Origin of the sequence: Bradyrhizobium ottawaense, from assembly GCF_002278135.3 — a bacterium.
Taxonomy (GTDB): domain Bacteria; phylum Pseudomonadota; class Alphaproteobacteria; order Rhizobiales; family Xanthobacteraceae; genus Bradyrhizobium; species Bradyrhizobium ottawaense.
In genome coordinates, this window is record NZ_CP029425.2 from 3,373,287 (window position 1) to 3,482,724 (window position 109,438).

Below are 109,438 nucleotides of genomic sequence, written 5' to 3' on the forward strand. Positions count from 1 at the left end.
CCCGCCGTAAGTCCCTTGATCTCGCTTGCGAACAGAACGCGGCTGCCGTTCTCGGAATAATACAGCGGCTTGATCCCGATGCCGTCGCGCGCCAGGATCAGGCGGCGCTCCTGCCGATCCCACAGGCCGATCGCGAAAAATCCCTCCAGGCGTTCGAACATCGCCTCACCCCAGGCGAGATACGCGTAAGGGAGGATCTCGGTGTCGCAGGTGCTGCGAAAGCGGACGCCGAACGATCGCTCGAGCTCGCTGCGCAACTCGTGATCGTTGTAGATCTCTCCATTGTAGGTGACGACGATGCGTTCCGAGGCATCGAGCATCGGCTGGCGCCCGGCATCGGAGAGATCGCGGATGGCGAGCCGGCGGTGGGCGAGGCCGACGGGGCCGTCCAGCCAGGTGCTCTCGCCGTCCGGCCCGCGATGGACCAGCGCTGCCGACATCGCCGCAACCGCACGGCCGTCGGCGGGCCGACCGTCACGATGAAAGATGCCCGCTATGCCGCACATCGCGTTCCCTTGCCGCGGGAGGTCATGGTCGCTGATTCATGATCTGCTTCAGCAGCACCGCGAGCAGTCCCATGGCGACGACGAGAATGCTGAGCAGGATCGCGCCGACGCCCAGCACGAAGGCGCTGACGACCTGCAGGATGATCCCGCCGATCAGCGAGACCAGCGCGAGCGCCATGCACATCATCGCCAGCAGCACGAAGATCTTCAGCGGATTGTAGTAGGTGCAGGCCTCCAGGACGTATTGCAGTGTCCGAATGGAGTCGCGGAACAGGTTCACCTTGGAGCGGCCGATGCGCTCCTTGTAGTCGATGTCGATGTAGTCGACGAACTTCGCGTTCATCATGTAGGCGAGCGTCAGCGACGTCGTGAAGCTGAAAAGGTCGCTGACATGCTCGAAATAGGAGATCGCGACCTGCCGGCCGAACACGCGCAGGCCGGAATTGATGTCGGGGATCTCGCGGTTGGCGGTGAATTCGACGATCGCCTTGAGGATCGCGCGCAATGGCGATTTCAGCCTCGACTCGCGGTAGTTGGGCCCGGTCCGGGCGCCGACGACCATGTCGAACCCCTGGTTGAAGCGCGCGACCAGCGCCGGGATCGTCTCCATCGGGTAGGAGCCATCCGCGTCGCTGATGACGATCGTGTCGTAGGACGCAGCGCGAATTCCATCCTTCAGCGAGCGGCCATAGCCGATGTTGTGGGGATGCCTCAGCACCTTTGCACCGGCCTGTTCGGCAAGCTCGCCGGTGCCGTCGGCCGAACCATCGTCGACAATGATGATCTCATAGGGAGTGAGCTGAGCGCCGTCGAGGGCCGCCTTGGCTCGATCAATGGTTTCAACGATGCCGTTGCGCTCGTTGAGCGCAGGAATGACGACTGAAATCATAAGCGGCGTGCAATGCAGGTGACGGATTGCCCAAAGAAGCTTCGCGAGAGCGGATCGAGCGCCCGCGACAGCGGCACGGCATATTTGTCGAACAGGGCGATCTGCCCGTTGACGGCGGCATCGTTCAGCGACTGATGCCGCTTCAGACGATTGGCAAGCCATCCCAGCCCGCCGATCGGATTGAAGTAATTCAGCCGGACCAGCTCGACCGGTTGATCGGCGAGCAGCTTGGCGAGGCGCGCGGTGGTGTAGCGGCGGCAGTGTCCCGCCAGGCGATCGAGATCGTTGTAGAGCAGCATCAGGGCGGGAACGCTGATCAGGAGATGGCCGCCGGGCTTGAGCACCTGGACCAAATTGGCAACCGCCGTGGCGTCATCCTCGATGTGCTCGAGCACATTGATGGTGAAGACCGCATCGACGCCTTGGGGAAACAGGGAACTCAGCTGATCGCGGACCAGAATGTCGCAGACGGCGAACTTGCGATCGGGCATCGCCTTGGCGGCACGTTCGACGCTTTCGCGGTCGTGGTCCACGCCGCAATAATCGCCCAGCTCGCCCAGCACTCTGCTGTAGAGCCCATGCCCGAACCCGACCTCGAGGATCGCACCCTTCAGGTAGGGACGGAACTGGTCGATAACCCAGTTCATGTAGTTCTGCGCGTCGGCGATTGCGCTCGAATACGTATCGGCCCCGACTTTCAGGCCTTCCGTCGTGGACTGGGCGGGAAAGGAGGTTTGAGCCATGGAGCCTGCGCCTTGTTCTCGCTCGGGTTAGCAGCGAGCGCCACATTTCTCAAGGACATGTGCAGCACAATCGCCTTAAAGTTGACGGCTCATGCGACAGGAACATGATGTGCTCCGACGCGCGCTCGATGCGCTGAAATCCCGCCTCGATCATCGATCCGTCGCCTGCTTTCGGTGAAGCGGCTGCTTGGACTCGGGCGAGGGCGATCTTCAGATGCTGAAGCCGTGCAACAGAGCTGTTGGGCAGATCGAGACGTCACCGGAGGCGTGTTCGATGATCGCTCAGCTGAAGCGGAGGGTAGACCGCCTTCATCGCGGAGCATCAAATCTCGTGGTGCGGGCAGCCGGGGTCGAACCGGCACAGCGCTTGCGCACCGAGGGATTTTAAGTCCCTTGCGTCTACCAATTCCGCCATGCCCGCTTGATCCAACGAGATCAAACACTTAAGTCCATCCTGGCCGTCTGGAATTGGCGCGTTGCGAGCCCGGAGGGACGGTTCTTCCTTAAGCGAGCCGGGCGCACAAGGCAAAGCCTCAATCCGGACATCTGTTGTTGCTTTAGGCATTCTCAATCCAAGGGGACTATTCATCCGGCATGGCTGCTTCGTTTTCCACTTCGCCGCGCGGCTTCGGCGCGCTCCTCGCGCTGCTTGCGGCCGGCGCCGCGCTGTCCGGCTGCGCCGGCATGAGCGAGACGGTCGCGCCGGCCTTTGCCGATCCCGCCAAATACGAATTGTACGACTGCAAGCAGCTGGAGGCCGAGCGCAAGTCGCTCGCCAAGCGCACTGACGATTTGCGGGGGTTGATGGAGAAGGCGGAGACCGGGACGGGTGGCGCCGTGGTGTCCGAGCTCGCTTATCGCAACGACTATGTTGCCGTGCGCGGGTCGGCGCAAATGGCCGAAGACGCCTGGCGCCGCAACAAGTGCCGGGAAACGCCGCCGGAGGCGACCCCGCCTGCCACGCAATTGTCGCCCGCGGCGGCTGCCAAGCCCGCTTCGAAATCCGGGAAAACGTCCCGCTGAGGCGCCGCGCTGGCGGCGCTTCGCATCAGGGCCGCCAGCCGTAGATCCAGTCCTGCCGCGCCAGCATGCGGTCCGGGCCGAGCGCGCGGATCGCAAGATCGCGTGCGGCCGCAAGCGGCCCGCCGAGATGATAGATGCGGCCCTGCTGCCGCGCGGTCCGCTGCACCCGCCGCACCCGCGCCTGACGGGCACGGCCGTATTGCGTCAGCGCAGCACTGATGCCTGCCGTGCTCTCGGCGGCTTCAAGGCTCAGATGCCGGGCGAGCACCGCGGCATCCTCGATCGCCATGCCGGCGCCCTGGGCCGCAAAAGGCAGCATCGCATGCACGGCATCGCCGAGCAGCGCCACCGGACCTTTGCTCCAGGGGCAGCCGTCGGGCACGCCGAACAGCGCCCATTTCCGCCAGCTGTCGACCGTGGCCAGCATCATGCGCGCCGAGGCCGGCCAGCGCGGCGCGGCGAAGGCGTCCATCACTTCCCGCGGATCGCCGGGCGTGCTCCAGCCCGGCCTGTTCCAGGTGCCCGGCAACACAGCGACCACGTTGATCTGGCGTCCGCCCGCGATCGGATAGGCGACGAGATGGGCATTCGGCCCCATCCACAGCTGCACCCGGCGCGCGGTGTAGTCCTTTGGCAGTTGCGTGGCATCCAGCGTGCCGCGCCAGGCGATCAGCCCGGAGAAGCGCGGCTGCACCTCGGGAAACAGATGCTGGCGGACCGTCGACCAGATGCCGTCGGCGCCGATCAGCGCGCTGGCGAGATCGCTGCGGCGGATCGTGCCGCTGCGATGGACCACCGTCAGCCCCTTGGCATGAGGCGCGACATCTTCGAAGGTCGCGCCCAGCTTGAGGTCGATGTCGGGATGATCGGCGACAGCACCGGCCAGCGCGGATTGCAGGTCGGCGCGGTGCACCACCCAATAGGGAGCGCCGGCCCGCAGCGAAGCTGCTTCACCGAGCGGCATGCGCAAAAGCTCGCCGCCGGCCCGCGCGCTCATGATCGAGACCGCTTCCGGGGTGACGGCGCGCAGCCTGAGGCGCTCGGTGAGGCCGAGCTCGACCAGCACGCGGCTGGCATTGGGGGAGAGTTGCAGGCCGGCGCCGACTTCCTCGAGCCGCTCGGCCTTTTCCAGCACGACGATGCGGAAGCCGCGGGCTGCCAGCGCCAGCGCGGCCGTCAGTCCACCGATGCCGGCACCGGCGATGACAATCGTGCGGGAGAACGCCACCCCTGACCGATGGAAACGGTCAGGCCACCTTGTCCTTCAGGACGCATTCCGGCGGGCGGGCTTCGCCCGCCTTCAGATCGGCCGCGAAGCGGTACAGCGTCGAGCAGTAGGGGCAGATGATCTCGTTGTCGTTGCCGAGGTCGAGGAAGACGTGCGGATGGTCGAACGGAGGGTTGGCGCCAACGCACATGAACTCTTGCGAGCCGATCTCGATGACGGGGACACCGGCATCGTTATGGAAGTGCGGGACGACATGGTCGGACATCGTAACTCATCCTGGAGTGGCAATGGCGGCAGACACAATCACGAACTGACGCGGCATCTTTAAGGCGCCGCGGACCATACTGGCGGGTGTGGATGATTGCTAGTCCAGCGGAACCGAAAGGTTCGCAATTGCCCCATGCTCATTTGCTCATGCAAATTCGACACAATCTTAAGGCCTGAGAGAAGCCCTTCTTTCGTCGGGGACGTTGTGTCGCAATTTTGGCATACTATGTCTGTGGACGAGCAAATTTGCGCCGAAAGACGAATCGACCGGCGCAAGGGATCCCAGGGACTTCCGGGCTTTTCCACATGAAGTGGCTGCGAATCACCACAGCGTTGACCGGTATCGCCGCGTGCGGCTTCATGCTCGCGCAGGTAGCACCGCACGCGCGCGAGGCCGGCGTGATCCTCGCCGCCCAGGATGATCCGGCCGTGCTCTCCGAGCTGAAGCTCGATGCATTGCTGCGGCAGAACGACCATCTGGTTCAGGACAACATCGAGGCCGCACTCGCCGCCGGCGATGCGGATCTCGCCGACAGTTTTGTCGCGCTCGCGCGCGACCGCAACATCGCGCTGCCCGACGACCTCCTGGGCCGCGTCAATGACGCGGTCAAAGCCGAAAGCTCCACCTCGCATTTCGCCAAACGTTTCGCCACCGGCCTCGTCACCGGCAATGCCGACGATGTCGCGAGCCTCTCGGGGACGGTGGCGGGCGATCTCTTCGTGATCGGCGACATCAGGGACGTGGTGCGCGAGGGCAAGCATCTTGCCATGGGCGAGGACACCGACCGGCTCGTGCTCGGGCTTGCGGCGGCCGGCCTTGCGGTGACGGCGGCAACCTACGTGTCCGTCGGTGGTGCCGCGCCGGTGCGCGCCGGACTGACGCTGGTGAAGGATGCACGCAAAGTCGGGCGGCTCGGCGAGGGGCTGGCGGTCTGGGCCGGCCGTTCCGCGCGCGAGGTCGTCGACACGCCGGCGCTGCGGAATGCGGTGGTATCAGGCTCGGTGCTGCGGCCGGGCGAGACCGTCAGCGCGATCAAGGCGGCGTTCCGGGCCGAGAAGGCCGGTGCGCTGGTCCGGCTCGGCAAGGATGTCACGCGCGTCGCCGAGAAGACCGGCACGCGCGGGGCGATGGACACGCTGCGCATCGCCGAAGGTCCCAAGGATGTCGCGCGCGCGGCGCGGCTTGCCGAAGCGCAAGGCGGCAAGACGCGCGCGATCATGAAGCTTTTGGGTCGGGGCGCGCTGCTGCTGATCGGCGGCGCGTTCAATCTGGCGCTCTGGCTGCTCAGTGCGGCACTGACGCTGTTCGGCCTTCTCTCCTCCATCAAGGCGACCACCGAGCGCCTGACCCAGGCCTGGTGCGATCGCAAACGGGCGCGGCGGCTTCGCCGTGCCCGGATCGCCGCGGAAGCTGCTCTGGCCAACGCGGCCGTCACGGCGTGAGGCGCGCGGCGCTCCAGGCTATTGTTTGAGCATGATGTTGCCGGAAAACCGCTGCACGCTTTGCCGGATCGTGCTCTAAGATCAATCACTCCCCACAACACCACGGAACTGCTGATGCCGAGCTTTCACAACGGCGCCGTTGAAATTGCCTATCTCGATGAAGGCGAGGGCGATCCGATCATCCTGGTGCACGGCTTTGCCTCGAGCAAGAACGTGAACTGGGTCTATCCGACCTGGGTCTCGGAGCTGCGCAAGAACGGCCGCCGCGTGATTGCGCTCGACAATCGCGGCCATGGCGAAAGCGCAAAGCTCTACGAGCCCGCGCAGTATTCGATCCCGACCATGGCCGGCGACGTGCTTGCGCTGATGGATCATCTCGCCATCCCGCAGGCCGACATCATGGGTTATTCGATGGGCGGACGGATGGCGGCGTGGCTCTCCCTCAACGAGCCGCAGCGCCTGCGCTCGGCGATCCTCGGCGGCATCGGCATCGGCGGCCTGATCGAGGGCACGGGCCCCGGCGAGAACGTCGCCAAGGCGCTGGAAGCGCCAGATCTCGACGACGTCACCGATCCCGTCGGCCGCACCTTTCGCGCGTTCGCCGATCAGACCCGCTCCGACCGCCGTGCGCTGGCCGCCTGCCTGCGCGGCACACGCGACCTCATGACGAGGGACGAAGCTGCGCGTATCGACGTGCCCGTGCTGATCGCAGTCGGCACCACCGACGACGTCGCAGGAAGTGCCAGCGCGCTCGGTGCGATCATCCCCGGCTCCGAAGTGCTCGACATTCCGAACCGCGACCACATGCGCGCGGTCGGCGACAAGGTCTACAAGACCGGCGTGCTGGATTTCCTCTCGCGCCGCGGCTGAGGCATGGTGTCTGAGGCCAGGAGGTTGTTGCCCCGCTATCCTGAAATGTCCCATCACAAGGGGCTGTCCGCTCCCTTCAGGTCCGCGCGAACCCGGGGCGCTTGCACGTAAGATGCCCCCGCGTGAGGCGGCTAAGTCTTCGGAGGCGACTGTAATCGATGCCCAGCCTGGGCGCGTCGCTCCGCCTCTTCGACTCGAAGGCGGAGATCTTCCAGTTCTGAGAGTCGGGAAGAGAGGTCGTTCAGCCGTTGGGCGAAAAGGATCGCGCAAGACTCCTTCATCAACGCCTCCCGCTCCAAGCTCGGGCCGACTGCGTTGCCCTAGGGGATGGGCGGCGGGAAAACAGGATACCCGTCCAACCGTTCCACTTGCCGTTGAGGCTATGACTTTCGGCATATGGTCCTAACCTGGCGAGGACACCAAAATTCTCGAAAGAGAGACTTGGCTGGTACGCCGGCCAAATCTCGATTTTGGCATCGAGGTGCTTGTATGTCCTTTGACGCGATGGCCGCGGCGGTCGATTGGTTAGATGCCTACCGCGCCGGCGATGTCGACACGATCTTGCGGATGTACGCTGAAGACGCGGTCATCGTCTGCGGTTGCGGTTGCACGAAGACCATTACAGGGCCCGAAGGTCATCGCGCGTATTGGGTCGATCGGATGATCCAATATCCTGCGTCGAAGCTCGACAACTTACAGCAGGCGGAGGAGGGAGCGCTGATCTCTTACGTCGTGCGTGAAGGCCTGGTCAGCGCGGTCTTGAAGTTCAACGCCGCTGGCAAGGTAGCGGTGCACACCTGCGGACCTTCAAACTGACGTGCGATAGGAAAGCCGCCATCGCGGGCAACGGGATGCGAGCTGGTGCCTCTCCCAGGAACACGGACCTTCCGCTCGATCGGGAAACACGTGGTAACCCATTTGTGGTTCCGGCAGTCGCGATCCTCGCTTTCCCGAGGCCCTTTTCGCCTGTGCGTTCAGGATTGGGCTCGGAGGAGCACCGCTATGAGCGCGGCAGCCAAGATCACTAGCCATATCAACGAGACGATCGTGGAGGCGAAGTGCCAATCTACGTCGCGGCGCCTGGGCTGCATTGTGTCTCCTTCCGGAGGCCGCGCGTCGGCTCAGCGGCCTCTATCGTCCTTCCCGTTGGGGCTGCCATCGCGGCCGCCATTGCCCCAGCCATTGTTGCCATGGTGCTGATGGTCGTGGTGAACCGCCCTCGCGCCAGACTGTGCAATCGCGTTGGACGTGAGGGACGTTGATAGCAAAAGGGTGATGGTCGGCGGCGTCACGGCGGCGAACTTTCCGCAGGTCTTCAAGAATTCCCGTCGGTCGTCGTCTTGGTCTGGCATTGCAGTGTCTCCAGAGGGGTAAAAGCGATTAAATCATATTAAATAAATTAAATAAATTAAATTTTGTTCCTGGGAACGGGCGGGAATTCCGGCGCCGGGCGCTGACCTTTCGGCATCCTGGAGTCCGCTAAGGGTTATCGGACCTCAGCTCGAGGCGGGTTGGAACGTCGGCAAAGGGGCCCACGAGCGGACGTGCAAGCGGGTCGCTCGAGAGTGCTTGGAGTCCGCCCAGGGGCTGCTATCGGACTCTGGTTCTTTGCCGACGCGGATAGGCTGTTGAACGCCAAGTCAGTTCCGGGTGTTGCTTTCGATGAAAGCGTTCGCTGCTCGGACGAAACCAAGCGCGATGACTCTTCATTCCAATCTCATGGCGCTTTGACGTCGTCGCCAAACCGCCGCGCCAGCGCCGCCAGCACCACGAAGGTGGCGACCCATACCATCCGCGCGCCATAGCGGTCGTGCGGGCCTGAGATGACGGCACAGATGAAGGCGTTGCCGAGCAGGGCCAGCGTCACGGTCGCCGCCAGCAGCGTCAGGTCGTCGAGCCGGCGGTTTGCCAGCGCGTTGCCGAGCAGCGCGACCAGGGCCAGCATCGAGGCCAGCGCCACCGGCACGTGCAGCCAGTTGATCGCGGTGAAGTCGAGCTGCCAATTCTGCTGTCGCGCGGAGCGCATCGGCGCGGCCTGCGCGGGGATGTAGCGCTCGATGATGCCACGGGTGTGCGGGATCCAGCCATTGGTGCCTTCGCCGGTCGCGACATGCAGCAATTGCTGGCCCATCGCCCGCAACGCCGCGCCGGCCTGCCAGGCCGGATAATCCCTGAGCGACTGCACGACGATGTAACCCATCTCCTCGTTCATGCCTTCGAAGCGGCCAAGCGTGTTGAACATGCTCTTGCCCCACAGGAACTCATCTGCCGTCGCCGGCAGCTCATTGCGATAGGGACAGAGCTTGTAGCGTTCGCGCGGGCAATGGTCGTCGAGGTAACGCGCGACGATGCCGTCCTGCATCATGCGGCCGAAGGCGACGCCGTAACCGCCGGGCGTCCAGGCCAGCTTGCCGGACAGCGCATAATTCGCCGAGACCAGCATCAGGCCGCCCGCAACGATGCTGAGGCTGGCCTGCGCCAATCCCGCCAGCGGTAGGCGCTCCTTGAGAAACGGCCGGGCGATCCAGCCCGCGACGCAAAGACCGAGCAGCACGCCGAGCGTGGCGCTGTGGGTGGCGGCGGCAAAGGCGGTGAAGACGAACAGCGAGATCTTCTCGAGCGCCGAGGTGCGGCTTGCGCCGACGACCAGGAGAAACAGCGACAGCACCGAGAGGCCGGCAAAGATGTCGGTGAGCAGCATGCTCGCAAGCCAGGGCAGCGCGGTCGACAGGATCAGGCCAAGGCTGATCGCGACGAAGCGAAAGGTCTGCATCATCGAGAGCACGCGCAGGGTGAGCTGCAACAGCCATAGCGTTGCCAGCGACTGGACCGCGAGGTTGATCCAGAAGCCAAAACTTTCGCCATAGTGCAGATAGAGGCCGAACACCGTGGAGCGGCTCGGGACGAGATAGCCCTCGTACCAGCGCGCCAGATAGCCGCCGGTATCCCATTGCAACAGCGGGTAGCCGTTCCAGAACGCCGGCGCGATCATCAGGAGGGGCAGGGCCACCGCCGCCAGACGCAGCCAAAGCGTATCCGCGGCGCGCCCGCGCAATTGATCGGTGGTGATGCTCAAATCTGCTCCCCGTCCTCGCCCCGAACCATGCTCGCAATAACGGTCGGGAGAGAATTCACCAATAGTTTGACGCCGCCCGACTTGAATTTGGCAAAACTCTGACCACTTTGAGCCAACCTTGCCGCTTGGGGGCTTCGAAAAAAATCTTTTGTTTCAACGTCTTGGCATGCTTTCGCGGGGCAAGACGCTGTTCACTCCCAGGCAAGCCGGTCAGGACTTCGTCGCCTAAACTATGCTATAGAGCGGGCAAAACGAGCCCACTCGAAAGAGCAAATCCCAAAGAGCAAATCCATGGCAGTGCATCAGGTCAATCCGGGAGGAAAGCTCGCATCGCTCGATCCGATCTGGGATCGGATCCGGGGCGAAGCGGAGGACATCGTCCGTCGCGAGCCGGAGCTTGCGACTTTCATTTATTCGTCCGTGCTGCATCACAGCCGCCTTGAGGATTCGGTGGTCCACCGCGTCGCCGAGCGGCTCGATCACTCCGCATTGTCGGGCGACTTGGTGCGCCAGGCCTATATGGACGCGCTGCGCGACGATCCCGATCTTGGCAACGCCTTCCGCGCCGATCTCGTGGCCGTCTACGACCGCGATCCCGCGACCTCGCGCTTCATCGATCCCTTGCTCTACTTCAAGGGCTTTCACGCGATCCAGACCCATCGCCTCGCGCACTGGCTCTATCTGAGAGGCCGCAAGGATTTCTCGTATTATCTCCAGAGCCGCGCCTCCGCGGTGTTCCAGACCGACATCAATCCCGCCGCGCGCATCGGCCGCGGCATCTTCCTCGACCACGCCACCGGCTTCGTCTGCGGTGAGACGGCGGTGATCGAGGACGACGTCTCGATCCTGCATGGCGTCACGCTCGGCGGCACCGGCAAGGAGAATGAGGATCGTCATCCGAAGATCCGGCACGGCGTCCTGATCGGCGCCGGCGCAAAGATTCTCGGCAACATCGAGATCGGCCATTGCGCGCGCATCGCGGCCGGCTCGGTCGTGGTCAAGCCCGTGCCGCACAACGTGACCGTTGCGGGCGTGCCTGCCAAGGTCGTCGGCGAGGCCGGCTGCGCCGAACCGTCGCGCACGATGGATCAGATGATCAACGCGATGGGGCTTTAAGACCTGGCCTTGAAGGCGAAAAGGGCCGGATTTCCGGCCCTTTCGGTCCCCAAATTCTTTGGCAATTCATGCTGGCGGTTCGTCGCGTCTCGTCCTAAAACCCGCCGACCATTTTCGATCGGAGACTTGCCGTGGACGTCAAAGAAGTCAGAAAGTTAGATGCGTATCTGAAGCGCGTATTCGGCAATCCCAAGATCCGCGTCGTGCCGCGGCCGAAGAAGGACGATTCCGCCGAAGTCTATATCGGCGAGGAATTCATCGGCGTGCTCTTCGTCGACGACGAGGACGACGACCGCTCGTTCCAGTTCCAGATGGCGATCCTCGAAGACGATCTCGTCGATCAGGAATAGATGCGAGCGTGGTCCGGAAAAGTGCGCAGCGGTTTTCCGAAAAGATCATGCTTGAACAACAACCTGAAGCGCGATGACGATTCATCCTGATCGCATCGCGCTTTAGCGCGGTCCGGTGGCGCGATCGGTTCCGGGGTTACGCGCCCACCGCTGCGAGCATGTCGGGGATTGTGACGAATTTTTCCCGCGGCTTGCCGAGCAGGGCTCCCCTGGATTTCTCGGCAGTATCGATCACCATCCAGTCCGGATAGCTCACGACGCGGGTGACGCGGCCGACGACGCGTGCCAGCAGCGCATCCGGCGTGTCCGGGCGCGCTCGCCGATGCGCAAGATCTGCCAGCACGGCCTCTGCCGTGGCGATGCCGCAGCCGCGATTGGTGCCGATCGTGCCGTTCGGACCGCGCTTGCTCCATCCGCAGGCATAGAGGCCCTCGATCACGCAATGCCCGTTCGTGACACGTCCATTGGCATTGGCATGAACGCCGCGATGTGTGTCGTAGGGTACGCCGGTGACGGGCGCCGTCCTGCGGCCGACGCTGCCGAACACGAGGCCGCCGGCGATGTCCTCGACGGCGCCGGACCGGTGCGTCACCGAGAGGGTTTCCACCCGGTCTCGTCCGTGGATCGCGAAGGGCGAGAAGCCAAATCGAAAGACACAGTGGCGCGGCCTGGTCGCGGTCTGCTGCGAAAATCCGCGCAGCAGCGACAGCTTCTCGACCAGCTCCGGATCTGCGGGATGCTGCGGTTCGAAGTCCTTCGGCGTGACATCGCGGTCGTCGACGAGCGTGTCGCATGACCTCAATTCGAGGAAATCGCGCAATTCCTTGGCGCTGAATTTGGCCTGCACCGGTGCGCCGCGGCCGACGATGGAGATCTGGCGAATCCGGCTCGCCGCCAGCACCTCGAGCGCGTGGCGCGCGATGTCGGTCTGTCGCAGCTCGTCGGCGGTCTTGGCGAGAATGCGTGCGACGTCGAGTGCGACATTGCCGTGACCGATGATGATTGCCGCCTGATGGTCGAGATTGAAGCTGAGATCGGCGAAATCGGGGTGCCCGTTGTACCACGCGACGAAATCGCCGGCGCTGTGGCTCCCCGGCAGCGCCTCGCCCGGAATGCCCAGCGGCCGGCTCAGTTCGGCGCCCGTTGCCAACACGACGGCGTTATAGGCCTCACGCAGCTCGTCGACCGTGACATCGTCTCCGACCGTGACACCGCCGAAGAAGCGAAAGCCGGGCATGGCGGCGATGCGGTCGAACGCTGCCGTCACCTGCTTGAGCTTCGGGTGGTCGGGCGCCACGCCGAACCGCACCAGCCCGTACGGCACCGGGAGCCGTTCGAACATGTCGACCGTCACAGATGCACCCGAACGCAAGAGGGCCTCGGCCGTGTAGAAGCCGCTCGGTCCGCTGCCGACGATGGCGACGCGGACTTCGCTTGCAGCGAGGCCTGTCATCGGCCCAGCGCCTGCCGGCGTTCGTCCGCTCCGGGCAGCGCCGGCAGGCGGCCACTGATGACGGGAGTTTCGGCAGCGCGCTTGCGGTTGACGTCGATCCAGAATTTTTTGTCGGCTGCGAGGCGATAGTCGGGCTCGATCGCACCGACCGGGCAGGCCGGCGCGCAGCCGCCGCAGTCGATGCAGTTTTCCGGATCGATATAGGTCATGGACTCATCGAGGTGAAAACACTCGACGGGACACACCGTGACGCATTCGGTGTATCGGCACCCCCGGCAATTGTCGGTGACCACATAAGTCATCGTCAGGCCCCGCTGACTTGGACGAGGATGTCGGAGAAGGTCGGGGCTCGGCCGAGGTCGGCGAACGCCGGCGGCGTCAGCACGTGGACCGTCGCGCCCTTGCGATTGGACCGCTGCCAGTAACCGGACGGCGCCACCACGACTCCAGGCATGATATCGGACGAAACGGTCGCAAAGGCTTCGAATGAGCCCCGATCGTTGAACACGCGAATGGGCGCGCCGGCGACGATCCCGCGCTGTGCGGCATCATCGGGATTGAGAAGCACCGCCTGTTCTTCGCCGGCCTGGGCGGTTTGCGCGGGAAGATTGCCGTAATTCGAGTTCAGGAAGGCGTGGCTCTTCGGCGAGATCAGGCTGAGCGGGTAGCGCGTGGCGAGCACCGGCGCCGTGCGCGGGTTCTCGTTCGGCGGGATGTAGTGGGGCAGGGGATCGACGGGCGTGGCATCCTGGTCGCCATTGTAGCCCTGGCGGAACAGCGGCACCACGAAGTTGCCGCCGCCCGCGATCGTCGATTTGAATTCGCACTTGCCGGAGGCGGTCGGGAAATTGCCCTCGCGATGCGGCGCCCAGTCGGCGGGCGCCGGCATGTTGAGGCGCGCATAGCCCTTGGTCTTGACGCCGTCGAGCGTGATGCCTTCGAGAACCGGATTGCTCCAGTCGAGCGAAGCTTCGATGATTTCGTCGTCGGTCCGGAAGAAAGTGGGGTCGGTGATGCCCATTGCGCGCGCCAGGCGGCGGAACAGCTCGGTGTTGGAGACGGCTTCGCCAAGCGGCGCGATCGCCTGGTTGTTGTAGGAGAGGTAAAGGTGCCCCCAGGAGAACATGATGTCCTTCTGCTCGAGCTGCGTGGTTGCGGGCAAAACGATGTCGGCATATCTGGCGGTGTCGCTCAGGAAGTGCTCGCTGACGACGGTGAAGAGATCCTCGCGTCCGAGCCCATTTTCGAGCTTGGCCTGTTCGCTCACCATCGCCATCGGGTTGGCGTTGTAGACGAACAGCGCCTTGATCGGCGGATCGAAGCCGAGTTCGCCGGTCAACGCCGGGCCGAGGCGCCAGGAGTTCAGCACGCGCATCTTCTCGGGCTGGAGGTCGGGCCGCATCAAGACGTCCCATCTGACCGGGAAGGCCCAGATCGGCAGCTGGAGCAGGCCGCCACCGACATGCTTCCAGGCGCCGATCAGCCCCGGAAGGCAGGCGATCGCACGCACGGTCTGGCCGCCGCCGGCATGCCGCTCGACCGCGACGCCGATGCGTATGACGGCCGGCGGTGTGGTCGCAAATTCTCTGGCCAGCTTGAGGATGTCGTCGACGGGAATGCCAGTTTCCTGCGACGCAAATTCCGGGGTGTAGCTCGCCGCGCGGTCCACCAGCTCGTCGTAGCCGATGGTGTATTTGTCGACGTAATCGCGATCGACCAGCTTCTCCTTGATGATGACGTGGATCATCGCCAGCGCGAGCGCGGCGTCAGTGCCGGGCCGGATCGGAATGTGCCAGTCGGCGAGGCGCGCGGTGCGGGTGCGGACGGGATCGATCACGATGAGCTTGGCGCCGGCCTTTTTTGCCTGCTCGATGAACGGCCAGTGATGCGAGTTCGTGCTCAGCGTGTTGCAGGCCCACAGGATGATGTATTTCGAGTGCACGAAGCTTTCGGGGTCGACGCCGGGCGTGTGCCCGATCGTCATCATGTACGCCGTGCAAGAGGCAGAGTCGCAGAAGGTGCGCTCCAGAACCGTCGCCCCTAACTTGTTGAAGAGGGGATCTCCGACATTCAACCCGTTGATGATGCCCTGCGTGCCCAGATAGCTGTAGGGCAGGATCGCCTGCGCGCCGTGCTCGGCGATCACTGATTTCCAGCGCGATGCGATGGTGTCGATGGCTTCGTCCCAGGAGATCCGCTGGAATTGCCGTGAGCCCTTCGGGCCGACCCGCTTCAGCGGAAAGAGGACGCGCTTGTCGCTGTAGACGCGCTCCTCGTAATTGTTGACCTTGACGCAGAGGCGTCCGCGCGTGAACGGGTGATCGGGATTGCCGCGGACGGCAATCGCCTTGCCGTCCTCGACCGTGGTCAGGATGGAGCAGGTGTCGGGGCAGTCGTGGGGGCATGCGCCTATGACCGTGGACCTCGCCATGGATCTCTCCGCTTCCTGATTCAAGACGGTCCGAAGGATGCGGCGGCCGGGCGCGCCTGGCTTTTCAAAACGTGCGGTGTTGTTGTCCCGGACTGCTCTCGGCCGGTGGACGCCTTGCCGGTTCTCTGGCATGCTAATTGCCTGAACCGGCAATACCTCTCTACCCATACATCGCGTGATCTGGCGGAGATTTCCGATGGGTATGCTTGGCAACTCTGTCGATAAATATGTGACCGGCAGAATGCTCCAGACGTCCAACGACCGGCGGTGGGGGCATCTCCTGGCCGAACGATGGAGTCATGAGCCGGGCGACCTCCCTCCGCAATTGCCGCGCGACACCGAGATCGCGATATTGCTCCGCGGCAGCTCGGTCGTCGACCGCGAAGGCGCCGGCATGCGGCAGCGCACCTTCGGCAGGAGAGGCACCGTCTGGCTCTGCCCGGCCGGCATCCGCGAAGACTTCATCCGCGTCGAGGACCAGATGCAGGAATGCCTGCATCTCTTTCTTCCGGGCAAGCCGTTCGACGACACCATGCTCAGGGATCTCGACATCGATCCTTCGGGCATGTCGATCCGCTACGAGAGCATCGACCGGGACATGTTCATCGAGCACGTCGCGGACCGCATTCTCGCGGAGCTCGCGCAGGAGACCTCCACAGGCCGCCTTTTGATCGAAAGCCTGGGGCGGGCCTTGTCCGCCCATCTGGTGCACAGCTACGCCGCCAGTTCAGTCCGGCTGAAGCAATCCTATGCCGTGCAGAAACCGCTCGATGCGAGGCGCCTGTCGCGCGTCACGGAATTCATCGACGCATCCGTCGAGCGCGAGTTCACCGTGAAGGATCTTGCATCGGTGGCCTGCATGAGCCCGGCGCATTTCTCCCGCAGCTTCAAGGCGGCGACCGGAACTGCACCGCACGAATATGTCAGCCGTCAGCGCCTCGATCTCGCCAAGCGGCTCCTGTCGACCAGCGATCGCCCGCTGGTCGATATCGCGTTTGCCGCGGGATTTTCCTCGCAGGCCAATTTCAACCGCGCCTTCCGCAAGGCGGTCGGCACGACGCCGAGCCATTATCGGGCGCGGAAGGGGCAGGATTGAGCCTGCCCGCATGGGGTTGTTTTCGAGATTTTGTTCGGTGTGGGTTGAGCCCGGCCTGCAAGCCGATCTCGCGGCCGCGCTCACCCCTTCGGTCCGCGCAACTGCGCCGTCAGCCTGTCCATCGCCTCCGCCGCATCGCGCCACTGTGACAGCCAGCTGCGCGGAAAGCGGAAGGTGAGGTCGGCGCCGCCGACGCGGCGCTCGGACAGGCACATGCCGGGCGTTGACGCATCGCGGGTGCAGCGCGCGGTCAGCGCGGGGCTTGCAGCCGAATAGAAATCTTCGCTGCCGTAGGGCGTGTCAGCACGGAACATCCGCATCGTCAGGCCGTCCGCGGGCATCGCTGCGGCCTGGTCGAGATAGCGCGGATAGATCGTCGCAGTTCGCTGCTCGGGCGAGAGCGCATCGTGATGGGCTGTGATCGACAGGAAGATGCGGTCGATCGATTGCACCGCCGCTTCCACCGTGTCGGCGGTGACGTGCTTTGGCGTGCCGGGCGGCTCCAGAGAGGGATAGAGGAAGTCGAGGTCGATACGCTCCTGCGGTCCGGAGTGCCGCTGGATCTTCATGCGGATCGCCGTCACCGGCAGGTTGAACAGCGTGCCGCCGACGCTCACCGGCAGCTTGTCCGGGGCGTTCGCGCCGCGAGTGCCCCAGGTCGGCCACAACAGATAGGCGACGAGCGCGACCGCGCACACCGCAGCAATGCCGCCGAGCACGATCGGGACGGCATGCGCCCAGGTGCGCGTGCGGGGGGACCTATGGGGAACTGCCGAAAACACCGTCATGAGCTTGCGCGAGGTCGAGCCGGAAGTCGGCCGGTGGCCGACGAATCAGCGGCGAATATGCCATGCGGCGCCGATTTCGCGCAGCGTTCCCGGCTGCGGGGGGCGGGGACGGCCCTGCGTGGACGGGACGGCGGCGTTAACCTTCCCTTAAGGATAATGTAGCGTTAACCGGCACCATTTGTCACAGGAATGCTCGGCGTTGCGTAAGGGCGGACCGTTCCGATGACACCTGAAGCTTTCAACACCTTCTTCTCGATCTGCATTGGTTTCGCGCTCGCGGGTGCGCTCGTGAACGGATACCAGGCGCTGGCGCAGCGGCCCGCCGGCTTCGGCCTGCTGCAGGACGGCGTGGCGCCGAAGACCTTCGCTGCGGTGCCGTTCCTGGTGTTCGCCGCGCCCTTCATCATCATGCGCAACACGCTGCGCGGCATGCGCGTGGAAAGCCGCCGTGCCGAGTTCGTGATGATGGCGACCCTCATCGCCGGCTTCTGGAGCATGATGAGCGGCACCTTCTTCCTGATGACGTTGCGCGCGGCCGGCGTTCTGGGCTGACGCCCGCGCATTGAGCGCTGCCGGCGCGGGGCCTTTGCGTCGCGGCTGCCGTTTGGCTATGCCAGTGGTCAACGCGACAGGAGACCTCCATGGCGATCTACGAACTCGACGGGCAGGCGCCCGACCTTCCCGCCGACGGCAATTATTTCATCGCCGAGACCGCCACCGTGATCGGCCGCGTGCGCCTGAAGCCGGGTGCGAGCGTCTGGTTCGGCGCGGTGCTGCGCGGCGACAATGAATGGATCGAGATCGGCGAGGGCGCCAATGTCCAGGACGGCTCGACCTGCCACACCGATCTCGGCTTTCCGCTTCACATCGGCCGGAACTGCACGGTTGGCCACAATGTCATCCTTCATGGCTGCACCATCGAGGAGGGCGCGCTGATCGGCATGGGCTCGATCGTAATGAACGGGGCGAAGATCGGCCGCAACAGCATCGTCGGAGCCGGTTCCGTCATCACCGAGGGCAAGGAGTTTGCCGAACGTTCCCTGATCATCGGCTCACCGGCGCGCGTGATCCGCACGCTCGACGACGCCCAGGTGCAGCGAATGGGAAGCGCGGCCAGGTTCTACGTCGCCAATGGTCCGCGCTTCAAAAAGGGCTTGAAGCGGATCGGTTGAGAAAGTCTGCGCGGCCGGTCCGCCCAGTGGCACGGTTCCGTACCGTACAAATACAGGCCGGTACTTTAATCCTCCGCTAGCGCGATCACGCTTATTGTTGAGCGTTTTCAACCAGGAGGAGCGGCGCCATGGATGCGACGGCGCTGGGATCCGGCTTCGGTGCCGGAACCAATCTATTGAAGAAGTTCGTAAGACTCGCGCGCGGCGCCGACACGCTGACGGTCGCCGAGAAGGTCTACAGCATTGCCGCCTTCCTTGCGATCGTCACCACCTTCCTCCTGGTGATGTCGGTCCAGTCCGTACGCTTGCAGACGACGTATCGCCACATGCATGTCACCGCCGCCGAGGCGGCGATCGGCGTCGGGCGCATCAATGCGCTGATCTATGCCATCGTGATGGAATCACGCGGCATCTACATGTCGGCCGATCGTCGTGCGATGAAGCCGTTCGCGGACGGGCTGGTGCGGCGCAACCACGAGCTCGCCGAGGCCGTGAAGAGCATGGAGAAGAACGTCGGCAACGACGACGCCGAGCTGTTCGCGAGCTTCCGCCAGCGCATCATGCAATTCATCGACTTCCGTCAGGAACTGGTGCGGCGCGGGATCGAGATCAGCCCGGCCGCGGGGCGCGAATGGGGCGACAACGACGCCAACCGCACCGTGCGCAGCAAGCTCAACAGCGATATCGAGGCGCTCGAGCGCATCTACCAGCAGCGCGCCCGCGAGGCGGACGAGCTTGCCAATGAGAACCGCTATGCGGCTGCCTATCTGTTCGCACTCGGACTCGCCGCCTTGATGCTGGCGGCGCTCAACGTCGTCGTCATGCGCAGTTCGGTCGTCGGCGCCCTGGCCGATATCACGCAGGCGACCGACCGGATCGCGCAGGGCGACGTCAAGAGCGAGGTGCCGCATCTCGGCCGTCACGACGAGATCGGACGTCTTGCGCGCGCCGTGCAGAACTTCCGCGACGCCGTCGCGCGCATCTTCGAGCTCGAGGAGCTCGAGCTCGGCACCGCCCAGGCGCGCGACGCCGCGAGGACCGAGCGCGACCAATTCAACGACAAGTACCAGGCCAAGAAGTGGCAGCTCTCGGCCGCCATCAACAGCATGCCGCAGGGACTGATCATGCTCGACGGCAAGGCGGTCGTGGTCGCGATGAACTCGAACTACCGGCAGATCTACAATCTGCCCGAGACGATCCAGGCTGGATCGACCCTCGAGGATATCCTCCAGCACCGGGTCAAGAGCGGGCTGTTCAGCGGCGACGTCGCGAAATATGTCGCGGCCGTTCTCGACCGGATCGCCAGGCGCGAGCCGGCGGCCTACGAGATCGCCTTGAACGACGGCCGCATCATCAAGATCTACGAGCGTCCGATGGACGGCGGCGGCTGGGTTTCCGTGCAGGAGGACGTCACCGAACAGCGTCAGCGCGAGCGCATTCTCGAGCGGATGGAGCGCTTCCTCGCCACCATCATCGAGAACGTGGCCGAGGGCATCATCGCCAAGGATGCGCGCAATCTGCGCTACGTCTTCGTCAACAAGGCGGCCGAGAAGATGATCGGCATGTCGCGCGGCGAGATCATCGGCAAGACCGCGCGGGAATTGTTCTCCCCGGAGGCGGCCGAGCTGATCGAGCGGCGCGACAAGCAGCTGCTCGCGCAGAAGCAGCAGCTCGCGCCGATCATCGACACCATCGACAATCCCGCGCGCGGGCGTCGCGTGATCTCCGCACGGCGGGTTCAGATCGGCGGCGCCAGCGAAGAGTCCCACATGTTCGTGACCATGGTCGAGGACCGGACCGAGAATATGGTGGCGGCCGCATAGCGATCGGCGCGCGATCCGGAGCGGGACGTCAGCTTCCCTCGGATTCGCGCGCTTCGGTCGCGCCTGCGACCTTCTCGTGGCCGGCGGCCCACAGCGCATGCTCGTCGCTGCCGCCGAGGTAGGGATTGGCCTCGGCCGGAATGTTGTCGCGCGCGGCGCGTTCGCCTTCTGCAAAAGGATCGCGATCGGTCACCGTGATTGAGCCTCCTCGCTTTCAAGCTGATGTGACGGCATTTGTTCCGGAACCTGCCTTCGCTGCGGCGGTTGACCGGCAAAGGAGAATTCTCATGGCTGCATCGCCTGCAACCGTCTCGATCAAGACCATGATGGTGATCTTCGCCCTCGCAGCGATGCCGGCCGTCGCGTTCGCGCAGGCGAGCGGCGGTTCGGCCGGATCGACCGGAGGCGCCGCGGGATCGACTGGAGGCGCCGCGGGATCGACTGGAGGCTCCGTTGGATCGAGCGGTGGCCTCGCCAACTCGCCGGCTCCACCGCCCGGCACCAACAGCCTGGGTACGGCTCAGTCATCCGGCCCGGGCTCCGGCGGTACGACTGGCAGCGGCACAGGCGGCGGCGCCGATGCCGCCGTCAATGCCGAGAATCGGATGCTCGACAAGAAGCTCAAGAGCATCTGCCGCGGGTGCTGATCCTCGCGCGGAAGTGAGACAGCGTGGCTGTCCCGAATGCCCAAGTGACGTTAGCTTGATCCCGCTTTGAAGCGTGGAGCGTGTCCACGCGGAGGATCGAGTGATGTTACGCAGGATGATGATGGCGGCGCTGGCCGTCGCGGCAGTCGGGCTGTCGGCGCCGCAGGTGGCCCACGCAGGGGGGTTCGGACATGGCGGGGGACATGGCGGCTGGGGGCACGGCGGGGGCGGCTGGGGCCATGGCGGCCATTGGCATGGCGGCGGCTTCTGGCCAGGTGTCGCGATCGGGGCGGGCATCGCCGGCGCCGGCTACTATGGCGGTTATTACGGCTACGGCTACGGTCCCACCTATTATAGTACCGGCTACGGCGACTACAACGATGGCTATGGAGGCTGCTACGTCGCGCGCAAGCGCGTCATGACGCCGGCGGGCTGGCGCATCCGCCGCGTGGACGTCTGCGAATAGCGTCCCACAAAAAAACAAGGCCGTTGACGCAGTATACCGTCAACGACCTTGCCAGCCCCGGACATTGAAATCGGCTCACGCCATCCGGTAAGCGCGACCATCGCGCGGAATCATACGGCCGAATGTGATCCAGTTCACAAGTGGCAAAAATAAAGTTCCACGGCGAGGTGGGGAGTTAGCCGCGCGAGCGCTTGCGCGCACTGGCGTGGACACGGTGCCGCGCCGGTTTCCTGCGGGTAACCGAGGGCGCTTCAACCTCGCTTGCCCGTGCGCTGGCGAACGATTGCCGCAAGCCGTCGATGGACTCGTTCAGCGAGGCGACCTGTTCGGACAGGCGCTTGGTGTCGGCCTGCTGCGCCGCCATCAGCCGCTTCATCGTCTGGAGCTGGTCCTGCACGACCTGGAGCTGGTCGATCGATTCCTGCTGGGTCGCCTCCAGCCCCTTGGTCTTCTCGACCAGCTGCTCGGAGGCCTGGGCCGTACGGGCCTGGAGCTGCCGCGATGCCACCACCCGGTCAGCTTCAGGTGCGGCGCCGGTATAGGCCCGCCAGATCGCGATCGAGGTCACCCCCGCGATCAGGAGCAGCAGCGCAGCGGCGGTCAGCGCGATGGGCTGGGCGCCAAGGCGAAGCAGGGGGTTCGACGGTGTGTCCTGGGCGAGATCGATCATCGCTGACAAAACCCAAATTGAAACTTGGTGAGTGGCGAAGACCGGCAACCAGAGGTCGCCGGGGCGTCTCGAAAGTGTTACGTTTCCGCAAGGAATGGGACCAAAAAGAGGCTAAGGGCCAAAAAACCAGGAATCAGCGGGTCTTGCGGCTTCCAAGGCTCCGCCCTGGCGCGGGAATCAAGGTTGAAACGGCGCAAACGGCCCGGAATAGGTCTTCGCGCGCGGTGCCGCGTAGGGCCCGAGGCGGGAGGTCTTCAGGCCCAGCCGCACCAGTGATTCCGCCAGCGTCACCGCAGCAGCGACGCCGTCGATCACGGGCAGGCCATGGGTGGTGGCGAGCTCAGCGGCGAGATCGGCCATGCCGGCGCAGCCGAGCACGATGGCTTCCGCCCGGTCGTCGCGGATCGCGGCCGTGATCTCCGTGGAGATCTTTGCGAGCGCGTCCGTGTTGCGCTCCTCGAGCGCAAGCACCGGGACCTCGGCGGCGCGGACGCGGGTGCAGCGTTCGGCGAGGCCGTACTTCTTGAGATTATGCTCGATCGGCAGGATGGAGACACCGAGCGTCGTCACCACGGCAAAGCGCGCGGCGATCAGGCTCGCCATGTGGAAGCCGGCCTCTCCAATGCCGATCACCGGCGCCTTCGCGATGGCGCGGGCGGCATCCAAGCCGGTGTCGTCGAAGCAGGCGATGATGTGGGCCTCCGCACCATCGCGGTCGGCCTCGCGGATGCAGCCGAGCATGCCGGGCACGGCGAAGGCTTCGTCGTAAAATCCCTCGATCGAGACCGGGCCCATTGTCGGCTGCCGCGCGTCGATCACCGTGCCGGGCAGGGCGACGCTGCGCGATGCAGCGGCGATCTTCGCCGTCATCGTAGCAGTGGTGTTGGGATTGACGATGTGCAGTCGCATTTCGATCAGACAAGTCCCTTCTCAGACAAGGCCTTTGCCGGCGTCCGAACCCTTGGCCGCCTGCCGCTTGTTGAGCATGTGGATGGTGCCGAGCGCAAGCGTGATCACCGTGAACGAGACAGCCGAGATCACTGTGCCGAGCGCATAGATGTCGGGATTCGTCACCGTGGTGGTCAGGCCCTGCAGATCGAGCGGCAGCGTATTCACCGCCCCGATCGCCTGGCTGGAGCGGGCGAGTTCGTCCCAGGATAGCGTGAAGCCGAACAGGCCGATGCCAATTACGGAAGGCAGGATGATCGGCAGCACGACATGGCGGAACGTCTGCCACGGCGTCGCCCCGAGATCGCGCGCGGCTTCCTCGAGGCGGGGATCGAAGCGGTTGAAGATCGCGAACATGATCAGAAGGCCGAACGGCAACGTCCAGGTCAGGTGTGCGCCGAGACCCGATGTGAGCAGGCCCATCGAGGTCTCGAAATTCTCGTTCCAATGCGCCTTGATCAGATCGTCGATGATGCGAAATTCAAGGGAGATGCCGAGCGAGGTGATGATCGAAGGCACGATCAGGCTGGCGATCGCCGAATAGAACAGAATGCTCTGCGCCCTGAACTTCCTGCGGAAGGCCATGCCGGCGGCGACCGACAGCACGACGGTGACGATCATCACGATGATGCCGAGCAGCAGCGAGCGGCGGAAGGCCGCGCCGAGATCGACGATGCCGGTGCCCTGGAACAATTTTGCGATCCAGAAGGTCGACACGCCATTCATCGGGAAGGTGAGGCCGCCCTGCGGCCCCTGGAACGACAGCACGTAGATCGCGATCATCGGGCCGTAGAGGAACAGCACATAGGCCGCGAAGAAGATCGCGAGGATGTAGAAAGAGCGCGGGCGTCCTTCCTTCATGCTCAGAGCTCCTTCTTGATGTCCACGATGCGCGACATCATGGTGATGATCAGGAAGGTGATCGCGAGCAGGATCACGGCGTTGGCCGCGGCGGCCGGGAATTGCAGCGCGTTGACCCGCGTCTCGATGATCTTGCCGGCAGCGGCGATCTGCTGGCCGCCCATCACGCCGATGGTGATGAAGTCGCCCATCACGATGGTGATGACGAAGATCGAGCCGATGACGATGCCCGGCTTTGCCAGCGGGATGATGACGTTGACCAGCGTCTGGAAGCCGGTCGCGCCGGCATCATAGGCGGCCTCGATCAGCGACTTGTCGATGCGGATCATCGAATTGAAGATCGGCACCACCATGAAGAAGGTGAAGAGGTGCACCAGCGCCAGCACCACCGAGAATTCGGAGAACAGCAGCCATTCCAGCGGGTGGTTGATCAGGCCGGTCTTGACGAGGCCCGAATTGACGAGGCCGTTGCGCCCGAGCAGCGGGATCCAGGCGATCATGCGGATCACGTTGGAGGTCCAGAACGGGATCGTGCAGAGCAGCGACAATCCCATCTGCCAGGTCTTGGACTTGACGTGGAAGGCGAGGAAATAGGCGACCCAGAAGCCGATGAACAGCGTGATCGCCCAGACCAGGAAGCAGAGCTTCAGCGTCTTCACATAAGTCTTGCCGATCGTGCAGAGATCGGGCAGCTGCGCGATGCAGCCTTCGAACGTGTCGGTGTAACCGCGGCCGGAGAACGCCGGCAGCAACTGGTATTCGTTGTAGTCCCAGAACGAGACGATGACGACGAAGACCAGCGGAATGAGAAAGAAGGCGAGAAACACCAGCATCATCGGCCCGGCCTGGAGCCAGGAGATGAAGGACGGCGACAACCGCGCGGCCTTTGCGGCGCGCGCGGTGTCGGGTCCCCGGGCGAGGTCCGGGGATGCCTGTTGCAGGATGTCCTCTGACGTGTCCATCAAATCACGCTGCGATGAACTCGTTCCACTTGCGGACCATGTAGTCGTTCTCGTCCATCACCGCGTTCCAGCAGGCGACGCCGCCCATGCGGTCCTCATAGGAGCCGCCGTCACGCACGGCGCCCGCCTTTTCGAGCAGCGAGCCGTCGGGTGCCTTGATGTCCTTCTCGGCCGGCTTGCCTTCCATCCAGTACGCCCACTCGTAGGGCTCCATATGCGCCTTCGCGGTGGAGAGCACGGCGGAGTAGTAGCCCTGGCGATTGAGATAGGCGCCGGCATAGCCTGACAGAAACCAGTTCACGAACTCATAGGCCCATTCGAGCTTCGCGCCCGAGACGCCCTTGGAGACGCAGAAGCCCGAGGCCCAGGAGCGATAGCCTTCCTTCAGCGGCTGGAAGGTGCAGGCAATGCCCATCGAGCGGACCTTGGTGACTGCCGGCGACCACATCGACTGGATCACGGTTTCCCCTGATGCCATCAGGTTGACGCTCTCGTTGAAGTCTTTCCAGAACGCGCGGAACTGGCCCGCCTTCTTGGCCTCGGTCATCACCTTCATGGTGAGATCGATCTCTTCCTTGGTCATGTTGCCCTTGTCGGCATATTTGTACTTGCCGGTGGCTTCCACGACCATCGCGGCGTCCATGATGCCGATCGAGGGGATGTTGAGGATCGAGGCCTTGCCCTTGAATTCGGGGTTGAGCAGCTCGGACCAGGAGCTGATCGGACGCTTGATCAGATCGGGGCGGATGCCCAGCGTGTCGGCGTTGTAGACCGTTGGAATCAGCGTGACGAATTCAGTCGCCGACGTCGCGAACTTCTTGGAGTCCTTGCCTTCGAGATAGAGGACCTTCCAGGGCGCGGTGCCCTGGCCGCCGATCTTCTTGCCACCGGGCGTCTCGCCCTTGGTGAAGACAGGCGTGATGTTGTCGAACTGTTTGATCTTCCTGGCGTCGAGCGCAAGGATGTTGCCCGACGGCACGATCTTCTTCAGCGAGAAATATTCGGTGTCCAGCACGTCGAAGGAGTTCGGCTGGGTCATCACGCGCTTGGTGACGTCGTCGGTGGTCGCGGTGATGTATTCGATCTTGATGCCGGTGTCTTTCAGGCACTGCTTGGAGATGTCGTCGCCCTCGTTCACGGCGGTGCCGAGATAGCGCAGCACCTTGGTCTCGGCCGACTTCACATAGGGAAAGCCGGTGATGGCGCCGGAGCCGGCGGCAAGGCCGGCCAGACTGGCGGTGCCCTTGAGCAGCGTGCGGCGGCTGACGCCCTTTGTCCTGGTGGTCTCGCTCATGTCAGTCACTCCTCTGTTGCGCATTCCAGTGATCGATCGGCGCTATTGCAGGCGTTGCGCCTTGGCGGGATCCCAGGTGGCCAGCACGCGATCGCCCGGACGGAACGGGTGGACGTCGAAAGTGGCTTCGGGAACGTGGGAGAACAGGGCGGTGCCGTCGTCGAGCGTGAGCGAGACGGCGATGTAGGAGCGTACTCGGTCTGGATCAGCCGCGCCGGCGCGCCGAACGCACCGTCGATGAACGGCGCGATGCCGAGCTGATCGGCCCGCACGGCGATCAGATTGCCGGCGTCGCTGAGCACGTTGTGGCCGCCGATGAAGCGCGCCACGAATTCGGTGCGGGGATGGTGGAAGATGTCGCGCGCGGTGCCCTGCTGCTCGATCCGGCCGTGGTTCATCACCACGATGTGGTCGGCGAGCGCCATCGCCTCTTCCTGGCCGTGGGTGACCTGGATGAAGCTGATGCCGAGCTCGCGCTGCAGCCGCTTCAATTCACCGCGCATCTTCACCCGCAGGAACGGATCGAGCGCGGAGAGGGGCTCGTCGAGCAGGAGGATCTGCGGCTCGGTGATCAGCGCGCGGGCGAGTGCGACTCGCTGCTGCTGGCCGCCGGAGAGCTGTGCCGGGAGACGGCCCGCATATTGGCTCATCGCGACCAGCTCGAGCAGTTCGCCGGCGCGCTTGTGACGCGTCGGCTTGTCGACGCCGCGCATCTTCAGGGCGAAGGCGACGTTGTCGATCACGCTGAGATGCGGAAACAGCGCGTAGGACTGGAACATCATCGCGGTGCCGCGTTCGGCCGGCGGCAGGTCGGTGACGTTCTGCGCGCCGAGGATGATGTCGCCCCCGCTGACCGCCTCGTGGCCCGCGATCATCCGCAGGGTCGAGGTCTTGCCGCAGCCGGACGGGCCGAGCAGGCAGCAATAGGTGCCGGCCGGGATCTTCAAATTGACGGTGTCGACCGCCAGCGTCGTGTCGTAGCGCTTGGTGACGGCGACCAGTTCGAGAGCGGCGGGAGTGGCCATGGCGTGTCCGGGGAGGGGCGGTGCTTCCGGCCTCTCTCCGCAAGGTCCGTGCCAACCAGCTTCGGTCCGCCGATTTCTCAAAACTGTGCAGCGGAGTCAGATCGTTAGATCGAATCCGGTGCATCCGGGCTGCCCGCTGCCTGCACGGTCATTTGCACACAAAATAGGCGAAGATTGTATAAAGTTTCGCCTGTGATTGGATACAGGTCGTCGACTAACATTCGAAAGCGAACGTCGTCGACCGAGCCCTCAAGCCCAACTCTCGAACCAATGGCCGCCAAGACCCGCCCCAAATCCGACGCGCCAGACGCGAGCGATCGCGTCAGCCGCATCCGGGAGGGCGTGACCGCCGCGATCCTCGAGCATCGCCTGCTGCCGGGCACGAAGCTCGGCGAGGACGAGATTGGCGAGATCTACGGCGCGAGCCGCACCCTGGTCCGCACCGCGCTGCAGCAACTTGCACATGAGGGCATCGTCAACATCGAGAAGAACCGCGGCGCGTTCGTCGCGCGCCCCACGCCCGCCGATGCCCGCGAGGTGTTCGAGGCGCGGCGCCTGATCGAGCCCACCATCGTCGATCATGCCATCGACGCGATGTCGCCGGCCTGGCTCGATCGTCTCCAGCAACATCTCACCGAGGAGCGCGAGGCCGAGCTGCGCGGCGACGCGCGCGCCTCGGTTCGGCTTTCCGGTGAGTTTCACAAGCTCGTCGCCGAGATGAGCGGCCACAGCATCTATATCGGCTTCCTCAAGGAGATGATCGCGCGCTCCTCGCTCATCATCCTGCTGTACCGCCGCCACGACACGCCCGCCTGCGGCACCGATCATCACGCCGGCATCGTCGCCGCGATCCGCAATCGCGACAAGCAGGCTGCGCGCGCGCAGATGCTCTCGCATCTGACCGAGATCGAGGACGAGCTGTTCCTCAAGGACCCCGCCGCCGACGAGCTGCGGCTCGCGGACGTGCTGGGCGTCTGATCCGCATCGATCGCAAGCGCCGGGAATCGCCGCCGAGAGCTGCGATCCCGCGTCAGTGGCTGAGTTCGCGTTCTGCGGCGAGCTGCCCGTCGGGGGTGATCTCGTAGTCGCCGCCTCGCTTTGTCATCCATCCTGACCTGACCATCTCCCGTGCAAGCTGCACCGAGCAGATGGGATGGTTACCTCCCGGGTAATACAGCCTGTCATTTCGGACGAGCAAGTGACCGTACAGTTGGGCATGACGTAATGCCCTGCGCATCCCGGGTGATGGATCTTTCATGCCGGTTCAAGCGCGAGCGCGACGAAGGTTCCTAATCAGCGCCGGGACTTTCGATGGCGTTTGCGCTGCGCAGGGTGGGCAGGAACCCACATTCTGCCGCATCGTTGTTCTTTTCGAAGGAGCAGCGTCATGAACGTACGGGACGAGTACACGCGATCGCTCTGGATGGATGTTTCGGTCGCGGATGCCCCCGCGCTGTCGCGCACCGTGGCCGTGGACGTCGTTATCATCGGCTCTGGAATAGCCGGGCTGTCCGTGGCTTATGAACTGGCCTGCCATGGACGCTCCGTCGCGGTGCTCGATCGCGGCGGCATTGGTAGCGGGATGACGGCGCGCACCACGGCGCATCTGGCGACGGCGCTCGACGATGGCTACGGCGAATTGGTCAGGGTCCGCGGCCCAGATTGTGCGCGGCACTATTATCAGAGCGTCGAAGCCGCAATCGCCCGCGCCGAGGCCATTCAGCGCGATGAGCACATCGATTGTGATTTTCGGCGTGTCGACGGCTACTGGGTGCAGGCGCCCGAAACCCCTGCATCCGAGCTGGATACAGAATTGGATTGCTGTCGCAAGCTCGGGATTCCCGTCGAAAATTGCGCCGAGCCGACCGTATTCCATTCTGGAGGTCTGGTGCGCTCGTTGCGCTTTGCCCGCCAGGCGCGCCTGCACCCGACCAGATATCTTGCCGGACTGGCCGGCGCACTTCAGCGCCGCGGGGCGCAGCTCTACGCCGACACCTGCGTTGAAAGCATCCGTCAAGCGCGTGGCGACATGATCGTGACGACCGGCTCGGGCTACGAGGTCCGCGCCGCCGACGTGGTCGTCGCGACGAACTCGCCGGTCAATGTGCAGGTCGCGATCCATACCAAGCAGGCGCCTTACCGCACTTATGCGCTCGCCGCCAAAATCCCGGCCGGCGCGCTCAAGGATGCGCTGTATTGGGACACGCTCGATCCCTATCACTATGTCAGGCTTCAGCCGCTCTCTGCGGAGGAGGATCTCGTCATCATCGGCGGCGAAGATCACAAATCCGGTGAAGCGGACGACGGCGCACAGCGCCTTGCCGCGCTCGAGCGCTGGGCGCGCGAGCGATTGCCGGCGCTGCGCGGGGTCACTCACCGATGGTCAGGTCAGGTGCTGGAGCCGAGCGATTTCGTCGGCTTCATTGGCCGTAGCCCCGGCGAGGAGCATCTCTTCATCGTCAGTGGTGACTCCGGACAGGGCATCACGAACGGGCTGGTGGCGGGCATGCTGATTGCAGATCTCGTCATGACCGGGGCGAGCCCGTGGGAGGAAGTCTACGCCCCGGCACGCAAGATTCAGAAAAACATCGGCGAGTTCATCAGCGAGAACATCACGCCGCTGAAGAATTTCGCGGAGTATCTGACGGCGAGCGAGATCGCGGGCGTCGAACGTCTGCGCCCCGGGGAGGGGCGCCTCGTCCGGAGCGGCCTGAAGAAGATCGCGGCATGCCGGGACCGGAACGGACATTTGCATCTGCATTCGGCAAGCTGCACCCATCTCGGCTGCGTCGTGCACTGGAATGCGCTCGAGCAATGTTGGGATTGCCCGTGTCACGGCTCGCAATTCGCTCCTGATGGCACCGCGCTGAACGGCCCTGCGGTGTCTCCGCTCGGCGACATCGACAAACCCGCCAATCTTGAAGCCGCAGAGTGAGGCGTGCAGTCCTTGCGGACGCGCTGGGCGCGGTCCCTGATTTCGCACACGGCAATATCTGTTTGATTCAAATTGGAGCCGATCGCGGCGACCTCTCATCAATGTAGATGGCAGGACTGCATATTTGCCGCTGTGGTGGCCAGTTGACGGAGGCCAGACGTCGGCGTCAACTGGCGCCGAGACGTTGCGTGCCTGCCATCACCCCTCGCGTAGCCCTGCACCTAGCGGAGGCCGGCCATGTCGGGTTTGAGGATGCCGGCCAGAGTGTCCGGAATCGCCACGCTGCTTGCGGCCGTTGTAACGATCCTCGGCAGCGCCTCCTCGGCGAAGGCCCAGCAGGACTCCGTCGTCCTGTTTCGCAACGTCCGGATATTCGACGGCAAGAGCGCCGCGCTGTCAGCCGCGTCCAACGTCCTCGTCAGAAATGGGAAGATCGAGAAGATCTCGACCGCGGACATCGCGGCCGCCGGCCAGGTGATCGACGGCGGCGGCCGCGTGCTGATGCCGGGACTGATCGATGCGCATTGGCACGTGATGCTGGTGCGCCCGACGCCGATGGCCGCGCTTGCGGGCGATATCGGCTACAACAACCTGCTTGCCGCCAGCGAGGCGACGGCCACGCTGATGCGCGGCTTCACCACCGTGCGCGACATGGGCGGGCCGAGCTTCGGCCTGAAGCAGGCCATCGACGAGGACCTCGTCGCAGGTCCCCGCATCTATCCCTCCGGCGCCATAATCACCGTTACCAGCGGTCACGGCGACTTCCGCCAGCTCTCCGATCTGCCGCGAACGATCGGCGGCATGCTGAGCCGCATGGAGCGGATCGGCGGCAGCATGGTGGCCGACAGTCCGGACGAGGTGCGTGTGCGCGCGCGCGAGCAGCTCATGCAGGGGGCCTCGCAGGTCAAGCTCACCGCAGGCGGCGGCGTTGCATCGCCCTTCAGCCCGCTCGACGTCTCCACCTTCACCGAGCCCGAGCTGCGCGCGGCGGTCGAAGCCGCCGACAATTGGGGCACCTATGTTGCTACGCACGCCTATACATCGGTCGCGATCCAGCGCTCGGTCGCGGCCGGCGTCAGATGCATCGAGCACGGTCATCTCATGGACGAGGCGAGCGCCAAGCTGATTGCGGAGAAGGGGATCTGGTTGAGCACGCAACCGTTCCTGGATATCTCCGGTGCCGCCGCGCTCGGACCCGCCGAGCAGGACAAGATGAAACAGGTGGTTGCCGGAACCGACCGCGTCTATGCGCTCGCGAAGAAGTACGGCATCAAGACCGCGTGGGGCACCGACGTCCTGTTCTCGCAGGCGCTGGCGGATCGACAGGGCGCCATGCTGGCCGCACTCACGCGCTGGTACACATCGGCCGAAGCGTTGGCGATGGCGACGTCGGCCAATGCCGAATTGCTGAGCCTGTCGGGTCCGCGAAATCCCTATCCGGGCAAGCTCGGCGTGGTCGAGGAGGGCGCGTTCGCCGATCTCCTTCTGGTCGACGGCAATCCGCTCGACAACATCAAGCTCGTCGAAGATCCCGCGAAGAATTTTGTGGTGATCATGAAGGGCGGCAAGGTCTACAAGAACATCCTCGCACGCTGACAAGCGCGCGCGTCGATCACATCTTGCGCGCCTGCCAGACATGAGGTGGCGGGATCGCTCCTAGGGGCGATCCTCCGCAACCGGCCTGTTGCGCCGCGAACCGGCCGCGATCTCCGGAACCGCGGCAGGCCGCCCAGGGCTTGTCACAATTGCAGGCCTGTCATCGGGGGCATGGCTTCTCAGCGTCTCCAGAACCAGAAAGAATTTCTCGGCTAGCATGGGTCAAACTCGCTGGCGCGTTCATTTCGGTTTCGAGAGCAGCGAATTTCGCTCGTCGAATCGATCATTTGCTGCGCTCAGGGCAGTTTAGCTCGTATTGGCACGCCGGATTGTGACAAGCGTTGCCGGATTCCTGCGTCTGGCACGTCGTGTCGATGATCACGCACTGCTGCATAACGTGACTATTCCTCGCGGGCCGCTCCCGCTATATGCTGTCGCTCTGTCATTGAACTGTCATGTCACCGTAAATGCTGAAATCAGACGCAACCCCGGCTCGCAAAACCCCGAGTGCGCCGGACGGGAATCCTGTCCCGAAGGACAACAACAGGACGCAAGTCGTCGCCGGCTTCCTCAGGCAGATTGAACCGGCCGAGCCCGGCGCGGAACCTGCGATCGTCGAGGGCGCTGTGAGTGATCAGACGCCATCGCAAGATGCCCCGCCTGCTCCGGAACCAACTCGGTCGAGCCTTGCCGCGCACCCCGGCGAGATCGAGCTCAAGCTGCTCGTCGATGCCGATCGCATGGCGCATTTCAACGCCGCGCCGGTCATTGCGGCGAATGCGCGCAACAAGGGCTCGCGAAAACACCTCAAATCCGTCTACTATGATACGCCCGATCGGATGCTTCGGCGCAACGGCCTGAGCCTGCGCGTTCGCCAGAGCGGCGCGCGCTTCGTGCAGACCGTGAAGACCGACGTGGCGGACGATCCGCTGCGCCGCGGCGAGTGGGAGGCGAGCGTGGCCTCGCTTGCGCCCGATCTCGCTCTGGCGATGCCGTTCATTCCAGAGAAACTTCGCAGCCATCTCGAAGCGCAGCCGCTCGAAGCTATCTTCACCGCCGATGTCCATCGCCACGCGCGGATGATCGACCTGCCGTCCGGCACGGTCGAGATCGCCTTCGACCAGGGCGTGCTCACGGCGAGTGATCGATCGCTGCCGGTAAGCGAGATCGAGCTGGAGCTCAAGAGCGGCAGCGCGAGCACGATCTACGAGGTCGCGTTGCGGCTTGCGGAGCACGGCGCGGTGAAGCCGTCCATCCGCAGCAAGTCGGCGCGCGGCTTCGACCTTGCCGCAGGCGTGCCGCCCTCGGCACGACGCCCGCGAAAACTTCGCCTCGATCCGTCGGTGACGCTCGACGAAGCCTTCGCGACGATCCTGCGCTCCTGCTTCCTCCATCTGCTTCAGTCGCTGCCGGCGGCCGAGGACGGGCGCAATCCGGAAGGCGTGCATCAGCTGCGTGTCTCGCTGCGCCGGATTCGATCGGCGCTCGACCTGATGCGCTCGGTCGGCGCGCTCAGCAATCTCGACGCATTGAGGTCGGAAGCGCGCTGGCTGGCGCAAGACCTGTCCGCCGCACGCGACTGGGATGTGTTCCAGCTCGAGACCCTGCCGACGATCGCGAAGGCTTGCCCTTCGATCGCCGGCTTCGATGCGCTCGGCCGGGCTGCGGCCGAGCGCCAGTCCGACGCCTATCGCAAGGCGCATCAGGCGCTCGACGATCGCCGCTGCGCCATGTTCCTGATCGGCCTCGGCAACTGGATCGAGACACGGGGCTGGCGCAACGACGTCGCCGCCGAAGATCTCGGCCGGCTCGCCGAGCCCGCCGTCAACTTCGCCCAGCGCATTCTGTCGGAGCAATACGCCAAGGTGCTCAAGCGCGGCCGCCGCTTCAAGTCGCTCACGATGGACGAGCTGCACCGGGTGCGGCTCGCGACCAAACGGCTGCGTTATCTCAGCGAGTTCCTGTTGCCGCTGTTTTCCGATCGCAAGCCCGCGAGGAAATTTGCCCGCAGGCTGGCCGGTTTGCAGGAGGAGCTCGGCGCCTACAACGACATGGCGGTCACGGCTTCGCTGCTCGACGGGCTCGGAGCCGATCCCGACAGCGCCATCGCCGGCGCTGCGATCGCAGGCTGGCAGGCGCGTGCATCGATCGGCATCAAGCCGGCCTTGCAAGGCACCTGGCGCGATTTCACCGCCGCGCGCGTGCCTTGGTCCTCACAGGACTGATCACGCATCCCCCCAAAAAAGTTGCGGCCAGCCATTGGGGGATGGCTGGCCGCGCGCGAACCGGTCTGGGACGGGGAGGGGTGGGGATGTGACCGGGCCGCGTAACTCCTTGTCTCGTTCTCAATCTCTGGCGCTGGCGGTGGAGACCGCCGGCTTGGTATCGCCGAGCGAAACCCAGACGTTGGGATCGCTCTGCGACTGGCGCTTGACGAAGCGGTAACCGGTCTCCGTCCAGGCAACGACGTTCTCGTTCTGATTGTCGAGAACGAACTCGCCCTTGTCGGTCTTCACCGTCAGCACCGCGTGTCCTTCGCCCTTCTTGTCGCGCACGACGGTGATCAGCAGGGCCTGGCGCGGCCATCCGGCATCGATCAGCATCTTGCGCTTCAACAACACGTAGTCTTCGCAGTCGCCGTAACCGTCGGTCGGCAGCGACCATTTCTCGATCACGCCCCAGTGCTCCTGGTCGGTCAAAGGCTTGACGGTCTCGTTGACCCAGCGATTGACCTTGACGAGGTCACGCCATGCGGCCTGCGACATCACGATGTCGCGCGGCTGTGCCGGCGTGCCCTGGCACTGAGCGGTATTGTCCGCGCAGAACTCGACCCAGCCGATCGGCGCACGCGTGGTGTCACCGAGACTTGCGTAAAGCAGACGGCTCTCGCCGGCCTGCGCTGCCGCGCTGATCCCGAAGAGCATGGCAGCCAGCGCCAGCCCTTTCCCCTGTCCCTTGAAGTCAAACATTGCGGCCCCCGTTTCTTGTTGGGACCACATTTCGCACGGAGCTTTTGAGTTGCCGCTAAGTCAACCAAGTCAAGTCGAGACGAATACAAGTAAAAGGCGCGGCGAATTCGATCTATACTTGAATCGAATTCTCATAAAATTTGAAACAACTGCAATTGATTCAAATTTTATCGATTAACGCGGAAACGCTGGCGGAACGGCCGTTTCCACTCCAAACGGGCCGCGCGTTAACCGGCGCGAGGTCGGCCATCACGCATGAAAAAGGCGGCGTCCGCATTGCGGAGGCCGCCTTCAGGGCTGAAAATACAGGGGTTTTGGCGTCCTTGCGCTTTACCGCGCGGTAACGCTCTCTTCGAGTGTCTCGATCGGCTGCGCGTGGACGAACTCCAGCGCGAAGCCGTCTTCGAGGTTTCGGACCACCCGGCCCTGGACCCGGCCGAGCATGACCGTCGATTTCAGCGGCGGCCGGTTCTCCGCGGCAATGGCGGCACCGGACAAGGAAAGGTCGATGATGCGGCAGGTCATCTTGGTGCCGTCCTCGAGCGTCAGCACCGCGATCGGGTTGCGCGGCACGATACGGTCGTGGCGGCGGTCCTCCGGCAGATTGAGGATGTCGCGGTTGGCGAGCCAGGTCAGCTGCGCCGCCAGCTTGTCGCGCTTTCGGGGCGTCGCCCCGATCGTCATGGCGAAGCCATTGTCGATGATGCGGGTGATCTTGCCCTCGACGCGACCGATATGGTCGAGATAGGCGACGACGCGGTCGCCGACATTGCCGATGCCGGGGGCGAGCAGCGCCAGGCCGCCCGGCGACATGTTGATCACCTGGCAGGGGAATTCGCGGCGGTCCGGCAGCATGTAGCGGCCGAGCAGGTGCACCTTCACCCGCTGGAAACGCCGACGCTCTTCGGCGGCAGGAAGAAATTTTTTGTTCGCCAACGCCATTTTCAACACCCGACCCCCCGCCCGGGCGGAGTCCGGGACGACCCTAAGGTGCATAGGGTTAATGCCGCGTTAGGATCGGGCGCGGCGGAAACGGACAGACACAATGCGTTCGGAAAGCCACACCCGGAGGGGTGCTCACGCCGGCCTCGTCGCCCGCCGCTGCAGCAGGAGCAGCAGCGCCAGCAGCACCGCGGCGGACAGCCCGAGCGACCAGTGAATGCCGATCGCCGCGCCAAACAGCCCGACGGTGATGCCGCTGAACGCCCGCATCCCGAGCCCCGCCATATTATAAAGACCGACGACGCGGCCGCGAATGTCGTGCGGCGCATTCACCTGCACCAGGGCCTGCGCCATGGTGTTGAACGATAGCTCGAAGAAGCCGGCGAAGAACAGCAGCACGATCGCAACCGGATAGATCCGCACTGTGGCGAAGCCGAGCAGCGCCGCGCTCCAGAGCATCGCGAGCATGATCGCGGTGCGCGGCGTGCCCTTGAGCCGTCCCCAGGATTCCAGCGCGATAGCGGCGAGCACCGCGCCGGCCGCATCCGCCGCGAGCAGCACGCTGTAGGAGACGCCGGGATCGCCATGACCGAGATCGCCGGCATAGCCCGGCATCTGGGCGTGGTAGGCATTGCCGATCATGAAGGAGGTGAGGCCGGCAAGCCAGGTCATCGACGTCAGGGTCGGCTGGGTGCCGATGGCGCGGATGGTCAGCACGATGTCGGCAATGCCGCGCACGGCAAAGCGCCGCACCGCCACGCTGTTGTCGCGCACAGGCGCCCAGAACAGCCAGAGCAGCATCGGCAGATAGAACAGCGTGTTGAAGATGATGCCGTGCGAGGTGCCGAGCGTCAGCATGATGATTCCGCCGACGGCAGGCCCGACCAGGATGCCGAGATAGCGCGCCATCGCGTTCAGCCGCACCGCGCTCGGCAGGTCGGCGGGGCCGACGAGGTCGTAGAGCAGCAGTTGGTTCGGCGTCTGCCACAGCACGCCGGCGCAGCCGTGGATCACCAGCAGCAGCATCGCGTGCCACATCTGGATCGTGTCGGTGATGAAGAAGAAACCCCATCCGCTCGATGCCACGATGAACAGCAGCATGCCGCACTGGATGATGCGGCGCGGATCGAACCGGTCGGCAAGCCCGCCGACGGCGACCGAGAACAGCAGGAACGGCAGCCAGTGCGACAGCACGGCAAAACCCGCCAGCGCCGGCGAATGGAATTTCTGGAACACCACCCAATAGCTGATCACATGCTCGATGTTGTCGGCCATCATCGCCAGCACATAGGCGGTGAACTGCAGCCGGTACGGCACCGACTTCATCGCCGCGAACGAGCCGGACGCAGCGACGGGATTTTGGGGGAGGGGGTTCAAGGGGGCACCTGGGTGGGGTTCAATTCGTCCCTACACGGTCGCAGGTATGCGCTCAAGACTTGGACGCTCACGAAGATCAGCCATGCACTGTCGCAGCACACTCAATCATCATCCCTGCGCAACCGCGAAGCGGTTGTCGCTGGAGGTGCGCGCTCTTGCGCGCCTCGAAGGATGAGCCGCAAGCTCCCGGAGCCATCCTTCGAGGCTCCCCGCGGGGCGCTACGCGCCGCAGGTCTCGCACCTCAGGATGACGGCTGAGGTTGTAGCAGCCCCGTAGCCCGCATGAGCGCAGCGATATCCGGGGCCGCTGATCCCGCATGTCGCTTCCGCCTTCGCTCTCCGAGCTACGGCGGACAAGTCGCTCATGAGGGCCACGAATTCCTGCATCTTGGCACGCGCGTACATCTCACATACGCTTCGCCTCAGCCCGCGCCAATCAATCATAACAGACGGGCATCGAGGAAGTAGCCATGGAATCCATTCGCGTCTGCACCCATGCAGGGCCGGGCTCAGAGCCCGTCATCCGCACCGTGCCGTGGCCGAAGGTCGGCCGCAAGGCCGCGCTGATCAAGGTCGGCGCCTGCGGGGTCTGCGGCACTGATCTGCATATCCTCAAGGGACATTGGCCGAAGCCGCTGCCCTGGCCGTTCACGCTCGGCCACGAGCTCGGCGGTGTCATCGTCGAATGCGGCGAGGAGTTCACCGAGGACTTCATGAGCAAGCCGCTCAAGGTCGGATCAAAAGTGATGATCCCGCCGCTGATGCCCTGCGGCCATTGCTATTACTGCATCCATTATCCGCAGACCGCGAACAAATGCCTGACGCCGGTCTATTACGGCCGTTATCTCGGCTTCGACAAGGCGCCGCACATGTGGGGCGGCTGGGCCGAATATGTCTATGTCGATCTCGAGATGCTGCCGGGCACCAAGATCTACAAATTGCCCGACGACATGTCGCTGCGCCTCGGTGCTCTCTCCGAGCCGTTGACCTCCTGCATCCGCGCCTTCAACCGCGCCAGCCGCGCCGGTGGTTTTTCCTGGGGCGACACGGTGGTGATCCAGGGATCGGGCCCGATCGGCATTCTGGCGGTCGCGGCTGCGAAGGAGATGGGGGCAGGGCGCGTGATCTGCGTCGGTGCGCCCGAGGAGCCGCGGCTCAAGCTGGCGCGCGAGTTCGGCGCGGAGGCGACCGTCAACATCGAGGAGATCAGATCGCCGCAGGAGCGCATCGCGCGTGTGCGCGAGATCGTCGGCGGCTTCGGGGCTGATCTGGTGATGGACTGCTCGGGGCACCCCACCGCCGGCCCCGAAGGCATCGAGATGCTGCGTGACGGCGGCACCTATGTCGAGATGGGCCAGTTCACCGATGCCGGCTCGATCGACACCTCGTGGCACCGCATCTGCACCAAGGACCTCAACGTGCTCGGGTCCTGGGGCTTCACCGGCAATGACCTGCCGCTCGGCGTCGACATGCTCTATCGCACGGCGGGCAAATATCCCTGGCTGAAGATGCAGACGATCTATCCGTTCACGGAGGAAGGCGTCGCGCAGGCGGTGAAGGACGCCATGGCGATGAAGACGGTGAAGTCGACCATCGTGCCGTGGCCCGAATTGGTGGAATAGAAGATGCCGTCGATCCCGCACGATCTCGCGGCGTTCCTGGTCGAGGCCAAGCGGCGCACCTATGCCGGCCTCGACGACGACGCGACGGTGGCCGCGCCGCTGCTCGCCGGCTCAAAACAGCTCGAGCATCGCGCGCCGCCTTACGCTTATCGCGATATCTATTTCGGGATGGGATTTTTCGTCGGGCAGGAGACCGTCTCCCGGGACGACCGCGTCATCTGGTCGATGAGTTACAGCGGTGGCGCCCGTGCCGAGATCACGGACCGGGACACTTTCCTCGCGATCTACAAATTCCTGCGTCACGCGCTGCTGGCTGTGAGCGTCGAGCAGCCATACCGCGGACCGCGCCGGTTCGAACAGGCGGGGATGCTCTACCGCAACGAGGTCGAAGGCGCGCTCGATCGTTTTCATGGGGTCGAGACGATTGCGCGGCAGGATGGCACGCAGTTGTATGAGCTGCGCTTCAGTGGCGGCTTGCTGCGATAGACGATCCCGTAGCCCGGACGAGCGAAGCGACATCCGGGGACACCGGCCCTGCTTTCCGTTTTGCTCCATGCGGGCAACGAGACGGAATTACGGAATGAAGGACGCGATGACAAACGAACAGACACCCGACCGAACCCCACGCGCCTCCTCCCCCTTCAACGCCATCCGCGCGATCGACTACACCGTCATCTTCGTGCGCGACATGGCGGCGATGCGCCGCTTCTATGAGAACATCCTCGCCTTTCCCCTGCTGCGCGAGCTGTCGCCGAACTGGATCGAGTTTGGCTTGGGCAGCAACACGCTGGCGCTGGCGCGACCGAGCCGAACCGCCGCCGATGCGCCGACGCCGCCGGGCAGTGCTTCGCTGCAGCTGGCGTTCAAGGTCTCCGCGGCCGAGGTCGATGCATGCGCCGACGAACTCGTTCGGCAGGGTGTCGCGCTGGTGTCGCCGCCGACCAACCAGTCGTTCGGGCATCGCACGCTGTTCTTCCGCGACCCCGACGGCAATCTTCTGGAGATCTATGCCGAGATTTAGCGGTTACCGTCCCGTCGCCCGAAAAGTTCCACCGGAAATCCCCGACTTATTCACGCCGCGGTGAAACTTAGGTCCAGGTTGCGGCTTTCAGTTCCCAGGAGAGCGATCGTGAAGCGAATCCTGAAACCCGTCACTTACGTGCTAGCTGCCATCTACTTCGTGGTGGATGCTGTCTTCATGGCCGTGGCGCGGCCAATAGCGCGCTGGGTCGGACGGCATTTCGAATTCAGGCGTTTGCGCACCTGGATCAGATCGCTGTCGCCTTATGCGTCGCTCGCTCTGTTCTCCGTGCCCGTCATCGTTCTGGAGCCGGTCAAGCCGGTCGCTGCTTATCTCACCGCAACCGGTCAGTTCCTGAGCGGCGCGGTAACGTTCATTGTCGGCGAATTGCTCAAGCTGGTGCTGGTCGAGCGCTTGTTTCATCTCACACGCGACAAGCTGATGCGAATTCGCGCCTTTGCATGGGCTTACGGAAAATACGCCGGGGCGAAGGCGTGGCTGCAGGCGACCGAAGCTTGGCGCGCCATCCGGGCGCTGGCCCGTGCGGTCAAGGACGCTGTTGCGCGCGTGAGAGCCAGGCTGGTCGGCAGCTTCAGCGGACTGGCGGCCTCCAGGGATTAGACCGCGCAGGCGCGCTGCGCGCTATGCGAGCTTGCGCTTTGCTGCGGTTGCCTTGTCCCCGGTATTCGGCGTGCCGGTCGGCTCGATGAGCAGGAGATGAACCTCCTCGCGCGCCACCGGGCGATGCTCGACGCCTTTGGGCACGACGTAGAGTTCGCCCGGACCAAGCGTCACCGTGCGATCCCGCAACTCGATGTCCAGATTGCCCTTCAGGACGAGAAAGAAATCATCGGTGTCCTCGTGCCTGTGCCAGGTGAACTCGCCCTTCACCTTCACCACCATCACGTCGCAATCGTTGAAGGTCGTGACCGTGCGCGGCGACCAATGATCCTCAAAGGTCGCGAGCTTGTCGGCGAGCGATATGCTACCTGTCATGTTTTCTCCGTTGCTCTCTCGTGAGGCACGATTTGGGATCGCGGGGCGGGTGCGACAAGACCGTCCTCGTTGATCGGTCGATCTTGCCGTACCGATGCGGTCCGAGATCTCGCCGCAGCCGGCTATTTGACGCATCCGGTCAACATGGCCTGCGCCCATTCGGGGCGGTTGTTGGCCAGCGCGCGCGCCGATGCGGCGTCCCAATCATATTCGAGGGCCAGCAGCTCGACCTGCCAGCCCCTCTTTTTCTTCGTGAGGATCGCATAGCGGGCGTGAGGCGAGCGGTGCTCCAGGTTTGCGGCAAACGGAATGTCCGCGAAGACGGGGCAACCAACGCTTCCCGGATTGAGAACCAGGCAGTCGCCCGGTCCCTGAACCGCGGCCTGGCGGTGGCTATGGCCACACAGCACCACGCGCGCCGTCGGCTCGCTTGCGAGGCGCGTCGCCAGCACCTCGCGGCGTGCCGGGACAAAGCGGCCGTCGTCGAGCGATTCTTCCAGCAGGCACGCCGTATCGTTGTCGGGCGTGCCGTGGCAGGCGAGGATCCCGTCGTCGAGACGAATTTGCGAGGGCAGGCCATGGAGCGCGCGTCGTTGCTCCGCAGTCAATGCGCGACGCGCAAACAGGCCTGCCGGCGAGAGTTTGTCGTCCGGAAACTCCTCGATCCAGCGGTCATGGTTTCCGCGCACGGTCGGCAACGCCAGCGATTGCAGGGCTTCGAAAGTCTCTTTCGGCCACAAAGGGCTGGTGACGCAATCGCCGAGGTTCACGGTGCAATCGACGCCACGCGCCTTGATGTCGGCCAGCACGGCCTCCAACGCAGCAAGGTTGCCGTGGATGTCGGAAATGACTCCCAATCGCATCGTTGCGCTCCCCCTCTAACTCGGTTCGATCTCGGCCCATTTGCCTTGCCGCCGGACCCCGTTGCGCCGATGTTAATCAAGGTGGCCGCAAAAATCCGCTGCAACCTCTGAGGCGCGGCTCTTTTCGCGAAGCCATGCATCATTGGCATGGTGATTTCCGAACTCTTGGCGTAAAGAGCACCCAGATCAAATCCAGCGTGCGGCCGGGCCGTTTGCCGCGCACGCGAGCTCAGGCCCCTCGGCTCACCGTTTGCGCGCCTGAATTAACCAAGGTTCTCCATCCCGTGTCTTTTCCGGCCCTGACCCCGCCGCTCGCCCGCGCTTTGGCCGAGCGGAACTATGATTCACCGACCCCCGTTCAGCTCGCCGTGCTCGCGGACGAAGCCGCCGGCCGCGACCTGCTGGTTTCGGCCCAGACCGGCTCCGGCAAGACCCTCGCTTATGGCCTCGCCATGGCCAAGGATCTGCTCGGCGATGCCGAGCGGTTCGAGCGGGCGGCCGCACCGCTCGCCCTGATCGTGGCGCCGACCCGCGAGCTCGCGATGCAGGTTCAGCGCGAACTCGCCTGGATCTACCAGCATGCGGAGACACGCGTCGTCTCCTGCGTCGGCGGCATGGATCCGCGCCGCGAGCAGCGCGAGCTTGCCGCGGGCGCTCACATCGTCGTCGGCACGCCCGGCCGGCTATGCGATCATTTGCGCCGCGGCCGTCTCGACATCTCGGAATTGAAAGCGGTCGTCCTCGACGAGGCCGACGAGATGCTCAATCTCGGCTTTCGCGAGGACATGGAGTTCATCCTCGAGACCACGCCGGAGACGCGCCGCACCCTGCTGTTCTCGGCGACCTTTCCGCGCGGCATCGTCGCGCTCGCCAAGCAATATCAGCAGCAGGCGTTCCGGATCGAAGTCGCCGGCGACGAAGGCGGTCATGCCGATATCGAGTACCGCGCCATCCGGATCGCACCCGCCGATGCCGAGCATGCGGTCGTCAACGTGCTGCGCTTCTACGAGGCGCCGAGCGCGCTGGTGTTTTGCAGCACGCGCGATCACGTCAGGCATTTGCAGGCGGCGCTCCTGGAGCGCGGATTTTCCGTCGTCGCTCTGTCGGGTGAATTGACGCAGAACGAACGGACCATGGCGTTGCAGTCGCTGCGTGACGGCCGCGCGCGCGTTTGCGTCGCCACCGACGTTGCCGCCCGCGGTATCGACCTGCCGAGCCTCGACCTCGTCATTCATGCCGACCTGCCCAACGACGCCGAGGTGATGCAGCACCGCTCGGGCCGAACCGGGCGCGCCGGACGCAAGGGGACCAGCGTCCTGCTGGTGCCGCCCGCCCGCCGGCGTCGCGCAGAGCTGCTGCTCAATCTCGCAGGTGTCGATGCCGACTGGGGCACGGCGCCGCAGGCGGACGAAATCCGCAAGCTCGACCATGAGCGCATGAAGGACGTGCTGTTCACGGAGGAGACGACGGCGGACGATCTGGTGCTGGCCCAGGCGCTGCTGGCCGAGCGGTCGGGCGAGGATATCGCAGCTGCCTTGGCGCGGCTTTATCGCGCGCGGCTGCCGTCGCCCGAGGACATCCTCGATCCCGGCGAGCGCAGCGGCCGGCCGCGCGATGATCGCGGTCGGGACAATGTTCGCACGCCGCGCGACGATGGCCGCACCTCACGCGGCGACGATCGCCCTGCGGGGCCGCGATCGAAATCAGGCAAATCCTCGCCGCGTCACGGCATGGGAGAGGCCAGCGTCTGGTTCCGCGCCAACATCGGACGACGCAAGAATGCGGAAGCGCGCTGGCTGCTGCCGATGATCTGCCGTCGCGGCGGCATCGACAAGGGCGATATCGGCGCCATCAAGATCATGGACACCACGACCGAGTTCGAGATTTCCGAGCGGGTCGCGGAGTCTTTCGCGGTCAAGATCAAGCGTCCGGACAAGGAAGACAATATCCGCCTCGAGCCGATGGCGGGCGCGCCGCAGCAACAGGCGCCTGCGGAGGAGCGGTCACACCCGCCCCGGCGCGAGAGCCGCGACAGCGATCATCGGGAACGTCGCGACGATCGTCCACGCGACAAGAGTGAATTCAAGCCGCGCAGCAAGCCTCAGGGCGAGCGCGGGCCGAAATTCGACGATGCTCCGTCCTTCGGCAAGAAGAAGCACAAGAACAAGCCGGGTCACGCAGAGCCGTCGGTCACGCCGTGGCCCGCGAAGGGCGCGCCTGGAAAGAAGCCGAAGAAGAAAAAGCATCGCGGCTGAACCGGCACCGTTCAGCGCAGACGACAATGATGCCGCCGGGTTGCACCGGCGACATCATCTGAAAAGTCGGGTGTGAGCTCAGCGGCCACCGCCGCCACCACCACCACCGCCGCCGCCACCACCACCGCCGCCGGCATCGCGCATCGACGAGCTGTAGCGCGGGTCGGTCTGCTTCATGTAGGTCGGCGAGGTATCGCGGACGGGAATGACGCTGCTGCGGGAGCGGCCGGGGTTCGGCTGCTCGAACACGATGCCACAGCCTTCGAAAAAGGCGAACTGGCAGCCATCGGTTCGGTGGGGCGCCGCGTTGGCGCTGGTCGCGGCGAACGCGCTCGTCGCAACGCATGCAATCAAGGCAATCTTCGACAACGTGAGCTTCATGGATATTCTCCAGCCTCGGTTCGGCGAGACCGGAACGGCTCGCACACACCTTCGACGGAGCGCCACCTGACCCGGTTCGAGGGCGCGGCTTCACGCCCGCGTGAGCCGGCCGGCCGGCGAGGGACATTACACCGCGGTAAGGTCGCGCAGCATGTACGTCGAGCCTTCGCCATAGGATGCCAGCTTTGCGCGCAGTGCCGCGTCCGCCGTGACGGGCCGAAAGCCGAGACGTTGCCACAGCGGCCGCGTGGCATAGACCGAGACCAGCGCGAGCGTTGCGATGCCTGACGCACGCGCCAACTGTTCAACATCAGCAACATAGGGGCGCACGACGCCGCCGCGAAAGTCGGGCAGGACCGCGACGTCATGGACGTAGAGGCAATCCGCATCGTCAGGCAGTCGTGCGAGCAAGCCGTCGAGCGGCGGGATCCGGTATTGCTTCCAGGGATGCGCGAGACCGTAGCCGGCGATCTCGTCGCCCGCGACCAGCACGCGGCATCCGTCGGGATAGAGCCGCATCTTCTCCGCGAGCACCTCGGGGCTCTCAGGAAGAGCAGGATGAATTTGCGCCGCGATCGCGCTGATCGCGGGCAGGTCGGATGCGTGCGCGGGACGCCAGTGCGGCTTGCTCATGTCTTTCCGTCTCGGTTGACCCAGTTTATTCCGCCGCGTCGGCGCGCGCAGCGAAAAATATCTTTGCCGCCCTCTCAGGAATACGACGCCGCGTGCGGCGTCCTACCCATGCAAGCCAATTGCATGACAGGAGATATCATGACGTCCCCGATCCGCCTCGCGCTCTCGCTGGCACTCTCGCTCGCGATCGTTCCCGCCGCCTTCGCCGCACCGCCGACCAAGACCGGCAAGACCGACAAGGGCAACGTGCTCACCGATGCCAAGGGCATGACGCTCTACACCTTCGACAAGGACGCGGACGGCAAGTCCGCCTGCAACGGTCCATGCGCGACGAACTGGCCGGTGCTGAAGGCCGAGGCGAGTGATGCGGCCGGTGACGGCTACACCATCATCACCCGCGACGACGGCTCGAAACAGTGGGCCTACAAGGGCAAGCCGCTCTACACCTTCGCCAAGGACCAGAAGCCCGGCGACGTCACCGGCGACGGCTTCTTGAACGGCGCCTGGCATCTGGCGATGCCGTAACGGCGCATCTATCTCGGATATTCGAGCTGCATCGCGACGAAGTCGGCCGTGCGCGAGCCGTAGCGCGCGTCGATGGCGGATAGCGTCTGGTCCAGCGCTCGCGCCGGCGGCAAACCGGCGGCGGCCGGCGGCGTCAGCTTTGCCGGCCAGTCGGCCGCGATCTTGTCCGGCAGGATGCGGAGACCGCCGCGGCTCGTCTGCGGCTCTGCCGTGGCAGCGAAGGTGAGGGCACGCGAGCGATAGGTGCGCGACCACGCATCGGCGATTAGCGCAAGCGAGACCTCGTCGATGCCTGGCGTCAGCGCGATTCCGAGTTGCTCGCGGTTCCAGAATGCGAGCGTGTTGGCGATCGCCGTCAGCGCGAACGGGCGTGTGAACTGGAACGCCGCGCTGCGATGGCGCGCGTTCCACTCCGCAAGACCGATGTCGCCGGCGACCGCTTCGGCCCTGGCGCGGCCGGCGATGGCCTCGACCAGGGTCAGGGCCATCGGCATGGACGCGGTGATGCCGGTCGTCGTCGCGACGCCGCGCTCGACCACCAGCCTGCGGTCCGCGACATAGCGGATCGCGGAATGCTTCTGCAGATCGCGCACCGAATACCAGTGCGTGGTGGCCTGCCGGCCGTCGAGCAGCCCGGTGTTGGCAACGACCTTGGCGCCGACGCAGACGCCGACGATGATCGCGCCCTTGCCGGCCTGGCTTCTGATCCATTGCAGGGCGACCGCATCGTCTTCGCGGCTCATCGCGGGCACGATCACGTAGTCGGCGCCGTCGGGATGCGCAGCGTCGAACTCGGCGATGGTCGCATGCGGCTGCACTTTCAGCGCGGGATAGAGCGTGACGGGTCCGGGCTGCGTCGCCAATGTGAGGACGTCGGCGACATCGGCGCGCGCGAGGATGCCGTAGGGCATCAGATAGTCTGTCGTCTCGGTCATGTCGTTGATGCCGACGATGGCGATCAGCGGGCGTTCGCGCTTCGGCGGCTTCAGCGCCGCAAGCGTCGCCTCGGTCTCGTCCCTGGAAATTGCGGGCGCGGCTCCCCGAGCCGGAGTGCCTGGCAGCAGGAACAGCCAGGTTCCGCCGATCGCCGCCAGCAGCGCCACGCAGCCGAAGCCGCTCAACGCCAGAACGCGCCATGTCATGATGATGTCACCCGAACCTCGTTGCTTCACGCGAGGCGGAAGCTAACCCTTGGCAACGACATCAGGAATGACGCAGATCCGGCAAAAACGGCCATCCGCGTGCGCGAGACTATCTCAGCCCCTCATACACCATCAGCCCGCGTGCGATCTGCAATTTGCGGATCGCGCGCGGCAGCAGCTTCTCCGGCTGGTGCAGATAGCGCCAGGAGGTGAGGGTGAAGGTTGAAAGCGCGCCGCATTCGTCGTCGAACGGCGCGAGCACGCCTGTCACGCTCACCGGCGTGTGCGGGCGGGCGTTGAAGGGCAGCAGCAACAGCTCGAGATAGGCCTTGCTGCCGTCCTCGCGCGCGGCCGTGATGCCGGCGATCGCACCTAACGTCTCGTCGGCGACGATGGTCGTGATCTCCTCGATCTCGCCGCGGCTCGCGGCCGTGAACAGCGCCGCAAAGCTCTGGTCCTTGAGGTCACACCCCGCGAGCGCACAGACGCGCGTGCCCGCGACGCGGAAGGGAAAGCCGAGATTGGGCTCGCAGGAGAGGACAAAAATGTCGCCGAGCAGGCCGCGGACCGCGGCCGGATCGATGTCGGCCCTATCAGGAGCCCGAGCGGCGCCGCGCTTCTTGTCCCAATACGCGAAGAACGCGCGGCTCGACGGATGTTTCATGTCTGAACGCTTATCCCGGGGTGCAACCTCGAAGGGACAAAGCTGTCCCGCTTCAGTGCACCCGCGATCCCTTGTGATGTTGTGCAGGAGGGGATTTGCAGCGTCCATGCCGGGAGGGCGTTTTCGCCCTCGTTAAGGCAGTCTTTGCGTCGTTAACGTTAAATTAACTATGGCCTTTGCGCCTCACGCGTCGCTGCTATGGTGATCGCAGTCGCAAGCCTCGCCGCTTTCATCCAGGTTCTCGGCGGGGTCTGTACACAGGGCGTCAAACAGCTTGGTCACGGGCCGCGGGGAGGGGTGGGGATACACCTTCATTCCTCCGGCACCGGAAGGCCGACACGGACAGGCAGGGCTTCCCAGGGCCCTGCCTTTTCCTTTTCAGCCGCCGGCTTTCGTGCCCCGGAGCCGGGGCCCATGTCGCGGGCTCAACCGACGAAGAGCTGGGTCCCGGCTCTGCGGCGCGTCACTTCGTGCCGCGCCTGGTCCGGGACACTAGCGTTCCGTGTCCCGGACGCGCTGCAGCGCATAGCGCTGCTGCGCAGAGCCGGGACCCAGTCAGTTTGCCAGCGAGTTCAGGTCTTCCGTCAGGTCGCGCCAGTCCGGATTGAGGTCTTCGATCAGCTTGAGCTTCCAGGCGCGCCGCCATCGCTTCAGCGAATGCTCGCGCGCTCTCGCTTCGAGGATGGACTCGTAGCTCTCGAAATAGACCAGCAACGTGACCCCGTATTGCTTCGTAAACCCGGGGACGCGCTTCGCCTTGTGTGCGGCCATCCGGCGCGCGAGGTCGTTGGTGACGCCGACGTACAATGTGCCGTTTCGCTGGCTTGCGAGGATGTAGACGAAGAATGCGGTTGGCATCGGCGTGAACCAGAAAGTAGAAACTACCTAGAATTGCATGGTTCGAGCTTGCCGCCAATCTGGGTCCCGGCTCTGCGGCGCGTCACTTCGTGCCGCGCCTGGTCCGGGACACGGGCTGGGCTGGTTTCATGCCCCGGACGCAGTGCGGCGCTTCTTCAGCGCTGCACTGCTGAGCCGGGGCCCAGCGTCGCGTCCGACATCGAAATGAGACGCCGTTTCACGATTTCCTTTTGTGCACTTGCGCAAGGCCGGCAAAGGCGACTATCTCCAAACGGATCGTTCCGATCGCGCCTGAAAGCGAAGCTGCCTTGGATTCCCCGCACGATTCTCCGCCGCAGGATTCTCAGCCCGGCCTGCCGGCCGCCCATGAGGAGGCTCCGCGCGAGCCGGTCCTGACGCTGCCTGTGGCGCTGACCGCCTATATCGTCCTGCTGGCGGTGATCCATCTGCGGGTGCTGCTGCCGGCGGAGCTCGAGAACTGGACCATCGACGTCTTCGGCTTCATCCCGAAGCGATACGATTCCTCGCTGCTCAATCTGCAGATCCCGGGCGGGTCGGGCGCCAAGGTCTGGACGTTCGTCACCTATTCGCTGCTGCACGCCAATCTGACCCATCTCGGCTTCAACGTGCTGTGGCTGCTGCCGTTCGGCAGCGCGCTGGCGCGGCGGTTCGGCGCGGTCAGGTTCTTCCTTTTTCTGGCGGTGACGGCGGCGGCCGGCGCGCTCGCCCATCTCGTCACCCATGAGCACGCGGTGGCGCCGATGATCGGCGCCTCCGCCTCGGTGTCGGGCGCGATGGCAGCCGCGATCCGCTTCGCCTTCGTCCGCGGCAGCTTCCTGTCGTTCAACCGGTCGGACGCCGATACCGCAGCAAAGGTTCCGGCGCTGCCGCTGTCGCGCGCGCTGCGCGACGGGCGGGTGGTCGGCTTCCTCGCCGTGTGGTTCGGCGTCAACATCATCTTCGGCGTCGGTGCGATCGGCATCGATTCCGAAACCACGAGCGTTGCCTGGCAGGCGCATATCGGCGGCTTCTTCGCCGGCCTGCTGCTGTTCGCCCTGTTCGATCCCGTGCCGCGCGTGCGAAACGATGCTGCGGATGCGTCATCACAGGACGTTTCCGACCGTATTTGAAGCGGCGCTTGCGGCGCGGCCCGAATTCATCCATCATTTGCAGGAAGAATGTTCCGAAGCTGCAAGCCGCTAGCGGCGATGCTTCGCAAAGCGCCTGAGCCTGCAACCGGCGCCTAAACTGTTAGTTGAAGACTCGAAGAACAAGTCCGGACCGCCAAGTGGCGGACGGGTCCGATTCAGGGAGGCAACAATGACGGTACGTTCCATTCTCAACACCAAGGGCCACCAGATCATGAGCGTCGAGCCCGACGCGAAGCTGGCTGCCGCGGTCAAGTTGCTCGGTGAGAAGAAGATCGGCGCGGTGCTGGTGATGAACCAGAGCCGGCTCGAGGGCATCCTGTCGGAGCGCGACATCGTCCGCGTGCTCGGCGAGCGCGGCGCCGGCGCGCTGGAGGAGCCGGTCGCTCAGGTCATGACCCGCAAGGTGGTGACCTGCAAGGAGACCGACACGGTCGCCGAGCTCATGGAGATGATGACGTCGGGCAAGTTCCGCCATCTGCCCGTGATCGACAACGGCAAGGTGGTCGGCCTGATCTCGATCGGCGACATCGTCAAGCGCCGGGTCCAGGAATACGAGTCCGAGCAGGAAGCCCTGCGCGACTACATCAAGACGGCCTGATCAGGTCTGCTCGCCCGCCTTCGGCGCGGTGCCTTCGGGCGCCGGCGCCAGCACATGGATCGCCTCCTGGATCGACTCCAGCGCGCGCTCCGCGGCGCGGGTGCCATGAGCGATCAGGTCTTCGGAGCGGTGGAAGTCGAACCAGCCGAACTGGCCGACCCGCGGCGTGATCAACAGATCCGGCGGATCGCCGGCAAGGCGGGCGCGGGTGATGCGGTCCTGCATGATGTTGAAGGCATCCACCATCACCGAGGAGATGCCGGGCCGGCCATTGCCGCCAAAGAACTCGCGCTTCATCGTCCTCTCGGGCGAGAACAGGCGCGGGAAGCGCCGCTTGGCCGTCGGCTCCTCGGCCCCCGGAGCGACCGGCGTGGGCGGTGCGCCGTGCGAATAGATCGTCGTGGAATGGGTGAAGATGTCGCTGGAAAGATTTGCGGCGATGACGATTTCGGCGCCGAGCGCGCGGGCGGCCGAGACCGGCACCGGGTTCACCAGCGCGCCGTCGACCAGCCAGCGGTCGCCGATCAGGACGGGCGAGAAGATGCCGGGCAGGGCGTAGGATGCGCGCATCGCATCGACGACGCGGCCGCGAGTCAGCCAGATCTCGTGGCCGGTGCGGACCTCGGTCGCGACGCTTGCGAACTTGATGGGCAGGTCCTCGATCAGGGTCTGTCCGACCGCGTTCTCGAGGCGGGTCGCCAGCTTCTCGCCGCCGAGCAGGCCGGAGCCGTTGAGGCGGATGTCGAGATAGCCGAGGATGTTGCGCATCCCTTGCAGGCTGCGTCCCCACTCTTCGAACGTCTCGAGTCGGCCGGCCGCATGGAGGCCGCCGACCACGGCGCCGATGGAGGTGCCGACCACGACGTCGGGCACGATGCCGTTGGCGATCAAGGTCCTGAGGATTCCGATATGGGCAAAGCCGCGCGCCGCGCCGCCGCCGAGGGCAAGGCCGATGATCGGCCGACGGGTGGGGCCAAGGCCAATCTTCTCACCGTTCGAGCCGTTCCCACCACGACCCTTCAAGATATCAAGCACCGAAACTCTCCTACCCGGGCCAGCCCTCGACACCAGAGTAGGCACCGGACTTCCGCCGCACCAGAGCGAGGGCCAAGCATGGTTTATACCGTTCGGGAAGCAGGGGGCAGCAGTGTGGCGAGGGCTGGCTGCCGCTGGACTAATCACGCAGGTGTCAACCGGGTTCCATCAATCGGACCGGGCCCGTATTTCCTGGGGTTTCAGAGGCTTGAATTTGCCGCGTTTTCGGTGAAAAGCAGGGGGCATGACACGCGGGGGTGACGGCATCATCGGATGGCGGCGCAGCGGCAGGCTGCTGCCGGCGCTGAGCCTTGCCGCGTGCCTCGTTACCTCAGGCCAAAACGCTGCGCAGGCGCAGCTTTTCTCCGATCGTCCGCCGCCGGTCCCGCCGGCTTCGGTGCCCGAGCCGGGCGGCGCCGTCAGCCTGGCGCCGCCCTCCGGGCCTGGCGCCGGCCCCCCGAGCCTGCCGCCGACCCTGATGCAGCCGACGACCCCCAGCATGCCGCCGCCCGCGGTCACGACCGTGCCGCCGGCCGCCCCGCTCAATGCGGCCGTGCCCGGACAGGGCGTGCTGTCGCTGACCGCGAAATACGGCAAGGATTCTCCGGCGATCACCAGCGGCCTGGTCTGGCGCGTGTTTGCCGACCGTCCCGATGAGAACGGCACCTTCAAGCTGATCCGCGAGGACCGAAGCGCCACGCCCAATATCGTGCTGCCGCCCGGCAATTACGTCGTGCACGTCGCCTTCGGCCTCGTCAGCGCGGTGCGCACCGTCAGCCTGAAGGCCGAGACCGACCGCGAGTCCTTCGTGCTCCCGGCCGGGGGCCTGCGGATCGAGGGTCGGGTCGGCACCAGCCGCATTCCCCAGAACCAGATCTCGTTCGCGATCTACAAGGGCAGCCAGTTCGAATCCGGCGAGCGTGCCTCCTTGGTGCCGAACGTCGCCGCCGGCGACGTCGTGCTGCTGCCGGAGGGCACCTACTACATCATCTCCAACTATGGCGACGCCAATTCGGTGGTGCGCTCCGACATCCGCGTCCAGGCCAGCAAGCTCACCGACGTCACCATCACCCACCGCGCAGCCGTGATCACGCTCAAGCTGGTCAGCGACAGGGGCGGCGAGGCGCTCGCCAACACCGCCTGGTCGGTGCTGACCCCGGGCGGCGACGTCATCAAGGAATCGATCGGCGCCTTCCCGCGCGTCGTGCTCTCCGAAGGCGAATACCGCGCCATCGCCAAGAACGAGGGCAAGGTCTACGAGCGCGGATTCAACGTCGTCAACGGCGTCGACGGCGAGGTGGAAGTCGTCGCGCGCTAAGGCCCTCGCGCGCTAAGGCCGTCGCGCGCTAAGGTCCTGGCGGCGGTGCCGCCTGCAACCTGACACCGACCTGACGTCCGGCACGGAAATTCTCATCGAGCGCACGAACGTGCATCTCCTGTTACCGTCGCATGCGTCGTGGGGACTGGTAAGCAAAATGCTCATCCCCATCACCCCCTGTGTTCTGCTTTGAATACTGCAAGCGCCAGCAGATTGCCTCCTGGGGCCGAGGCAAACACCGCTGGCGAAAGCTTATTCCCGCACCCCCGCCGTCCTCATCACAGCGGTGCAAGAGACGAATTTCCGATCATCAATTTTATTCTCTTTCCACTCCGCTGGGTTATATGTCGGGCATCCGTCTAATGGGGGAGGCCGGAGCAGGGGCTTGGATGCCTTTGCGAGACCGGCAAGGAGCAGGGGACCAAGCTCGTCGGCATGTTCGAAGTGATCCTCACCAGGCGCAAGCGGTTTGGCTGGCGATGGCAGGTGTGCGACCAGTCCGGCAAGATCTTTGCCGACGGTTTCGAGCGCACCCGGCCCTCCGCCAAATATCATGGCGAGCGCGCGTTGTTCTTCCTGTTGTCGCAGGCCTATTTGCGCAACCGCTCCGCCGCGTCCAGCGAGGACTAGCGGCGCGCACAGCTCCATCCGGCTACAAGCTCCACCTCAGATATCGACGACGAGCTTGCCCTTGGCGGCGTGATCCCTGATCAGGGCATAGGCGTCGTCGACGTTCTCCAGCGTAAAGCGCCTGGCGTCGAGCAGCGGCACGAGCTTGCCGGCCTCGGCGAGGCGCGTGGCCTCCGCCATGATCTCTCCATGATGCGCGCGGCCTTCGCCCGACAGCAGCGGCAGCAGCGTGAACACGCCTGAATAGGTGGCTGCCCGGAATGACAGCGGCGCAAGCGCATGCGTGCCCCAGCCGAGCGCGCTCACCACATGGCCGAAGCGGCGCACCGCTTCGAAGGAAGCGTCGAGCACCTTGCCGCCGACGGTGTCGTAGACGATGTCGAAGCCGCGGCCGCCGGTGTGCTGCGCCACGCAGGCTTCGACCGAACTGTCGCGGTCGATGAATACGGCGCCGAAACCTTCGATGGTGGCGCGCTGCGACGGCGAACCGGTTGCGAACACCTCCGCTCCGAAGGCGCGCGCGATCTGGATCGCGACATGACCGACGCCGCCCGCACCGCCATGAATCAATACCTTCTGGCCCGCCTTCAACGCCGCCCGATCGATCAGGCCTTCCCAGGCCGTGATGACGATCAGCGGCAGCGCGGCAGCTTCCCGCATGCCGAGATTGGCAGGCTTCAATGCGAGGAGATCGGCATCGACCGCGGCGAATTCGGCGAGCGATCCCTGTACGCCGCCGACGCCACCGGTCATCCCGTAGACCTCGTCGCCCGGCTTGAACCGCGAGACCTCGCGCCCGGCCAGCTCGACCACGCCGGCGAGATCGATGCCGAGAATTGCCGGCAGCGGGTGGCGGGCATGCGCCGCGGCGCCGGCCTGGATCTTGGTGTCGAGCGGATTGACCGCGCTCGCGCGCACCCGCACCAGCACGTCGTGCGGGCCGATCTCGGGCGTGGAGATGGTTGAGAGGCGCAAGGGAGCGTTGTGGGTCTCCAGGACAGTTGCGCGCATCGTCGATTGTCTCGTCATGATCGTCTTGCTCCGTGATCGGCTCAATATGCCCATGAAATTTTGCATGAGAAGGAACAAGGTTGTACAATCGTCATACATTTATGTATGGCGGGATTCCTGATGGACTGGAGTGATCTGCGCATCTTCCTGGCAATTGCGCGCGAAGGCACGCTCGGCGCTGCCGCACGAAAAATCGGCCAGACCCAGCCGACGATGGGCCGGCGGCTTCGCGCGCTCGAGACGTCGCTGGGACAGACGCTGTTCCAGCGCACGGCGGATGGCCTGGTGCTGACCGACGAGGGCGCCGCCGTGCTCCGCCATGCCGAGCGGATCGAGGACGAGGCGCTCGCGCTGGAGCGCCATGTGTCCGGTGCGGAGACGCAGCTCGACGGCCTGCTCCGCCTGTCATCGTCGGACTGGTTCGGGACGGTGATGCTGTCGCCGGTGATCGCCGCATTCGGCAAGCGTCACCCCAAGGTGACGGTGGAGCTCCTGACCGATGCGCGGCTCTACAGTCTGCCGCGGCGTGAAGCCGATCTCGTGTTTCGCATCAAGCCGTTCAGCGAGCCCGAGGTGATCTCCAGAAAGCTGCTGCACATTCCCCACGCGCTCTATGGCAAGAGGGGCAGCAAGCCGCCGCGCGCCGGCGACGGCAGCGCTGTCCGCGTCGTGACGATGAATGCCGAGTTCGCCGACATGCCGGACGCCGTCTGGCTGAAGCGCGCGCTGCCGAATGCAGCCGTCGCCTCGCGCAGCAACAACAGGCAGGTGCAAGCCGAGCTTTGCGCGAGCGGCGGCGGCTTTGCCGTGCTGCCGCGTCCGCTCGGCGACCGCGACCGCCGCCTGGTCGCGCTCGACATCGGAACGGCGCCGCCCGGCCGCGACACCTATGTCGGTTATCACCGCGATCTCAGGCGGCTCGCCCGTCTGCGCGCGCTGCTCGATATCGTGATCGAACGTCTCGCCGGCGCGGCTCCGTAGGCGGCACGGTGCCGTAGGGTGGGCAAAGCGACTTGTCCGCCGTAGCTCGGAGAGCGAAGGCGGAAGCGTGCCCACGATTGGCCCGAGTGGAGAGAGATGGTGTGCACGGCGCTTTGCGCCTTTGCACCCTACGAACGCGTTCCCACGAGCCCTTGCGTTGTCCGACGGGCAAAACACCCGAGCCGTGGGTCAATCCGTGTCATCAAAAATATCCCACTTTACCGAAATTCGGAAATCACGTATGTGTCGCGACAACCCGGCCCAAGGAAGAGGGGCGTATCGCGATCGTCACGAACGCGGGCCGGGCGGCGGTGGACGCTAGTTGCATCGGCGCGAAGTGCTTTCGCAGGGCGGAGAGCCGTGAGCGAAAGTATCGCGCACACGACCGGTGTGATCGGCGTACGGCAAAATCGTGTGGTCCTGGCGCCCGGGGTCTGTGCGCCAAGTCTTGTGGTGATGGATGTCGTCCAACCGGACGCATCCGCCAGCCATCCGCAAGGCGACGGGGGCAATAGCGCAACGCTCCCCGGGGAGAGCACGACATAAGCCGTAAAGCCACTGCGCAGGGAAGGCCGGGATGCTCCGGTTGCCCTGTGGTCTTTCCGCCTGTGCCTTTCTGCACACGCAGATCTTGCGCACAGGCGGCCATGGGAGCCAACCGGCTCCCGGCCTTCCCTGCGCCCTCTTTCAAATGGGGGTGAAGCGATCAAGCAAAGCTCGGGCGAAATGCGCCGCGAGGCTGCGAAGGTGTGTCTATTGAATAGGTCTCGTGCCTCGGACGCAGCGCAGCGCTTCTTCAGCGGTGCGCTGCAGAGCCGGGGCCCATGTTGCAGCACGTGCTGTGGCTTGCTGGGTCCCGGCTCTGCGCCGCAACGCGAAGGGCGTTGCAGCGCGTCCGGGACACGAGAGAGCCGGAAGCTGCTACTTCACACGCCGTTATTGCGAGGAGCTCTTGCGATGAAGCAATCCAGACTGTCTCCGCGGCGGCAGCCTGGATTGCTTCGCTGCGCTCGCAATGACGACTCTCGTGCCCCGGACGCAGCGCAGCGCCTCTTCGGCGGTGCGCTGCAGAGCCGGGGCCCATGTTGCAGCACGTGCTGCGGCCAGCTAGGTCCCGGCTCTGCGCCGCAACGCGAAGGGCGTTGCAGCGCGTCCGGGACACGAGAGACGCGCGCCCAAACTTCGAACGCACACCCGGACGTAGCCCCTTCGCACGACCGTCATAGTCTCTAACGCCCACTAACCAACACCCGACTTAAAACTGTCATAATCGCCGAATGGAACCCGCGCCTGCGGTCTTTTTACATGTCGTTAAGCGCAGCTGCATTGGATGCGCCGGGAAAGTGCGTTGGGGACTGCCATGAATGCCGCGAAGAAAGTGTCGGGAAAACCGGCCGCCGAAATGTTCGACGACATCCCGGTGCTTCAGCGCAAATGGCGTGCCGCACTGAAGCCGGGCGATCGGCTGCCGCGCTATGAGGACGTGATGCTCGGCAGTCTCGGACGGCTCGCCGATCACATCGCGCTGCTGAGGAACGACGGCACGCTCGAGCTGTCGCGCAGCGGACGCTACGTGCAGAAATGGCTCGGCGAGGAGCGCTGGGACATTCCCGTCGCCGAATTGTCGCCGGATTGCGCCACCGCACTGTCGGAAGCGGCAACGAGCGCGCTTGCCAATGGACGACCTTACCACGCCAGCGCGCATTGCGTGCGCGACGGCATGGTCCGGACCTACGATGTGCTGGCGCTGCCGACGGCCTCGCGCTGGGGCGCTACGCTGGTCGGCGCCTACATCAACGAGCGCGGCACGCAGTACAATCTGCTGGATGCGATTTTCGCCTCGACCGACGATGCGGTGATCTCGCTGGCGACGTTGCGCGACGCCGGCGGCAAGCCGTCCGATCTCCAGGTCGTGCACCACAACAACAGCGCAAGCGCGCTGCTGAAGGTCGCGAGCGGAGGTCTGTTGTGGCGGCGGATCGGCGAGGGCAACACGCTGCTGGCCTCGCCCGAGATCATGGGCTTCCTGCTCAAGGCCGTCGCGGGCGGCCGCGGCGAGCAGCTCGAGATCGAGAGCGACGGACGCCACCTCCGCCTCAGCGCCACGGCCTTCGCCGACGTGGTCTCGCTGACGATCTCCGATGTCACCGCGTTGAAGCGGCGCGACGCCTCGTTCCGCCTGCTGTTCGACAGCAACCCGATGCCGATGTGGGTGTTCGACGCGCAGACCAAGGAGTTCCTTGGCGTCAACGACGCCGCGGTCCAGCATTACGGCTACAGCCGCGCCACCTTCCTGCGCATGAAGCTGCATGAGATCTGGCCGGAAGACGAGTGGGACAGCCACGCCGAGGCGCTGGAGCGCGTTGGCGAAGCCTATCACTCCTCGCGCAACTGGCGGCATCTGCGCGCCGACGGCAGCGAGATCGAGGTGCTCACCTTCGGCCGCCGTGTCGCCTTCGACGATCGCGACGGCTATCTGGTCGCAGTGGTCGACATCACCGAACGCCGCAAGGCCGAGGCGCGCATCGCGCACATGGCCCACCATGACGGGCTCACCGACCTGCCGAACCGCGAATATTTCCGGGAGCGCCTGAAGCAGGCGCTGGAGCAGGCAGCGGGGAAACGGGTCGGCGTGCTCTACATCGATCTCGACCTGTTCAAGAACATCAACGATTCCTTCGGTCATCCCGTCGGCGATCGCCTGCTCAAGGACGTCGCCGAACGCCTGACCCTTGCCGTCCGCGGCGGCAATCTGGCGGCCCGGCTCGGCGGCGACGAATTCGCGGTGATCCTTGCCGCCGACGTCTCGCCGAACGAGGCCAGCGCCTGCGCTGGCCTGCTGATCGACATGCTGAAGGCACCCTACGATCTCGACGGTCAGGAGATGGTGATCGGCGCCAGCATCGGCATCGCGCTGTCGCCCGGCGACGGCACGACGCCGGAAGAGCTGATGCGCAATGCCGATATGGCGCTGTACCGGGCGAAGTCCGACGGCGGCGGCGTGCACCATTTCTTCGAGCGCGAGATGGACCTGCAGGCGCAGAAGCGCCGCGACATGGAGCTCGATCTGCGCCGTGCGTTCGCCAATGGCGAGTTCGAGCTGCACTATCAGCCGCTGGTGTCGATCGCCTCCGACCGCATCTCGGGCTTCGAGTCGCTGCTGCGCTGGCGCCATCCGGACAAGGGCATGATCTCGCCGGCGGAGTTCATCCCGGTTGCCGAGGACATCGGCCTCATCACGCAGTTAGGGGAGTGGGTCTTGCGCGAAGCCTGCGCCGAGGCCGTCAAATGGCCTGCCGACGTCAAGGTCGCGGTCAATCTGTCGCCGGCGCAATTCCGCAGCCGCAACCTGGTTCAAATCGTGATCTCGGCGCTGGCGCAGTCCGGCCTGTCGCCGCGGCGGCTCGAGCTCGAAATCACGGAGTCGGTCTTTCTGGCGGAGACTGATGCCAACCTTGCCATCCTGCACCAGCTCCGCGAGCTCGGCGTCGGCATCTCCATGGATGATTTCGGCACCGGCTATTCCAGCCTGAGCTATCTCAGGAGCTTTCCGTTCGACAAGATCAAGATCGACCGCTCCTTCGTCAAGGATCTGGCGCAGCGGCCCGATTGCAGCGCGATCGTGCGCGCGATCTCCGGGCTCGGCCGCAGCCTCAACATCACCACGACCGCGGAGGGCGTCGAGACCGAGGATCAGCTCGACTGGCTCCGCGCCGAAGGCTGCAACGAAGTGCAGGGCTTTCTGTTCAGCGCGGCGCGGCCTGCGGCCGAGATCGCAAAGCTGCTCGCCGATTTCGGTCAGCGCGCCTCACGGGCGGCGTAGCCCCTCGGGGTAGCAGTCGTAGACCAGCGCCTTGAAGGCGGGCGTGATGCGGCTGCGCTCGTTCTGGGTCTGCTGCATCATGAGGTAGACCATGTCGAGCTTGGGATCGACGCCGAAATAGGTGCCGCTCCCTGAGTCCCATTTCAGCTCGCCGAGCGAGCCCGGCGGCGGCGGTTTGGCGTTGCCCGGATCGGTCCGCACCGCAAGGCCATAGCCATAACCGAAGCCGTCGCCCGGAAAATAGAAATAGTCGCGTCCGACGCCGGAGCCGGGCCCGATATGATCGGTCGTCATCGCCTTGAACGCGGCAGGGCTCAGGTAACGCTTGCCCTCGAACTCGCCGCCGTTGAGCAGCATCTGCGAGAAGCGCTGATAGTCGGTGATGGTCGAGAGCAGGCCGCCGCCGCCGGACTGCCATTCGGGATGATCGAGGCGGTCTCGCTCGGCGGCGAGCAGGATGAAATCGTTCGGCAGCGGCCGCGCCATCCGGGCGAGCTCGTCCTCGGTCGCCAGCGCGAATTTGGTGCTGCTCATGCCGAGCGGATCGAAGATGCGCTGCTTCAGGAACTGATACAGCGTCTGGCCCGAGATGATCTCGATGACGCTGCCGAGCACGTCGGTGGAATGGCCGTAGCGCCACAGCGTTCCCGGCTGCCGCGCCAGCGGCAGCTTGGCGATGCGGTCGGCGAATTCGCGGTTGTTGAATTGGCCCTCGAAGATGTTGGCGGCCTTGTAGGCCTGCTCGACCCATTTGCCGCCGATATAATCGTAGCTGATGCCCGAGGTGTGCCGCAGCAAATCCTCGATGTTGACGGGGCGGACCGGCGGCACGAGATCGAGCTCCAGCTTGCCGTCGGGCAGGGTGACTTCGAGGCCGACCTTGGTGTCGGCAAACAGGGGAACGTATTTCGACACGGGGTCGGTGAGGGCGAGCTTGCCCTCGTCGATCAGCATCATCGCACCAAGGCAGGTGATCGGCTTGGTCATCGAGTGGATCGCGAAGATCGTGTCCGGCGTCATCGCAAGACTGGTCCTGACGTCGCGCACGCCAAACGTCTTCTGATAGACCGGCTTGCCGTGCTGCTGCACCAGGATCACGGCGCCCGGCAACCGGCCGCTTCCCACCTCGTTGTCGAAATACGAAGTGATGCGATCCAGCCCCTCGGACGACGGGGCGGGGATGTCGGCGGCGCGGCTTCGTGCCATCGTGCCGGCGAGCAGCGCGGCCCCGACCAGAAAATCACGACGCTTCATACCGGCTTCCTCCCTGGCCGGGATGAAAGCCGCAAGACGCCAGAGGCGTCAACAAGCGTTCGATTAAAAACGCGTCACGATTTCCGAAAGGAACGGTCGCGGACGGTCTTCGCTCGGCTTGGTCGGCGTGCCGATATGGATGAAGCCGGCGAGCTTTTCGTCCGGCTTGAGGCCGAGGCCATCGAGCACGTCGCGATCGAACGAGAACCAGCCGGTCAGCCAGCAGGCGCCATAGCCGAGCGCGGTTGCGGCCGTGACGATGTTCATGGCGCTGGCGCCGGCGGACAATTCCTGCTCGAACGCCGGCACCTTCGGATGCGGCCTGGTGAAACTGACGATGCCGATCACCAGCGGCGCGTCGGTGAGGCGCTTGCGCTCGATCTCGACGTCGGCGGCGGGCGCACCGGGATTCTTCCGGGCGAACACCTTGGCAATCACCTCTCCGGCGCGCTGGCGGGCGTCGCCCTCGAAGATGATGAAGCGCCAGGGCGCGAGCTTGCCGTGGTCGGGCACGCGGGCGCCGATGGTAAGGATGGTCTCGAGCTCGGCCGCCGAGGGGCCAGGCCCGGTCATTTCGCGCGGCTTGACCGAGCGGCGGGTCTTCAGGAGTTCGATGGCGTCGGGCACGGGGCGTCCTTATGGCTTTGTTCTCGCCGGGAGATAGGCCCGGCAGGGGACGAATGGAAGGGATTTTAGAGTGATTATGAGTTCGACAGCTGCGCCCGTCCAGAAGGTTATGGTCCCAAGATGGGACTATGCTAAGATGAGTTGAATGAGGATCATCGCGCTCAGCACGATCAAGGCTTTTCTAGATCGGGCCGGCGAGGCGGCCTCCGATGCGCGCGATCCCCTGATGGCCTGGTTTCGGCAGGTAAAGCAGGCCGATTGGGCGAAGCCCGCGGACGTCAAGAGAGATATCCGAACCGCCAGTATCCTCAGGGATGGCCGCGTCATGTTCAACGTCGCCGGCAACAAATATCGCGTGGTGGTCTGGATCAACTATCCATACCGCGTGGTCTATATCCGTTTTGTTGGAACACACCGGCAGGACGACGCAATCGATGCGCAAACCATTTAGAAGGTCGATGATGGAAATCGCGCCAATCAAGTCTAACCGAGACTATCGTCGCGTGCTCAAGGAGATCGAGACGTTGATGAGTGCGCGCCGGAACTCGCCTGAGGGCGATCGGCTTGACGTGCTTGTGACGCTCGTGGAGGCGTGGGAGCGGAAGCACTACCGACTGGACCTTCCGGACCCGGTCGAAGCCATCAAGTATCATATGGAACAGGGCGGTCTGCAGCCGAGGGACCTGATCCCCTTTATTGGCAGCCGCAACCGGGTCCACGAAGTGCTCAACCGGCGGCGCGAATTGACACTCAGCATGATCCGACGGCTGCATGAGGGCCTCGGCATTCCGGCCGAGTCCCTCATCAAAGTCGGGCAAGATAGAGCCGCTTGAACGCCGTCAGACCGCGCCCCGCGCCCGCTTGACGTCCGGCGGCGTCGCCTCGTCGACCAGGGCGGCGATCGCCTCCTCGGTCGTCAGCACCTTCTGGCCGTCGCTGCCGAGGCGGCGGACGGACACCGAATGCGTCTCGGCCTCCTTCTTGCCGACCACGAGCAGCGCCGGGATCTTGGCCAGCGAATGCTCGCGGACCTTGTAGTTGATTTTTTCGTTGCGCAGGTCGATCTCGACCCGAAGCCCGGCGCGGCGTGCCTGCTCCATCACCACCTTGGCGTACTCGTCGCCTTCCGAGGTGATGGTCGTGACCACCGCCTGCACCGGCGAGAGCCAGAGCGGGAAGTTGCCGGCATAGTGCTCGATCAGGATGCCGATATAGCGCTCCATCGAGCCGCAGATCGCCCGGTGCACCATGACAGGCGGTTTCTTGCCGCCGTCATGGTCGATGTAGAACGCGCCGAACCGCTCCGGCAGGTTGAAGTCGACCTGCGTGGTGCCGCACTGCCAGTCGCGGCCGATGGCGTCACGCAGCACATATTCGAACTTCGGCCCGTAGAAGGCGCCTTCGCCCGGGTTGATCTCGGTCTTGATGTGATTGTTCTGCGACTGGATCTCGCGCAAAACCGTCGCCATCACGCGTTCGGCGTGATCCCACATCTCGTCGGTGCCGACGCGCTTGTCCGGCCGCGTCGACAGCTTCACCGTGAGATCGCCGGTGAAGCCAAAGTCCGCATAGGTCGACAGGATGAGTTCGTTGATCTTCAGGCACTCTTCGGCGAGTTGGTCCTCGGTGCAGAAGATGTGCGCGTCGTCCTGGGTGAAGCCGCGCACGCGCATCAGGCCGTGCATGGCGCCGGAGGGCTCATAGCGATGCACCACGCCGAACTCGGCGAGGCGCAAGGGCAGGTCGCGGTAGCTCTTCAGGCCGTGCTTGAAGATCTGCACGTGACCCGGGCAGTTCATCGGCTTGAGCGCAAACCAGCGCTTGTCCTCGGCCTCGTCGCCGGCCGACTGCGCCGCGAACATGTTCTCGCGATACCAGCCCCAATGGCCCGAGGTCTCCCACAGCACCTTGTCGAGGATCTGCGGCGCGTTGACCTCGCTGTAATCGCCGGTCAGGCGTCGGCGCATATAGGCGATCAGCTGCTGGAAGATGGTCCAGCCCTTCGGGTGCCAGAACACGACGCCCGGACCTTCCTCCTGGAAGTGGAAGAGGTCGAGCTCGCGCCCGAGCTTGCGATGGTCGCGCTTCTCGGCTTCCTCGATCTGCTTCAGGTAAGCGTCGAGGTCCTCCTGCTTGGCGAAGGCGGTGCCGTAGATGCGGGTCAGCATCGGATTGTTGCTGTCGCCGCGCCAATAGGCGCCGGCCACCTTCATCAGCTTGAAGGCGTTACCGACCTTGCCGGTCGAGGTCATGTGCGGGCCGCGGCACAGGTCGAACCAGTCGCCCTGGTAGTAGATCTTGATCGGCTCGGTGCCGGGAATGGCGTCGACCAGCTCGACCTTGAAGGCCTCGCCCTTGTCGCGGAACACCTGCTTGGTCTTCTCGCGGTCCCAGACTTCCTTGGTGAAAGGTTTGTCGCGCGCGATGATCTCGCGCATCTTCTTCTCGATCGCGGCAAAGTCTTCCGGCGTGAACGGCTCGTTGCGGAAGAAGTCGTAATAGAAGCCGTTCTCGATCACGGGACCGATGGTGACCTGCGTGCCCGGCCACAGCGTCTGCACGGCCTCAGCGAGCACGTGGGCGCAATCGTGGCGGATCAGTTCGAGCGCGCGCGGATCTTCGCGGCTGATCAGCTCGAGCTTGGCGTCGGCCTCGATGGGATCGTTGAGGTCGGCGACCACGCCGTCGAGCGCCATCGCGACCGTGCGCTTGGCCAGCGACGGCGAGATGCCCTTGGCGATATCGAGGCCGGTGATGCTCTGGTCGTATTGGCGCTGGGCGCCGTCCGGGAAGGTGAGGGTAACTTTGGCGGCGGGGGTCACGGGCTTCAGATTGCTGAGGGAATATTGGAAGCCGGATTCGGACTTCGGCTGGTCCTTGGACTGGTCGGTCATTGCTTTTCTCCTGAGGCTCACTCCTGCGAACGAGCGCAGGTAAGCGGGAACGAGCGATATATCAGGCGATTCGGCCTGCGCAATCCGGCAATTCCAAGAAAATCGGCGCATAAAACGGGCGTGCGCACGAACTATTTCGCACCGGCCCTTTAACTGGCCCGGTGGCTGCTCTACATGCAATTGCATGGAAAATGCACGCGCCCCGCGTTTCGCGCCAACCGCCTTGATGCTCGGCAATCTCGTCACCGGCTGCTCGGTGCTGGCGCCGGCGGGCATGCTGCCGGAGTTGGCGACGGGGCTCGACGTCAGCATTCACGCGGCCGGGCTCCTCATCACCTTCGGCGCGATCACGCTGTGCATCGGCTCGCCGCTGACGGCCTGGCTGACGAGCCGCATCGAACGGCGGACGCTGCTCACGACGACGCTGGCGGTGCTCGCCTTCGGCAATCTCGCCTCGGCCTTTGCACCCGATTACACCAGCCTTCTCGCCATCCGTCTCGTGATGCTCGCGGTCGGTGCGCTCTACACGCCGCAGGCCGCCGGCACGGCGGCGTTGATCGTGCCGGTGGAGCGGCGGGGCAGCACCATCGCCTATATCTTCCTCGGCTGGTCGCTGGCTGCCGCCGTCGGCCTTCCGCTGATCACCTTCATTGCGAGCCGCTACGGCTGGCGCGCGGCCTATGGCGAGATCGGCGTGCTCGGTTGCATCAGCTTCCTCTTGTTGCTGCTGCGGCTGCCGGCAGGCCTGAAGGGCGCGCCGGTGGACCTGAAGACCTGGCGCGAGGTCGGCCGCAACAGGACGATCCTGCTGCTGCTGGCGATCACCATGCTGCAGATGTCGGGGCAGTTCGTGGTGTTCACCTTCATGGGCCCGCTGCTCAAGAAGCTCACTGGCGCCGGTCCCGATGCGATCGGCATGGTGTTCGCGCTTTACGGCGTCTGCGGCTTCCTCGGCGTCGTCATCGCCACCCGCATCGTCGACACCTCGGGCCCCTATCGGACCTCGCTGCTGTTCACCTGCCTGCTGCTCGCGGGCATCACGGGCTGGGCGCTCGGCGCGGGCACGCTTGCCTTCATGACGGTCGGAGTCGCGATCTGGGGCCTCGGCTTTGCCTCGACCAATTCGATGCAGCAGGTGCGATTGGTCGCGGCCGCGCCGCCACTGGCATCGGCAACCGTCGCGCTCAATACGTCCGTTCTCTATATCGGCCAGGCGGTCGGCTCCGCCGTCGGCGGGCTGCTGTTCGCCCGCGAACTCCTGCATGCGCTCGGCTTCGTCGCGGTCGGTTTCGTCGTGCTGGCGCTGATCCTGGTGGTCCTGACCCGGCCCCGGCCTGCGGCTGCAACGGCCTGAATCCCGCGGCTTCGTGTACGCAATGTGCTTGGCAAACCGCGCGCGGGAGCGCTAGAACGCCGGTCATGGGGACCAAAGAGAGTTGACTGAAATGAGGATGATTCTGGCGGTTGCCGCGGTGCTCTATTCAGCCTCCGCGTTTGCGCAAGCCGACAAGCCACCGATGGTGGGGGACAAGCCCTTGGTGCAGGTCAAGCCCAAAGGGACCAAAGAGGCGGCGGCCAAGCCGGCCGCAGCGCCGAAGGGCAAGCCGCAGTCGATCGCGGCCCGGCTCCAGGCCTGCCTCGAACTCGACGACGGCACCAAGGACCGCCTCAACTGCTACGACGCGGTGATCGCGCCAGCGCCGAAGCCGAAGCCGGCGAAGGCCAAGGGCTACGCCGATTGCCGCTTCTTCAAGGAAGAGGACGAGCGGCTGGCCTGCTTCAACGGCTTTGCCGAGAGCATTCCGAAGCTGCCCAAGAGCTAATACTTATAAGAGCTAATCTTGAATGAGCTGATGCTCAGTCGCTGATCCGGCTCAGCACGGCCCGGAAGGCAACGCCCGGCGCCTGCAGCGCGTTGCCTTCGAATTCCGCGTTGTCGCCGTCCTCCCGGCCGGCGAGCGCCAGCGTGATCCGGTCGGTGCCGAACAGAGCCTTGAAGGAGGGGTCGTCGTTGTAGCGCTGGGTCGAGATCTTGACCTTGATGCTGTCGCCTTCGCCCGTATAGGTGCCGATGAAGGCGAAAGCGGAATTGCCGCCGCGCATCTTGCCATCCATCACGTAGACGACGCCACAGCCCGTTCCATGAACGGTGTGGAAGTCGACCTTGTACAATCCCTGACGCACTGCCTGTCCCCGCGAAATTCCAATCACAAACTGGCCGGCAAAGTATGAGCCTTGCTGGCGGAAGCAATCCGGTGGCTTCCGGGGATTTCGACCATCAACATTACATTTTGATCAGAGCCTGAGGGAATTGCAGGCAATGCAGCCGGACACCGGCTGCACCAATATCCAAACCTATCGGCTCGATGCGGCGGAACTGGTGGCCGCCACGCGGGTCAGCGCCAGCGCCGGCGTCGCCGACATCTTCACCAGCACGTCCTTGAGTGGATCCCGCGTCCAGGCGCGGGTGACGTAGTCGCGATGGGTGATGCCGTCGCCAGTCTCCACGAACACCACGCTGCCGGGACGCAAGGGGCCGTCCATGTCCTCGGCGACACTGATGCCCTTCTGCCGGAGCATGCTCATCAGCTCGCGGTCGCGCCGCGCGGTGTGGCGGGTGTAGGCGCTGACGAAGAAGCCGGAACGGTGGCTCTCGATCCAGGACGCGAACTTGTCCATTTCGCCATAGACGGCGTCGAGCAGCACGACGCCGCGGACGCGGTCGCTGATGCCGCCGACCTCCAGGCTCCAGGCCGTCGGCAGGAAGCCGCCGCTATAGCCGACGATCACGATCGGCATGTTGGCGAAGGCGCGGGCGCTGTTGGGATCGCCGGTGACGCGGGCGAGGTGGTCGGCCGATTCCGCCATGAAGCGCTTGAAGCCGCCCGGTTGCCAGAACTTGCCGGCGCTGGAATCGGCGGCATCGACCGCCATCTGTGGGGCAAGCAGCACGGCATTGGCGCCGGAATCGGTGACCTGCTTCGGCACCAGCTGGCGATCACGCACGTCGCGTTCGAGCGTCGCGCCATTGCCATGGAAGAACACCACGATCACGCCCGGCTTGCGGACGTCGAAATGCTCGGGCACGTGCATCAGCACGCGGCTGTCATTGTAGGTCTCGTCCTGCCAGAACACGCGACCGGAATAGCTGCGATGGCCGCGGCGGTCGCCCTTGGCAATGTTGAGGAACGGCGCGTCGGAGGCGGGGTTGTTGCCGAAATAGGGAAAGGCCGACGATTTCATGCTGACGAGCGTCGTCAGGTCGTCGCGGGGCGAACGCTTGTAGGGGACCTGCGGCTCGAGCGAAGCGACCCTGTAGGGAGCCTGCTCCGGCGACGGTTGCTGCACGGCGCGCTTCGGCGAGAAGTCCGACATCTGCCGCTGCAGAAAACTCTCGCTCGCCGAGGGAAAGCGCTCCCCGAATTGCGGGGCCGGGAAGCGATCCTCGAACGTGTCGCCGCTCGCGACTTGCTGATTTGTCTTCGCAACGACCTGAACATTGGCCTGCGAGTTCGCGGCGAGCGCCGCCGGATTGGGCGCCTTGCCGCATTGAACCAGTGTCAGGGAGAGCGGCACCAAGGCTGAGATCAGGCCGATCCGGAGCGCATGACCGCGCGCACCGGACGTCGTCCGGTCGGCACGCATGTCAGCTCTCAATTTCGGAACGGCCCCGACCATCCACCCATGACCCCAAAGTCACGTCCATCGGCATCTCAAGACAATTGCGCCGCTGGCGTTTAGGTGACGTTAAGTGTCCGGAGAAACTTCCCCACATCCGGAACGCTCAAAAGGACCATGCAATCGTGTCCTGATTGTGGGGAGGAGGAACGGGATTTCCCGGGGCGGGCGCCGCTTTATCGCTCGGGGGCGGAATAAGCGGTGCTCGATTACCCGCTTCCGTCGCCTCATTTAGCCCTTGTTAACCCTGCTTGAATTGACTGGGCCAACCTGCACGATGCGCCCATGAGGCACGACGCCTGAGGTTAAGGACCCCGATGACGGCATCAAATGCGGGAACCGCGCCCTGGACTGGCCGGCTGACCGGAAGCGGGACCGGGGTCTCAGTTCTGGTCGCAACCGCCATCGTCGTGGCCGACATGATCGGGGTCGGCGTCTTCACCAGCCTCGGCTTCCAGGTCAAGGACATCCCGTCCGGCTTTTCGATCCTGCTGCTGTGGACCGTCGGCGGCATCGTCGCTCTGTGTGGCGTGTTCGCCTATAGCGAGCTCGGGGCGATGTTTCCGCGCTCGAGCGGGGAGTACAATTTCCTCGGTCGCGCCTATCATCCCGCCTTCGGCTTTCTCGCCGGCTGGGTGTCGGCGACGGTGGGCTTTGCCGCGCCCGTTGCGCTCGCCGCGATGGCGTTCGGCGAATACGCCAAATCTGTCGTGCCCGATCTGCCCCCGATCCCGCTCGCCATCGCCGTGGTGTGGCTGGTCTCGCTCGTGCAACTGACCGGCGTCAGGCACTCCTCGACCTTCCAGCTGATCGCGACGATCATCAAGGTCGCGCTGATCGTCGCCTTCCTGGTCGCCGGCTTCGTCATCGCTGCCCCGCAACCGATCACGTTTACGCCGCAGCCGGGCGATCTCGCCCACATCGTCAGCGCGCCGTTCGCGATCGGGCTCGTCTTCGTGATGTATTCGTTCTCGGGCTGGAACGCCGCGACCTACATCATCGGCGAGATGAACATGCCGCAGCGGAATCTGCCGCGCGCGCTGCTGGCGGGGACGCTGATCGTGCTCGTGCTGTACGTCGCGCTGAACGCGGTGTTTCTCCATTCGACGCCGGTCGGTGCGCTTGCCGGCCAGCTCGATGTCGCCAGCGTCGCCGGTAGCGCCATCTTCGGCAGCCTCGGTGGCCGGATCGTCGGCGCGATGATCTGCGTTGGCCTGATCTCCTCGATCAGCGCCATGATGTGGATCGGCCCGCGCGTGATGATGACGATGGGGGAGGACATTCCCGCCTTGCGCGTGTTCTCGAAGCGATCGGCGAGCGGCGCGCCGGCCTATGCGATCCTGTTCCAGCTCGCCGTCGCCAATCTGCTGCTGTTCACGCGCAGCTTCGAGGCGGTGCTCGACTTCATCCAGTTCGCACTGTTGTTCTGCTCGTTCTTCACGGTCGCCGGCGTCGTCAAGCTGCGCATCACCGATCCCGATCTGCCGCGACCCTATCGCGCCTGGGGATACCCGTTCACGCCGCTGGTTTTCCTGCTCGTGACCGCGTTCATGATGTACTACCTGCTGACCGAGCGGCCGCTGCAGTCGCTCGCGGGGATGCTCGTCATGCTCTCGGGCCTGTTGATTTATGCTGTTTTCCGCAGGCGGCCGGTCGCCGCTGGCAATTCACACGATCGCGCATAGACATGTTTCGTCCCCTCAGAATTGCGGCCACAGCTCTTGCCCTGCTGGCTGCGGCCGTCTCGTCCGCGCACGCCGCCGAGGTGAGCTTCGACGACACCGCGCGCTTCCTCGCGGGCATGCAGCCTTCGGCGGACTCGCCGCTGGTGCCGCTCACGAAGGATCCGGGCTGGCAGCGCCACGCAAAATTCTTCGACGGCGCCTTCGCCCAGCTCGAACAGCGCCAGCTCTCCAAGATCCGCGATTGGGCCGACGTCAATCTCGCCGCGCCCCGGCCGACCATGTTCTACATGTTCAGCGGCCCCGATTTCCTCTACGCCAACGCTTTCCATTCCAAGGCCAGCACCTACGTGCTCGGCGCGCTGGAGCCGGTCGGCGCCGTGCCCGATTTGACGCGGCTGCCGCGCGGCGCGGTCGGCGCGGCGCTCTACAATGTCGAGCGCTCGCTCGGCTCGATCCTGAGCTTTTCCTTCTTCATCACCAAGCAGATGAAGGTCGACCTGCACGCCAACCAGGTCAACGGCACCTTGCCGATCCTCTATGTCTTCCTCGCGCGCTCCGGCAAGACCATCCGCAACGTCGAGATGATCGCGCTCGACGACAAGGGGGGCTTGCATGTCGGCGACGACAATCCGGGGCGTAACGCGACGCGCGGCGTTCGCATCGCCTTCGCCGGCAGCGATGGCGAGGCGCGCACGCTGCATTATTTCTCGACCGACCTCTCCAATGCCGGCGCGCGCAACACCGGATTCCTGAAATTCTGCGAGACGCTCGGGCCCGGCAACAGCCTGCTCAAGAGTGCGTCCTATCTCATGCACTCCGGAAACTTCACCGTCGTTCGCGACTGGCTGCTCGCCAACAGCGCCACCATCATCCAGGACGATTCCGGTATTCCGCTTGCGAACTACGGCGCGCGGCAATGGCGGTTCTTCCCGTTCGGCCGCTATCTCGGGCCGATCGACGAATTCCCCGGCCGCTACCAGGAGCGCTATTCCGAGTTGTTCACGCGGGCCCAGCCGATCGATTTCGGCGTCGGCTACCGCTGGCGGATGCACGAGTCCAATTTGTTGCTGGCGGTGAGGGTGCCGGGTACCGAAACGGCGCCGGGCGGGGAGGCCACCTCGTCGGCCGATCCGACGCCGAAGCCGCCGCGGCCGAAACGGCTGCGGCCGCCCGAGCCGATCCCGCCGCCGCCCGGGCGCTTCTACTGGTTCCGCTAAGCATGATTCGGAAAAGTGCGAAGCGGTTTTCCGAAATGATCATGCGCAAACAACAGGCTAAAGCGACAACGATTCATCCAATTCTCATTGCGCTTTAGCTACCAGTGCACGCTCTGGCTTGGCACGATGAACGCCGTCGTGCTCGGCGCGGTGGCTAAGCTCGTCGCCAGATACCAGCCGGAGCCAAGCACGAGCGCGAGCAAGGCGACGATCGCGAGCAGATCCAGGGTTCTGGGGTCGTGGTGCCGCCTGGAGCCGGGGGTGGGCCCAGGCCTGAAGTGAGAAAGCCTGAAGTGAGAAAGCCTGAAGTGAAGATGAGGGCTGATTTTCCAGCGCATTGTTGTTTCCTCCCGGGGGAGCATCGAAACAACGCGGGAAGAAAGCTTGCGGTTCCCCTCAGGCCACCGATGCGCAAAGCATCACAGCAATCTCAGGATGCATTGACGCCGCGCCAGCGGCCGTAGCGCCATGGCAGATACCAGTGCGCGCCTGGCGGTGCCGTGAGCGGTACATTGTCGATGCCCGACGTGCCGAACGGATTGCAGCGCAGCAGGCGCGCAAGCGTCATCCAGCCGCCGGCCCAGAGCCCGAACCGTTCGATCGCCTCGTCGCCATAGACGGAGCAAGTCGGCAGATGCCGGCAATTGTAACCGACCAAGGGCGACAGCGTGTGCCGGTAGAGCCAAATCAACGCACGGCCGAATCTGCGCGGGAGCCGAAACGCCCCTTCGACGGAACTGGAACAATGCCCGCAGGCTGAATGCTTCATGTGCGATGTGCTGCGAGGTTAGGCGAGGTGTTGCACGGTTCCGGCGCAGGGAACTGTAAGCTGTTGTTTGCGCGCCATATTTTGCGTGCTTTTTGGGAGCAGTGCAGCAAGTACCTGTGGACGATCTGTATTCCCACGGATACCATTTTTGTGACGTCCATGTGTAGAAACATACGCCTGTATGATGGACTCAGAGGGCGCTACCAAGGATTGTTAGGGACCTTAGGGGCTTGGGGAAGGAACCAGATTGAGACTTCTGAACTCCCTTAATCTTCGCGGCTGGTTGCTGGTGGGAACCGCCGTCTGTGGAGTCGTGCTGGCTGGCGCCGTCGCGACACTCGGGTCATCGGCCCGCGCGGGTGTTGCTCTCGAAGAGCGCAAGCTGCCGATGAAGTTCAACTGGATTGCCTGCGAGCCGAACTGCCGCGGCTGGGTCAGCGCGGTCGGCATCATCACCGCTGACACACCGAAGGATTTCGAGGAGTTTTCCCGCGGACGGCAGCTCGGCGGCGCCACCGTGGTGCTCGATTCCAGCGGCGGTTCCGTCAACGACGCGATCACCCTCGGCCGACGCTTCCGCAATCTCGGACTCCTGACCACGGTCGGCGTAAGTCTCCGCGGCGGGCAGTCCGCACGCCCGGCGGTTGCGCCAGAGGCCTATTGCGAATCCATGTGTGTGTTCCTGCTGCTGGCCGGCAAGAAGCGCTACGTGCCCGAAGCTGCCCATGTCCGCGTCCACCAGATCTGGATGGGCGACCGCGCCGACGATGCCAAGGCAGCGAGCTACAGCGCGCAGGACCTGATGATCGTGGAACGCGACATCGGCCGGCTTGCCAAATACACCTTCGACATGGGCGGAGCCGGTGACCTGCTGTCGCTCGCGCTCAGCGTGCCGCCCTGGGAAGACCTGCATGAGCTGGACGCCGGCGAGCTGAAGCTCACCAATCTCGTGACGACCGACCTCGTCGCCGACGTGCTGCCGCATGTGGACATCTCTGCGCCGGCAATGGCGGAGCTTGCGCCGAAGACTCAGGCAAGGTTCGGCGCGGAACCGGAGCAGTCGCAGCCTGCCAAGTCGACCAAGACGGCCGAAGCCTTGGTGCCGACCGGTGGCGTGGCCGCGCCGGCTCCGGCGACGCAGAAGTAAGCTCTGAAATCTTGATAGTGATTCCGGGTTCGTCGCTTTGCGACGCCCCGTGTCGTTCCGGGGAGTTCAGCCCTGCGCCGCAGCCGGCTGCTTGGCCTTGGCTTCGATCTGGCCAATGGCGTCGACCACCGCATCGAAGGTCAGGAGCGTCGAGGCGTGCCGCGCCTTGTAGTCGCGGACCGGCTCGAGGAACTTGATCTCCTCCCATTTGCCTTCAGGAGGCGCACCGTTCTCCTTCAGCATCTTGCGAACAGTTTCGCGTAACTCACGGAGTTCGCTCGCAGTCGAGCCGACGATGCGACTTGCCATGATGGATGAGGAGGCTTGTCCGAGCGCGCAGGCCTTCACGTCATGGGCGAAGTCGGTGACCCTGTCGCCCTCCATCTTGAGATCGATCTTCACGGTCGAGCCGCACAGTTTGGAGTGGGCGGTGGCGGAGGCATCGGGGTCCGGCAGCCGTCCGAGGCGCGGAATATTCCCGGCCAACTCGATGATCCGCTTGTTGTAGATGTCGTTCAGCATGTGATGGAGTCCAGCACTTCCGCATCGGATCGGCCTTGGCGGGCGCCGTCCACGGTCCTATATAGGGTCGGAACTGGCGGAAAAACAGTCCAGCGGCGGTGGCGATAGGCCATGCGGCCGACGGGAGAGATGAGGACCATTTCGCCGGGTTCAACTGTTCTCTTCAGGCGTCCGGCGGCATGCCGCCCCGTCTGCCGGTGACACTCCGGCCGCAAGGCCGTCGAACGGAGTAGACATGGACGCGACCATCAAATCCATCCGCCCCAACATGCCCTCCGACCGGCAGCCCGAGAGCCGACCGGCCGAGCTTGATCCCGCCGAATTCCTCGCGGCCGCCGTCCGCGCCGATCAGCCGCGCCCGGCGCGCGCCGAGGCCGAACAGGCGGTGAAGACGCTGCTCGCCTATATCGGCGAGAATACCGAGCGCGAGGGCCTGCTCGACACGCCGCGCCGCGTGGTCGAGGCTTTCGACGAGCTCTATCAGGGCTATCACCAATGCCCGGCCGAGGTGCTCGACCGCACCTTTGGCGAGACCGCGGGCTATGACGATTTCGTCCTGGTGCGCGACATCGAGTTCACCTCGCAATGCGAGCATCACATGATGCCGTTCTACGGCAGGGCGCACATCGCCTATACGCCGGTGGAACGCGTCGTCGGCCTGTCCAAGCTCGCCCGCCTCACCGACATCTTCGCCCGCAGGCTCCAGACCCAGGAGCATCTGACGGCGCAGATCGCGGCTGCGATCGACGAGGTCCTCAAGCCGCGCGGCGTCGCGGTGCTGATCGAGGCCGAGCATACCTGCATGTCGGTGCGCGGCGTCGCCAAGCATGGCGCCTCCACCTTCACCAGCCGCTTCACCGGCATGTTCCGCGACAACCCTGCGGAGCAGGCCCGTTTCCTGTCCCTGGTGCGAGGCCTGCAGCGCTGACCTCGCAAGTTAACGGCGAGGGTCGCTATGTCCGCTCACTCCCATGAGATCGAGGAAGGGTTGTCCTTCCTCCCGCGCTTCGACGCGAGCGGCCTCGTGACTTGCGTCGCGACCGACGTCGCCACCGGTGATGTGCTCATGGTCGCGCACATGAACGAGGAGGCGCTGCGCAAGACGATCGCGACCGGCGAGGCCTGGTACTTCAGCCGCTCACGCAATGCCTTGTGGCGAAAAGGTGAGACCTCGGGTCAGACCCAGCGCGTGATCGAGATGCGGACCGATTGCGACCAGGACGCGGTCTGGATCCGTGTCGAGCAGATCGGCGCGGCCTGCCACACCGGGCGGCGATCCTGCTTCTATCGCAAGGTCGAGGCCGAAGGCGGCGGGGCGAAGCTGGTCTTCGCCGATGCGGAGCGGCTGTTCGACCCGAACGCGGTCTACAAGAAGTAGCTCGCTGTCATTCCGGGGCGCACCGCAGGTGCGAGCCCGGAATCCCTTCAGCTACGCGCAATGCCTTATGGATTCCGGGCTCGCGCTACGCGCCCCCCGGCACGACAGCGAGGGCCAATTTAACCCCGCATTAACCATACCTGTCCCACGGTGAGACGACAGGCGCCGAATTGCCGGCGCTGCTCAACGCCGCGCGGGGCGGGCACTTCATCATGTCGGTCGACAATTCCAGTGCCACGCAGACGGCGGTTCTCGATCCGTCGCGGGCGCGCGTCGCCGGTGCGATCAAGCAGGCCTCGAATGTCTCCGGCGTCAGCTTCCAGTACATGCTGACCACCGCCAAGATGGAATCGGATTTCGATCCGACGGCGGGTGCAACGACGTCATCCGCGCACGGGCTCTACCAGTTCATCGACCAGACCTGGCTCGGCACGGTGAAGGAGGCGGGCCCCCAGCTCGGCTACGGCAATTATGCCAACGCGATCTCCAGGACCACGTCGGGCGGCTACGCCGTCGACGATCCCGCGATGAAGCGGTCGATCATGAAGCTGCGCGACGATCCCGAGGCCGCCTCCAGCATGGCGGCGGCGCTGACGCAGTCGAACAGTTTCAAGTTGACGGGCCTGCTCGGGCGCAGGCCGAGCGACAGCGAACTCTACATGGCGCATTTCATGGGCGTCGGCGGGGCCGCGAAACTGATTGCCAATGCCGAGGACAATCCGCAAGCGGTCGGCGCGCGGCTGTTTCCCAATGCGGCATCCGCCAACCGTTCGATTTTTTATGCCAGGGACGGCCGCGCCCGCAGCGTCTCCGAAGTCTATTCGGTGCTGGACTCGCGCTATGCCAGCGCGGCCAATTCGAAAACGACCCGCAGCGCGATGGCGATGTATGGCGGCACGCCGTCGACCACGGAGGTTGCGAGCGCGAGCGGCGTGCAGCCGACCGCACCTGTCATCGACAACGCCGCCTATCTCCAGACCTTCCCGAACACACGCGCGGTGACGCCCGTCAGTGCGACATCGCCGACGACGGTCGCGGACAATGCCCCGACCACGCCGGTGTTTCGTTCGATCTATCAGCCCGGCGATGCCACGCAGCCGGTTTCGACCACGGTGCAGAAGCTGTGGGGCAACAACGCCTCGCTCACGTCAGTCGCATCCGCGACGCCGGATGTGCGGCCGCCGCAGCCGCTCGATCTGTTCAGCGATCGCAGCGGCACGTTCTCGAGCTAATCGAGGTCTCGTGTCCCGGACGCGCCGCAGCGTGAAACGCTGCTGCGCAGAGCCGGGACCCATGCCGCAGCAAATCATCCTGTCGGACATGGACTCCGGCTCAGCTCGCATCACTTCGTGCTGCGCTGCGTCCGGGGCACGCAAGCCGAGCGCCTTTGTTCCCTTAACAAAACGTCAATAAAACCAGCCAGTTATGGTGAACGCTTTGTTAAGCGTCGTGGTTTATTTTGTGTTGCAGGTGACGAGCCGTCACCAATTTCGTTTGTTGTGTAAGCCGGAAGCAGCATGATTGTTCGGCAGTTCATCAATTGGATCAGGACGGCGCCCGCCGGCGAGCGGGCCGAGGCCACACGGGCGTTGGCCCGGGCCTGGCTGATCTCAGACCTTTCGACAGACGACCGCATCGCCGCCGAAGGCGCGCTTCTGATGCAGCTCGACGATCCCTCGCCGCTGGTGCGGCAGGCGATGGCCGAGGCCTTTGCGCGCAGCACGGATGCGCCGGCCTCGATCGTGCGGGCGCTGTCGGCGGACCAGCCGACCGTCGCGCTGCCCGTGCTCGAACATTCCCCGCTGCTGATCGACGCCGATCTCGTCGACATCGTCGCGACCGGCAATGACGAGGTGCAATGCGCGGTCGCACGCCGCATCGCGCTGCCGGTCTCGGTCTGCGCCGCCATCGCCGAAGTCGGCTGCGCGGCGGCCGCGTTGGAGCTGATCGAAAATCCCAACGCCGAGCTTGCGCCGTTCTCCTGGGATCGCATCGTCGAGCGCCACGGCCATCTCGCCGCGATCCGCGAGGCGATGCTGGTGCTGGACGATCTGCCGTCCGCAACCCGCGCCGCGCTGGTCGCGAAACTCTCCGAGACGCTGGCGCAGTTCGTCGTGGCGCGGAACTGGCTCAGCGCCGACCGTGCCGAACGCATCGCGCTCGAGGCGCGCGACCGCTCCACCATGAATATCGCATCGCGCTCGCGCGGCGAGGATATGCAGGGCCTAGTGCGACACCTGCGCATCACCGGCCAGCTCACGGCGGGTCTCATCTTGCGCGCGCTGTTGTCGAGCAATCTCGACCTCTTCGACGCGGCGCTGGCCGAGCTTGCCGACCTGCCGCTGGCGCGCGTCACCGCGCTGCTGCACGACCGCGGCGGCAACAGCCTGCACGCGCTGCTGCGCCGCGCCGGGCTACCCGAGGCGACGTTCGCGGCGTTCCAGGTCGCGCTCGATGCCTGCCACGAGCAGGGCTTCGTCGACAGCGACGACGGCGCGGTGCGGTTGCGCCGGCGCATGGTCGAGCGCGTGCTCACCCATTGCGAGACCGACCGCGGCGTCACCGAGCCGCTGATGGTCCTGCTGCGCCGCTTCGCCACCGAATCCGCGCGGGAGGAGGCAAGGCTGTTCTGCGACGAGCTGGTCGCGGACGATGCGATCGATCCTGTGTATGGCGATCTGATCGCGGCGTAGCGAGCTGCCGTAGGGTGGGTTAGCCCTGCGGCTGCGCGAAGCGCAGCTCGCAGGCGTAACCCACCTCTTTGCTTTCCACGCAAACAGAGAAGTGGTGGGTTACGCTACGCTAACCCACCCTACGATTCTGATCGTGGTGATAGAGCCGAACCCTTACTCCGTCGGCGCGATGCTCGGCGCCAGGATCACTTCGAGATGCTCGGGGCGGTCGCGGTTGACGTGGGCGAGATAGTCGTCGGCGACCTTGCGCAGGCGGCGGCTGAGCTCGGCGGAGACGCTGATGCTGTCGAGCCTGGTGTTCTCGTGCACGATGGCGAGGATGGCGTTGATGTGGTGCGTGAACAGTTCGGCCGGCACCTTTTCCAGATCAGGCGCGTGCTCGATGACGCGGCACAGGCTCTCGGCGATTCCGGCCGCGGCCGGATAGCCGAAGGTCGCGGCGTCGCCCTTGATGTCGTGCGCGGCGCGGAACAGCTCGTCGCGCCGCTCCTTGGTGAAGCCGTCATTGCGGATGGCGACATAGGCGGCCGACAGACGATTGACCTCGGTCGTCATCCAATCCTTGAACTCGCCGGACAGGCCCGCCAGCGCCTGCTCGGCGCGGCCGATCGGATCGTCCATGTCCTTGTCTTCGACCCGGCGCAGAACTTTCCGCAGCGGGTTGGGCTGCGTGATGAGTTGATGCGTGGCGAAGGCCGTGACCTCGATGTCCTTTGCGCTGTTCTTCGCCATGATGCCTGCCTCGTCTGAAGACGTTGCGCTAGATGGATGAGCGGGCCTTGTCGAGCAGCGAGGGCTGCTGCAGCACCTCGTGCTTTTCGCCGACGCGGCGCTCGGGGCCCATATAGGCGGAGTTGGTGTTGCGGCGCCGGTCCGGCCCGAAATAGGTCTTGGTCTTGATGAAGGGGCGGGGATTGGCGACCACGTTGAGGATGCGCTGATAGAGCCCCTTGGCCGAGATCGGCTTGGCCAGGAATTCGGTGACGCCGGCATCGCGCGCCACGGTGACGCGGCGCTTCTCGGAATGGCCGGTCAGCATGATGATCGGCGCGTAGGGGTTGCCCTTGGATTCCGGCTGCCGGATCATCTGCGCGAGCTCGAGCCCGTCGAAGATCGGCATGGCCCAGTCGGTGATGACGATGTCAGGCACGTAGTGGCTGTACATTTCCAGCGCGGTGGCGCCGTCCTCGGCCTCATAGACCTCGCGCGCGCCGAACGAATGCAGCAGCGTGCGCAGGATGCGGCGCATGTGCGGATTGTCGTCACAGACGAGGAAGCGCAGCTTGTTGAAGTCGATACGGAACATGACGCCCAGGCCAAAGCGGTCAACCTTCGTTAACCATATCGTGGCGAGGGTTAACGAAGGGTTGCGACCGGGCTCCCGCAGCGCGCGGGGGGGGGCGGGGGCTCAGTAGCCGAACTGCTCGCGCAAAATGCGTTCTTCCAGGCTGTGGCCGGGGTCGAACAGCATGCGCATCGAGATGCTCTTGTCGGACAGGACCTCGACGCGCCGGACCCTGCGGACCTCTTCATGGTCGGCGACGGCCGCGACCGGACGCTTGTCGTCCTCCAGCACCTCGATCACGACATAGGCGGTGTTGGGCAGCAGCGCCCCGCGCCAGCGGCGCGGGCGGAAGGCGCTGATCGGGGTCAGTGCCAGAAGGGCGGCGTTGATCGGCAGGATCGGTCCCTGCGCCGACAGATTGTAGGCCGTCGAGCCGGCCGGCGTCGCCACGATGATGCCGTCGGCGATCAGCTCGGGCATGCGCTCGCGCTCGTCGATCAGGATCCGCAGGCGCGCCGCCTGCGAGGTCTGCCGGAACAGGTAGACCTCGTTGATGGCGTGGTGCAGGTGGACGCGGTCGTTGGCGTCGGTTGCGCGCATCAGGAGCGGATTGATCTCGGATTCATGCGCCGTCTCGAGCCGCGCCCGCAGATCGTGCGTCGCGTATTCGTTCATCAGGAAGCCGACGGTGCCGCGATGCATGCCGTAGATCGGCTTTCCCGTGCGCATGTTCTGGTGCAGCGTCTGCAGCATCAGCCCGTCGCCCCCCAGCGCAACCACGACGTCGGCCTCCCTGGGGTCGCAATTGCCATAGTCCCTGGTGAGCTGGCTGAAGGCGGCCTGCGCCTCGCTGCTCGGGCTGGCGACGAAGGCGATGCGGTCGTATCGCTGGGGCTTGGTCATGGCTTGTCGGGCAGGCCGCTTGCTGGAGGAAGTTCCGCCGGGCTCGTCTATACGACCTGGGGCTCCATTGTCGAGGATGACCGCCTCTCAAGGCAAACGGGCGATTGTCGATCCAGAGAACAAAACGGGTTGATTTGAGCCAGCCCGCGCGCCTTACTTGCCCATCGGACCGGTGATCCCGCAAAGCGTCGCAATTCCGCGCTAGTTCGAAGCGCGCCGGCTGTGACAACCGGGCAGGGAGAACGATCATGTTCACGATCTTGCCGACTCTGCGACGAACCGGGCTCGTGCTGGCCGTGTCCGCGGCCGCGCTCGCGAGTGTCGCGCGCGCGGATGATCCGCCGCAGCCGCGCTCCGAGGCGGCATCGCCAGCGGCACAGAAGGGTGGGCGCGCCGCCAATCCGCAAAGCGCGACGCAGGCCTCGCCGTCCGTGGCCGAGCCGCACCGTCTCCCCCCGGATTCCACCACGAAGCAGACGCTGGATCTGCCCGGCCGCACCCTCAATTTCGCCGCGACCGCCGGCTCCATCCGGGTGTTCGACGGCAAGGGCGAGCCGTTGGCCGACATCGCCTATACGTCCTACCAGCTCGACGGCGCCGACCGTGCCACGCGCCCGGTCACGTTCCTGTTCAATGGCGGGCCCGGCGCGTCCTCGGCGTGGCTCCAGTTCGGCGCGGCCGGTCCATGGCGGCTGCCGCTCGACGGCGAAGGGCTGTCGCCGTCAGCCTCGCCCGAGGTGAAGCCGAACGCGGAGACCTGGCTCGATTTCACCGATCTCGTCTTCATCGATCCCGTCAGCACGGGCTACAGCCGCTTCATTGCGAGCGGCGAGGACGCACGAAAATCGTTCTACTCCGTCGACGGCGACGTCAACGCGATCGCGCTGGTGATCCGCCGCTGGCTCGAGAAGCACGACCGGCTGACCTCGCCGAAATACGTCGCGGGCGAGAGCTATGGCGGCATTCGTGGGCCGAAGGTGGTGCGCCAGTTGCAGCTCCAGCACGGCGTCGGCGTCAAGGGCCTGATCCTGGTGTCGCCGCTCTTGGATTTCCGCGAGTTCACCGGCACCAGCCTCCTGCAATATGTCGCGACCTTGCCGAGCTATGTGGCGGTGGCGCGCGAGGCCAAAGGGCCGGTCAAGCGCGCCGATCTCGCAGACGTCGAGGCCTACGCGCGCGGCGAATTCCTGGCCGACCTCGTCAAGGGCGAGGCGGACAAGGAGGCCACCAATCGTCTTGCCGACAAGGTCGCCGCGCTCACCGGCATCGACCAGGCGGTGAGCCGCCGGCTCGCCGGCCGCTTCGACGTCGGTGAGTTCCGCCGCGAATTCGACCGCAAGAACGGCAAGGTGACGGGACGTTACGATGCCTCGGTGCGCGGCTTCGATCCCTATCCGGATTCGAGCAGCTCGCGGTTCGGCGACCCCTCGGGCGACGCGCTCCAGGCGCCGCTGACGAGCGCCGCGGTCGACGTGCTCTCGCGCAAGCTCAACTGGCGGCCCGACGGCTCCTATGAAGTCCTGAACGGCACCGTGGAAGGTCACTGGGATTTCGGCCGTGGCATCAACCCGCCGCAATCGGTGTCCGAGCTGCGCCAGATCCTCGCCACTGATGCCAAGCTGAACGTGCTGGTCGCGCACGGCCTGTTCGACCTTGCCACGCCCTATTTCGGAACGAAGCGGGTGCTCGATCAGATGCCGGCCTTCGCAACGCAGCGCGTGAAGTTCGTCGTCTACCCCGGCGGCCACATGTTCTATTCGCAAGGAGGCTCGCGGCAGGCGTTTCGCAGCGAGGTCGAGGCGCTGATCAGGGAGTAGAGCATGATCCGGAAAAGTGTATAGCGGTTTTCCGATAGGATCATGCTCCGATTAAAGAGGCCGCCGTTTGCGCGGCTTATATCGACGGGCGATCTCCTTCGCCACGACGCGCGCAGGCTTGACGTTGGCGCCGGCGATCCAGACCTCGCTGATCCTGCCGCGCTTGTCGCGGATACGGCGCACCGGCTCGCCATGGCTGGAATAGCCCGCAGCCCAGGCGAGCTTGCCGGTGTCGCGGCCGGTGACCTCGATCTCGGCGGCATCCATGAACGGATTGTTGAACTGCGGATTGGCGACGACCACGCGATTGCCCATCGGCACGAGGTCGCTCGCACCCCAGATCGTCCACCAGCGGCCGGTCCAGTCGCGCAGGCGCCGGTCGGCCGTGCCGCGCGCCTTGAACACGCGCAAGATCTGCATCGCGCCGTCCATCCAGAACGGTGCCGCGCCGTCGATGGAGTTGCTGAGGATGCTGATCGTGAGCTCGCAAGCGGGAATGGCGCAGGTGCGGGAGATGTAGCCCTGAAAGCCGCCGCCATGGCCGAACCAGTCCCAGCCGTCGGTCTTGCCGGCATTGACGCCGAGCCCGTAATAGCCCTCGAAGCCCTGCGGGATACGCCAATGGTGTCGCGTCATCTCGCGGCGGCTTGCGACCGAGAGCACGCTCTTCTTTGCATTGGGCGCAAGCTGCGCGAAGAAGCGTGCGGTGTCGCCGGCCGTCGCAACGAAGCCTGCAGCGGACGCCATCGCGTGCGCGGGATTGTCGCCGGGGATCACGCATCGTTCGCCGAACGGCAGCTTTCGCGTATGGCCGCGCGCGAACGATGCGCCTTTGGGAAGGGGCGCGTCCGGCTCGCTCTCGCGCAGGCCCGCGGGCTCGATGATCTCGCGCTTGATCCAGGCGGAGTAGGGCTGCTTGGTCACCGCTTCGATGACGAGGCCGAGCAGGCCAAAGCCGTGATTGGAATATTTGAAGCGCGTGCCGGGCTCGATCGCGGTCGGCAGCTTCAATTCCGCGAGCAACTCTCTCGCGTCGAGATAGGAACGGCGGTCGATGAACTGGCCGGAATCGGCGCCGTCGCGCGTCAACCCGGCGCTGTGCGATAGCACCTGCGCGATCGTGGTCTCGGCGACGCGCGGATGCAGGCCACCGACATATTGGCCGACCGGATCGTCGAGCCGGAGCTTGCGCTGTTCGCGCAGCTTCATGATGCCGGCCGAGGTGAAGCTCTTGGAGTGGGAGGCGATGCGGAAGCGGTGGCGCGGGGTGAGCTTCTCGCCGGTGTCGAGATTGGCGAGGCCAAACGCATGCTCGGCGACGATCTCGCCGCGATGGGCGAATGCGACGATGACGCCTGGCTGCTGGATGGTCGTCAGTTGGAATTCGATCCAGGAGCCGATGTAGTCGATCGCGGATCGCAGCCACGGGTCCATTGCACACCAATTTGCTGGGAAAATCGATGCGAGAGGCTAGCCGAGAAAGCCGAACGGGCACAACCGAAAGGTTGTGCCCGTTCGCGAGGTCGAAGATGCGATTGTCTCAGTAGACGAGCGTCGCGCCGGTCGGCTTGTCGAGCGCCGTGGCAAGCGAGCGATACTCGGAGCTGTCGGTGCCGGCGAGCGAGGCGATCTTGTTCAGATGATACTGCGCCTGTTCGCGGTTGCCCTGCTCAAGCTGCCAGAGGCCGTAATACTGCCAGGTGCGGACGTGGTTCGGATCGTCCTTCAGCGCCAGCTCGTAATAGACCTTCGACGACTGGTAGTCGCCGAGCTTGCGATAGGAGTAGCCGATCAGATTGGCGACGTCGGCGACGTCGTCGCGCTTGAGCGACTTCAGCTGATCGATCGCGCCGGTGTAGTCGTGGTTGTCGTAGATCGCCGTGTAGGCGGTGCGATAGGCGGCGAGGAATTTGGGATCGCTGACGGAAGAGCTCTTCTTCTTGCCCTTCTTGGACGAGGAGTCCGACTTCGGCGGCGGCGAGGGCTCGTCACTGCCGGCGGCATAGGCGCTGGACAGCACCGGCGCGGCCGCCAGCGACATGGCGACCAATCCCGGCACGACAAGCATTGAGAGTTTGCGCATCTAAATTCTCCCGAATGGAACGTGGCGATCCTACACGATTGCCCGAAGACCGGAACACCCGTCTGGCGAAAACATTCCCGCTTCGCACGATCTATTCGCCCGGGCGCAGATGACAAACTTGTCATCGAGATGAACGGAAGCCTGCAGGGGGCTTCAGACAGGGTTCAGCGCGCCGCCCCTAGGCTCCCACCCACGATCGAAGGGGAGGCGAGAGGGCGCCGCCTCAAGATCCTTCCAAGAGGAGACCACCATGTTGAAGACCATTTCCGCAGCCTTGCTCGCCGCTTCCGTGATCGCAGCCCCGGCCTTCGCTGCCGAGGCCGGCAAGACCACCACGGCCCCGGTGATCAAGGCGGACCAGAGCCAGACCAAGGCCTCGACCACCGCCGCAAAACCGGACACCGGCATCAAGGCCGATGCCAAGACCGACGCGAAGGCCGGCGACGTGAAGCCCGCCGACGTCAAGGCGGACGCCAAGGTGTATTCCAAGTCGAAGGCGCTGAATGCCAACGCAGCGGTCACGCCCGACGAGCACAAGACCGTGCGGACGCATCGCCATCACCACAAGCATCTGTCGGCGAAGAAGTCGCTGAAGGCGCAGCCGGACCTCACCAAGCCGGCAACCACCGAGAAGCGCAGCTAACGACTGATCCTGCGCGGCGGCATCCCAAGCATTGCCCCGCCGCCGCGTCAGGACTTCAGACCCGGCCCGTCGTCTCGGCGCCTTGCGCGAAAGCGCGAGACGCCGGCGGCGGGACGGTGCGTGCGTCGCAAAGCCCCGGGGACGCGAATTCCCTTTGCACGACCTTGCGGCTAGAACGTCCCCTTAGTCTGTTCGAGCGGGAGCGGGATCTGTGGGGCGATTGGCGAAACGTGCGGCGAGCTTGGCATCGGTCCTGCTATTGCCGTTGGCGCTCGCGGCATGTTTCGGCAGCGACGGTGACCGTCCGACCATCATCGGGGGGACCCAGGCCGGAGGGCCGCAGCCGTTTCCCGACAATTTCCGCGGCGACATCCCGGCGCTGATGCGCACCTATCTGAACAACCCGGTCGGCGTGCGCGAGGCCAGCATGGCCGAGCCGGTCCAGCGCGAGGTCGGCGGCCGGCAGTTCTATGTGAGCTGTCTGCATTTCACCCCGCGCGAGACCGATGGCAGCTACAAGGCCATGCGGGAACGCGCTGTGATCTTCGTCAACGGACGGGCGGACCGCGTCGTCGACCGCACGAGCGAGCTCTGCGCCGGCGCGGTTTACGTACCCTTTCCGGAACTGGAAAAGATGACGCGGTAGCGCAAAGCCCGCCTTCATCGCCGGGTGTTAGAACGATGACTGCCGGAGCCGCCGGATCACATTTCGGCGAGCTTTGAACGGGGTGGTTCGACCTCGCGACAAATTGTTACGGCAGGCCCTGCGCAGACGACAAAAATAGTCGGTGCAGGACGACGTGACGGAACAAAATCGCGTTGTTGCCCCACCGTCACAGTCACGAGCGATCAACGTTCCGGCATCGCCGCGAAGCAACCCAATTCACGCCACGTTGTTTCCTGAGTGTCGCAAATGAAAGAACGGGGATGATCATGAAATCGATTTTGCTGGGTGCAGCTGCTCTGCTTGCGCTGGCCGCGCCGGCCGCCGCCGCGGACATGCAGCCGCGCACCTACGCCAAGGCCCCGGCCTACACGCCGCCGCAGCTGATTTATAACTGGACCGGTTTCTACATCGGCGGCCATGTCGGCGGCGCGTTCGCCGGCGACAGCAGCTTCCAGTCCAGCGACGCCCGCTTCCTCGGCGGCGTGCAGGGCGGCTTCGACTACCAGTTCGCGCCCAATTGGGTGGTGGGTATCGAGGCCCAGTATTCCTGGCTGCCGACCAACAACAACGGCGTCACGTTCCCGCTGGGCACGCAGGTGACCTCCAATACCGACCAGCTCGGGTCGGTGACCGGCCGCATCGGCTACACCTGGGGTCCGGCGCTGCTCTATGCCAAGGGCGGTTACGCCTGGCGCAATGGCGGCCTGGGCGTCAATGTCGCAGGCGTGCCGCAGGGCTTCACCACCACCGGCAACAGCAAGGACGGCTACACCGTCGGCGCCGGCCTCGAATACATGTTCGCGCCCAGCTGGTCGGCCAAGGCCGAGTACCAGTACTACAATTTCGGCAGCACCACCTTCACCTCCGGTCCGGCAGACATCGTCGGCGTTCGCGGCCGGGAGGACGAGCATACCGTCAAGGTCGGTGTGAACTACCGCTTCGGCTGGGGCGGTCCGGCAGCCTCGCGCTACTGACCCTCTACCGCGACCACGCTCTGACAAAGGCCGGCTTCCCGCCGGCCTTTCGTTTGTCAGCCTCTTGCCTGTCGGCCCCATGTTTGCTTTGCGTGAACCATCTGGCGCGTCATTTGCAGGAAAACATTCCGGCGGGCGCTTTCTCACGCGCGTCATGGGACTTGGGTAAAGCAAAAATAATTTTTGCCGCTTACGGAACTCGCGCTCCGGAAAGCGTTATATGAGAATTACCGGGCTGGTGGGACGACGGTCATGCGTATCTTGGTGTCGGCGGTGGTGCTCTCGTGCTTTGTCTGCCTGCCGTGCTCTGCACAGACAATCCTCAAATCCGAGCCTCTGATGCTGGCACCTTACGAGGTGGCCTTCGTCAAGGACGCGTCCTGCCCGTCGGGCAAGGTGCTCAAGGTCACCGGCGCGATCCGCGGGCTACATCGCCGCAAGGCCTGCGTGGCGCTGGCCGGTGAGCAGGCCTCTCTGGCAACCGCAACGCCCTGACCGCTTTGCGGCTTCCGCCGCCGGACCTCACGAATTCAGCTCGAGCTCCATCGTCGACTGGCGGTCGGCCTCGGCCTTGTTTTGGGCGGGGTCCTCACCCTGGACGACCCGGCAGGGCTTAATCTCGTAGTCGTTGTCGAGCACCCGGCGTGGCCCGGGACGCTCCTCGTCGGCGCTGATGTCCACGACCAGACCGCTCCGATAAGCGAGCTTCCAGACGTCGGATTCGCTCGGATAGGCCTTGCTGATCTGGGCGTCGTTGCAGAACAAGGCGTAGGGCATTCTTCCCGCTCCCGGAAAGCGCATTAACGACCTCACGGGCCGCGGGTTCCGGGGGGCTGGCGATCACGGGCCCGTGATCCAGGCTAAAGCATGATCCGGAAAGCGAGCAGCGGTTTTCCGAAAAGATCATGATTAAACAACAGCTTAAAGCGCGATGACGATTCATCCTCATCGCATCGCGCTTTAGCCGGGCCTTGAGTCCTTAACGACTCCTGAATCGCGAAAAAAAGAATCCTTGGGACTCGTTTGGCGGAATCAGCGGATGTTTTCCGCCATGACGAGCGACCTGAAGACCTCCTGCGGGCACATGCTCCTGCCGCTGACGCTGGCGTTATTCGGCGCCTGCGCGGCCAATCTTTGGCTGGTGTGGTCCTGGCTGTAGGCCCCTCCGACGGGGGTGGCGCGTTATTTTCTGGCCGGTGGGGCCGGGGCGTCGTGGATGGCGGCGCGCAATCTGGTCAGGGTTTCGGCACAATATTCCCCGCGCTCGCGCTCGAACCGCTCCTGATGCTTGCGGAAATTGGCGATGCGGGCCTGCATCTCGGTGCGGAAATCACCGATCGCCCGCGGTGGCGGCGGAGGAGTGGGTGGGGGCGGTACCGGAGCTTGGGTCAGCTCGATCTCGACCGCGGCGGCCTCCACGGCAACGATCTCGACCGCGGCTGTCGTGGCAACCGGGGTCTCTTCCGGCTGAAGGACATCATCCTTCCTGCCGGTCACCGATTGGACGAAGGCCAGTGTCGGCGCGATCAGCGCGTCACGTTCCACGATCCATTTCATGATCCACCTCAGCCGGTCCCATTCCAGCAAAGCGGCTGCGGCGAATCAAGGCGGTAAACAAAGGATTGCATATTTTTCCCGGTCGCCCGAAAATAGGCAGATGGATTCCAGAAAAGAACGGTCGGACGAAGTGGAGGGCCTGAGGCTCATCCGCGCGTTCTTGTCGCTGCCGCCCGACAAGCGGGCGGAGGTGATCGCGTTCGTCGAGGAATTGGCGCGTGCGCATGGCCGGCCCGAGGAGGGCACGCAGGCGTCGCCGAGGTGAGCGCTATCGCTGGCGCGGATTGACGTTGGGCTCGAACGGTGCGCCAACCACCCGGACCGGTGTCTGAACCGGTGTCCGGGTGTCGTCGATCACGGCTGTCTCGGCGACCCGCTTTTCGGGGGCCGACCCAAGCATCGGCTCGAACAACATCAATGTCCCGGCCACGGCGACACAGCACAGCGTCACGGTCGCCAGCAGAAACATATTTCGGTTTTCTTCCCTGATCCGCATGGGCCGACAACGGCCGACGCCGAGGCTCGGTTCCCGTCTGGAATGTCGGGATCGCCCGCGCAACCGGTCGAAGCTTACGCGAAGCTTACGGCGAGGGCTCAAAAGGGTTATTTTTCCGTAAGATGACGCCCTCAATTTGCATTAAATCTTAACGCCCGCCGGTTCCAATGCACGCCGGGATAGGCGCAGAAAATCATTGGGACGGCTGCGATGAGCTTTTTGAACAATCTGAAGATCGTCTGGAAGGTCGCGCTGATCGTGACCGTGATGGGCTGTGCGATGATCGCCGTCGCGGCCTTTGGCGTGCGCGAACTCTCCGCGACCGTCGACGGTTTCGGCGAGCTCTCCGCCGCGCAATCTTCCGCTCTCAACCTCACCCGCGCCCAGCGCCGCGCCGAGACCTACCACGCGGCGCTCTATGCGATCTTCACCGAGGCAACCGAAGCAGGCAACGCCAGACGCCTCAAGACCGCGACCCAGAACCGCGACGAAATTCGTCAATTCCTCCATGCGGCCGAGCAGGACGACCCATCGCGTGCCGGCGAGCTGAAGGGCATCGGCGACCAGCTGAAAGCTGCGTTCACCGGCTGCGATCCGGTGCTCCAGGCCGGCTCACAGGCCAGCAGCACGGAAGAGAACGCCAGGGCAGCCGAACGCGCGCACAAGGAGTGCGATCCCTTGCTCGATGCGGCCCTGGCACGCATCGCCAAGTTCACGACCGAGACGACCCAGGCCGTGGCCAAGCGCAAGGACACCATCAGCCGCGACGCTCACGCCGCGACCTGGACCGTGATCGGCGTCAGCGCCGGCGGTCTGATCCTGGGCATTGCGATCGCGCTGTTCATCGGCCTCAAGGCGATGTCGCAGCCGATCGCCCGGCTCAAGCTCGCCATGGAGGGGCTTGCCCGCAACGATCTCAAGACCGAGGTGCCCGAGAAGGACCGGCGCGACGAGATCGGCGACATGGCCAAGACGGTCGAAGTGTTCAAGACCAATGCATTGGAAGTCGAGCGCCTCAAGGCCGCGCAGCTCGAAGTCGAGAAGCAGGCTGCCGATCAGCGCCGTCGCGACATGGTCAACCTCGCCGACGGCTTTGAACGCGCCGTCGGCGAGATCATCGAGACGGTCGGATCCGCCTCCACCGAGCTCGAAGCGTCGTCCTCGACGCTGGCGACCACCGCGCAGCGCGCGCAGGAGCTGACGTCGGTCGTCGCAGTCGCGTCCGGCGAAGCCACCGGCAACGTGCAATCGGTCGCGACCGCCACGGAGGAGCTGTCCTCCTCGGTCAACGAGATCAGCCGGCAGGTGCAGGAATCCGCGCGGATGGCGGGCGAAGCCGTCACCCAGGCCCGCACCACGACGGAACGGGTCAGCGAGCTCTCGGTTGCCGCGACGCGGATCGGCGACGTCGTGGAGCTGATCAACACGATTGCCGGCCAGACCAACCTTTTGGCGCTGAACGCCACGATCGAAGCGGCGCGTGCCGGCGAGGCCGGCCGCGGTTTCGCGGTCGTCGCGTCCGAAGTGAAGACGCTGGCCGAGCAGACCGCGAAGGCGACCGGCGAGATCAGTCTGCAGATCTCCGGCATCCAGACCGCGACCCAGGAATCCGTCAACGCGATCCGCGATATCTCCGTGACCATCGAGCGGCTGTCGGAGGTGTCTTCGACCATTGCCGCGGCCGTCGAGGAGCAGGGCGCCGCCACCCAGGAGATCTCGCGCAACGTCCAGCAGGCCGCTCACGGCACCCAGCAGGTCTCCTCGAACATCACCGACGTGCAGCGCGGAGCGGCCGAGACCGGCTCGGCCTCCTCGCAGGTGCTCTCGACCGCCAAGATGCTGGCGACCGACAGCAACCGGCTGAAGGACGAGGTCGGGAAATTCCTGCGGACGGTGCGCACGGCGTAAGTCCGCCGGCATCCGCCCGTCGCGCGCCTTAAATTAGAGCGCCAGCAGGAAACCAAGCGCGAGAGCAAGCAGCACGGCCGTCATGACGACGGCCGTCACCGCGCCAGCGGCGATCCTGGCCTTCTCTGTCGGGGTGGTCGAGCGCATGGGGCGCGAGTATAGCGTGTTTGCACCGGAATCTCGACTTTGAGTCCGATCCCATGATCTCCAATCGTCCTCCCGTGCTGGCCCACGAACGCTTCGTCGCCGACCGCGACAATTTCGTTGGGCTCGATCTCGCCGCGCGGTTCGAGCGGATCGAGCGGACGAACCTTTGGGGTGCCACGAACTCGGTGTCGGGCCTCGGCTCGGAGGACACGGCCACCGCCGCGATCCGGGAGGCGCTTCCTTCGCTGCTGCAACGGCTCGGCGCGCGCTCGCTGCTCGATGCGCCCTGCGGCGATGCCGGCTGGATCGGCCGCGTCAAGCTCGACCTCGACTATATCGGCATCGACATTGTGCCGTCGCTGATCGAGACCAACAACGCGCGTGCGGCGCGCGGCGAATTGGCCGGCCGATTCCTGGTGGCCGATATCACGCGCGATGCACTGCCGCGTGCCGATCTGATCCTGTGCCGGGACTGCCTGGTGCATCTGAGTTTTCAGAACATCGCCCGCGTGATCGGCCGCTTTCGCGAGAGCGGCGCGCAATTCCTGCTCGTCACGACGTTTCCGGAGTGGGAGGACAATTGCGATTGCGAGGATGGCGACTGGCGCGCGCTCAACATGACGAAGGCGCCGTTCGACTGGCCGGTGCCGCGCGAATTGATCGACGAGCGCTGCGACGAGGGCGATGGCGGCTGGCGCGACAAGAGCCTCGGGCTCTGGCGGCTGGATGAGTTGCCGGATCGCGTCCGCACGGCCACGGATGTGTGACAGCTGCGGGCGGAACGTCCATTGCGTCCGTGATCGCCCCGGCGATAGACTTTGGGTTGTGTAGCGATCTCGTATCGCGGTGACCTGCCGGAGCCCACCATGAGAGCATGTGCTGTCCTGGCCGCGTTGTTGATCTGGTGCAGCGCGCCGGCGCTGGCGCAGCAGGAGGGGGCAGCGCTCTACGCCGCGCATTGCGCGCAATGCCACGACGGCGATGTGCAGAGCCGCGTGCCGGGCCGCGGCGCCATGCAGGCGATGTCGTTCGACCATGTCCTGGCGGCGTTGACCTCCGGCAGCATGGCGGCGATGGCAAAGGATCGCAGCGACGCGGAACGTCGCGCGATCGCTTCCTTCGTCACCGGCAAGATCGCGACCGGCGGCGTTGCAACCGACGCGGAAGGCCGCTGCGCGCAACAGGTCATCGGTTTTCCGCAAGCCCTTGACGGTCCGCGCTGGAACGGATGGGGCGTCGACACCAACAACAGCCGATTCCAGCCCGCCGACATGGCGGGGCTGACCGCGGAGCAGGTGCCGCGCCTGCGATTGAAATGGGCCTATGCGTTCCCCGGCGCCTCGGTGTCGTTTGCGCCGCCGACCATCGTGGGCGGAATCCTGTTCATCGGCGGCACCGATCGCAAGGTGCACGCGCTCGACGCGCGCAGCGGCTGCACGCTGTGGACGCTGGCGATCGATGCGGCGGTGCGCGCCGCGATCAGCTTTGCGCCGCTTCCGGGCTCCGACCAGTTCGCGATCTTCTTCGGCGATTTGCGCGCCAACGCCTATGCCGTGAACGCGCTGACCGGCGCGCTGATGTGGAAGACGAAGGTCGAGGAGCATGCCGCCGCGCGCATCACCGGTGCGCCGACGCTGCATTCCGGCGTGCTCTACGTGCCGGTGTCCTCGATCGAGGAAGCCGCAGGCTCGCAAGCCAGTTACGAATGCTGCACCTTCCGCGGCAGCGTCGTGGCGCTGGACGCGGCGACCGGCAAGCTGGTCTGGCAGGCCTATACGATTCCGGAAGTGCCGCATCCGACCGGCAAGAATGCCAGGGGCACGCAGCTGTTCGGTCCGTCCGGCGCCGCGATCTGGTCGGCGCCGACGATCGATGCGAAGCGCAATGCCGTCTATGTGGCGACCAGCAATTCATATTCGAACCCGCCGGCGGCAACCGCCGATGCGATCCTCGCTTTTGAGCTCGCGACCGGGAAGCTGCTCTGGAAGCAGCAGGCCACGCCCAAGGATGCCTTCGTCGTGGCGTGCTTCACCGCGGACAAGTCCAATTGTCCGGAGGATCACGGACCCGATCACGATTTCGGCCAGTCGCCGATCCTCGTGACCTTGCGTGACGGCAGGCGCGTGCTCGTCATCGCGCAGAAGTCCGGTGTCGTGCATGCGCTCGATCCCGATGACGGCGGCAAGATCCTGTGGCAGACAAGGATCGGGAAGGGCGGTGCGCTCGGCGGCAGCGAGTGGGGCTCGGCCGCGGACGGCGAGCGCATCTATGTGGCCAACTCCGACGTCCGCTTCATGCGTGACGGCACGCGGCAACTCGATTCCACGCAAGGCGGCGGCCTGTTCGGCCTCGACCTCGCCAGCGGCAAGATCGCGATGGAGGTGCCGCCGGTCGCCTGCGGCGACCGCCCCAAATGCAGCCCCGCGCTCTCGGCGGCGGTGAGCCTGATCCCGGGCGTGGTGTTCTCCGGCGGCGTCAGCGGCTTCCTGCGCGCCTATGCCACCGATGGCAAGCTGCTCTGGGAGTTCGACACCGCGCAGGATTTCAAGGCGGTGAACGGCGTTCCCGCCCATGGCGGCGCGATCGACGGCCCCGGGCCGGTCATCGCCGGCGGCATGCTCTACACCAATTCCGGCTACGGCCAATGGAGCGGCGTCGCCGGCAACGTGCTGCTGGCGTTCGAGGTGGGGACGGAGTGAGCGTCACGCGTTCGCTCTCGTGTCCCGGACGCGCTGCAACGCGTTTGGATACGGGCCGAGGCTGCCTCCTCGTCATTGCGAGGAGCGGAGCGACGAAGCAATCCAGAGTCTTTCCGCGGAGGCAGTCTGGATTGCTTCGCTTCGCTCGCAATGACGGGAGAGATGCGGCCGCATCGCCACTTCAATTCGCATCCGTCCAGCAGGGAGAGCAAATTCGATGATCGATGCCAGATGCCGCTGCGGTGCTCTTTCGCTGTCGCTGCCGGGACCATCGCAGTTCGTCGTTGCCTGTCATTGCCTCGACTGTCAGCGACGAACCGGCGCGCCGTTCGGCGTGGGTGCGTTCTATCCGGCGCGCGCTGTCACGATCGCGGGACCGTCAAAGGAGTACGTTCGGACAGCCGCGAGCGGCGGCAAGGTCCGCAGCTATTTTTGTCCCGACTGCGGTTCGACCGTCTATTGGCAAGCCGAGAATCTGCCCGCGATGATCGGCGTTGCCGTCGGCGCGATCGCAAATCCGGATTTTCCGCCGCCGATCAGATCGGTGTTCGAGCAGTCCAAGCATGGCTGGGTGGAGATGTCAGGTACCGAGCACTTCCAGCAAGGCAGCGCGCCGAAGCATTCGAGCTGAGACCTGTACGCCAGATGCTGGTGCCGGCTGAGGGGATTGAACCCCCGACCTTCGGTTTACAAAACCGCTGCTCTACCGCTGAGCTAAGCCGGCGACGCCTGGAGGCGGGCAGGGCCGGCATGGGCCGGGGTGTCCACCCGTTGCGCGCCGCAATACCAGACTTGATCGGAAAGTGCCAGAACCGGAAAGGCCGTCGCCGCGAACATGAATCAGGCGGCCCGGAGGCCGCCTGATCTCTCTCATCGATTTAGTTCGCCTTACTGGCAGATGTGCCGGCGGCCGTCTGCGCCCTTGAACCAGGTGCCAGGCGTACAGACGAAGCCGTTACGCTGGGCGTAGTTGCGGGTGTCCCAGCCACGATTGTCCCAGCCGCGGTTGTCCCACGAATTGTCGTAGGCGTAGGAATTGTCCCAGGCGCGGAACGGCGCGCTGGCAATCGCGCCCGCGGTGCCGATCGCGGCGCCGGCTACGCCGGCTGCGACGTCGGTCGGCCAGAAGCCGGTGCGGCTCCTGTTCCAATCGTTATTCCAATCGCCATTGGTCTGACGATAGGACACGCGGCGCTGACGGTATCCGCTATCGGTGTATGGATTTCCTGGGCCGAGATTCTGGCAATTGGCGTTGGGGAATTGCGCCGAGCAGCGGCCGGGATTGGTGACGACGGCCTGCGCCATGGCAGAGCCTGCCAGCATGGTCGCCGCAATCGCCGTCGCTCCAAGAAGCTTGATGTTCATGGTTGTTGGCTCCCATTTTGTTGACGGGGGCTAAACGCTTGCGGCGCCGGACGTTCCGATGAAACCGGTGGATTTTGCAAGCAAACGGTCAAACGGATGTGAGCGCACGGTGCGGTTCCGTGCGGCGAAGTCACACGCCGTTAACGCTTCGCTCATTCGCTTTGCGGCATTTGAGCGGCCCGCAATCCTTACACATTAGGCTTACCGGAATTTGGTGAGCGGGCCTTAACCCTCTCTGCGCCGCGATCGGATAGGTTGCCGCCGCATAACCGGGGTCCCCCTCATGCGCATTGTGGCGCTCGCTGCCTTTCTGATCGGACTGCCCGCGACGGCGTTTGCCGGCAGCGGCTTCGATATCGTCGTGCCCGGCCGGCCCGGCGTGCCGATCATCATCAACAACATCGACGCGTCCTATGCCGTGGTCGAGGGTGTCTGGGGCCTGGGCAAGAACCAGCAGGTGCAGCCCACGATCTATGGCGGGCGCTATGTCGCCGAGCGGCAGCCTGCCGACGTCGGCCATTATTATCCGACGCTGGGCCTGCGGCCCGGTTACGGCCGGCTCGAGGTCGAGCCGCCCGCGAACCGAAAATTGCCGAAGCCCGCCGAGAGCTATCACCAGAGCTGGGGCGCGCAATCGGCGCCGCTGCCGCCGCAGATGGACGTGCCCGTCGATCCGCCGCCGGTGATCCTCGCGCCTGAAATCAACGATCGTCCGCGGCCACCGCGACCGCGGCCGCATGTCCAGGTCCCCGGCAAACCGCCGGGTTAAGAAACGTCAAAATCCAACAAACAGAAATCAACAGGAGAGAGTAATGCGTCAAATGATTTCGGGACTGGTTGCGGCGGCTGCCGTGATGTTCGTCGCCACGGCACCCGCCGCGGCGTGCGGCTTCAACCCGTGCCAGCCGGTCGCGCCGGTCTATTCCGGCTGCAACACCGGTTGCGGCGGCTACGGCTATGGCTATGGCTATGGCGCCTATGAGCGTCTCGCCGAGCCGGCCACGCAGTATTATCACGTCAACCAGGGCCCGACCTATACCGGCCCGGGCGCCTTCGCGCCGTATCCGACCTATCGTGAAGACGCGGTCGTCGCGCCCGCCAATTACGGCTACGGCTATCGCGCCGCCGTGGCTCCCTATCACCGCCCGTACTACCGTCCGTACCGCTACGGCTACGGCCCGCGCTACGGCTATCTGCCGCGCGTGCACTACGGCCATGGTCCGCGCTACGGCTACGCCCACCGTCACGCGCCGGCGCCGTACTATGGCGGTCACCGCGTGCTGCGCCGCTATTACTGATCCCCGATCGGTTGAGCTGACGAGACGCCCGTTCGCACGATGCGGACGGGCGTTTTGCTTTTCTGATTATGTGCGGGCGCGATCAATCAGGTCGATAGCCCGCCTACGCCTGACGGCTACGGCGTGGCAGCCTTCGCTCGCTTCGCTGAATGATGATCTGGATTGGCTTGCCAAGCCGAAGCTCGCGAAGCGAGCGAAGGCTGGTGGGGGAGGCAGGACTCGAACCTGCGAAGCCATGAGGCGGCTGATTTACAGTCAGCTCCCTTTGCCACTCGGGACACTCCCCCGCTCGACGGCAGCACAATCGGGCCGGACCTTGCCGGCGACCGAAGACGGCCATGGAACGTGAAGGCCGCGACAGCCCGGATGGGGGCGCGACCGGGCGCGGTTATGGGCGATCCGGTGGGGCAAAGTCAACCGAGGCGAACAGCTAAAATCGCCTTCGAAGCCACCCAAATTGCCATATTCCGGCACCCGTGACACAAGCGAGCCCATGAAGGATCGAAAATTCACCCCCAGGGGCCCCCGCGGCGGGGCTAAGCCCTTCAACAGACCCGGGAAATCGGCCGGCCGGCCGGCCTGGCGCGACCGCGATTCGCACGCCGACGGGCCGGTCATCCTCTATGGCTGGCACACCGTCACCATGGCGCTGGCCAACCCGGAGCGACGGATCCGCAAGCTGACGCTGACCGAGAACGCTGCGAAGCGACTTGCGGACGAGAATATCGAGACCCGCGTCACGCCCGAGATCGTCCGGCCCCAGGAGATCGACCGTCTGCTCTCGCCCGATGCCGTGCATCAGGGCCTGCTTGCGGAAGCCGATCCTCTGCCTTCGCCTGATATCGAGACCTTGAAGCAGGAAGGCATGGTGCTGGTGCTCGACCAGATCACCGACCCGCACAATGTCGGCGCGATCCTGCGCTCTGCCGCAGCGTTCGCGGTGAAGGCGATCGTCACCACTGCCCGCCACAGCCCGGAAGCCACCGGCGTGCTCGCCAAGGCCGCCTCCGGCGCGCTGGAACTGGTGCCTGTTGTGACCGTGCAGAACCTCGCGCGCGCCCTGACCACGCTGAATGAAATCGGCTTCCAGACCGTCGGGCTGGACAGCGAAGGCAGCGCGGATCTCAGCGACGTCGCGCTGCGCGAGCCGCTCGCGCTGGTGTTAGGGGCCGAAGGCAAGGGCCTGCGGCAATTGACCCGCGAGACCTGCAGCGTCGTGGCGCGGCTCGACATGCCCGGCGAGATCAAGAGCCTCAACGTCTCCAACGCCGCCGTGCTCTCGCTCTATGTCGGCGCGAGCCGGCTCGGGCTGATGAAGTAGGCGGGGCCTCAAGCCGCTACCCCATCATCTCCCGCACCATCGGCACCACCTTGCGCCCATAAAGCTCGATGCTCTTCATCAGCTTCTGATGCGGCAAGGGACCCGCCGAGTACTTCAGCTGAAACCGCGCAATGCCGAGCGTCTTCGCCGTCCTGGCGATCTTGCGCGCCACCGTTTCCGGCGAGCCGGCATAGAGCGAGCCGTGCTCGACCTCGCTCGCGAACTCGTCGCGGCCCATCGGCGGCCAGCCGCGTTCCTTGCCGATGCGGTCGCGCATGGCCTTGTAGTCGGGCCATAGCTCCTCGCGCGCCTCTTCATCCGTCTCGGCGACATAGCCGGGCGAGTGCACGCCGATCGGCTGCGCGGGGCGGCCGAACTCCTTGGCGGCGCGGTGATGGAGATCGACGAACGGCGCAAAGCGCGCGGGATCGCCGCCGATGATCGCGAGCATCAAAGGCAGGTCGTAATGCGCAGCGCGCACCACCGATTGCGGGCTGCCGCCGACGCCGATCCAGGTTTTAAGCCGGCCGTCCTCGACCGGGGGATAGACCAGCTGATCCCGCAGCGGCGGACGCAGCTTGCCCTCCCAGCTCACCGGCTTCTGCGCCAGCAGGGCAGCAAACAGGTCCAGCTTCTCCTCGAACAGCTCTTCGTATTTGCGCAGGTCGAAACCGAACAACGGAAAGGATTCAGTGAACGAGCCGCGGCCGAGGATCACCTCGGCGCGTCCGTTGGAGAGCGCGTCCAGCGTGGCAAAGCGCTGGAAGACGCGGATGGGATCGTCCGAAGACAGCACCGTTACGGCCGAGCCGAGATGGATGCGCTTGGTCCGCGATGCGATCGCGGCGAGCACGGTCTCCGGCGAGGAGATCGCAAAATCGGCGCGGTGGTGTTCGCCGAGGCCGATGAAGTCGAGGCCGAGTTCGTCGGCCAGCACCGCTTCGTCGACGACGTTGCGGATCACCTGCGCGTGCGGAAGCATGGCGCCTGCGGCATCCCCGGTGACGTCGCCAAAAGTATCCAGTCCGAATTGAAGCGATGCGGTCATCGGTGAGGTCTCTGCGGGCGCAGCTTGCGCTTGTCGCTGTGGGAGGGAATCGTCTGCGATGGAGCTAGGCCGCGGCGGCCGGTGCAACAATGCTGCTTTGAGAAACCCACCGTTTCCTCTTTGGATCGTGCCAGGCCCGCGCCCGTACGCTCAGTCGGACCTGGTGAACATCTCGACCAGGGTCTCGCGCAGCCAGCGCTGCGCCGGCACGGTGTCGTTGCGCTGGTGCCAGAACAGGCTGACGATGCGCGGCGGCGCCTTGAGCGGCAGCGGCATGGCGTGCAGGAACGGCGCGTGCCGGGATTGCGAGCGCAGATCGCTCGGCAGCACCGCGATCAGGTCGGACTGGCGCACCACCTCGTAAGCGGCGCTGTAGTGATTGACGGTCGCGACCAGATTGCGCGACAGCCCGCGCGAAGCGAGGAAGAGGTCGTAGGACGGCAGGGTCTTGCCGGCGAGGCTGACGTCGACATGGCCTGCGCCGAGGAAGCTGCGCGTGCTGAGCCGCTTCTGGGCGGCGAGCGGATGGCCGCGCCGCATGAAGCAGGCATAGTCGACCGTCCACAGCGAGCGCGAGCGGATGGCGGCCGGCTGCTGCGCCTCGTTGACATAGACGCTGAGCACGCAATCGACGCGATTGTCTTCGAGCTGATCGGCGATCTCCAGAATGGTGTTGGGGACGGTGTGCACGCGCGCCTTGGGCGCGACCTTGCCGAAATGGCCGAGGAGATTCGGCATCACCAGCGAGGCGACGTAATCCGACATCGACAGGCTGAACTCGGTCTGCGCGCGGCGCGGATCGAACACCTGCTCGTCGAGCGCGCCGCGGACGGTTTCGAGTGCCTCGCCGATCGGCTCCCACAGCACCACGGCGCGCTGGGTCGGACGGATGCCGGTGCCGGACCTGACGAACAGGGGATCGCCGAGCGCGTCGCGCAGCCGCGCCAGCGCGTTGCTGACCGCCGGCTGCGTCATCAGCAGTGCGTTGGCGGCGCGCGTCACGCTGCCCTCGGTCATCAGGGCTTCGAAGACCTTCAGCAGGTTGAGGTCGAGCGATCGAAACGACAGAACATTCACCGTGGTGATGTATGGGATCACGATTATAAATTATGACGATAATATCTCTTTGTCTATGGTTCCCCCAGGGACTTGCGGATGCCGGGCCGCCGGACAGAGGGGACTTACATGTCGATGATCTCGGCGCGCATCGAGCGCCTGCCATTCGCACGCTTCCACACGCATCTGTTGTTGATGGGCGGGCTCGGCTACATGTTCGACGCGATGGACGCCGCCGTTCTGGCGTTCATCCTGCCGGTGCTGCGCACCGCCTGGAATCTGACGAGCGTGCAGATCGGCGTGCTCGGCAGCAGCACCTATATCGGCTTCCTGTTCGGCGCGTTGCTGGCGGGCACGCTCGGCGACCTGATCGGACGCCGCGCGGTGATGATGTCGGCGCTGGCGCTCTATTGTGCCGCATCGATCGTCAGCGCCGCCGTGGACAGCTGGCCATCCTTCTTCGCCGCCCGCGTTGTCGCGGGCATGGGCACCGGCGCCGAGAGCGCGATCATCGCGCCTTATCTCGCCGAGTTCGTGGCGCGGCGCTTCCGCGGCAGCTTCACCGGCGCGCTGGCCGGGTTCTTCTCCTTCGGCTTCGTCGCGGCGGCCTTGCTCGGCTACTTCATCGTTCCCGCCTATGAGAACGGCTGGCGCATCGTGCTGGTGATCACCGCGGTGCCGGTCGTCATGCTGCTCTGGTGGCGCCGGGCGCTGCCGGAATCGCCGCGCTGGCTGGAAAGCCGGGGCAGGGCGAAGGAAGCCGAAGCGGTGCTGGACAGGATCGAAGCCGGCTTCGCGCGCCAGGGGCATGTGCTGCCGCAGCCGGTCGTCGACGCGGTCAGCCCGCCCGTCGCCGGGGGAACGTTGCTTGCCAATTTCGCGGCGCTTCTGGCGCCCCGGCAGGCGCGCATCACCGTCATGACCTGGATCATGTGGCTTGCGATCACCTTCAGCTATTATTCCTTCTTCGTCTGGATTCCCGGCCTCCTGGTCCAGAACGGCATGAGCATCACCAAGAGCTTCGCCTATTCGCTCGCGATCTATTGCGCGCAGATCCCCGGCTATTTCAGCGCCGCGTATTTCAACGAGCGCATCGGCCGGCAGGCGACCATTGCGTCCTACATGGTGCTCGGCGGTATCAGCGCGCTCGGACTCGCTTTCGCGCAGAGCGACCAGCACATCATGGTCGCGGGGATCCTGCTGTCGTTCTTCATGAACGGCACCTATGCCGGCGTCTATGCCTATACGGCGGAGGTGTTCCCGACGCCGGTGCGGACCACCGGCGCCGGCCTTGCCTCGGCGATCGGCCGCATCGGCGCGATCGTCTCGCCGATCCTGGTCGGCTACCTCTATCCCAATTTCGGCTTTGCCGGCGTGTTCGGGATCACCACCAGCGTTCTGCTGATCGGTGCGCTCACCGTCGTGGTGATGGGCGTGCCGACGCGCGGCCGTTCGCTGGAAGACATTGCGGCGGGCGAAGTCGCATGAGGGCAACGACGCGCCCGCCCGATCCGCTGCTCAACGCCGTGGCGGCGGCGCAGGGCAGGGCGGATCAGCCGGAGGCGCTGTTCTCGGCGATGGACCAAGCCTTGAAATCGGCGATCGGGCACAAGCTGTTCACGATCCTGACCTATGACGACGATACGGGCGAAGCGGCGCGGATCTATTCCAATCTCCCCGGGCCTTACCCGACGGGCGGCCGCAAGCGGCTGGCGCCGGGCCCCTGGACCGAGGCCGTGCTCGACCGCGGCGAGGCCTATATCGGCCGCACTCTCGATGATCTGCGCAATGTGTTCGCCGATCACGAGCTGATCGCTTCACTCGGCTGCGAGAGCGTGCTCAACATGCCCGTGCGCTGGCGCGGGCGCACGCTCGGCTCGCTCAACCTGCTCCATGAAGCGGGCTGGTACGGCGCGGACGATGCCACCGCGTGTCTTCCATTTGCCCAGCTCGCATTGCCCGCGCTGCTCACACAGTCCTGACCAGACAGGAAACGACCATGCCCAGCACCCTCTTCAAAAACGCCGCTCTGCTTGATCCGCTTCAGCCGGATTTGCTGGAGGGCCATCACGTGCTGGTCGAGGACAATGTGGTCAGGGAGGTCTCGGACCGGCCGCTCCAGGCTTCAGTCGACCGCACCATCGACCTCAACGGCAAGACGCTGATGCCCGGCCTGATCGACCTGCATGTCCATGCGGTGGCGGTCGAGCTCAATCTGTCGCAGCAGGTGCACATGCCGAACGTGCTGGTGACGCTGCGCTCGACGCTGCTGCTGCGCGGCATGCTTCGGCGTGGCTTCACCACCGTTCGCGACGCCGGCGGCGCCGGCCATGCGCTGAAGCAGGCGATCGAGACCGGTCTCACCGACGGCCCGCGGCTCTTCGTCTCCGGCCGCGCGCTGAGCCAGACCGGCGGGCATGGCGACATGCGGGCACGTTCGGATTACCTCGCCAGCGACGCACCGTGCCCCTGCTGCGTGCGCGTCGGCGCGCTGGCGCGCGTTGCCGACGGCGTCGACGGCGTGCGCAAGGCGGCGCGCGAGGAGCTGCAGATGGGCGCCGACCAGATCAAGATCATGGCGTCCGGCGGCGTCGCGTCACCGACCGATCCGGTTGGCGCCTTCGGCTACTCCGAGGACGAGATCCGCGCCATCGTCGAGGAGGCGCGCGGGCGCCAGACCTATGTGCTCGCCCACGCCTATACCGCTGCCGCGATCGAGCGCGCGGTTCGCTGCGGCGTGCGCACCATCGAGCACGGCAATCTGGTCGATGCCCAGACCGCGCGCCTGATGGCCGAGAAGGGCGCCTATGTGGTGCCGACGCTCGTCACCTACGAGGCGCTGGCCAATGAAGGCGCGCAATATGGCCTGCCGCCCGAGAGCGTCGCCAAGATCGCCGATGTCCGCGACGCCGGCCTGCGTTCGCTCGCGATCTATCGCGACGCCGGCGTGAAGATGGGGTTCGGCAGCGATCTGCTCGGGCCGTCGCAGCGCCTCCAGAGCGACGAATTCCGCATTCGCGCCGAGATTCTCGGTCCGCGCGCGGTGATCGCCAGCGCCACGGTAATCGGCGCCGAGGTGCTCGGCATGGAGGGCAAGCTCGGCCGCATCGTGCCCGAGTCGATCGCGGACCTGCTGGTGGTCGACGGCAATCCGCTGCGCGACGTCGCCTGCCTGCTCGGCCAGGGCGAGCATATTCCACTGGTGATGAAGGCGGGCAAGGTCCAGTTCGACAGGCTGAACACGTAGCTGCCGCCGCGTCACGGACGCCCTCGCGCCGCTCGTGCGTCCTATGTCGAGATGCGCACGACCATCTTGCCGAGCGCCCCGCGCGTTTGCATGGTCCTGAACGCTTCCCGGAAATCGCCCAGCGCGAAGACGCGACCGACCACAGGCTTCAGCTGGCCGTCGGCAAGCCAGCCCGTCAACTGCAACATCAGGCGTTTCTGCACGTCGGGCTCGCGCAACGGGATCTGTGCGAGGTCGACACCGAGCAGGGCGCCGCCCTTCAGCAGGGGCAGGTTGAACGGCAGTGCGGGGATCGCGCCGGCGGCAAAACCGACCACGAGATGACGGCCGCGCCAGGCGATGGAGCGAAAGGCCTGCACCGAGATCTCGCCGCCGACGGGGTCGAAGATCACGTCAGCGCCGTGTCCTCCCGTCAATTCCTTCAGTGTGTCGCGCCAGCCCGCCTGCGTGTAGTCGATCACAGCGTCGGCGCCGTGCGCCAGCGCGAACGCGCGCTTGTCCGGTGTCGATGCTGCTGCGATCACACGGGCGCCAAGCAGCTTGCCGATCTGGACTGCCGCAATTCCGGTGCCGCCAGCTGCGCCCAGCACCAGAAGCTGTTCGCCTGCGCAGAGCGAGGCGCGTGCGCTTAGCGCATAGAGCGCGGTCAGATAATTGGCGCGAAACGAGGCGGCGACTTCGGCCGCGACGCCGTCGGGCAGGGGATGGAGCGCTTCGGGTCTGACGACGATCTCCTCGGCAAGCGCGCCCGATCGCGTCATCCCCATCACGCGCATGCCGGGCTGATAGCCGCCGGGTGCGCCGGGCGCGTCCGTCACCACGCCCGCGAACTCCGTCCCGGGAATGAAGGGCAGGGGATCTTTGGTCTGATAGCGTCCCTCGATCTTCAAGCCGTCGACGAAGCCGATCCCGGCAGCTTCCACGCGGATGCGCAATTGTCCCGGTTCCATGGACGGCGGCGGGACGTCCTTCAGTTCGATCTGATCGATCGGTGCGTATTGCTCGACGACGACGGCTTTCATGTCGGACCTCTGTTGTTCCGGTTATCCTGACAGGTCCCGACACGAGCCTCTTGCGTCTACCGCCACATCCCGCGCATCCGCGCCCCGATGTCGATCTTCGGCCCCTGCGCCGCGGTGCGGGCGGCGCCGCTTGCAGCCTTCGGCCAGGCGGTGCGCTCGAACAGATAGACCAGCTGCTCCGGAATGAAGCGGGTGCGCGAGGCATAGACGTGGCGGTCGCCCTTGGCTTGCTGGGCGTGGACGAAGAAGCGCTGGGGAACGACGAGGTGTAGATCGTCCTTGGCGCGGGTCATCGCGACATAGAGCAGGCGGCGCTCCTCCTCGAGCTCGGCGCTGGTGCCGGCGCCGAGATCGGACGGCATGCAGCCGTCGACGACGTTGAGCACGAACACCGATTTCCATTCCTGGCCCTTGGCGGAGTGGATGGTGGACAGGATCAGATAGTCCTCGTCGCGCAAGGGCGGGCCGGATTTGTCGCTGGTCGCGTCCGGCGGGTCGAGCGTGAGCTCGGTCAAAAATTTCTCGCGAGAGGCATAGCCGCTGGCGATCTGCTCGAGCTGCATCAGATCGGCGCGGCGCGTCTCGGAATCCTCGTGGAGGCGATCGAGATGCGGCTCGTACCAGAGTCGCACGCGTTCGAGATCGACCGGCCATTCCGAATAGCGCAAATTCTGGGTGGTGCGGACGAAGTCGGTCCAGTCGGCGCCGGTGCGCGCGGGCACCGGGAGCTGGCCGAGTGCGGCGAGCGGATCGGTGCTTTCCGCCATGTGGTCGAGCACGCGCTGCGCGGTCGCGGGGCCGACGCCCGGCAACAGATGCAAAATGCGGAAACCGGCGACGCGGTCGCGCGGGTTCTCGGCAAAGCGCAGCAGCGCCAGCACGTCCTTGACATGTGCGGCGTCGAGGAATTTCAGCCCGCCGAACTTGACGAACGGAATGTTGCGACGGGTCAGCTCGATCTCGAGCGGGCCGGAATGCGAGGACGTCCGGAACAGCGCCGCCTGGTGCTTGAGCAGCGCGCCTTGCTCGCGGTTCGCCAGCACCTCTTCGACGATGTAGCGCGCCTGGTCGGCCTCGTTGTGCACGGTGACGAGCTGCGGCTTGTGCGAGGCGGCGCGGTCGGTCCAGAGATTCTTGGTGAAGCGCTCGCGCGCGAGCCCGATGACGCCGTTGGCCGCAGCCAGCACGGTCTGCGTCGAGCGATAGTTGCGGTCGAGCGTGATCATTTCGGCGCGGGGCGAGAAGCTCTGCGGGAAATCCAGGATGTTGCGCACGGTGGCGGCGCGGAACGAATAGATCGACTGGGCGTCGTCGCCGACCACGGTGAGCCCGCGTCCGTCGGGCTTGAGCGCCAGGAGGATTGAGGATTGCAGGCGGTTGGTGTCCTGGTATTCGTCGACCAGCACGTGATCGAAGCGGCCGCCGATCTCCTCGGCGATCAGCGCATCGCTCATCATCTGCGACCAATACAGCAACAAATCGTCGTAATCGAGCACGTGCTGGGCCTGCTTGGCCTCGACATAGGCCGCGAACAGGCCCTTCAGCTCGGCGGCCCAGCCGGCGCACCAGGGATAGTGCACCCCCAGCACCTTCTCGATCTCCATCTCGGCGTTGACGCAGCGCGAGTAGATCGACAGGCACGTGCCCTTGGCGGGGAAGCGGCTCTCGGTCTTCGACAGGCCGCGCTCGTGCCGGACCAGGTTCATCAGGTCGGCGGAATCCTCGCGGTCGTGGATGGTGAAGGCGGGATCGACGCCGATCCGTTCGGCATATTCGCGGAGCAGACGCGCGCCGATGCCATGGAAGGTGCCGGCCCAGCTGAGCGCATCGCGCATGATCGCGGCGTTGTTCTCGCCCAGCACCTTGCGGGCGATGCGCTCGACCCGGCCGGCCATTTCGGCCGCCGCGCGGCGGGAGAACGTCATCAACAGGATGCGGCGCGGATCGGCGCCGGCGACGATCAGATGCGCGACGCGATGGGCCAGCGTGTTGGTCTTGCCGGAGCCGGCGCCGGCAATCACCAGCAGGGGAGCGCCCACGGTCGCGCCATCGGCCACGCCATGCTCGACGGCGCGGCGCTGCTCCGCATTGAGCGTGTCCAGATATGTCGCCACGAATCGCCCCGGTGAAAGGGCGAGAGTCGGCGATCCCGTCGCGAATCGCAATGCGGCTGGACGGGACCGGGTTTAGGATTTAGGGGGAAAGACGCCCCCAGGTTCCAGTCCGAAAAGCGCACCCGGCATGACCGAGCTCAAATCCGACCAGTTCGAGATGCGGCGGCTGGAATCGCTCAGCAACACCATTTTCGGTGTCGCCATGACGCTTTTGGCCTACGACCTGCCCAAGGCCGCGGTGTTCACCAGCGCGCCCGACTGGAGCGATCTTGCCCATGTCTATTCCGGCAAGCTCGCCGGCTTCGCACTCAGCTTCATCATCGCCGGCGTGTTCTGGATCAGCCATCACCGGCGGCTGGCGCGCCAGCCGGTCGGCAGCCGCGGCGCCGTGATCCTCAACCTGTTCTTCCTGCTCTCGATCGTGCTGCTGCCTGTCACCAACGGCCTCTACACCAATTACGGCATGAGCAGTGCGGTGGCAGTGCTCTATGGCTTGCACCTGATCGCGATCGCCGGCCTCAATGCCTGGCTGTGGTGGACGATCCTCGGCGGCTGGCGCCAGGAGATCATGGCCTCGCTGTTTCCGCTCCTGGTGTTCATCCCGGGCACGATCGTGGCGGCGTTCGCCCCGCATATCGCGCCCTTCGTCTGGTTCATCGCCTTCGGCGGGCTCGCGATCCAGCGCTTCTACGGTGCGCGGGCCGGGCCGGGCGCGTGAGGCCTCACCCGGACGTCGCGCCGAACCCATCGGCCGGCACGTAAAGCTTGACCGGGCGGATTTCGTAGACCGCCGTCGGGTTGACCGCACGCAGTTTCCGTGCCGCCGCGATCGCCTCCTCCTCGCTGGCGCATTCCATCAGGTGGAAGCCCAGAAGCTGCTCCTTGGTCTCCGCGAACGGGCCGTCCAGCACCATGCCCGCGCCGGGGCCACGCAAGGTGCGGGCCTTTCGGGTCTCATCCAGACGGGCGGCCGGCCCGAACTGCCCGCTGGCCCGCAAGGGGGCCTGAACCTCGATGACCTTGGCCACGACCGCGGCGTCCTGCTCAGGCGTCCAGGACAGGATCTCGTCTTCCACGTGGTAGGCCAGGATGGCGTAAAGCATCGTCACCTCGTTGTTTTTCTGCACCGATCCCAGAGGACGTAGCACCGCAGGCGATGCCGACAATCCCCAAAATAAATTCAAGCATAAATTCAAGCATAAGATATTGCGTGGCCGGGCCGCGACGAAACCGTCCTGAAACCCGATTGCGGCATTGCCGTGTGAACGCCGCCGGAAGTGGTCGCGACTGATGACCACAACAACAAGATTTCTGCTGGAGGCGGCAATGTCGGGTCACATCAAGATCATCTGCGACGCACGTCGCGCCGGACAATCTCAGACGGCCGATCTGCACGACCAAAGCGGCCATCACCGCTATTACGGCAGCTCGGCCGAGAATGGCGGCGAGCGCATCGTCGAAAGCCGGCGCGGCAAGCGGCCGCGCGCGCTCGGTGTTTGCGGCTTCTGAAGCCTCGCGCCCGATGTCCCATATGGACGTCCTGCAAATATCGATCGCGGCGATGCCGTTCCTGCTCGCACTGACGAGCCGGACGGGCAAGGTCATCGTGCCGTGCCTGCTGACGAGCATCTTCACGGTGCTGCTCGGCGGGGAGCCCCACCGCGCCGTCGTGGCCTGGTGCGTCGGCATGCTGATCGCCGCCGTCGCCTTGCGCGAGAGGCTTCGCACGGGCTGAGCCGGCGGCCCGTTACGGGGCGTTCAAGACCTGCTTGACCAGGGCCTCGCGCAGCGCCGCCAATTCGCCGCTCGCCTCCATCTGGGCGATCGCCTTGCCTACCTTCGGCACGAGATCGCGATGGCGTTCGTGCAGGTAATGGTAGATGTGGATGCGCTCGAGCGGCGGCGAGAGCGGGTGGATCCTGGCCTGCAGATTGAGTTTGCGCACCGCGGCGAGCCCGCTGAAGAGGTCGGTGACCATCACGTCGAAACGATCGGCATCGAGCATCCTGACCATGTTGTCGAGGCCAGTGGTCGCCGTGACGCGGGCCATGCCGCGCGTGCCGGCCTCCGAGGAGCCGACGCCGCGGACGATGCCGATGCTGTAGTCCCTGATCGAGTCCCAGCCGGCGACGTCGAACCGGAATTTCGTCGCAAACACCGCCGGCTCGATATAGTTGATCGCCGGCGTGACCTGGACCAGCGTCGGGTAGTCGCGCGAGAGCGATCCGATGCGCTGGATCTCGCCGTCGACCGCGCCGGCGCTCGACAGCGCGAGCGCGCGCTTGCCGGGGACGTCCTCGAACTCCAGCCTGATGTTCAGCCTGGCGTAAACGGCCCGCAACATCTCGCCGCCGACATATTGATCGGGGATGTCTGCGATGCGCGCCAGCCGGATGACCTCCTGCGCCGGCGATGGACCGCTTGCAAGCAGTGACAGGCAGGCGACGATAATCCGCCACATGACGCGCCTCCTCGTTGCCCGAAGCTACCGCTGGATTCCGATGTCCGCCGATCTACCGGAGACGGCGCCTGCGCGTGGCCATAGAGGTCACTGCCCCGCCCGAGGTGCAGGCGACGTCCGGACTTTCACCGATGTCATTCTACCACGCGAAGTGGTAGTTTGCGCGACAATCCTGCTAGCGGACGCAAGATATGACCCCGCCGACCTCAAGCCGCCCAGGGGTTGACAGGAAATCGGCCGACGGGATCGCCGCGCGCATCGCGGGAAGGGGAAGTCTCGACGATCGAAATGCTCGAGGCTGCGACCGCTCGGCCGCAGCGTGCCGCCGTTTCCGGGGATGTGGTGCATGGCCAAGGCTGGTGACGAGGACTCCAATCGCGGCCGCGCCGTTGCACCGGCGGCTGCGAAGCAGGATTTGATCGGCACCGCGCTCGCGCCTTCGATGTTCGCCGCGCTGCTGTCCCGGCTCTTCAACTGGTCGCGCAGCGGCGTCGGGCCGCGCCTGCTCGCCGCCGTGCTGCTGTTCTCTTCGGTCGTGACGCTGACGTTGACTGCGCTCCAGCTCTATCTCGATTATGATCGCGAGGTCGGCCTCATCGAGACCAGGCTCGACGAGATCGGCCGCAGCACCACCGGCAGTCTCGGCGAGAGCCTGTGGAATCTCGACCAGAACCAGCTCAAGCTCCAGCTCGACGGTATCCTGCGGCTGCCCGACATCCGCGCCGCCGAGGTGCGCGAGGTTGACGACCGTCCCAATCCGATCCGTCTCGCCATCGGCGAGCCGAGCACCCGCTCGGTCGTGACGCGCGACTATCCGCTGAACACCAATGTGCAGGGGACCGCACGCGAGATCGGCGTGCTCCATGTCGAGGCGACGCTGACCGACGTCTACCAGCATCTGCTGAACCGCGCGCTGGTGATCCTGGCAAGCCAGGCGGCCAAGACGTTCCTCGTCTCGCTGTTCATCATCTACATGTTCCATCTGCTGGTGACGCGGCATCTGGTCGCCATCGCAGACTTCGTCAGCAAATACAGCCTTGCGCGGCCGCCGCCGCCTTTGCGCCTGGAGCGCCGGCCGCCCTACGATGCCGACGAGCTGGACAAGGTCATCGACGCCTTCAACGCGATGTGCGCGAACCTCCAGCGGGCCTATGGCGAGCTGCGCGAGGCCAATGCAAATCTCGAGCGCGACCTCAAGGTCCGCCGGCGCGCCGAAGAGGACGCGCGTGCGAGTGAAGAGCGTTTCCGCGACTATGCCGAGACCGCGTCCGACTGGTTCTGGGAGACCGGACCGGACCATCGGTTCACCTACATTTCCGACCGGGCCGGTGCCTTCAGCATGGACAACAAGGCGCTGATCGGCAAGCGCCGCACCGATGCCGCGTCCGGCTGCGACGCCGAGCCCGAGAAATGGCGCGCGCACATGGCGATGCTGGACCGCCATGAGCCGTTCCGGAAGTTCGAATATCGCGGCCGCGACACCACGGGGCGGATGCATCATTTCAGCGTCAACGGCCAGCCGGTCTTCGCTGCCGACGGAAGCTTCATGGGTTATCGCGGCTCCGCGACCGATCTCACCGAGCAGCACGAGACCGAGGAGCGGCTGCGCCAATCCCAGAAGATGGATGCGATCGGCCAGCTCACCGGCGGCGTCGCGCACGACTTCAACAATGTGCTCACGGTCATCACCGGCACCATCGAGATCATCCAGGAGGGGCTTGCGGACAAGCCCGAATTCGCCGCGATCGCGCAGCTGATCGACGATGCGGCCGCGCGCGGCGCGGAGATCACCTCGCAGCTCCTGACCTTCGCGCGCCGCCAGCCGCTGGAGCCGCGCGAGATCGACGTCAACGCCCTCGTGATCGAGACCGCTAAACTGCTGAGGCCGATCCTCGGCGCCCATATCGAGATCGTGACCCGGCTCGCCGACGATGCGTGGTCCGCGATGGCCGATCCATCGCAGCTCTCCTCCGCGATCGTCAACCTCGCCGTCAACGCGCGCGACGCGATGCCGGGCGGGGGCAAGCTCACGATCGAGACCGCGAACCGCGAGCTCGACGACACCGACGCTGCGGGCGACGGCGATGCCATGCGCGGCGCCTTCGTGATGGTCGCGGTCGCCGACACCGGCCACGGCATCCCCGCCGACATCCGCGAGCACGTGTTCGAGCCGTTCTTCACCACCAAGGGCGTCGGCCGCGGCACCGGCCTCGGGCTCAGCATGGTCTACGGCTTTGCCAAGCAGACCGGCGGCACCGTCGCGGTCGAGAGCGAGGAGGGGCGCGGCACGGTGATGCGGCTGTTCCTGCCGCGGTCGAAGGGCGAGGCGCCGGCCAGGACCGCGCCGGTCCAGGCGCTCGACACGGCACGCGGGCACGAAACGATCCTCGTGGTCGAGGACGATCCGCTGGTGCAGGGCTATGTCATCGCCCGGCTCGGCAGCCTCGGCTATCGCACGCTGGTGGCAGGCGACGGCGCCTCCGCACTGGCGCTGGTCGACCAGGGCGCCAAATTCGATCTGCTGTTCACGGACATCATCATGCCCGGCGGCATGAACGGGCGGGAATTGGCCGACGCGATCCGGCTCCGGCGGCCGGGAGCAAGGGTGCTCTATACCTCCGGCTACACCGACGATGCCATCGTCCACGGAGGACATCTCGATCCCGGTGTGGCGCTGCTCAGGAAGCCCTATCGGAAGTCGGAGCTGTCGCAGAAGATACGCGAGGTGCTTGCGGGCGAGCCGCCGGACTGAGCGGCGCCGGCGGACGAAAAAGGCGCGGCGGGGAAGCCCCGTCGCGCCCGATTTCTTGCTCGCTGGTCCAGGGCTGAGAGCGCCCCGATGCCAAGCCTTGTTCAAAGCTTAGCGGGCGATCCCAGCGAGGTGACAGCGCTTGGTAAGAGACACTGGATCACCTCCTTTCGTTGGTTTCGGAAGATTTCAATATAGGCGGCATTGCCGCCGCTGTTAAGAGGCGGCGGGTCGGAAGGAA

At 65.1% G+C, this 109,438-nt stretch carries 111 protein-coding genes, 3 tRNA genes and 1 pseudogene (1 of these 115 running past the window's edge); 59 read left to right on the plus strand and 56 right to left on the minus strand.

Features of this window, described 5'->3' with window-relative positions:
- The 4 genes from asnB to CIT37_RS15945 all read right to left on the minus strand — a co-directional run.
- Positions 1–506, minus strand: partial view of an asparagine synthase (glutamine-hydrolyzing) gene (asnB, locus tag CIT37_RS15930; RefSeq protein WP_095426172.1) — the 5' portion only. It extends 1,405 nt beyond the left edge of the window; only the first 506 of its 1,911 coding nucleotides appear in the window; it begins with the start codon at positions 504–506; the stop codon falls past the left edge of the window.
- 22 nt (positions 507–528) lie between these two features.
- Complete coding sequence (locus CIT37_RS15935; RefSeq protein ID WP_028141168.1) at positions 529–1,395, minus strand: glycosyltransferase family 2 protein; 867 nt, start codon at positions 1,393–1,395, stop codon at positions 529–531.
- Entirely contained in the window at positions 1,392–2,138 is a 747-nt protein-coding gene (locus CIT37_RS15940) for a class I SAM-dependent methyltransferase (protein WP_049802007.1), read from the minus strand. The genes CIT37_RS15935 and CIT37_RS15940 overlap by 4 nt, the downstream gene beginning before the upstream one ends.
- Positions 2,139–2,470: 332 nt before the next feature.
- Positions 2,471–2,559, minus strand: a tRNA-Leu gene (locus CIT37_RS15945).
- Between the two features lie 173 nt (positions 2,560–2,732).
- Here CIT37_RS15945 and CIT37_RS15950 point away from each other — a divergent pair.
- Positions 2,733–3,161, plus strand: a complete 429-nt coding sequence (locus CIT37_RS15950; protein ID WP_095426173.1) for a twin-arginine translocation pathway signal — start codon at positions 2,733–2,735, stop codon at positions 3,159–3,161.
- Positions 3,162–3,186: 25 nt separating this feature from the next.
- Here the strand turns inward: CIT37_RS15950 and CIT37_RS15955 are convergent, their stop codons facing one another.
- Both CIT37_RS15955 and CIT37_RS15960 read right to left on the minus strand, forming a co-directional pair.
- Entirely contained in the window at positions 3,187–4,389 is a 1,203-nt protein-coding gene (locus CIT37_RS15955) for an FAD-dependent monooxygenase (protein ID WP_095426174.1), read from the minus strand.
- 19 nt (positions 4,390–4,408) lie between these two features.
- On the minus strand, positions 4,409–4,654 hold the full coding sequence (locus CIT37_RS15960) for a zinc-finger domain-containing protein (RefSeq protein ID WP_007602543.1): 246 nt from the start codon (positions 4,652–4,654) through the stop codon (positions 4,409–4,411).
- Positions 4,655–4,962: 308 nt separating this feature from the next.
- Here CIT37_RS15960 and CIT37_RS15965 point away from each other — a divergent pair, with 308 nt between their 5' ends.
- The 3 genes from CIT37_RS15965 (at position 4,963) to CIT37_RS15975 (ending at position 7,785) form a co-directional block, all read left to right on the plus strand.
- Positions 4,963–6,099 carry a hypothetical protein gene (locus tag CIT37_RS15965; RefSeq protein WP_095426175.1) on the plus strand — a complete coding sequence of 379 codons (1,137 nt, stop codon included), beginning with the start codon at positions 4,963–4,965 and terminating at the stop codon, positions 6,097–6,099.
- A 114-nt stretch (positions 6,100–6,213) separates the two neighbouring features.
- Positions 6,214–6,969, plus strand: coding sequence for an alpha/beta fold hydrolase (locus CIT37_RS15970; protein WP_028141164.1), 756 nt, complete (start codon positions 6,214–6,216; stop codon positions 6,967–6,969).
- Between the two features lie 489 nt (positions 6,970–7,458).
- On the plus strand, positions 7,459–7,785 hold the full coding sequence (locus tag CIT37_RS15975) for a nuclear transport factor 2 family protein (protein ID WP_095426176.1): 327 nt from the start codon (positions 7,459–7,461) through the stop codon (positions 7,783–7,785).
- Between the two features lie 305 nt (positions 7,786–8,090).
- Here CIT37_RS15975 and CIT37_RS15980 read toward each other — a convergent pair whose 3' ends face one another.
- Both CIT37_RS15980 and CIT37_RS15985 read right to left on the minus strand, forming a co-directional pair.
- A complete protein-coding gene (locus tag CIT37_RS15980; protein ID WP_038949924.1) occupies positions 8,091–8,321 on the minus strand; it encodes a hypothetical protein in 231 nt (76 codons plus the stop codon).
- 365 nt (positions 8,322–8,686) lie between these two features.
- Positions 8,687–10,045, minus strand: coding sequence for a hypothetical protein (locus CIT37_RS15985; protein WP_028141162.1), 1,359 nt, complete (start codon positions 10,043–10,045; stop codon positions 8,687–8,689).
- Positions 10,046–10,336: 291 nt separating this feature from the next.
- Here CIT37_RS15985 and cysE point away from each other — a divergent pair, with 291 nt between their 5' ends.
- Together cysE and CIT37_RS15995 are read left to right on the plus strand one after the other, a co-directional pair.
- Complete coding sequence (gene cysE, locus CIT37_RS15990) at positions 10,337–11,161, plus strand: serine O-acetyltransferase (RefSeq protein WP_038949923.1); 825 nt, start codon at positions 10,337–10,339, stop codon at positions 11,159–11,161.
- 131 nt (positions 11,162–11,292) lie between these two features.
- On the plus strand, positions 11,293–11,511 hold the full coding sequence (locus CIT37_RS15995) for a DUF3126 family protein (protein WP_007602550.1): 219 nt from the start codon (positions 11,293–11,295) through the stop codon (positions 11,509–11,511).
- A gap of 136 nt (positions 11,512–11,647) precedes the next feature.
- Here CIT37_RS15995 and CIT37_RS16000 read toward each other — a convergent pair whose 3' ends face one another.
- From CIT37_RS16000 to CIT37_RS16010, 3 genes are read right to left on the minus strand one after another with little or no spacing between them, the layout of a single operon-like run.
- Positions 11,648–12,964, minus strand: a complete 1,317-nt coding sequence (locus CIT37_RS16000; protein WP_028141160.1) for an FAD-dependent oxidoreductase — start codon at positions 12,962–12,964, stop codon at positions 11,648–11,650.
- The gene (locus CIT37_RS16005) at positions 12,961–13,266 is read right to left on the minus strand and encodes a ferredoxin family protein (RefSeq protein WP_028141159.1); all 306 of its coding nucleotides are present in this window, start codon (positions 13,264–13,266) and stop codon (positions 12,961–12,963) included. The genes CIT37_RS16000 and CIT37_RS16005 overlap by 4 nt, the downstream gene beginning before the upstream one ends.
- Before the next feature lie 2 nt (positions 13,267–13,268).
- Positions 13,269–15,395 (minus strand): molybdopterin-containing oxidoreductase family protein, encoded by a 2,127-nt coding sequence (locus CIT37_RS16010; protein WP_028141158.1) that lies wholly within the window; start codon positions 15,393–15,395, stop codon positions 13,269–13,271.
- 196 nt (positions 15,396–15,591) lie between these two features.
- Here CIT37_RS16010 and CIT37_RS16015 point away from each other — a divergent pair, with 196 nt between their 5' ends.
- Positions 15,592–16,491, plus strand: a complete 900-nt coding sequence (locus CIT37_RS16015) for an AraC family transcriptional regulator (protein WP_240536450.1) — start codon at positions 15,592–15,594, stop codon at positions 16,489–16,491.
- Between the two features lie 80 nt (positions 16,492–16,571).
- Here the strand turns inward: CIT37_RS16015 and CIT37_RS16020 are convergent, their stop codons facing one another.
- On the minus strand, positions 16,572–17,279 hold the full coding sequence (locus tag CIT37_RS16020; protein WP_028141156.1) for a hypothetical protein: 708 nt from the start codon (positions 17,277–17,279) through the stop codon (positions 16,572–16,574).
- 222 nt (positions 17,280–17,501) lie between these two features.
- On the opposite strand from CIT37_RS16020, the gene CIT37_RS16025 reads away from it, so the two are divergent.
- The 3 genes from CIT37_RS16025 to CIT37_RS16035 all read left to right on the plus strand — a co-directional run bounded on the left by CIT37_RS16025 (position 17,502) and on the right by CIT37_RS16035 (position 20,274).
- A complete protein-coding gene (locus CIT37_RS16025) occupies positions 17,502–17,831 on the plus strand; it encodes a DUF6949 family protein (RefSeq protein ID WP_018322105.1) in 330 nt (109 codons plus the stop codon).
- An 89-nt stretch (positions 17,832–17,920) separates the two neighbouring features.
- Positions 17,921–18,451 carry a gamma carbonic anhydrase family protein gene (locus tag CIT37_RS16030; RefSeq protein ID WP_038972407.1) on the plus strand — a complete coding sequence of 177 codons (531 nt, stop codon included), beginning with the start codon at positions 17,921–17,923 and terminating at the stop codon, positions 18,449–18,451.
- A 128-nt stretch (positions 18,452–18,579) separates the two neighbouring features.
- Positions 18,580–20,274, plus strand: a complete 1,695-nt coding sequence (locus tag CIT37_RS16035) for a PAS-domain containing protein (protein WP_095426177.1) — start codon at positions 18,580–18,582, stop codon at positions 20,272–20,274.
- A 28-nt stretch (positions 20,275–20,302) separates the two neighbouring features.
- On the opposite strand, the gene CIT37_RS16040 is transcribed toward CIT37_RS16035, so the two are convergent.
- Entirely contained in the window at positions 20,303–20,467 is a 165-nt protein-coding gene (locus CIT37_RS16040) for a hypothetical protein (protein ID WP_162832279.1), read from the minus strand.
- Between the two features lie 94 nt (positions 20,468–20,561).
- On the opposite strand from CIT37_RS16040, the gene CIT37_RS16045 reads away from it, so the two are divergent.
- On the plus strand, positions 20,562–20,921 hold the full coding sequence (locus tag CIT37_RS16045) for a hypothetical protein (RefSeq protein ID WP_095426178.1): 360 nt from the start codon (positions 20,562–20,564) through the stop codon (positions 20,919–20,921).
- A gap of 103 nt (positions 20,922–21,024) precedes the next feature.
- A complete protein-coding gene (locus tag CIT37_RS16050; RefSeq protein WP_095426179.1) occupies positions 21,025–21,387 on the plus strand; it encodes a hypothetical protein in 363 nt (120 codons plus the stop codon).
- Between the two features lie 175 nt (positions 21,388–21,562).
- On the opposite strand, the gene CIT37_RS16055 is transcribed toward CIT37_RS16050, so the two are convergent.
- The 6 genes and pseudogenes from CIT37_RS16055 to CIT37_RS16080 form a co-directional block, all read right to left on the minus strand.
- Positions 21,563–22,057: a hypothetical protein gene (locus tag CIT37_RS16055; RefSeq protein ID WP_028141150.1), complete on the minus strand. Its 495-nt coding sequence runs from the start codon at positions 22,055–22,057 to the stop codon at positions 21,563–21,565.
- A 177-nt stretch (positions 22,058–22,234) separates the two neighbouring features.
- Complete coding sequence (locus CIT37_RS16060) at positions 22,235–22,966, minus strand: aspartate/glutamate racemase family protein (RefSeq protein WP_095426180.1); 732 nt, start codon at positions 22,964–22,966, stop codon at positions 22,235–22,237.
- Positions 22,967–22,987: 21 nt separating this feature from the next.
- Positions 22,988–23,866 carry an ABC transporter permease gene (locus CIT37_RS16065; RefSeq protein ID WP_038949910.1) on the minus strand — a complete coding sequence of 293 codons (879 nt, stop codon included), beginning with the start codon at positions 23,864–23,866 and terminating at the stop codon, positions 22,988–22,990.
- A 2-nt stretch (positions 23,867–23,868) separates the two neighbouring features.
- Positions 23,869–24,828: an ABC transporter permease gene (locus CIT37_RS16070; protein WP_038949909.1), complete on the minus strand. Its 960-nt coding sequence runs from the start codon at positions 24,826–24,828 to the stop codon at positions 23,869–23,871.
- A 4-nt stretch (positions 24,829–24,832) separates the two neighbouring features.
- Positions 24,833–26,122 (minus strand): ABC transporter substrate-binding protein, encoded by a 1,290-nt coding sequence (locus tag CIT37_RS16075; RefSeq protein ID WP_026202682.1) that lies wholly within the window; start codon positions 26,120–26,122, stop codon positions 24,833–24,835.
- 42 nt (positions 26,123–26,164) lie between these two features.
- Positions 26,165–27,147 (minus strand): annotated as a pseudogene (locus CIT37_RS16080) (ABC transporter ATP-binding protein).
- Positions 27,148–27,417: 270 nt separating this feature from the next.
- On the opposite strand from CIT37_RS16080, the gene CIT37_RS16085 reads away from it, so the two are divergent.
- From CIT37_RS16085 to CIT37_RS16100, 4 genes are all read left to right on the plus strand, one after another.
- Entirely contained in the window at positions 27,418–28,125 is a 708-nt protein-coding gene (locus CIT37_RS16085; protein ID WP_028141145.1) for a GntR family transcriptional regulator, read from the plus strand.
- Between the two features lie 409 nt (positions 28,126–28,534).
- Positions 28,535–30,082: an FAD-dependent oxidoreductase gene (locus CIT37_RS16090; protein ID WP_028141144.1), complete on the plus strand. Its 1,548-nt coding sequence runs from the start codon at positions 28,535–28,537 to the stop codon at positions 30,080–30,082.
- Positions 30,083–30,319: 237 nt separating this feature from the next.
- Positions 30,320–31,678 (plus strand): metal-dependent hydrolase family protein, encoded by a 1,359-nt coding sequence (locus CIT37_RS16095; protein ID WP_028141143.1) that lies wholly within the window; start codon positions 30,320–30,322, stop codon positions 31,676–31,678.
- A gap of 467 nt (positions 31,679–32,145) precedes the next feature.
- Positions 32,146–33,903, plus strand: a complete 1,758-nt coding sequence (locus CIT37_RS16100) for a CYTH and CHAD domain-containing protein (protein ID WP_095426181.1) — start codon at positions 32,146–32,148, stop codon at positions 33,901–33,903.
- A gap of 120 nt (positions 33,904–34,023) precedes the next feature.
- Here CIT37_RS16100 and CIT37_RS16105 read toward each other — a convergent pair whose 3' ends face one another.
- From CIT37_RS16105 to CIT37_RS16115, 3 genes are all read right to left on the minus strand, one after another.
- Positions 34,024–34,647 carry a transglutaminase-like cysteine peptidase gene (locus CIT37_RS16105; protein WP_028141141.1) on the minus strand — a complete coding sequence of 208 codons (624 nt, stop codon included), beginning with the start codon at positions 34,645–34,647 and terminating at the stop codon, positions 34,024–34,026.
- Positions 34,648–34,977: 330 nt separating this feature from the next.
- Positions 34,978–35,589: a PilZ domain-containing protein gene (locus tag CIT37_RS16110; protein ID WP_026202686.1), complete on the minus strand. Its 612-nt coding sequence runs from the start codon at positions 35,587–35,589 to the stop codon at positions 34,978–34,980.
- A gap of 135 nt (positions 35,590–35,724) precedes the next feature.
- The gene (locus CIT37_RS16115) at positions 35,725–36,915 is read right to left on the minus strand and encodes an MFS transporter (protein WP_050995690.1); all 1,191 of its coding nucleotides are present in this window, start codon (positions 36,913–36,915) and stop codon (positions 35,725–35,727) included.
- Between the two features lie 521 nt (positions 36,916–37,436).
- Here CIT37_RS16115 and CIT37_RS16120 point away from each other — a divergent pair.
- The 4 genes from CIT37_RS16120 (at position 37,437) to CIT37_RS16135 (ending at position 40,230) form a co-directional block, all read left to right on the plus strand.
- On the plus strand, positions 37,437–38,588 hold the full coding sequence (locus CIT37_RS16120; RefSeq protein ID WP_028141137.1) for a zinc-binding dehydrogenase: 1,152 nt from the start codon (positions 37,437–37,439) through the stop codon (positions 38,586–38,588).
- 3 nt (positions 38,589–38,591) lie between these two features.
- Complete coding sequence (locus CIT37_RS16125) at positions 38,592–39,074, plus strand: DUF5680 domain-containing protein (protein WP_028141136.1); 483 nt, start codon at positions 38,592–38,594, stop codon at positions 39,072–39,074.
- Between the two features lie 106 nt (positions 39,075–39,180).
- On the plus strand, positions 39,181–39,609 hold the full coding sequence (locus CIT37_RS16130; RefSeq protein ID WP_038949901.1) for a VOC family protein: 429 nt from the start codon (positions 39,181–39,183) through the stop codon (positions 39,607–39,609).
- Between the two features lie 108 nt (positions 39,610–39,717).
- Positions 39,718–40,230 (plus strand): hypothetical protein, encoded by a 513-nt coding sequence (locus CIT37_RS16135; protein ID WP_038972398.1) that lies wholly within the window; start codon positions 39,718–39,720, stop codon positions 40,228–40,230.
- A 21-nt stretch (positions 40,231–40,251) separates the two neighbouring features.
- Here CIT37_RS16135 and CIT37_RS16140 read toward each other — a convergent pair whose 3' ends face one another.
- Positions 40,252–40,605, minus strand: coding sequence for a cupin domain-containing protein (locus tag CIT37_RS16140; protein WP_028141133.1), 354 nt, complete (start codon positions 40,603–40,605; stop codon positions 40,252–40,254).
- 122 nt (positions 40,606–40,727) lie between these two features.
- Positions 40,728–41,468 (minus strand): metallophosphoesterase family protein, encoded by a 741-nt coding sequence (locus CIT37_RS16145; protein ID WP_038972397.1) that lies wholly within the window; start codon positions 41,466–41,468, stop codon positions 40,728–40,730.
- A 284-nt stretch (positions 41,469–41,752) separates the two neighbouring features.
- Between CIT37_RS16145 and CIT37_RS16150 the strand changes: the two genes are divergently transcribed.
- The gene (locus CIT37_RS16150; RefSeq protein WP_095426182.1) at positions 41,753–43,723 is read left to right on the plus strand and encodes a DEAD/DEAH box helicase; all 1,971 of its coding nucleotides are present in this window, start codon (positions 41,753–41,755) and stop codon (positions 43,721–43,723) included.
- Positions 43,724–43,801: 78 nt separating this feature from the next.
- Here CIT37_RS16150 and CIT37_RS16155 read toward each other — a convergent pair whose 3' ends face one another.
- Together CIT37_RS16155 and CIT37_RS16160 are read right to left on the minus strand one after the other, a co-directional pair.
- The gene (locus CIT37_RS16155; protein WP_038972393.1) at positions 43,802–44,104 is read right to left on the minus strand and encodes a hypothetical protein; all 303 of its coding nucleotides are present in this window, start codon (positions 44,102–44,104) and stop codon (positions 43,802–43,804) included.
- Positions 44,105–44,230: 126 nt separating this feature from the next.
- A complete protein-coding gene (locus tag CIT37_RS16160) occupies positions 44,231–44,737 on the minus strand; it encodes a GNAT family N-acetyltransferase (RefSeq protein ID WP_038949893.1) in 507 nt (168 codons plus the stop codon).
- 138 nt (positions 44,738–44,875) lie between these two features.
- On the opposite strand from CIT37_RS16160, the gene CIT37_RS16165 reads away from it, so the two are divergent.
- On the plus strand, positions 44,876–45,262 hold the full coding sequence (locus tag CIT37_RS16165) for a COG4315 family predicted lipoprotein (RefSeq protein WP_038949892.1): 387 nt from the start codon (positions 44,876–44,878) through the stop codon (positions 45,260–45,262).
- A gap of 8 nt (positions 45,263–45,270) precedes the next feature.
- Here the strand turns inward: CIT37_RS16165 and CIT37_RS16170 are convergent, their stop codons facing one another.
- The 3 genes from CIT37_RS16170 to CIT37_RS16180 all read right to left on the minus strand — a co-directional run bounded on the left by CIT37_RS16170 (position 45,271) and on the right by CIT37_RS16180 (position 47,926).
- Entirely contained in the window at positions 45,271–46,404 is a 1,134-nt protein-coding gene (locus tag CIT37_RS16170) for a DJ-1/PfpI family protein (protein WP_167456566.1), read from the minus strand.
- Positions 46,405–46,513: 109 nt separating this feature from the next.
- The gene (locus CIT37_RS16175) at positions 46,514–47,068 is read right to left on the minus strand and encodes a PAS domain-containing protein (protein ID WP_038972392.1); all 555 of its coding nucleotides are present in this window, start codon (positions 47,066–47,068) and stop codon (positions 46,514–46,516) included.
- Between the two features lie 555 nt (positions 47,069–47,623).
- Positions 47,624–47,926 carry a GIY-YIG nuclease family protein gene (locus CIT37_RS16180; RefSeq protein WP_028141126.1) on the minus strand — a complete coding sequence of 101 codons (303 nt, stop codon included), beginning with the start codon at positions 47,924–47,926 and terminating at the stop codon, positions 47,624–47,626.
- A 308-nt stretch (positions 47,927–48,234) separates the two neighbouring features.
- On the opposite strand from CIT37_RS16180, the gene CIT37_RS16185 reads away from it, so the two are divergent.
- Positions 48,235–49,056 carry a rhomboid family intramembrane serine protease gene (locus CIT37_RS16185; RefSeq protein ID WP_028141125.1) on the plus strand — a complete coding sequence of 274 codons (822 nt, stop codon included), beginning with the start codon at positions 48,235–48,237 and terminating at the stop codon, positions 49,054–49,056.
- Between the two features lie 190 nt (positions 49,057–49,246).
- The gene (locus tag CIT37_RS16190) at positions 49,247–49,675 is read left to right on the plus strand and encodes a CBS domain-containing protein (protein ID WP_028141124.1); all 429 of its coding nucleotides are present in this window, start codon (positions 49,247–49,249) and stop codon (positions 49,673–49,675) included.
- Here CIT37_RS16190 and CIT37_RS16195 read toward each other — a convergent pair whose 3' ends face one another.
- Positions 49,676–50,710, minus strand: coding sequence for a patatin-like phospholipase family protein (locus CIT37_RS16195; RefSeq protein ID WP_028141123.1), 1,035 nt, complete (start codon positions 50,708–50,710; stop codon positions 49,676–49,678).
- Positions 50,711–50,954: 244 nt separating this feature from the next.
- Between CIT37_RS16195 and CIT37_RS16200 the strand changes: the two genes are divergently transcribed.
- On the plus strand, positions 50,955–52,028 hold the full coding sequence (locus CIT37_RS16200) for an RgsD C-terminal domain-containing protein (protein WP_038949890.1): 1,074 nt from the start codon (positions 50,955–50,957) through the stop codon (positions 52,026–52,028).
- A 435-nt stretch (positions 52,029–52,463) separates the two neighbouring features.
- Positions 52,464–52,658: a hypothetical protein gene (locus CIT37_RS16205; protein WP_018322145.1), complete on the plus strand. Its 195-nt coding sequence runs from the start codon at positions 52,464–52,466 to the stop codon at positions 52,656–52,658.
- 36 nt (positions 52,659–52,694) lie between these two features.
- Here the strand turns inward: CIT37_RS16205 and CIT37_RS16210 are convergent, their stop codons facing one another.
- Positions 52,695–53,687: a zinc-dependent alcohol dehydrogenase family protein gene (locus CIT37_RS16210; RefSeq protein WP_244625886.1), complete on the minus strand. Its 993-nt coding sequence runs from the start codon at positions 53,685–53,687 to the stop codon at positions 52,695–52,697.
- Between the two features lie 102 nt (positions 53,688–53,789).
- On the opposite strand from CIT37_RS16210, the gene CIT37_RS16215 reads away from it, so the two are divergent.
- Complete coding sequence (locus CIT37_RS16215) at positions 53,790–54,650, plus strand: LysR family transcriptional regulator (protein ID WP_038949888.1); 861 nt, start codon at positions 53,790–53,792, stop codon at positions 54,648–54,650.
- Between the two features lie 1,360 nt (positions 54,651–56,010).
- Positions 56,011–58,473 (plus strand): putative bifunctional diguanylate cyclase/phosphodiesterase, encoded by a 2,463-nt coding sequence (locus CIT37_RS16220; protein WP_095426184.1) that lies wholly within the window; start codon positions 56,011–56,013, stop codon positions 58,471–58,473.
- Here CIT37_RS16220 and CIT37_RS16225 read toward each other — a convergent pair.
- Positions 58,459–59,727 (minus strand): serine hydrolase domain-containing protein, encoded by a 1,269-nt coding sequence (locus CIT37_RS16225; RefSeq protein WP_038972389.1) that lies wholly within the window; start codon positions 59,725–59,727, stop codon positions 58,459–58,461. The two genes, CIT37_RS16220 and CIT37_RS16225, sit on opposite strands and share 15 nt — an antisense overlap.
- Before the next feature lie 63 nt (positions 59,728–59,790).
- On the minus strand, positions 59,791–60,354 hold the full coding sequence (locus CIT37_RS16230; protein WP_038950529.1) for a nitroreductase family protein: 564 nt from the start codon (positions 60,352–60,354) through the stop codon (positions 59,791–59,793).
- Between the two features lie 145 nt (positions 60,355–60,499).
- Here CIT37_RS16230 and CIT37_RS16235 point away from each other — a divergent pair, with 145 nt between their 5' ends.
- Positions 60,500–60,805, plus strand: a complete 306-nt coding sequence (locus tag CIT37_RS16235; protein ID WP_038972388.1) for a type II toxin-antitoxin system HigB family toxin — start codon at positions 60,500–60,502, stop codon at positions 60,803–60,805.
- A 10-nt stretch (positions 60,806–60,815) separates the two neighbouring features.
- The gene (locus tag CIT37_RS16240; RefSeq protein ID WP_028141115.1) at positions 60,816–61,187 is read left to right on the plus strand and encodes a helix-turn-helix domain-containing protein; all 372 of its coding nucleotides are present in this window, start codon (positions 60,816–60,818) and stop codon (positions 61,185–61,187) included.
- Between the two features lie 6 nt (positions 61,188–61,193).
- Here the strand turns inward: CIT37_RS16240 and thrS are convergent, their stop codons facing one another.
- The gene (thrS, locus tag CIT37_RS16245; RefSeq protein ID WP_038950527.1) at positions 61,194–63,248 is read right to left on the minus strand and encodes a threonine--tRNA ligase; all 2,055 of its coding nucleotides are present in this window, start codon (positions 63,246–63,248) and stop codon (positions 61,194–61,196) included.
- Between the two features lie 184 nt (positions 63,249–63,432).
- On the opposite strand from thrS, the gene CIT37_RS16250 reads away from it, so the two are divergent.
- Entirely contained in the window at positions 63,433–64,602 is a 1,170-nt protein-coding gene (locus tag CIT37_RS16250) for an MFS transporter (protein WP_095426185.1), read from the plus strand.
- 91 nt (positions 64,603–64,693) lie between these two features.
- On the plus strand, positions 64,694–65,071 hold the full coding sequence (locus tag CIT37_RS16255) for a hypothetical protein (RefSeq protein WP_028141112.1): 378 nt from the start codon (positions 64,694–64,696) through the stop codon (positions 65,069–65,071).
- A gap of 34 nt (positions 65,072–65,105) precedes the next feature.
- Here CIT37_RS16255 and CIT37_RS16260 read toward each other — a convergent pair whose 3' ends face one another.
- Both CIT37_RS16260 and CIT37_RS16265 read right to left on the minus strand, forming a co-directional pair.
- Positions 65,106–65,432: a GrlR family regulatory protein gene (locus CIT37_RS16260; RefSeq protein ID WP_038950525.1), complete on the minus strand. Its 327-nt coding sequence runs from the start codon at positions 65,430–65,432 to the stop codon at positions 65,106–65,108.
- Between the two features lie 171 nt (positions 65,433–65,603).
- Positions 65,604–66,893: an alpha/beta hydrolase gene (locus CIT37_RS16265; RefSeq protein ID WP_049806704.1), complete on the minus strand. Its 1,290-nt coding sequence runs from the start codon at positions 66,891–66,893 to the stop codon at positions 65,604–65,606.
- Between the two features lie 350 nt (positions 66,894–67,243).
- On the opposite strand from CIT37_RS16265, the gene CIT37_RS16270 reads away from it, so the two are divergent.
- Together CIT37_RS16270 and CIT37_RS16275 are read left to right on the plus strand one after the other, a co-directional pair.
- The gene (locus tag CIT37_RS16270; protein ID WP_095426186.1) at positions 67,244–68,611 is read left to right on the plus strand and encodes an APC family permease; all 1,368 of its coding nucleotides are present in this window, start codon (positions 67,244–67,246) and stop codon (positions 68,609–68,611) included.
- 2 nt (positions 68,612–68,613) lie between these two features.
- A complete protein-coding gene (locus tag CIT37_RS16275; protein ID WP_095426187.1) occupies positions 68,614–69,828 on the plus strand; it encodes a hypothetical protein in 1,215 nt (404 codons plus the stop codon).
- Positions 69,829–69,926: 98 nt separating this feature from the next.
- On the opposite strand, the gene CIT37_RS16280 is transcribed toward CIT37_RS16275, so the two are convergent.
- Together CIT37_RS16280 and yidD are read right to left on the minus strand one after the other, a co-directional pair.
- On the minus strand, positions 69,927–70,166 hold the full coding sequence (locus CIT37_RS16280; RefSeq protein WP_038950521.1) for a hypothetical protein: 240 nt from the start codon (positions 70,164–70,166) through the stop codon (positions 69,927–69,929).
- Positions 70,167–70,258: 92 nt separating this feature from the next.
- Positions 70,259–70,597 (minus strand): membrane protein insertion efficiency factor YidD, encoded by a 339-nt coding sequence (yidD, locus tag CIT37_RS16285; protein ID WP_028141106.1) that lies wholly within the window; start codon positions 70,595–70,597, stop codon positions 70,259–70,261.
- A gap of 247 nt (positions 70,598–70,844) precedes the next feature.
- On the opposite strand from yidD, the gene CIT37_RS16290 reads away from it, so the two are divergent.
- Positions 70,845–71,744, plus strand: a complete 900-nt coding sequence (locus CIT37_RS16290) for a COG3904 family protein (protein WP_028141105.1) — start codon at positions 70,845–70,847, stop codon at positions 71,742–71,744.
- 66 nt (positions 71,745–71,810) lie between these two features.
- Here the strand turns inward: CIT37_RS16290 and CIT37_RS16295 are convergent, their stop codons facing one another.
- Complete coding sequence (locus CIT37_RS16295; RefSeq protein ID WP_028141104.1) at positions 71,811–72,266, minus strand: iron-sulfur cluster assembly scaffold protein; 456 nt, start codon at positions 72,264–72,266, stop codon at positions 71,811–71,813.
- Positions 72,267–72,501: 235 nt separating this feature from the next.
- On the opposite strand from CIT37_RS16295, the gene folE reads away from it, so the two are divergent.
- The 4 genes from folE (at position 72,502) to CIT37_RS16315 (ending at position 76,337) form a co-directional block, all read left to right on the plus strand.
- Positions 72,502–73,194, plus strand: a complete 693-nt coding sequence (gene folE / locus CIT37_RS16300; protein WP_028141103.1) for a GTP cyclohydrolase I FolE — start codon at positions 72,502–72,504, stop codon at positions 73,192–73,194.
- A gap of 27 nt (positions 73,195–73,221) precedes the next feature.
- Positions 73,222–73,644 carry a phosphoribosyl-AMP cyclohydrolase gene (gene hisI / locus CIT37_RS16305; protein WP_028141102.1) on the plus strand — a complete coding sequence of 141 codons (423 nt, stop codon included), beginning with the start codon at positions 73,222–73,224 and terminating at the stop codon, positions 73,642–73,644.
- A gap of 170 nt (positions 73,645–73,814) precedes the next feature.
- Positions 73,815–74,876, plus strand: coding sequence for a transglycosylase (locus tag CIT37_RS16310; RefSeq protein ID WP_028141101.1), 1,062 nt, complete (start codon positions 73,815–73,817; stop codon positions 74,874–74,876).
- A gap of 285 nt (positions 74,877–75,161) precedes the next feature.
- Entirely contained in the window at positions 75,162–76,337 is a 1,176-nt protein-coding gene (locus CIT37_RS16315) for a DUF2336 domain-containing protein (protein ID WP_095426188.1), read from the plus strand.
- 153 nt (positions 76,338–76,490) lie between these two features.
- Here the strand turns inward: CIT37_RS16315 and CIT37_RS16320 are convergent, their stop codons facing one another.
- The 3 genes from CIT37_RS16320 to CIT37_RS16330 all read right to left on the minus strand — a co-directional run bounded on the left by CIT37_RS16320 (position 76,491) and on the right by CIT37_RS16330 (position 78,525).
- The gene (locus CIT37_RS16320) at positions 76,491–77,069 is read right to left on the minus strand and encodes an Hpt domain-containing protein (RefSeq protein WP_028141099.1); all 579 of its coding nucleotides are present in this window, start codon (positions 77,067–77,069) and stop codon (positions 76,491–76,493) included.
- Between the two features lie 28 nt (positions 77,070–77,097).
- Entirely contained in the window at positions 77,098–77,643 is a 546-nt protein-coding gene (locus tag CIT37_RS16325) for a response regulator (protein ID WP_008549760.1), read from the minus strand.
- 102 nt (positions 77,644–77,745) lie between these two features.
- Entirely contained in the window at positions 77,746–78,525 is a 780-nt protein-coding gene (locus CIT37_RS16330) for an NAD kinase (protein ID WP_028141098.1), read from the minus strand.
- Between the two features lie 248 nt (positions 78,526–78,773).
- Between CIT37_RS16330 and CIT37_RS16335 the strand changes: the two genes are divergently transcribed.
- Positions 78,774–80,342, plus strand: coding sequence for a S10 family peptidase (locus CIT37_RS16335; protein WP_095426189.1), 1,569 nt, complete (start codon positions 78,774–78,776; stop codon positions 80,340–80,342).
- Positions 80,343–80,393: 51 nt separating this feature from the next.
- Here CIT37_RS16335 and CIT37_RS16340 read toward each other — a convergent pair whose 3' ends face one another.
- The gene (locus CIT37_RS16340; RefSeq protein ID WP_095426190.1) at positions 80,394–81,776 is read right to left on the minus strand and encodes a serine hydrolase domain-containing protein; all 1,383 of its coding nucleotides are present in this window, start codon (positions 81,774–81,776) and stop codon (positions 80,394–80,396) included.
- Between the two features lie 106 nt (positions 81,777–81,882).
- A complete protein-coding gene (locus tag CIT37_RS16345) occupies positions 81,883–82,425 on the minus strand; it encodes a tetratricopeptide repeat protein (protein ID WP_028141095.1) in 543 nt (180 codons plus the stop codon).
- A 250-nt stretch (positions 82,426–82,675) separates the two neighbouring features.
- Here CIT37_RS16345 and CIT37_RS16350 point away from each other — a divergent pair, with 250 nt between their 5' ends.
- The 4 genes from CIT37_RS16350 to CIT37_RS16365 all read left to right on the plus strand — a co-directional run bounded on the left by CIT37_RS16350 (position 82,676) and on the right by CIT37_RS16365 (position 85,204).
- Positions 82,676–83,068, plus strand: a complete 393-nt coding sequence (locus tag CIT37_RS16350; protein WP_095426191.1) for a His-rich protein BRANT — start codon at positions 82,676–82,678, stop codon at positions 83,066–83,068.
- Positions 83,069–83,279: 211 nt separating this feature from the next.
- Complete coding sequence (locus CIT37_RS16355; RefSeq protein WP_018322171.1) at positions 83,280–83,714, plus strand: hypothetical protein; 435 nt, start codon at positions 83,280–83,282, stop codon at positions 83,712–83,714.
- Between the two features lie 287 nt (positions 83,715–84,001).
- The gene (locus tag CIT37_RS16360) at positions 84,002–84,709 is read left to right on the plus strand and encodes an outer membrane protein (protein ID WP_028141092.1); all 708 of its coding nucleotides are present in this window, start codon (positions 84,002–84,004) and stop codon (positions 84,707–84,709) included.
- A gap of 252 nt (positions 84,710–84,961) precedes the next feature.
- The gene (locus tag CIT37_RS16365; protein WP_038972370.1) at positions 84,962–85,204 is read left to right on the plus strand and encodes a DUF6719 family protein; all 243 of its coding nucleotides are present in this window, start codon (positions 84,962–84,964) and stop codon (positions 85,202–85,204) included.
- Between the two features lie 27 nt (positions 85,205–85,231).
- On the opposite strand, the gene CIT37_RS16370 is transcribed toward CIT37_RS16365, so the two are convergent.
- Together CIT37_RS16370 and CIT37_RS16375 are read right to left on the minus strand one after the other, a co-directional pair.
- On the minus strand, positions 85,232–85,486 hold the full coding sequence (locus CIT37_RS16370) for a hypothetical protein (RefSeq protein WP_038972369.1): 255 nt from the start codon (positions 85,484–85,486) through the stop codon (positions 85,232–85,234).
- 405 nt (positions 85,487–85,891) lie between these two features.
- Positions 85,892–86,266: a hypothetical protein gene (locus CIT37_RS16375; protein ID WP_095426192.1), complete on the minus strand. Its 375-nt coding sequence runs from the start codon at positions 86,264–86,266 to the stop codon at positions 85,892–85,894.
- On the opposite strand from CIT37_RS16375, the gene CIT37_RS16380 reads away from it, so the two are divergent.
- Positions 86,265–86,531 (plus strand): hypothetical protein, encoded by a 267-nt coding sequence (locus CIT37_RS16380; RefSeq protein WP_152036338.1) that lies wholly within the window; start codon positions 86,265–86,267, stop codon positions 86,529–86,531. The genes CIT37_RS16375 and CIT37_RS16380 overlap by 2 nt on opposite strands.
- A 3-nt stretch (positions 86,532–86,534) precedes the next feature.
- Here the strand turns inward: CIT37_RS16380 and CIT37_RS16385 are convergent, their stop codons facing one another.
- Complete coding sequence (locus CIT37_RS16385; RefSeq protein ID WP_038950518.1) at positions 86,535–86,735, minus strand: hypothetical protein; 201 nt, start codon at positions 86,733–86,735, stop codon at positions 86,535–86,537.
- Positions 86,736–86,972: 237 nt separating this feature from the next.
- Between CIT37_RS16385 and CIT37_RS16390 the strand changes: the two genes are divergently transcribed.
- From CIT37_RS16390 to CIT37_RS16405, 4 genes are all read left to right on the plus strand, one after another.
- Positions 86,973–88,670 (plus strand): methyl-accepting chemotaxis protein, encoded by a 1,698-nt coding sequence (locus CIT37_RS16390; RefSeq protein ID WP_095426193.1) that lies wholly within the window; start codon positions 86,973–86,975, stop codon positions 88,668–88,670.
- A gap of 200 nt (positions 88,671–88,870) precedes the next feature.
- A complete protein-coding gene (locus CIT37_RS16395) occupies positions 88,871–89,584 on the plus strand; it encodes a class I SAM-dependent methyltransferase (RefSeq protein ID WP_095426194.1) in 714 nt (237 codons plus the stop codon).
- 99 nt (positions 89,585–89,683) lie between these two features.
- Positions 89,684–91,516: a BamB-related PQQ repeat family beta-propellar protein gene (locus tag CIT37_RS16400; protein ID WP_095426195.1), complete on the plus strand. Its 1,833-nt coding sequence runs from the start codon at positions 89,684–89,686 to the stop codon at positions 91,514–91,516.
- A 217-nt stretch (positions 91,517–91,733) separates the two neighbouring features.
- Complete coding sequence (locus CIT37_RS16405) at positions 91,734–92,147, plus strand: GFA family protein (RefSeq protein WP_095426196.1); 414 nt, start codon at positions 91,734–91,736, stop codon at positions 92,145–92,147.
- Between the two features lie 18 nt (positions 92,148–92,165).
- Here the strand turns inward: CIT37_RS16405 and CIT37_RS16410 are convergent.
- Together CIT37_RS16410 and CIT37_RS16415 are read right to left on the minus strand one after the other, a co-directional pair.
- Positions 92,166–92,240 (minus strand) — tRNA-Thr (locus CIT37_RS16410).
- Positions 92,241–92,404: 164 nt separating this feature from the next.
- Positions 92,405–92,881 carry a hypothetical protein gene (locus tag CIT37_RS16415; RefSeq protein ID WP_095426197.1) on the minus strand — a complete coding sequence of 159 codons (477 nt, stop codon included), beginning with the start codon at positions 92,879–92,881 and terminating at the stop codon, positions 92,405–92,407.
- Between the two features lie 283 nt (positions 92,882–93,164).
- Between CIT37_RS16415 and CIT37_RS16420 the strand changes: the two genes are divergently transcribed.
- Together CIT37_RS16420 and CIT37_RS16425 are read left to right on the plus strand one after the other, a co-directional pair.
- Complete coding sequence (locus tag CIT37_RS16420; protein ID WP_038950509.1) at positions 93,165–93,650, plus strand: hypothetical protein; 486 nt, start codon at positions 93,165–93,167, stop codon at positions 93,648–93,650.
- Between the two features lie 43 nt (positions 93,651–93,693).
- The gene (locus CIT37_RS16425; protein WP_095426198.1) at positions 93,694–94,179 is read left to right on the plus strand and encodes a hypothetical protein; all 486 of its coding nucleotides are present in this window, start codon (positions 93,694–93,696) and stop codon (positions 94,177–94,179) included.
- Positions 94,180–94,380: 201 nt separating this feature from the next.
- On the opposite strand, the gene CIT37_RS16430 is transcribed toward CIT37_RS16425, so the two are convergent.
- Positions 94,381–94,466: transfer RNA gene (locus CIT37_RS16430), tRNA-Tyr, on the minus strand.
- A gap of 206 nt (positions 94,467–94,672) precedes the next feature.
- Between CIT37_RS16430 and rlmB the strand changes: the two genes are divergently transcribed.
- Positions 94,673–95,500 carry a 23S rRNA (guanosine(2251)-2'-O)-methyltransferase RlmB gene (gene rlmB, locus CIT37_RS16435; RefSeq protein ID WP_161966418.1) on the plus strand — a complete coding sequence of 276 codons (828 nt, stop codon included), beginning with the start codon at positions 94,673–94,675 and terminating at the stop codon, positions 95,498–95,500.
- Positions 95,501–95,516: 16 nt separating this feature from the next.
- Here the strand turns inward: rlmB and CIT37_RS16440 are convergent, their stop codons facing one another.
- Together CIT37_RS16440 and CIT37_RS16445 are read right to left on the minus strand one after the other, a co-directional pair.
- Positions 95,517–96,548: an LLM class flavin-dependent oxidoreductase gene (locus tag CIT37_RS16440; protein ID WP_095426200.1), complete on the minus strand. Its 1,032-nt coding sequence runs from the start codon at positions 96,546–96,548 to the stop codon at positions 95,517–95,519.
- Positions 96,549–96,698: 150 nt separating this feature from the next.
- Complete coding sequence (locus CIT37_RS16445; RefSeq protein ID WP_240536446.1) at positions 96,699–97,565, minus strand: LysR family transcriptional regulator; 867 nt, start codon at positions 97,563–97,565, stop codon at positions 96,699–96,701.
- A gap of 168 nt (positions 97,566–97,733) precedes the next feature.
- Between CIT37_RS16445 and CIT37_RS16450 the strand changes: the two genes are divergently transcribed.
- Genes CIT37_RS16450 through CIT37_RS16460 form a run of 3 tightly spaced genes read left to right on the plus strand, consistent with a single transcriptional unit; the run spans position 97,734 to position 100,851 of the window.
- The gene (locus CIT37_RS16450) at positions 97,734–99,092 is read left to right on the plus strand and encodes an MFS transporter (RefSeq protein ID WP_028141078.1); all 1,359 of its coding nucleotides are present in this window, start codon (positions 97,734–97,736) and stop codon (positions 99,090–99,092) included.
- A complete protein-coding gene (locus tag CIT37_RS16455) occupies positions 99,089–99,586 on the plus strand; it encodes a GAF domain-containing protein (protein ID WP_095426201.1) in 498 nt (165 codons plus the stop codon). The genes CIT37_RS16450 and CIT37_RS16455 overlap by 4 nt, the downstream gene beginning before the upstream one ends.
- A 17-nt stretch (positions 99,587–99,603) precedes the next feature.
- Positions 99,604–100,851 (plus strand): metal-dependent hydrolase family protein, encoded by a 1,248-nt coding sequence (locus CIT37_RS16460; RefSeq protein WP_095426202.1) that lies wholly within the window; start codon positions 99,604–99,606, stop codon positions 100,849–100,851.
- Between the two features lie 41 nt (positions 100,852–100,892).
- Here the strand turns inward: CIT37_RS16460 and CIT37_RS16465 are convergent, their stop codons facing one another.
- Positions 100,893–101,873 (minus strand): NADPH:quinone oxidoreductase family protein, encoded by a 981-nt coding sequence (locus CIT37_RS16465; protein ID WP_095426203.1) that lies wholly within the window; start codon positions 101,871–101,873, stop codon positions 100,893–100,895.
- Positions 101,874–101,929: 56 nt separating this feature from the next.
- The gene (locus tag CIT37_RS16470) at positions 101,930–103,987 is read right to left on the minus strand and encodes an ATP-dependent helicase (RefSeq protein ID WP_095426204.1); all 2,058 of its coding nucleotides are present in this window, start codon (positions 103,985–103,987) and stop codon (positions 101,930–101,932) included.
- Positions 103,988–104,114: 127 nt separating this feature from the next.
- Between CIT37_RS16470 and CIT37_RS16475 the strand changes: the two genes are divergently transcribed.
- The gene (locus CIT37_RS16475; RefSeq protein ID WP_095426205.1) at positions 104,115–104,705 is read left to right on the plus strand and encodes a TMEM175 family protein; all 591 of its coding nucleotides are present in this window, start codon (positions 104,115–104,117) and stop codon (positions 104,703–104,705) included.
- 4 nt (positions 104,706–104,709) lie between these two features.
- Here the strand turns inward: CIT37_RS16475 and CIT37_RS16480 are convergent, their stop codons facing one another.
- Positions 104,710–105,090 carry a YciI family protein gene (locus CIT37_RS16480; RefSeq protein ID WP_028141072.1) on the minus strand — a complete coding sequence of 127 codons (381 nt, stop codon included), beginning with the start codon at positions 105,088–105,090 and terminating at the stop codon, positions 104,710–104,712.
- Between the two features lie 223 nt (positions 105,091–105,313).
- Here CIT37_RS16480 and CIT37_RS16485 point away from each other — a divergent pair, with 223 nt between their 5' ends.
- Together CIT37_RS16485 and CIT37_RS16490 are read left to right on the plus strand one after the other, a co-directional pair.
- Positions 105,314–105,496: a hypothetical protein gene (locus CIT37_RS16485; protein ID WP_038950498.1), complete on the plus strand. Its 183-nt coding sequence runs from the start codon at positions 105,314–105,316 to the stop codon at positions 105,494–105,496.
- 22 nt (positions 105,497–105,518) lie between these two features.
- Positions 105,519–105,722 (plus strand): hypothetical protein, encoded by a 204-nt coding sequence (locus CIT37_RS16490; RefSeq protein ID WP_028141071.1) that lies wholly within the window; start codon positions 105,519–105,521, stop codon positions 105,720–105,722.
- Positions 105,723–105,734: 12 nt separating this feature from the next.
- Here the strand turns inward: CIT37_RS16490 and CIT37_RS16495 are convergent, their stop codons facing one another.
- Positions 105,735–106,448, minus strand: a complete 714-nt coding sequence (locus CIT37_RS16495) for a substrate-binding periplasmic protein (protein WP_028141070.1) — start codon at positions 106,446–106,448, stop codon at positions 105,735–105,737.
- Positions 106,449–106,794: 346 nt separating this feature from the next.
- Between CIT37_RS16495 and CIT37_RS16500 the strand changes: the two genes are divergently transcribed.
- Positions 106,795–109,200: an ATP-binding protein gene (locus CIT37_RS16500; RefSeq protein ID WP_028141069.1), complete on the plus strand. Its 2,406-nt coding sequence runs from the start codon at positions 106,795–106,797 to the stop codon at positions 109,198–109,200.
- The last annotated feature ends 238 nt before the right edge of the window (positions 109,201–109,438 follow it).

Bases quoted from the DNA above. Each gene is read 5' to 3' on its own strand.
- CIT37_RS15935 (WP_028141168.1), bottom strand. From the start codon at position 1,395: ATGATTTCAGTCGTCATTCCTGCGCTCAACGAGCGCAACGGCATCGTT.
- CIT37_RS15940 (WP_049802007.1), bottom strand. From the start codon at position 2,138: ATGGCTCAAACCTCCTTTCCCGCCCAGTCCACGACGGAAGGCCTGAAA.
- CIT37_RS15950 (WP_095426173.1), top strand. From the start codon at position 2,733: ATGGCTGCTTCGTTTTCCACTTCGCCGCGCGGCTTCGGCGCGCTCCTC.
- CIT37_RS15960 (WP_007602543.1), bottom strand. From the start codon at position 4,654: ATGTCCGACCATGTCGTCCCGCACTTCCATAACGATGCCGGTGTCCCC.
- CIT37_RS15965 (WP_095426175.1), top strand. From the start codon at position 4,963: ATGAAGTGGCTGCGAATCACCACAGCGTTGACCGGTATCGCCGCGTGC.
- CIT37_RS15970 (WP_028141164.1), top strand. From the start codon at position 6,214: ATGCCGAGCTTTCACAACGGCGCCGTTGAAATTGCCTATCTCGATGAA.
- CIT37_RS15975 (WP_095426176.1), top strand. From the start codon at position 7,459: ATGTCCTTTGACGCGATGGCCGCGGCGGTCGATTGGTTAGATGCCTAC.
- CIT37_RS15980 (WP_038949924.1), bottom strand. From the start codon at position 8,321: ATGCCAGACCAAGACGACGACCGACGGGAATTCTTGAAGACCTGCGGA.
- cysE (WP_038949923.1), top strand. From the start codon at position 10,337: ATGGCAGTGCATCAGGTCAATCCGGGAGGAAAGCTCGCATCGCTCGAT.
- CIT37_RS16000 (WP_028141160.1), bottom strand. From the start codon at position 12,964: ATGACAGGCCTCGCTGCAAGCGAAGTCCGCGTCGCCATCGTCGGCAGC.
- CIT37_RS16005 (WP_028141159.1), bottom strand. From the start codon at position 13,266: ATGACTTATGTGGTCACCGACAATTGCCGGGGGTGCCGATACACCGAA.
- CIT37_RS16010 (WP_028141158.1), bottom strand. From the start codon at position 15,395: ATGGCGAGGTCCACGGTCATAGGCGCATGCCCCCACGACTGCCCCGAC.
- CIT37_RS16015 (WP_240536450.1), top strand. From the start codon at position 15,592: ATGGGTATGCTTGGCAACTCTGTCGATAAATATGTGACCGGCAGAATG.
- CIT37_RS16020 (WP_028141156.1), bottom strand. From the start codon at position 17,279: ATGACGGTGTTTTCGGCAGTTCCCCATAGGTCCCCCCGCACGCGCACC.
- CIT37_RS16025 (WP_018322105.1), top strand. From the start codon at position 17,502: ATGACACCTGAAGCTTTCAACACCTTCTTCTCGATCTGCATTGGTTTC.
- CIT37_RS16030 (WP_038972407.1), top strand. From the start codon at position 17,921: ATGGCGATCTACGAACTCGACGGGCAGGCGCCCGACCTTCCCGCCGAC.
- CIT37_RS16035 (WP_095426177.1), top strand. From the start codon at position 18,580: ATGGATGCGACGGCGCTGGGATCCGGCTTCGGTGCCGGAACCAATCTA.
- CIT37_RS16045 (WP_095426178.1), top strand. From the start codon at position 20,562: ATGGCTGCATCGCCTGCAACCGTCTCGATCAAGACCATGATGGTGATC.
- CIT37_RS16050 (WP_095426179.1), top strand. From the start codon at position 21,025: ATGTTACGCAGGATGATGATGGCGGCGCTGGCCGTCGCGGCAGTCGGG.
- CIT37_RS16055 (WP_028141150.1), bottom strand. From the start codon at position 22,057: ATGATCGATCTCGCCCAGGACACACCGTCGAACCCCCTGCTTCGCCTT.
- CIT37_RS16060 (WP_095426180.1), bottom strand. From the start codon at position 22,966: ATGCGACTGCACATCGTCAATCCCAACACCACTGCTACGATGACGGCG.
- CIT37_RS16065 (WP_038949910.1), bottom strand. From the start codon at position 23,866: ATGAAGGAAGGACGCCCGCGCTCTTTCTACATCCTCGCGATCTTCTTC.
- CIT37_RS16070 (WP_038949909.1), bottom strand. From the start codon at position 24,828: ATGGACACGTCAGAGGACATCCTGCAACAGGCATCCCCGGACCTCGCC.
- CIT37_RS16075 (WP_026202682.1), bottom strand. From the start codon at position 26,122: ATGAGCGAGACCACCAGGACAAAGGGCGTCAGCCGCCGCACGCTGCTC.
- CIT37_RS16085 (WP_028141145.1), top strand. From the start codon at position 27,418: ATGGCCGCCAAGACCCGCCCCAAATCCGACGCGCCAGACGCGAGCGAT.
- CIT37_RS16090 (WP_028141144.1), top strand. From the start codon at position 28,535: ATGAACGTACGGGACGAGTACACGCGATCGCTCTGGATGGATGTTTCG.
- CIT37_RS16095 (WP_028141143.1), top strand. From the start codon at position 30,320: ATGTCGGGTTTGAGGATGCCGGCCAGAGTGTCCGGAATCGCCACGCTG.
- CIT37_RS16100 (WP_095426181.1), top strand. From the start codon at position 32,146: ATGCTGAAATCAGACGCAACCCCGGCTCGCAAAACCCCGAGTGCGCCG.
- CIT37_RS16105 (WP_028141141.1), bottom strand. From the start codon at position 34,647: ATGTTTGACTTCAAGGGACAGGGGAAAGGGCTGGCGCTGGCTGCCATG.
- CIT37_RS16110 (WP_026202686.1), bottom strand. From the start codon at position 35,589: ATGGCGTTGGCGAACAAAAAATTTCTTCCTGCCGCCGAAGAGCGTCGG.
- CIT37_RS16115 (WP_050995690.1), bottom strand. From the start codon at position 36,915: ATGAAGTCGGTGCCGTACCGGCTGCAGTTCACCGCCTATGTGCTGGCG.
- CIT37_RS16120 (WP_028141137.1), top strand. From the start codon at position 37,437: ATGGAATCCATTCGCGTCTGCACCCATGCAGGGCCGGGCTCAGAGCCC.
- CIT37_RS16125 (WP_028141136.1), top strand. From the start codon at position 38,592: ATGCCGTCGATCCCGCACGATCTCGCGGCGTTCCTGGTCGAGGCCAAG.
- CIT37_RS16130 (WP_038949901.1), top strand. From the start codon at position 39,181: ATGACAAACGAACAGACACCCGACCGAACCCCACGCGCCTCCTCCCCC.
- CIT37_RS16140 (WP_028141133.1), bottom strand. From the start codon at position 40,605: ATGACAGGTAGCATATCGCTCGCCGACAAGCTCGCGACCTTTGAGGAT.
- CIT37_RS16145 (WP_038972397.1), bottom strand. From the start codon at position 41,468: ATGCGATTGGGAGTCATTTCCGACATCCACGGCAACCTTGCTGCGTTG.
- CIT37_RS16155 (WP_038972393.1), bottom strand. From the start codon at position 44,104: ATGAAGCTCACGTTGTCGAAGATTGCCTTGATTGCATGCGTTGCGACG.
- CIT37_RS16160 (WP_038949893.1), bottom strand. From the start codon at position 44,737: ATGAGCAAGCCGCACTGGCGTCCCGCGCACGCATCCGACCTGCCCGCG.
- CIT37_RS16165 (WP_038949892.1), top strand. From the start codon at position 44,876: ATGACGTCCCCGATCCGCCTCGCGCTCTCGCTGGCACTCTCGCTCGCG.
- CIT37_RS16170 (WP_167456566.1), bottom strand. From the start codon at position 46,404: ATGACATGGCGCGTTCTGGCGTTGAGCGGCTTCGGCTGCGTGGCGCTG.
- CIT37_RS16175 (WP_038972392.1), bottom strand. From the start codon at position 47,068: ATGAAACATCCGTCGAGCCGCGCGTTCTTCGCGTATTGGGACAAGAAG.
- CIT37_RS16180 (WP_028141126.1), bottom strand. From the start codon at position 47,926: ATGCCAACCGCATTCTTCGTCTACATCCTCGCAAGCCAGCGAAACGGC.
- CIT37_RS16190 (WP_028141124.1), top strand. From the start codon at position 49,247: ATGACGGTACGTTCCATTCTCAACACCAAGGGCCACCAGATCATGAGC.
- CIT37_RS16200 (WP_038949890.1), top strand. From the start codon at position 50,955: ATGACACGCGGGGGTGACGGCATCATCGGATGGCGGCGCAGCGGCAGG.
- CIT37_RS16205 (WP_018322145.1), top strand. From the start codon at position 52,464: ATGTTCGAAGTGATCCTCACCAGGCGCAAGCGGTTTGGCTGGCGATGG.
- CIT37_RS16210 (WP_244625886.1), bottom strand. From the start codon at position 53,687: ATGACGAGACAATCGACGATGCGCGCAACTGTCCTGGAGACCCACAAC.
- CIT37_RS16215 (WP_038949888.1), top strand. From the start codon at position 53,790: ATGGACTGGAGTGATCTGCGCATCTTCCTGGCAATTGCGCGCGAAGGC.
- CIT37_RS16220 (WP_095426184.1), top strand. From the start codon at position 56,011: ATGAATGCCGCGAAGAAAGTGTCGGGAAAACCGGCCGCCGAAATGTTC.
- CIT37_RS16225 (WP_038972389.1), bottom strand. From the start codon at position 59,727: ATGAAGCGTCGTGATTTTCTGGTCGGGGCCGCGCTGCTCGCCGGCACG.
- CIT37_RS16235 (WP_038972388.1), top strand. From the start codon at position 60,500: ATGAGGATCATCGCGCTCAGCACGATCAAGGCTTTTCTAGATCGGGCC.
- CIT37_RS16240 (WP_028141115.1), top strand. From the start codon at position 60,816: ATGGAAATCGCGCCAATCAAGTCTAACCGAGACTATCGTCGCGTGCTC.
- thrS (WP_038950527.1), bottom strand. From the start codon at position 63,248: ATGACCGACCAGTCCAAGGACCAGCCGAAGTCCGAATCCGGCTTCCAA.
- CIT37_RS16250 (WP_095426185.1), top strand. From the start codon at position 63,433: ATGGAAAATGCACGCGCCCCGCGTTTCGCGCCAACCGCCTTGATGCTC.
- CIT37_RS16255 (WP_028141112.1), top strand. From the start codon at position 64,694: ATGAGGATGATTCTGGCGGTTGCCGCGGTGCTCTATTCAGCCTCCGCG.
- CIT37_RS16265 (WP_049806704.1), bottom strand. From the start codon at position 66,893: ATGCGTGCCGACCGGACGACGTCCGGTGCGCGCGGTCATGCGCTCCGG.
- CIT37_RS16270 (WP_095426186.1), top strand. From the start codon at position 67,244: ATGACGGCATCAAATGCGGGAACCGCGCCCTGGACTGGCCGGCTGACC.
- CIT37_RS16275 (WP_095426187.1), top strand. From the start codon at position 68,614: ATGTTTCGTCCCCTCAGAATTGCGGCCACAGCTCTTGCCCTGCTGGCT.
- CIT37_RS16280 (WP_038950521.1), bottom strand. From the start codon at position 70,166: ATGCGCTGGAAAATCAGCCCTCATCTTCACTTCAGGCTTTCTCACTTC.
- yidD (WP_028141106.1), bottom strand. From the start codon at position 70,597: ATGAAGCATTCAGCCTGCGGGCATTGTTCCAGTTCCGTCGAAGGGGCG.
- CIT37_RS16295 (WP_028141104.1), bottom strand. From the start codon at position 72,266: ATGCTGAACGACATCTACAACAAGCGGATCATCGAGTTGGCCGGGAAT.
- folE (WP_028141103.1), top strand. From the start codon at position 72,502: ATGGACGCGACCATCAAATCCATCCGCCCCAACATGCCCTCCGACCGG.
- hisI (WP_028141102.1), top strand. From the start codon at position 73,222: ATGTCCGCTCACTCCCATGAGATCGAGGAAGGGTTGTCCTTCCTCCCG.
- CIT37_RS16315 (WP_095426188.1), top strand. From the start codon at position 75,162: ATGATTGTTCGGCAGTTCATCAATTGGATCAGGACGGCGCCCGCCGGC.
- CIT37_RS16320 (WP_028141099.1), bottom strand. From the start codon at position 77,069: ATGGCGAAGAACAGCGCAAAGGACATCGAGGTCACGGCCTTCGCCACG.
- CIT37_RS16325 (WP_008549760.1), bottom strand. From the start codon at position 77,643: ATGTTCCGTATCGACTTCAACAAGCTGCGCTTCCTCGTCTGTGACGAC.
- CIT37_RS16330 (WP_028141098.1), bottom strand. From the start codon at position 78,525: ATGACCAAGCCCCAGCGATACGACCGCATCGCCTTCGTCGCCAGCCCG.
- CIT37_RS16335 (WP_095426189.1), top strand. From the start codon at position 78,774: ATGTTCACGATCTTGCCGACTCTGCGACGAACCGGGCTCGTGCTGGCC.
- CIT37_RS16340 (WP_095426190.1), bottom strand. From the start codon at position 81,776: ATGGACCCGTGGCTGCGATCCGCGATCGACTACATCGGCTCCTGGATC.
- CIT37_RS16345 (WP_028141095.1), bottom strand. From the start codon at position 82,425: ATGCGCAAACTCTCAATGCTTGTCGTGCCGGGATTGGTCGCCATGTCG.
- CIT37_RS16350 (WP_095426191.1), top strand. From the start codon at position 82,676: ATGTTGAAGACCATTTCCGCAGCCTTGCTCGCCGCTTCCGTGATCGCA.
- CIT37_RS16360 (WP_028141092.1), top strand. From the start codon at position 84,002: ATGAAATCGATTTTGCTGGGTGCAGCTGCTCTGCTTGCGCTGGCCGCG.
- CIT37_RS16365 (WP_038972370.1), top strand. From the start codon at position 84,962: ATGCGTATCTTGGTGTCGGCGGTGGTGCTCTCGTGCTTTGTCTGCCTG.
- CIT37_RS16370 (WP_038972369.1), bottom strand. From the start codon at position 85,486: ATGCCCTACGCCTTGTTCTGCAACGACGCCCAGATCAGCAAGGCCTAT.
- CIT37_RS16380 (WP_152036338.1), top strand. From the start codon at position 86,265: ATGATCCACCTCAGCCGGTCCCATTCCAGCAAAGCGGCTGCGGCGAAT.
- CIT37_RS16375 (WP_095426192.1), bottom strand. From the start codon at position 86,266: ATGAAATGGATCGTGGAACGTGACGCGCTGATCGCGCCGACACTGGCC.
- CIT37_RS16385 (WP_038950518.1), bottom strand. From the start codon at position 86,735: ATGTTTCTGCTGGCGACCGTGACGCTGTGCTGTGTCGCCGTGGCCGGG.
- CIT37_RS16390 (WP_095426193.1), top strand. From the start codon at position 86,973: ATGAGCTTTTTGAACAATCTGAAGATCGTCTGGAAGGTCGCGCTGATC.
- CIT37_RS16395 (WP_095426194.1), top strand. From the start codon at position 88,871: ATGATCTCCAATCGTCCTCCCGTGCTGGCCCACGAACGCTTCGTCGCC.
- CIT37_RS16400 (WP_095426195.1), top strand. From the start codon at position 89,684: ATGAGAGCATGTGCTGTCCTGGCCGCGTTGTTGATCTGGTGCAGCGCG.
- CIT37_RS16405 (WP_095426196.1), top strand. From the start codon at position 91,734: ATGATCGATGCCAGATGCCGCTGCGGTGCTCTTTCGCTGTCGCTGCCG.
- CIT37_RS16415 (WP_095426197.1), bottom strand. From the start codon at position 92,881: ATGAACATCAAGCTTCTTGGAGCGACGGCGATTGCGGCGACCATGCTG.
- CIT37_RS16420 (WP_038950509.1), top strand. From the start codon at position 93,165: ATGCGCATTGTGGCGCTCGCTGCCTTTCTGATCGGACTGCCCGCGACG.
- CIT37_RS16425 (WP_095426198.1), top strand. From the start codon at position 93,694: ATGCGTCAAATGATTTCGGGACTGGTTGCGGCGGCTGCCGTGATGTTC.
- rlmB (WP_161966418.1), top strand. From the start codon at position 94,673: ATGAAGGATCGAAAATTCACCCCCAGGGGCCCCCGCGGCGGGGCTAAG.
- CIT37_RS16440 (WP_095426200.1), bottom strand. From the start codon at position 96,548: ATGACCGCATCGCTTCAATTCGGACTGGATACTTTTGGCGACGTCACC.
- CIT37_RS16445 (WP_240536446.1), bottom strand. From the start codon at position 97,565: ATGACCGAGGGCAGCGTGACGCGCGCCGCCAACGCACTGCTGATGACG.
- CIT37_RS16450 (WP_028141078.1), top strand. From the start codon at position 97,734: ATGTCGATGATCTCGGCGCGCATCGAGCGCCTGCCATTCGCACGCTTC.
- CIT37_RS16455 (WP_095426201.1), top strand. From the start codon at position 99,089: ATGAGGGCAACGACGCGCCCGCCCGATCCGCTGCTCAACGCCGTGGCG.
- CIT37_RS16460 (WP_095426202.1), top strand. From the start codon at position 99,604: ATGCCCAGCACCCTCTTCAAAAACGCCGCTCTGCTTGATCCGCTTCAG.
- CIT37_RS16465 (WP_095426203.1), bottom strand. From the start codon at position 101,873: ATGAAAGCCGTCGTCGTCGAGCAATACGCACCGATCGATCAGATCGAA.
- CIT37_RS16475 (WP_095426205.1), top strand. From the start codon at position 104,115: ATGACCGAGCTCAAATCCGACCAGTTCGAGATGCGGCGGCTGGAATCG.
- CIT37_RS16480 (WP_028141072.1), bottom strand. From the start codon at position 105,090: ATGCTTTACGCCATCCTGGCCTACCACGTGGAAGACGAGATCCTGTCC.
- CIT37_RS16485 (WP_038950498.1), top strand. From the start codon at position 105,314: ATGTCGGGTCACATCAAGATCATCTGCGACGCACGTCGCGCCGGACAA.
- CIT37_RS16490 (WP_028141071.1), top strand. From the start codon at position 105,519: ATGGACGTCCTGCAAATATCGATCGCGGCGATGCCGTTCCTGCTCGCA.
- CIT37_RS16495 (WP_028141070.1), bottom strand. From the start codon at position 106,448: ATGTGGCGGATTATCGTCGCCTGCCTGTCACTGCTTGCAAGCGGTCCA.
- CIT37_RS16500 (WP_028141069.1), top strand. From the start codon at position 106,795: ATGGCCAAGGCTGGTGACGAGGACTCCAATCGCGGCCGCGCCGTTGCA.